Source organism: Paenibacillus sp. BK033 (assembly GCF_004345425.1).
Taxonomy (GTDB): domain Bacteria; phylum Bacillota; class Bacilli; order Paenibacillales; family Paenibacillaceae; genus Pristimantibacillus.
In genome coordinates this window covers 1-115343 of the sequence record NZ_SLVP01000011.1, presented here as the reverse complement: position 1 = coordinate 115343, position 115343 = coordinate 1, and the positions used below count along the sequence as shown (strand labels likewise).

Below are 115343 nucleotides of genomic sequence, written 5' to 3'. Positions count from 1 at the left end.
GAGAATCAATCCGGTCCAGCTTGTAGGTCGTTCTCTTGAATACCTCCGTCTCGGTCAGCGTGTCCATAAAAGCTTCCTGAGCCGCACCGTACAGCTCCCGGATGGGGATAAAAAGATGGCTCCAGTGCAATAAGTCATAGCGGCGTTCGAAGATAACGTCGAGCAGCCCTGTTCGGTTCGAGATCCGCATAGCCTGCTCTAGCTCGCCCAGCCTTTTTTCAAAGCCGTCGAGTCCCGTATGAAACGGGCCAAGCAGCTGCCCCAGCATAATAAAGAAGGCTTCGGGAGCGGATGCGCATTCCTTGAGCCGGGAAGTAACGGAATCATCCTGCAGGCGAATCATGAGGCGCAGGTCCGTGTGAAGGGTAACAAGCTTATCGACCGTAAGCCAGAAGTGAAAAGGCTGCACATCGGTCATTTCCTCGGAGGCCTGCAGCATCAAGGTGCCCGACACGATTGTTCCCTGATTCGCATAATGCTTCACGGTAACCTTATTGACCTGTCTGCCCCAGCATTCGTCCAGCCAGCTTGAGCATTCGGGAAGGAGGCGCTTGCATTTCAACTGCTCTTCGATATCATCGTCTGTTACAGGAGGTGTGGTAAATGTCATCGATGCCTTAGACGGTTCAGGTTTTTTTCGATTGTCCTTGCGCTTGGGCAGCTCCTCCGTTGTCTCCATCGGAGGCCGTTCCAGCTGAAGCACATGCCATTCCCAGTCCGCGGGATAGCGAAGCATCCTGTGAATCATTGTTTACCTCCCGTTTGTGCCTGTCTAAATTCCGGATTCCATGTCGCTTACTCTTCATCATAACCTGAACGGTCTTCTTGCACAACCTTCCTATAACCGAGATAACCGAGATTGATTGCGGATGAAACAGGGTATAACTACCTTGAAGGAAGAAGAGGAGGATGATGAGACAATGGCTAAAATAATTGGATCATTTGCTACACAGCAGCAGGTAATCGATACCATTCATTCCCTTGAGCAAGCCGGATTTGTCCAAGGGGAAATGAAGATCCTCGCGAAGGACAGCGAGCATTCCCGTCGCATCGAAGCCGAAAGCGACATCCATGTCGACGAGCTGACGGAGCTGGCGCAGACAGCAAACGAAGCGGAGAGGGACGAAAGCCGAGGAAGGGCTTGGACGGGAGCCGCTTTTATCCCGGCCATCGGTTTGACGGGAGGCGGCTCATGGAACCCGGGATTTGCGGCCGCGGGGCTGACAGCCATGGGAAATACGTTAACCGGCGATTATATTTTCGGCGATGAAGATCATATTGAAGGGGCTATGATGGCCCTTGGACTGGAGGAGCAGGAAGCGGCATCCTGCCGTGACTCCATCCGGGAAGGCGCAACCTTAGTGATTATTGAGTCCGAAGAGAGCAAATCCTTGCTGGACAAGGATGGCGGTCCGGACCTGTCGCGACTTGGCATTGCGGAGGGCATCTTCAGGCAGCATGGAGCGAAGCGGATTTTCCACGGCTCCTGAGTTCGCCGGAAATAGAAGAAGGGATTCGGCTATAGGCTGAATCCCTTTTTGTATGCGGCTGCATCGGGAGCCAATCTTACGCTTGAAGGGTTGGCCGCTTCAGCCCAACGATATCGACGAGCGGATGATGCCCTTCTTTGATGAGACCAAGGAGTATATTGGACGCCATCATGCTGTACACCGTGCCGTTGCCGCCGTATCCCAGGCAATAATAAACGCCGGGCATACCCGGATCCTCCCCGATAAAAGGCAGATTGTCGACGGATTCTCCAAAGGTCGCGCTCCATTCGTACTCGAACGGGGCGTCAAGCATCGGAAAATGCGCGGTCAGCTTGTCATAGAGTCTGTCTATTCGTTTGCTGCGTTCTTTCTCGCCGTCAATGGGATGCTCGGTTGGTTCATCGAGCCCTCCTATGATCACGCGTCCGTCCATAGTCGTTCTCATATATAAGTAAGGTCGGTCCGTTTCCCAGATCAGCATCTGTTTATGCCAATGAAGCAGCTTGTTCTTGTCTTGTACGGCGGTTACAGCGGCAAAGGAACGGTTCATGACCGGCTTGATTAACTGTCCCCGAAGCTCTTCGGGTTCATAACCGACGGCGTATATGACCTTATCCGCTAATACGGCATGCCCGCTGGCGGTTGCAAGTTGATGCTTGCCGTCTGCGGTACTCTCATGAGATACCACATCCGTGTGCTCGAATATGCACGCGCCGTTTGCCGTTGCGGCTTCAGCCATTCCGTGAACGAACCGGAACGGGTTAATTTGGGCATCGCCGTTCGTTATAATAGCCCCCGAGCGGCGGAAAGGGAAATGCTTGGAGATGGCGTCCGCTTCCCAAAAGCCGACGTCAAAGCCGTTCTGCTTCAAGGTTTCGTATTCCTTCCGAAGCTTCGGAAGATCCTGCTCCGAGCTGGCGTAATAAAGGCTGCTTCGCGGCACAAAGTGGGAATTGGCTGCCAGCTTGCCTGATACCTTGCCAATTTGCGCAACGGCGTCCTTGCAGGCAGCATAGAAGCTTACGGCAGCCCGTCTTCCGATCTGCCCGATCAATTCGCTTAGCATAATATCATTGGAAAACTGCAATAATCCCGTATTGGCGGAGGTGCTTCCGCCCGCAATCGTTTCTCTCTCCAAAATTGCGACGTTGATACCGATATGTTGCAACGCATAGGCACACATGGATCCCGACATTCCGCCCCCGATAATGGCCACCTGCACTTGTATGTCTTCCGATAGAGCGGAGTATTCCTTATATTGCTCCTCGGTAGTCGGCCAGAACAGCCGGCCGCTGTGCAGCTCCTTCATAAAGATCACCTCGCCCGTTAATATGCCCAATTATGGGTTAATCTTGAATACCCGCTACGTCTTCAATTGACGCATGGATTCGCGGTAGGCGGAAGGGGATAAGCCATAAAAGCGGCGGAACTGCTTGGAGAAGTACAAGGAGTCCTGGAGCCCGACAGAGGCCGCAATCTGTTCGATCGTAAGACCTTCGCGTTCCCGGATCATTTGGCGGGCTTTGTCGATCCGAAGCTTGAGGAGGAACGTAATCGGCGATTCGCCTGTATAACGTTTGAATACCCGGGAAAGGTAAGCCCGATTGTAGCCGAAGGATTCGGCCATTTGCTCGATAGACACGGGCTGGGCGTATTGGGTTGATAAATAATGAATCATCTGCTGAATCAGTTTATCGGTGTCGTCCATGGCGGTCATAGCGGCATTATCTTCCGAAAGCTGACGAACCGCGCAAAATTCGGCCAGCAGCAGCTGTAAATAACCGGCCGCCTTCAGATGGGCAGCGGGGTCGTTCTTGCGGAAAACGCCGAATATATGGTTGTAGAGAACGCCAACGCGCCTGATGCGCGACGTCTCGACAACGGGATTGGCCACCGAGAAGCCCGCTGCCAGCGCAAGCTCGGCTGCCTGCGGGCCGTTAAACGCTACCCAGCGGTACAACCAAGGCTCGTCCGCGTCGGATACGTAGCTGACAAGCGCCTCCGGCTCGATCAGGAAGGTATCCCCTGCCTGCAGAGTATAGCTTTTTCCCCCGCAGGTGAATTCCCCTTTCCCTTCAAGCACCGTATGCATGAGATAAAAATCATATACTTTAGGTCCCCGCTGATGAGACGGTTTGGTTTGGCTCTCGCCTGCAAACAATACATTCATGTGTTCGTTGTACGTAATGACGGGATTGGAAGCTACCTTATAAGTATCTTGCCTCATAGTTGACGGCACCTGCCTTCTGGTATGGAATTTACAATAATCCCATATTATCACGCCAAGCACCTTGCTAAAAGTCACATAAATCCATGTGAAAAGCACTTTGCGCCATTTTGCTCGGACAATGGCTTGCGTTATACTGAAAAAGAACAAAGGCTTCAAAAATTATACAAAAAAGGACTGTTGCAAGCATATGGCATCTATCCAACAGCTTACACAACAATTTATACAGCAATTCGGCGGAGAAGCCGAGGGAATCAAAGCTTTTCACGCACCCGGACGCGTCAATCTGATCGGCGAGCATACCGACTATAACGGCGGTTACGTATTTCCGGCAGCACTTACGTTCGGCACAACTTTGCTTATCCGCAAGCGCGATGACCGCCAGCTTGGCCTCGCGACAACCAATTTTCCTTCCTCCAAATCGCTTGATATCGACAGCATCGCGTACGACGAAGCGGATGACTGGATGAACTACCCGAAAGGCATCGTTTACGAACTGGAGCAAAAGGGTATCCAATTTAGCAGCGGTTACGATCTGCTCTTCCACGGTGAAATTCCGAACGGCGCGGGCTTGTCCTCTTCCGCATCGATTGAAGTCGTAACGGCTTACGCTTTGCTTACGATGGAAGGCCAGCCTACGGACACGGTTCAAATTGCGCTACTGTCCCAGAAATCGGAGAACGAATTCAACGGCGTGCAATGCGGCATCATGGACCAGTTCGCGGTGGCTAACGGCAAGAAGGACCATGCGATTCTGCTGATGTGCGATACGCTTGAATACGAGCTTGTTCCGTTCCAATCCGGCGCTTACAAGCTTGTCATCGGCAACACGAACAAACGCCGCGGCCTGGTAGACTCCGCGTACAACGAACGCCGCTCACAATGCGAGCAGGCCGTTGTTGACCTGCAGGCGGCATTCCCCGAGCTGAAGCTTTTGGGCCAGATCAACCTGGAGCAGTTCAACGCAAACAAACATCTGATCAAGGATGAAGTTGTCCGCAACCGCGCGCAGCACGTAGTCGAAGAGATCGACCGCGTTCTTCGTTCGATGGATGCCCTGAAAGCAAATGATCTCGAAGCGTTTGGCCAATACATGAACGGCTCGCACGACTCGCTCCGCGATTTGTATGAAGTAACGGGTCCTGAGCTCGACGCGATGGTTGCTGCCGCACGCCAGGTTCCTGGTGTGCTTGGCTCTCGTATGACGGGCGCAGGCTTTGGCGGCTGTACCGTATCGCTTGTTCACGAAGACAGCATCGAACGCTTCAAGGAAGAAGTAGGACGCAAATATACGGAAGCAACGGGACTTGCTCCCGACTTCTACGTTTGCAGCATCGGCAATGGTGTAGAACAGCTTTAATCATATAAAACATATAGAAAGTGGGATGAGGAGTATGGCAGTATTGGTAACCGGAGGAGCGGGCTATATCGGTTCGCACGCCGTGGCTGCTCTTGCAGAACGCGGAGAAGAAATCGTAGTAGTCGATAATCTGCAGCAAGGTCACCGCGAGGCGGTTGTTGGAGGCAAGCTGTACGTAGGCGACCTTCGCGATGCAGCATTTATGGATACGGTATTTAAAGAAAACAAGATTGACGCAGTTATTCACTTCGCAGCAAACTCGCTGGTTGGCGAGAGCATGACAAACCCTGCGAAATATTATCATAACAATGTGTACGGCACGCTCTGCCTGCTGGAAAAAATGATCGAACATGACGTAAAGAAGATCGTCTTCTCTTCGACGGCGGCCACTTACGGCGAGCCCGAGAACGTGCCTATCGACGAATTCGACCGTACGCTTCCAACGAACACTTACGGCGAAACGAAGCTGGCGATGGAGAAAATGATGAAGTGGTTCGATGTCGCTCATGGCCTCAAATACGTATCGCTTCGTTACTTTAACGCAGCAGGCGCTCACGCAAGCGGCAAAATCGGCGAAGATCACAGCCCTGAAACCCATTTGATTCCGATCGTGCTCCAGGCAGCGCTTGGCCAACGCCCGCATATCTCGGTATTCGGCGATGATTACGCAACGCCGGACGGCACGTGCATCCGCGACTACATCCATGTCAGCGATCTGGCTGATGCCCATGTCCTTGCCGTAGATAAGCTTCGTAAAGGCTCGGACAGCGCGATTTACAACCTCGGCAACGGCCAAGGCTTCTCCGTCAAAGAAGTGATCGAGATTGCCCGCAAGGTAACGGAACGCGAGATCAAAGCGGTTATCGAGCCTCGCCGCGCAGGCGACCCGGCTACGCTGGTTGCATCATCGGCACGCGCCCGCAAGGAGCTGGGCTGGAACCCATCCCGAGCAAATCTTGAGGACATTATTCGCAGCGCCTGGAACTGGCACGTCAATCACCCTAACGGCTACAGCAACTAAGCAGCCGCCTAGGAACGGAAAGGAGCTTTTTACATCATGACAGTCAAAGAAAATACGACCGTTACCGCAGCGGAAGCGCTTGTCCTGATCGACAGGCTTGTCCAATTTGCCCTTCGCCAAGGGATGATTGAGCCGCTTGACGTTAATTATTCGCGTAATGCGCTGCTGGATTTGTTCAAGTTCACGGAGCCGCATGAAGGCGAGATTCCGGAGGAAGAGCTGGACAGCCCGGTATCGCTGCTGGAGCCCTTGCTCGATTACGGTTATTCCATCGGCCTGATCGAAGACAACATTCTGACATACCGCGATTTGCTGGATGCCCGCATCATGGGGCTGCTTATGCCGCGTCCATCCGAAGCTGCGGCTGCGTTCCGCAAGACAACGGCCGAAGCCGGCATCAAGGCGGCAACGGACGCTTTTTACAAGCTGAGCATCGATTCCAACTACATCCGGATGGATCGCATCCGGAAAAATAAATATTGGCTGCACGAAACCGAGTACGGCGAGCTGGAAATTACGATCAACTTGTCGAAGCCCGAGAAGGATCCTAAGGAAATTGCGCTGCTCAAAACCCTGCCGCAGGCTCATTACCCGAAATGCCTGCTCTGCGAGCAGAACGTAGGCTACGCCGGCCGCGCGGATCATCCGGCGCGCCAAAACCTGCGCGTATTGCCCCTGACGCTGGATAACCAGCAGTGGTACTTCCAATACTCGCCGTACGTGTACTATAACGAGCATAGCATCGTATTCAAAGGTGCCCATGAGCCTATGGTGATCTCGCACGGCACCTTCAAGCGCCTGCTGGACTTCGTGGAGCAGTTCCCGCATTATTTCATCGGCTCCAATGCCGATCTGCCGATCGTTGGCGGCTCGATCCTAAGCCATGACCACTTCCAGGCAGGACGCCACACCTTCCCGATGGAGAAGGCTAAGCCGGTGGCTTCGTTTACGGATCCTTCCTTGCCGGGCGTTCGTTTCAGCATCGTGAACTGGCCGATGTCGGTTGTCCGCGTTAATGGCGCATCGAAGGACGATGTCCTGCAGGCAGCCTGCCGGATGCTCGACACGTGGCGCGGCTACAGCGACGAATCGGTTGACGTGCATGCTTTCACGGCAAACGGCGACGGTTCGCTTACGCCGCATAACACGATTACCCCGATTGCAAGACTGCTTGATGACGGGGCTTACGAGATTGATCTCGTGCTTCGCAACAACCGGACCAGCGAAGAGCATCCGATGGGGATTTTCCACCCGCATCAGCATTTGCATCATATCAAGAAAGAAAATATCGGTCTGATTGAGGTTATGGGACTAGCCGTGCTTCCCGGCCGCTTGAAGGCTGAGCTTGAGCAGATTGCCGGTTACCTGACCGGCAAGACGGAAGCGCTCCATAACGAGCTGCATAGTCCGGATCATCCGCTTCGTCTTCACGCGGAATGGATTGAATCGCTGGTAGCCCGCTATGGCGCTTCCAATACGGACGAACAGGCGCAAGCTATTGTGGAAGGCGAGACAGGCGCCAAGTTCTCCGAGGTATTGAAGGATGCGGGCGTGTTCAAGCAAACCGAAGAAGGCCGTGCCGCATTCCAGCGTTTCCTGTCTGCATTCGGCCTGCAGCAAGCTTAATCGCATAGGTCTAAAGCCGTCGTATTGCCTTTGAGGCATATACGACGGTTTTTTCATATGAGGAATGTGCAATAATTAAAATCTGTAAAGAAATTAATTTGTAAATCGAAAAAAATTATGGTATTTTTTATATGAAAATATAAACTATTCGCATTGTTATATTTTTGAGAAAAACTTTTATCGAAGTTCTTCGAAGATGAGCGGCCGCGTTTCAGCGGCAATTTTTATCACCAATCAGAAAATAAGTTTTCGACGGTCGAAAAGCTTATGCTTTCTGTTGCGGGAATGAAAGATACGTGTTCTTTTTTTGATAAAGGGGAAAGTCAACGCTTATCTGGAGCTTTTATTTCAGGTTAACGGAGGGGTCAAGATGCCGGAAGCAATTATGCCTTTAGATGATTTCTTGCAGCTGAATGCCGAGGAGCAGATCGAGAAGCTGAAGCGCTGGAAGATGGACTATACGCTTAAGGATATTCGGGAAGCTTGGAATTTCAAACATTCGGCGCAATATTATATGCTGCTTAAGAAGCTGCGGATTTACGAGCGTGTGGTGAATAAATCCGATAAGTTTTACCCGATGCAGGACCAGCTGCTGGTTCAACAGGGCGGATCAAAGGAACGCGCCTGGAGAGGCCGCAGCACTTATGGCCAGCAGGATGAACAGCCGGCAGACCATTTCAATTATCAGTTGAATACAACGCTTACAGGCTCGGAGCTGGCGGAAAAGCTGGAACGTCTGGCGTTCTTCCTGAAGGGGGAGCAGAAGCCGGTCCAAATCAGCTTGACCATCGAATCGGCTGAGGCAAGGGCTTCCATGGAAGCCGAAGAAACAAACGAATAAGACAGCGGAAGGGGAGCTCTGATTGGGATAGGAGCTCCCCTTTTTTTCATGCGTCCGCCGTTATTGAACATCTGTCTAAAAAATTCTAGTTAATGGCTGTTAGTGGTAAAGATTGTAATAAAAAATGTTACTTTCTGAGTACGGCTAACATAAAGCTAGGACGGAAGGCTTCGTCCCGAAGTCCGGCGGAGGTACAAAATAGCACCGGCAGGTTCCAACGCTGCCGGTGCTTTCTTGATTGACGCTATTTTCCGCGCAGCTTGCCAAGCTCCGATACAAGAGCTTCAACCTCGCTGATGCTGAATTTCTCCTTTGAAGCAACAACTTCATACAAATCGCGGATATCCTCGTATTGATCAATGCTGAAGTGGGAAGCCTGCATTGCTGCTGCCGTCGCCATTCTTAGCTTTGTTTTGATGGCCTCGATCATAAACTCGACGTTTTGCTGGGTTTGTTCTTCCAGATTCACCATGATTAGTCCCCTCTCCATGCTACTTGTCATTATTCTCGCCATTGTACCATATTTCACGCATCCCATGCCCGCAAATTGAACCATGCCGTGTAATTCGGGTACAATGAAAGAAACTACCATTTGTACGAACACACAAAGCAGGTGTATTTCATGTCAGGGAAGACAATCGATCAAGCTGATCAGGCGGATAACGGGGTGGCGGGTCTTCGGACATTTCTGGCCCAAATCGCAGGGAGGCATCCTGACCGGAGCCGGGTCGTATTCCTATGTATCGGCACGGACCGCTCCACCGGAGACAGCTTTGGCCCACTGGTAGGCACCAAGCTGGAAGAACGGGGGTGGCCGCATGTCTTCGGAACCCTAAAGCAGCCCTGTGACGCAAAGCGGTTCGCAGAAGCGCTGGAGCAATCGGCCGGGCTGGAGCATGCCGTGTTCATTGCGGTTGACGCCTGCCTCGGCAAACCATCGTCCGTCGGAACGTATATTGCCGCGCAGGGACCGCTTACGCCCGGTCAAGCAACGGGGGCCAGGCTGCCGGCCGTCGGCGATTACAGCATCGCGGGAGTTGTGAATGCCGCCAGTCATAAGCCTTATATGACGCTTCAAACGACCTCGCTGTATACCGTCATGCAAATGGCCGAGACGGTTGCGGAGCTGGTGGACCAGGCCTGGAAGCAAGTCTCCGGGTTGACGGATAAATAACAAAGTTAGCGCTTGCGACAATTCTATTTGAGAGGGAGTAAACGAATGACTCAACTTACCATAGCCAATCACGCGATTACGCTGCCAAGCGGAAACTCGTTAGCTTATTACGATTCCGAGACGGATCACAAACCGGTTGTAGTGCTGCTGCACGGCTATTGCGGGAGCTCCGCCTATTGGGAGCGGGTCGCAGAGCCGCTTGCCCGCCATGCCCGCATTATAGCGCCCGATCTGCGCGGACATGGAAGCTCTTCCGGGGAAACCGGACCGGAGGAGACGAATGCAATGGAATTGTATGCGGATGATCTGGCCGCCATGCTGGATCAATTGAACGTTCCCAAGGCATGCGTGCTTGGCCATTCGCTGGGAGGATATATTACGCTGGCGTTTGCCGAGCGCTTTGAAGCGAAGCTGTCTGCGTTTGGGCTGGTTCATTCAACGCCATTGCCCGACAGCGACGCGGCGAAGGAAAACCGGGATAATGCCGTAGCCGCGATCAAGAAGGACGGTGTAGGCGCTTTTGTAGAGGGACTTGTGCCGAAGCTTTATTCCCCGGACAATAAATCGGCGATGCAAGATCAGGTAGAGCGTTCCATTGCCATTGGCAGAGGGACAAGCGCGGCCGGCGCGATTGGCGCAGCCAAAGGGATGAAGGAGCGGCCCGACCGTACGGAGGCGCTGAAGCGGACTATGCTGCCGGTCCTGCTCCTTGCGGGCGAGCAGGATCAAATTATTCCGGCGGAACGCACGTTTGTTGTCGACGGGTCTAACGTTACCCGCGAACTGCTTGCGGATGCCGGCCATATGGGCATGGTGGAACAGCCTGAGGCTTTTGCGGAAGCCGTGCTGCGGTTCATAAACAAGCTTAATTAGCTATTAGGGGAGGGATCGGGTTGTTTCGTCGCGACTACTTAATGAACATGATCGAACAGATGACGGAAGCCGTCGGGCAAATTCTGCAGCTGAAGCGGGAGCTTAAGCATCAGGAGGCCCTTCTCGTTATCGACGAGCTGCTGGATAAACGGTTTGGGCTTAGCGGCAAGCTGATCCGTTCGTTGTCCGATAAGGATTTGATGGCGGTGCTCACGACAAACGGCGTTATGGAGACGGACAAAATACAGGCGATCGCCGTAACCCTGAAGCAGGAGTCGGAGCTGCATGCCGAGCTTGGCAACGAAGATGCCAGCTTTGCGTCCGGCTTGAAGGCGCTGCAGCTCTTTATGAGGCTGTCGCTCGTTGACGCCGAGCCTACGCTTGCGAACTCTTCGAAGGAGGCCGGGCAGCTGCTGGAGCAGTTCAAAGCTTACGAGCTGCCTAACCATGCCAAACAGCTGCAAGCGGAATGGCTGGAAGGCGAAGGCCAATTCGCAGGAGCGGAAAATGTCCTTTACGAGCTTATGGAGGATGGAGCGGTCACTGGCGAAGAGGTCGAAGCCTTCTACCGCCGCTTGTTGTATTACGATGACGAGAAGCTGGAAGCCGGCGGGCTGCCGCGCGAGGAGGTCCAATACGGACTTGAATCGTTAGCATCGAATAAATAAAAGCAAAGATCTATGGGAGTGACTTTTCGATATGACACAGGATTGGCAGCAGTTAATACAAGGAATCGTTGATGAAGGAGAACTGCTGCAGGGAACGTTAAGCCAGCTGCGCCGCAAGGATGGAGCGGCTGCCCCCAAAACAGTGGTGCGGCCGGTTCAACTGAAGAACGGGCTTCATCTGCAATTCGAATACCATTACAGCAATAAAGTGACCCATGATAACGTAAAGCCCGAGCTGGCCGGCGCAAGAATTGTCGAGCTGCTCGAGGGCGATTACAAGCAGGCGCTGTTCAAGACGCCGACGGAGGATCTACAGCTGCTATTCAGCAAGAAGGGAAAGGCAACGATTCTTAGCAAGCCCCCGACCGCAACCGCAAAGGCTTCGTCAGAGCTGCAGCATAACCGCCAGAAAAACCGGATATTGGCGGAAGGAACCGCCGCGCCTTTTCTGGTGGAGCTGGGCATTATGTCGAAGGACGGAGCCGTGCACGCAAAGAAACAGGACAAGTACAGACAGATCAACCGTTTCCTGGAGATGGTGACGGATGTGCTGCCCAGCCTTCCGGCGGACAAGCCGCTTACGATTGTTGATTTCGGCTGCGGCAAATCTTATTTGACCTTTGCCTTGTACCACCTGCTGGCTGTTGAGCAGAAGCGGGAGATTTCGATTATCGGCCTGGACTTGAAGGCGGACGTGATCGCTTTTTGCCAAGAGCTGGCGGACAAGCTCCGTTACGACAAGCTGAAGTTCCTGGTGGGGGACATCGCGGATTACGAAGAGTTAAACGAGGCCGACATGGTCGTAACCCTGCATGCCTGCGATACGGCAACGGATGCCGCGCTTGCCAAAGCCGTCAAATGGGGGGCTTCGGTTATCATGTCCGTGCCTTGCTGCCAGCATGAGTTGTTCAGGCAGGTTGAGAGCGACGTGTTGTCGCCGATTTTGTCGCAGGGGCTTCTGAAGGAGCGCTTCTCCGCTCTTGCCACGGACGCAGCGAGGGGCACCTTGCTGGAGGTGCTTGGCTACAAAGTACAGATGCTGGAGTTTGTCGATCCGGAGCATACGCCTAAAAACCTGTTGATTCGCGCTGTCCGCAGCGGACAGAAAGGGTCGGCGGAAAAGTGGGAGCAGTACGAGCAATTCCGCAGCTTCCTGCATATTTCCCCTTCTTTGGAACATCTGCTTGCGGACCTTTGGCCTACCCGTTCGAAAAAATAATACGCAGGAAGACCTATGGAAAGAATTGTCGACTGAAATAACATTTGCTACAATGGTAATAGATGGATAGACAATGGATGGGTGAACCGTATTGGAATCGATGATGTGGCTGGATTTTAGCATGTTCCTCGTACTGCTCGGTTTGTTTTTCTACGTGTTTGCTGTTGGTACCATTACCGTGCTGCACAAAATTTATTTCGCGCTGCATCTGGTGTTGATGGTTTGGCCGCTTACTCAATTTATTGCTCAAACGATGCCTGGTTCTCCATACAGGCTTTTTTATCTTTTGGCTTCTTACGCCGGCTTGTCCCTGGTAGGCGTAGGTTGGTTTATCTTTGTAGTCTTTATGACGGGACAAGCCCAATTGATACGCACGCGAAGGCTTATCATGCTGTCAATCCCCGCGCTGATCTCCGTTGGGTTAGTCGTCGTAAATCCGGACCAGCTGTTTCTCTCTATTAACGAACAGTTGGCGGACAAGCAGCTTCAAAGCGGACCGTTATACTGGTATATGATCGTTCAGCTGTTCTCGTATATTCTCGTTTCCCTGATCGTCATGGGCTATACGATCCGCCGAGGCGTGTCCGTCCGGCAGCAAATGCTTGTCCGTACGGCCATGAACGGGGTATTCGTGCTTGTCCTGTTTGGATTAGGCGATTTCCTGGTCAATATTCTCCTTATTAACTATTTTTCCTCCTACTTCTCGATCTTCTCGGTAGGGATTACCTTGTCCGCGGTGTATCTCGTGCACGCGATTACGAGACACCGGGTTTTCGACATCATTCAAATCGTACAGCGCGACGTGATGAACACGATCTCGACAGGCATTATCGTCTTGGATGAGAGCGGGGGCGTGCTTGAGTTTAACAAGGCGATGAAGCCGATCTTAAAGCTGAAGATCGGCGAGCGGTTTTCTCCCGAGGCGCTTGCGGTTCGTCTTCCGAAGCCGATCCGCAAGCAGTTCAACCAGTTCCTGGAGGAGCAGAAGCTTCGGCCGACGGAACGGCAGGAGCTGGAGATTTCGCTGCATAATAACGGCCATTACCGTTATATCGTCGTGCAGTCCGCGCCCATCCTGAGCCAGAAGAAGAAGGAGCTGCTCGGGCGGCTTCTGACCTTCCACGACGTAACGGAGCTGCGCCTTCTGGTGGATGAGACAAATACGCAGAACGAGCTGCTTCAGGACCGGAACCGCGAGCTGCTGGTCATGCAGGACGAGCTGTTCCAGGCCAACAAGAAGCTGGAGCATATGGCGATCACGGACGGATTAACCGGCTGCTATAACAGGAGGTATTTGCTGCAGCAGCTGGAGCATGAGCTTGCGGTAAATGTGCAGTACGGCATTCCTTTTTCGATCTTCCTCTTCGATATCGATTTGTTCAAGGCGATTAACGATCAATATGGCCATCTCGTAGGAGACGAAGTAATCTGTTCGACGGTCGAAGCCGTGAAAAACACGCTGCGTTCCGCCGATATTCTCGCCAGGTACGGCGGTGAGGAATTTACGGTCTATCTGCCTCATACGACCCGGGACCAAGCGGATATTATTGCCGACATGGTTAAGGAAACGGTAGAGCACAATGTCGTAAGAACCGGCCTTGGCAGTCAATCGGTTCGAGTTACGATCAGCATGGGCGTGGTTTCGGTAGAGCAGTTCGACGAGCGGGCTTTGGACGATCCGAAGGCTTTCCTGAGAGAATTGCTTGCCCAGGCTGACGCAGCATTATACGAAGCGAAATACAGCGGTCGCAACCGTATCGTCAAGCGTAAGCTGGCTTGATGACAGACTCGGCAAACTAAGGGAAACTAACCTGGTATGCCGAGTTTTTTTATGAATAAATGATAGATATCCTTCCATGATAGTCAGCCTAACATATATCTGATAAAATAGCTTCGTACTGTTGATTGAGTATGGATCGAAAGAGGTATGGGCGATGAGAAAAGTGCAAATTGGATCGGTCAAACCTGGGGACAAGCTTGCAAAACCGATATTTCAAGATAATGGACGGGTTCTGCTTGGTGAGGGTGTAGAGCTAAATGATCGTTATATAAATCGGCTTCAAAATTTAGGCGTTGATATTGTTTACATTGAAGACGGCATGACAGAGGATCTCATTCCCGAGGATACGCTCCGGGACGAGACTCGCCGGCAGGCGGTAGAAGCGATCTACAAAACGATGAATACCTTTAAGGACCAGTCGGTGGTTATGAAGGGCCGGGCTATCGCTCCGGATCTGGGACGGACCTTTCGCAATGTGTTTGGGCAGATTATGACGGATTTGACGTCAAGACCAAACATGATGGTGAACTTGACGAATATTCATGTCGCTGACGCTTATTTGTTTCATCATTCGGTAAACGTGGCGATGCTTGCCGGAGTGATGGGCATTGCCAAGGGTTATAACCGCAACCAGCTGGAGGAGCTTGGCATCGGCGCCCTTCTGTTCGATATCGGAATGACCAAGATCCCGCAGAAGCTGATTGAGAAGGTAGGGCCTTTGACGGCCGAAGAGCGGGTTATTATGGAGAGCCATACGAAGGAAGGTTTCGATATTTTGCGCAAATATCACGATATTTCCGTCGTATCGGCGCATTGCGCGCTTCAGCATCATGAACGCTATGACGGCTCCGGTTATCCGCGGAGGCTGAAGCGGGACGAGATTCATATGTACGCGCAGATTGTAGGGATTGCCGATGTCTACGACGCGCTTACCTCTCCGAGGCCGCACCGCAAGCGGTATACGCCATCCGAGGCAATCGAGTTTCTGTTTGCCGCAGGCAATACCTACTTCGATTTCGATTTAATTAAACTGTTCTGCAAGCATATTTCGATATATCCGGTTTCGACCACCGTTTTGCTGAGTTCCGGCCAGGTTGGGGTAGTATCCCTTAACAGCGAACTAGCCCTGCATCGGCCAAGGGTTCGGATTATCCGGGAAGCGGACGGCCGGGAACCGGCTTCGCCGTACGACCTGGAATTGAAGGACGAGCTGCATCTGACGATCGTCAAGGAATTGTAACTTTGGACGGACGGTCATAGGACTCTATCCATACCAAGCTATCACTCTCTGAATATCCTAATAACGAATTAGGAGGGAGGGTGACAATATGGCTGCCAGAATAAGACCGACTTTGAAAAGTCCTTCCAAAGGCAAAGGCAAGGCGATTAAAAGAGCTGCCCAATTAGCACCGCAGCAATCAGGGCCGATTTTTAGCAGATTGACGATCGTTTGGATAAACGAGGAAGGCATCCCGTTTAACACAACCGGTTTTTTTGCTAGATTATCAAGAGGGAACACGATTGTTTCCACGGCGAATTTCGACCGTTTCGGCGTAGTTCGCTTCAATAATATTACGACACTTACGACAGCAACGTTTACGCTTCGAATCTTCCGGAGCGCCGACGGAGCGTTGTTCCGGACAAGAACGATTCCATCCGGCGTAGAGACGTTTGCCGTTATTGGCTGATTTAAAAAACTAGATTCAAAGTGACTGTGCTAATTCTAACGTGCACAGCCACTTTTTTTATTTTTACTAGGTTAATGACAAACGGAGCATTTTGAATGATTCTGGAGAAGCGTTAGCGGTCGCTTTCGAGAGGGGATTCCTACTTTTAACATATTCATTCAAAGGAATCCCCGAGCAATGGCGATCGGAAGAACGTTCAAATGCGTAGTTTGCTCATTAACCTGACATCCTATGGGACAAGTTTCGCGGCGGATTGCTATATTCTGCGCAGCCTGGTCTTTGAATATCTTCTTTATTAAGGTAAAATAATCGTAATTAGCGAGTTCGGGGGGAGGAACAAGCTACATATGACGGGACATGCACAGCACTTAAAGCTGCCTAAGCTGGAACTGCTTCGCAGGATATTATTTATTACGCTGGGAGCGGCCCTGGTTTCAGTAGGATTGGAGATTTTTTTGGTCCCCAATCACATCATTGACGGCGGAATCGTCGGGATATCGATTATCGTATCCCATCTGACGGGACTGCCCCTGGGTATATTCCTTTTCCTTCTTAACCTGCCGTTTCTGGTGCTTGGCTACAAGCAGATCGGCAAAACCTTCGCGATGTCGACCCTGTACGGGGTAAGCGTGATGTCGCTTGGCACCTTCCTGCTTCATCCCGTTCCGCCATTGACGGAAGAGTATTTTCTGGCTTCCATATTTGGCGGCGTGATTCTGGGCATTGGTGTCGGTATCGTTATCCGGTTCGGCGGATCTTTGGACGGTACGGAGATTATCGCCATTTTGTTTAACAAGCGTCTGCCTTTCTCGGTTGGCGAGATTGTGATGTTTTTCAATTTGTTTATTCTCGGAAGCGCGGGCTTTGTGTTCGGCTGGGACCGTGCGATGTATTCGCTCGTCGCCTACTACATTGCCTACAAGATGATTGATATTACGATGGAGGGCTTCGAAGAATCGAAATCGGTCTGGATCATCAGCGATGAGGCCAAAGAAATTGGCATGGCTATCATGGACCGGCTTGGGCGCGGCGTGACGTATCTGCACGGGGAAGGCGGTTTTTCCGGCGGGCAGAAACGGATTATCTTCTGCGTCATAACCCGTCTGGAGGAAGCGAAGATGAAATCCATCGTGCAAGAGCTGGATCCTTCGGCTTTTCTTGCGGTTGGCAACATTCACGATGTAAAGGGCGGCAGATTCAAAAAGCGGGATATTCACTAATAGCATAGTTAGGAGAAAAAGGCAGTGGACGAATTTGCAAGCATCCGCCATTGGACTTCGGGGCGGCAAAGCGAAAGCTGGCAGCGGGAACGCGGGGTCCGGCTTGGCATAGGCGACGATGCGGCGCTTGTTGACCCTGCCGCTCCGATTGCCGGAGTAGCTTCGCCGTATGAATTCATCATGGCGATGGATACGATGGTAGAGACGGTGCATTTCAACGAAGTGACGATGACCTACGAGGATATCGGCTATAAGGCGCTCGCGGCCAACGTGAGCGACATAGCCGCCATGGGCGGCGTGCCGCTGCAGGCGCTTGTTTCGGTAAGCGTGCCGAGGCAGCTGGGGCCGGAGCCCATGCGCCGGCTCTATGATGGACTGTACGCCTGCGCCGAGCAATACGGCGTAGCGGTGATTGGCGGCGATACCACCTCGTCGCCGCAGCATCTTGTTGTCGCGGTGACGGTGACAGGTGCCGTCGAAGCGGGCAAGGCGCTGCGCCGGTCCGGGGCGAAGCCCGGCGACGCGGTTGTATTGACCGGCCCCGTCGGCAAGTCGGCGGCCGGGCTGCATTCACTGCTCGCGCAGCGGGAACGCGGCGCCGATGCGCTGGCGGGGGAACGCGCGGCCGCGCAGCTTGTGCAGGCGCACCGCCGCCCGTCGCCTTCGGTACGGGCGGGACGCCTTCTGCTTGCGCGGGGAACCTGCCATTCGCTTAACGACGTTAGCGACGGTCTTGCCAGCGAGGCCTGGGAGATCGCTGAAGCGTCGGGGCTCGCCGTCTCTTTATTCGACCGGCAGCTGCCTCGCAGCGGCAGCATGGCCGCTTATGCGGGTGCGGCTGGCATCGATCCTCTAGAGTGGATGCTGTACGGCGGCGAGGATTATGTGCTGCTCGGGACGATGGAGCACGGCGACGCGGCAGCCATGCAGGCGGCTTTCCACGCGGAAGGGCTGCCCTTTTATATCATTGGGGAAACGTCGGCAGGAACGCCGACAGTCGAATTAATCCGTGTGACGGACAGAGGCGAGCTGCGGCAGCCCTTGGCTAAACGGGGTTATAATCATTTTGAGTAATAAGCAGGTGAAGAAGATGACCATTGAAGGACAAGTAGTCCTTAACGTCCGCAGCGAGCGGGAAACTGCCTTGCTTGCGCTGCGGATTGCCGGGCTAGTCAAGCCGGGCACCGTGCTTGCACTAGACGGAGATCTTGGAGCCGGCAAGACAACCTTTTCGCAAAAATTCGCGAAAGCCATTGGCGTGACGGATATTGTAAACAGTCCGACCTTTACGATTATCAAAGAATACGAGGGGGCCTCCATGCCCTTTTATCATATGGACGTGTACCGCCTGTCCCTGGAAGAAGCCGACGAGCTGGGGCTGGACGATTATTTCTTCGGCGAAGGGGTTACGATTGTGGAATGGGCAAGCCTGATTGAAGAGCTGCTGCCGCCGGAACGCCTGGAAATGTATATTGCGCATGAAGGCGGCGAGGAGCGCCGGTTCCGGATCTCCGGAATCGGCGAACCTTATGCCGCTTGGTGCGAGGTTTTGTTGAATGAGATGGGAGCAGGGAATAACGATGACTGAACGTAATGTAGGACCGGTGTTAGCGTTTGATACTTCTACCGCTGCTTTTGCGGCAGCGATCTTGGATAAAGGCCGTATTCTCGGGGATATGCAGTCGATGGCGGAAAGAAACCATTCCGTGCACGTCATTACCCATATCAAGCAGCTGATGGAGCAATGCGGCGTAACGTCCAAGGACGTGGGCGCCATTGCGGTTGGCAGCGGTCCGGGGTCCTATACGGGAATGCGGATTGCGGTGGCGGCAGCAAAGACGCTTGCCTGGGTGTGGGGCAAGCCTCTGGTCGGCGTCTCCAGTCTTGAGGCGATCGCCTACGGTGGCTGGCATCATGCAGCTGGCGTCGAGCTTGGCGCGGATCCCTATTCCCGGGCCGGCGAAGGCGAGGACTGGGTTCTCCCGATTATGGATGCCCGGCGCGGACAAGTCTATACGGGCGGCTATGCGATGTCGGCAGGCGGCGAGTGGAGTTGCTTTGCGACAGACGGCGTAAGACTCATGCAGGACTGGGTGGACCGGATTGCGGGAGACGCGGCACGGGAGCGTGGACATGTAAAACGCATTTGGGTTGTCGGCGATCTGGCGCAGCACCGTGAACAAGCGGAAAGGCTTCAGGCAATATGCGGGGACAATGAGTCCGTAGCGGAAGTGCATCTGCTGCCCTATGAGCTGGAAGGCCGCGCGGTAGCCTGGCTTGGCCGCGAGCGTCTGCTTAGAGGCGAGATCGCGGACACGCACGGATTGACGCCTAACTATACCCAGCTGGCAGAGGCGGAAGTAAATCTTCGCGCCAAGCAGCAGGGGGAGGCGAAGTCCTGATGCCTTCCGATCTTGTTTTTCGTTCCATGACGATAGCGGATATTCCGTTTATCGTTGCGATTGAGCATGAGGCGTTTGCGACGCCGTGGACGCCGGAAGCGTTCAAAAACGAGCTGACGAGCAACATGTTTGCGCGTTACATGGTGATGGAGCATGACGGCCAAATTATTGGCTACGGCGGGATGTGGGTCATTGTAGACGAGGCTCATGTCACGAACATTGCCGTACGCGCGGATCATAGAGGCCAAGGGCTTGGCGAACGGCTGTTAACCGAGCTGCAACGGACGGCGGCTTTTTTCGGCGCGAACAAAATGACGCTGGAGGTTCGCGTCTCCAACGAGGTTGCGCAAGGCTTATACCGGAAGCTGGGCTTCAAGCCTTCCGGCATCCGTCCGGCTTATTATTCCGACAATAACGAGGACGCGTTAATCATGTGGGCGGACCTGAACTTCTATCAGCCTGCAGCAGAGGAGCAAGAATGGTGAATACATCGAATCAGGATGCCGTAATTCTGGCGATCGAAACAAGCTGTGACGAAACCTCGGTCGCCGTCGTACGCGGCGGTAAACATATATTATCCAATGTCATCTCGAGCCAGATCGAGATTCATAAACAATTCGGCGGTGTCGTCCCGGAGATCGCATCGCGCAAGCACGTCGAAGTCATTACGCTTATGATTGAGCAGGCAATAGAGGAGTCCGGTCTTACGCTGCAGGATATTTCGGCGGTAGCCGTCACGCAGGGTCCGGGGCTTGTAGGGGCTTTGCTGGTTGGAATCGTTGCTGCCAAAAGCCTCGCGATGGCGCTGGATGTGCCTTTTATTGGGACGCATCACATCGCGGGTCATATTTATGCCAATCAGCTTGTTCACGAACTGGAATACCCGTGCATGGCGCTTGTCGTTTCCGGCGGGCATACGGAGCTTGTGCTGCTCGAGAGCGAAGGCAGCTTCCGCATGATTGGGCGTACCCGCGACGATGCGGTCGGGGAGGCTTACGACAAAGTAGCAAGAGCTTTGAAGTTCCCGTATCCCGGAGGGCCTCATATCGACCGGCTTGCTTCGGAGGCGGAGGCTGTCATTGAGCTGCCGCGGGCATGGCTGGAGCCTGATTCTTACGATTTCAGCTTCAGCGGGTTGAAGTCTGCCGTCCTTGCCGTTATCAATCAGACGAATATGAAGGGCGAAACGCTGGATGCCGGTGCTCTCGCCCGCGGATTCCAGGAGTCGGTCATCGAGGTGCTCGTCGAAAAAGCGCTTCGCGCCGTCCGCGCCTTTGGCGCCAAGCAGCTTCTCTTATGCGGCGGCGTAGCGGCGAATAAAGGCTTGCGCGAGGCGCTTGCATCGCGCTGCGACAAAGAAGGCGTGCCGCTTCTGGTCCCGCCGCACAAGCTGTGCACGGACAATGCGGCCATGATTGGCGCCGCGGCCTTTTTGAAATGGCAGAAGGGCGAATTCACTTCGCTGGAGATGAAGGCGGAGCCTAATTTCTCGCTGGAGGGCTGGGCCAAGCCGTCCGTCTCTTAGCAAATATTTTTTATTTGAATTGACAGAATATTTCTTGGGGAATATAATGGGTACCAATAGTTCAAACATCATACTGTGCAAACGCTGAGAACAGGAGTAGTAAGGCTAATCCGGGTTTAGAGAGCTGCGGGAAGGTGCAACGCAGTCGAAGGATGCCAGAAACTCGCCTGGGAGCGGAGCAACGGATAGCGCGGCTGGCCATGGATAGCCCGCAAGTACGTTGCTACGGATAACCCCCGTAAAAGGGTGCGCATTCGTCAACATCCGGAGTTGGCAATGCGCCTAAGGTGGACATTCGAAGCCGTTTAACTTTGCGGCGGTTGATGTCAACAAGGGTGGTACCGCGCAGGTTTAGGATAGCCTGTCGTCTCTTGATTTCAAGAGGCGACAGGCTTTTTGGTGTTTTTTGAACTAGGTTTGGCAAGATTCACGCATTCGCGGAAGACCAATGAACATACGCAAATTCATATACAAAACGCTGGGAACAGGATTAGTAAAGCAATTGAGCGGGTACACGGCGCGATTGAACAGTCAGGCGGAGCCTGAACGGAACAATCGTTGCTGCAGAGAGCTGCGGGGTGGTGCGACGCAGTCGAAGCTTAAGCTTGAACTCGCCTGGGAGCGGAATGATGGAGGCCGGCCGGCTGCTTAAAACTGCAGTTAAGCTATGGCGAGTACATCGTTACGGTAAACCTCCGTCATCGGGTGTTCAAGCGGGTCGGAACCGCATGAAGCTTAAGGCTTAGCCGGCATGGCTGGCTGCTTCACGAAGGTTCCGGCCAATGAGAGTGGTACCACGGCAGCCTGTCGTCTCTTACACAGAGACGGCAGGCTTTTTTGCATCCAAAAAAAACATAACGGAGGGTTTTCCCATGAAAAAAATTCAAATCTTCGATACAACTTTACGCGATGGCGAGCAATCGCCCGGAGCATCGATTGAGCCTGAACGCAAAATCATTATCGCCCGCCAGCTGGCGAAGCTGGGCGTCGATATCATCGAGCCGGGCTTTGCGATCTCGAGCCCAGGCGAATTCGCGGCTATCCAGCAAATCTCCCGCGAGCTGCAAAACGTTGAAATCTGCGGCTTTGCGCGCGCGGTGAAGGTCGACATCGATGCCGCCGTCAAAGCGACGCAGGATGCGGCCAAGCGGCGCCTGCATCTGTTCATCTCTTCCTCGGATATTCATCTGAGCCACCAGATCCGCAAGACGCGGTCGGAAGTCATTCAGATTGCGAGGGATATGATTTCTTATGCGAAGCAATTCGTTGACGAGATTCAGTTTGCCGCAATGGACTCCACCCGTTCGGATCGTGATTTTGTCATCGAGCTGGTAGAAGCGGCAATTGAATCCGGGGCAACCATCATTAATCTGCCGGACACCTTGGGCTATGCCCTGCCTAACGAGATGGTCGATCTGTTCACGTCGGTACGCCGTCAGGCACGGGGCGGAGACAAGGTTCGCTACAGCACGCATAACCATAACGATCTCGGCATGGCGGTCGCGAACAGCCTGGCGGCTGTGCAAGCGGGGGCAACGCAAGTCGAGGTTACCGTAAACGGGGTTGGCGAACGGGCGGGCAACTGCTCGCTGGAGGAGCTGGCGATGCTGATCGAGACGCGCAAATCGGCTCTGCAGATCGAGACCAATATCGAGCAAGGCGAGATTTACACAACCTCGCACATGGTCAGCCGCGCGATGCATTATCCGATCGCCTACAACAAACCGATTGTTGGCCGCAACGCCTTCCAGCATGAATCCGGCATTCACCAGGACGGCCTGCTGAAGGACCGCAGCACCTATGAAATCATGGATCCGGAAGCAATGGGGATTTCCCGCAGCATGATTATTCTGGGCCGCCATTCCGGACGCCATGCCATCAAGCACCGTTTGTCGGAATACGGCATTGCGGTGGCGGACAACGAATTGAACGACGTGTATATCAAATTCAAACAAGTTGCCGACGAGAAAAAGATCGTCACCGATGACGAGCTGATCCGCATCGCAGGCGAAGCGACCGAGACACAGCCGGATCCATACAAGCTGATTGATCTGCAGGTATTGGCCGGCAGCCAGAAGTCCCGCATCGCTTCGGTTACCATCCGGGACGGCGAGGATGGAAGAGAACGTTCCTACTCCGGAATGGGTGAAGGACCATTGGAGGCCGTTATCCACTGTATCCAGCAAGCGATTCCCGTAGCCGCTCAATTCGAGGATTTGGAGCTGCATTCGTTGTCGACGGGCGAGGATGCCCATGGCGAAGCGGTAGTGAGCATTATTATCGAAGGCGAGCGCTTCCGCGGGACTTCGATCCATAAGGATATCATTTACGCGGCTGCACAAGCGTACGTCGCGGCTTGCAACCAGGCGGTTATGACAAGCAGAAAACAGGCCATTGAAGAAAATGTCGGTTAACTGGAATAGTTATCCACAAAACCGCAGACGTTGTGCATAAGCGAAAAAAAACGGATAATGTCAGCCTTTTCCCTGTGTATAAAAATGCGTGCAAGTCGTGGATAGTTTTTGCACAGCCTGCCTGTGGATAATGTGCATAACGTGGATAAAGATGTGGTCAAGGAAGCTTTTGTAAGTAATTAGTGACATTAACCTTTACAAATCACGCTTTGTTATCGACAGAATTAACTAACAATTCACCTATTATTGTGGATAAACCTGTGGAAAAGGTGGACATTTACCCCGAAAGCACGACTTTTGTGCTTTCGGGGCTTTTTTTGCGGTTGCGCCCCGCAAACCACGCCGCAAAAAAATTGCGTGAAACTGCAGCACGGTTTTCGGTGAAAACACTTTCAGATTCAGGTAAGGTTAAATTACTAGATCACGTTCCGGCGAGTAGGTATTCCGGCCTGAATGGAGGAGAGCTGCAGTGAACTTAGAGACGGTCATTCAAGTAAGCTCGATATGCAAATGCTATGGTCCGTACAACGCGTTAAACGAAGTCTCTTTTGAAGTAAACAGAGGCGAGTTGTTCGGCATTATCGGGACAAGCGGGGCAGGCAAGACAACCCTGCTGGAGATGCTTATGGGACTTCGCAGGCCTGATCAGGGAACGATAGAAGTACTTGGCATGGATGCCATTATGGAAGCCAAGCAGCTGAAGGAATATATCGGCATGCATATGTACAGCAACTCGCTCGTTGACAATCTAACGGTCCGTGAAGCGCTGGAACTGTTCCAGTCGTTTTACATCAAACAAAACGATATCGATCGGATTATTGCGGATCTGGAGCTGGAGCCGTACGTGAACAAGCCGGTGAAACGGCTGTCCGGCGGTTGGCAGCAACGCATCGCGCTTGCTTTCGCGCTGGTGAACGATCCTGAAATTATATTCTTGGATGAGCCGACAACCGGGCTCGATAAGCAGGCGAGGGCGGGTTACTGGGCTCTGCTTATGAAGCTGAAGAGCCGGGGCAAAACGATCGTTATGGCATCCCACGACATGGGGGAAATGCAGAGAAATTGCGATCGCATTGCGGTGCTGCGCAAAGGGGATATCGTCAGATGCGATTCTCCGCAGCAGCTCATCTCCCAAATTCCAGAGGGCTGTTTTTCTATGGAGGGCGTATACGTTCATTTCGCTTACGCGGAGATGTAACCTTGCTTAGCGATCCGGCCTAGTTTGAAGGAGGACTTTTGTACATATGAATCCCAGAAACGACACCAACGAAAGTCCGTCCGTTCATCGAAGCCAGGTGATAGAGAAGCGCATGGAGATGATTGCCGTGCTGCTCGATAAATTAAATGGGGAGGAGATCGTCCAACAATCCATAACCAAACCACAATCTCAAAAGCGGAAGGGGCGAAATAACGACAAGCTGATGCAAATAGTTGGCGGCATATTCTTCCATCGTATAAGATAAGGATGACACTACCATGACGGAGGTCAGAGGATGGAAGAACTAGTGCCTATGATCGGGCGGGAAATGCTGCGGGTTTCCGATAAGTATTTCACTACGGAGCCGCTTCGCGGATACGCCCGTGCTTTTATACGGGAAAAGCAGGCCGAATCGATGAGATTCGGCCTTTTGACCGTGCTTCATTACCGGATGTTCGGAGGAGAGTCCGGGCAGATCCTTCAAGCGGCCGCGGCCGTTGAATTGTTTATTCTGGCATCCGATATTCTGGATGATTTGCAGGACGGGGACGCCCCTCATCAGGCTTGGTCCCGGGTACCGCCGGCGGCCGCGATGCAGACGGCTGCCTCCTTCATGGTGCTTTCGCAGCAGGCGCTGCTGGAGCTGGAGTTCGATCAGGGCTTGCTGCTCCGGGTGGTCCGGATGATGAACGGCCAATTGCTGAAGGCGGCAAACGGGCAGATGCTGGATTTGATGAACGCGGTGATAGACGAGGAATCCTATCTCGCCATGGTTCAGCATAAATCCGCGGCGCTTATCGTATTCGCCTGCATGGCGGGAGTCATGCTTGCGGGCCGGGAATGGCATCCGGTCGTAGCGGAATATGCCGAAGAGGTAGGAATGGCGGCCCAAATTAAAAATGATATTAAAGACCTGCTCCGCTGGGATGACAAGAACGATTTTATCTTGCGCAAAAAGACCCTTCTTACCTTGTTCCTTTTGGAGGAATTACCGGAGGAAGACCGGTGGATTTTGGACTATTTCGAAGGCAGGCTGCAGTCGGAAGATGTCGCGGACAGGCAGCAAATGCTGGAAGAAGCATGCGACCGGACGGGAGCGGCATTATACGGCTCGGTGCGCATGAGGATGCATTTTAATCGGTTCCAGGAACTGCTCGACCAGGTGCCGGAGGCTGCTTCGGCTAAGGACAAGCTCCTAGAGATTTTCTCCGGCTAGAGCCTTTCTTCATAGACCGCAATGAGGATTGCGGGAAATACGGGGCATGTTGGCGTTTGCTGTCGAAAGATTTCCTGCTATAGTAGAATCAGAATCTGATTCTACTATAGCAGAGGAGGAATTTTAAATGTTGAAAGATGCTATTCGTTCGCTTGCTGCAAGCAAAGAGAAAATGTCGATGGTGATGGGTGGACAGCTGCAACTCGCTGGCGTATCCGCAGCCGAGCACAAAGCACTCCAAGATGCGCTGAAGAATCAAGACGAGAAAAAAGGCAATTACACGCTGGCGGTTTGGGGCTAATATAGTCATAAAACGACTTCATGCGAGTGCAGGAGGAGATTAGACGATGTTTAAACCAACTCTAAGAATTTCAGCACCTCTCTTCCTGATTACATTTCTCGTCATTTTGCTCTATTTGACCCTTACGATCATCAAGGAGCCTTTTATAGGCGTCGAGCTAGTGCAAGGTTCAAAGGGAGATTATTTCGTGAAAGCTCTCGAGCCTGCCGGACAAGCGATTAGCAAAGGCATCTTGGTTGGCGATAAAATCCTCTCCGTGAACGGCGCGCCGGCAGGTCAATATAGTAACGTAAAGAAATTTTTTTCCATTGAAAAATCAAATTCCGTGCTGGTCGAGCACAGTAATAAGGATCGGCAGTTAATAGAGTTTAACCGGGGCTGGTACGGGGATCATTCCAGTTGGGAACTGTTCATTCAGCTGTACATACCGCTTATTTCGCTCATCCTGTTCGCAGGGTTTTCTTCTTTTCTGTATTCGAAAAGGAAAAATGACAGCGCAGCATTGATGCTTATGCTGTTTTTTGCCACGATCGGGCTCTGCTACTACTCTTCGGCGGCCTCCTATCGGAGCGATCCAGTCGGATTCTCGATTATCTATTTAGTGCTCCCGTCAGTGCCGATCATTTTCCTGCAGTTTATGAATCAGTACATGAAGCGGTATAACGTGGTCTTCATCAGCAAAGCGGGATTAATCGGAATGCTGAGCACGTTTGGCGCAGTCGAACTCGGAATGCTGCTGTATGTCTGGACGGATCTGCTGTCGAACGGCGCGTTTGTGTACGTACGGATGTTGTATTACGGCACCTTGATTATCGGGAATTTCATCTGCATCTATCAGCTTGTCCGAAAGTTTCTGCAGTACCGCAAGACGAAGTTCAATTCGCTTTTCAAGATTACGCTGGTTTCGCATATCGTTGCGTTTACACCGTTTACGGCGATGAACCTGCTGCCGCTCTTTATCGGCGGAGGACAGATTTTACCGGCTGCCTTTACTTCGTTGTTTTTGTTTGTGCTGCCGATCGTTTATTTTTATCTGCTAACATCCAATCAGCTCTTTGACATCGACTTCATCCTGACAAGGTTTAAATATTACACGCTTCTGTCCGCCCTGCCGGCTCTCTTGCTGACTCTTGCGATTATCGGAGTGCTGAAAGGAAAGGCAGACGTATCCTGGATCGGTTACATTCAAATTTTCCTGTCCTCTTACGTGGTGATGACTCTCTTCTTGTATGTGAAGGAGCAGATCGATCATAAGTTCCGTCCGAAGCTGTTCAAAGCCATGTACAGCTATCAGGACAGCTTGGACCGATTCTCGCGCAAGGTTGCAACCGTGATGAAAAGAGCGGATTTGGAGGCCGTGCTGAAGCAAGAGATCAGCGACCTGCTTCCGGTTAACCGGATCGATTTCGTTCTTGTCGATCAGGCCGACGGCTCCGTGCACAAGCTGGGCGAATCCGACGAGGAGAAAGGCACGTCCTTGTTCCTGCTTCAGGTTGCGGAATCGCTGCAAGTTGGCGAAATGGTAGAGCTACCGCATGGCATCGGTCTTGTCATCGGACGCCAGCGTTCCAAATACCATGTCGTCTGGATCGGCTCGAAGACGAACCATACCCGGTTCAACTCGGACGAGCTGCGCTGGTTAAAGACGCTCGCGAATTATTCCAGCATAGTCTTCGAGAATCTGTACCTGATCGAAGGTCTGATTGAGGACCTGGAATCGGAAGTGCGCAAGGAGCAGACTACCGCGCCTTGGGTTCTGCGGTTGTTGTTCTGTCTGTCGGAGAATGAACGAAGAAAGCTGGCGGCCGATCTTCACGACTCCGCGCTGCAGGATCAGTTGATCTGGTACCGCAAGCTCGAGGGGCTAATGAATGATTACCCCATTTCGGACAATCTTAGCGATGAGCTGAACGAGATCAAGGAAGGACTGCTGGATGTCATTCACCAGATCCGGGAGACCTGCAATGAACTGCGGCCGCCGCTCCTGAAAGAGATGGGCGTTATCGAAGCCGTTGAATCCATAGTCGAGCACTCGCAGATGCGCGATAATTTCGCGGTTGATTTCAGGCCGAAGCCGTTCGCCCATCCGCTTAACGAAGAACAAATTACAGCCATTTACCGGATCGTGCAGGAATTGCTCAGGAACGCTGCCAAGCATGCGCAGGCGAACCGGGTTACCCTGGAGCTTGAGCAGCGGAAAGGAAGAATCTACTTCCGCTACAAGGATGACGGCATCGGAATGGATGTTGACTATATGAAAGCCTCCTTTGAGCATATGGGGCTGTCCGGCATTAAAGAGCGGGTAGCGAGCCTTGAAGGAGAGATTACGTTCCGGTCGAAGCGCGGCAGCGGGCTGGAGGTTGTAATCAACTTGCCGGAGACAATGACGACCGGTCGTTCGGAAAGGGGATTATTGCGTGATTCGTATCTTATTAGTTGATGATCATCCTTCCGTTGGCGAAGGAACCAAAACCATGATCGAACAGGATCCTGAGATGAAGGTAACCGTCGTGCTATCCGCAATGGAAGCGCTCGATGCCGTTAATCATGACCCCTTTGATATTATATTGTGCGATTTGAATATGCCGGGAATCAGCGGTCTAGAGCTTACGAAACGGCTTATTCAGCAAGATCCCGACCGCCGGGTTCTTATCTATACCGGCTACGAGATCAGCACCCATTACAACCTGTTGATTGAATGCGGAGTTTCCGGGTTTATTTCCAAGACGGTGTCCCGGGAGCAGCTTCATAACAACATCCGCTGCGCGATGCGTGGGGAAGCGGTTATTCCGATAACCCTGCTGAAGCAGCTGCGTCGTAATGAAGTGAAGATTACCCGCGCGGAAAAAGCGATCGAAGAGGTCTCGATTAACGAACGGGACCAGGATATTTTGCAGGAGGTTGCGAACGGCAGCAGCAATAAGGATATCGCTGCCAAGCTTCATATGAGCCAGCGGACGGTAGAGTACAACTTAACCCGCATATTCGAAAAGCTGAGCGTGCGTTCAAGATCGGAAGCGATTGTAGAAGCCAAGCGGCTCGGACTTATTCGGATGGAGCAATTTTTAACCTAATTGACGCTTACCCCGACTTCTTGCGTTCACCGCCGGTGAACGTGAAAGTCTTCTTATATGGGATAGCTGCCGCGGAAGCCGCAGAATCGTATCCCCAATGATTTGTCTATGTAAGACCACCCTAACTTTTGGTTTCCCTCTCAATGCTTACGCCTATATGGCGTAAGCATCTTTTTTTGGCAAAACCCAATTCTAATAAAACAAAGTATAATGGTATCTATAGGTTTGCAGCATACGGACGAGCGTGGGGTGGAGGCAGAGAAATGAAATATATATGGTTATGGGCGGTCTATATTTTCCTTTTTACAGCGGCTGCTATCGGTCTGGAGATCCTGGAAGGAAACAAGATAACAACCACGGAATATTACGGGCTGCGTAACATGGGCAGCATCTTCGTGATGTTCTGCTTGCTCAGCAGCATTGCCCTGTACGTGGTTACTTTCCTGCCGTTAACGCTGCTGCTTACGAGGTTCGTAAAGCTATTGCCGGCAAGAATCATCTTATATTCCATTGCCGGAGGGATAGTTGGAATATGGGTGTTCGATCAATTTTATGATTTGGGCGATGAGTACTACGTAAAGGGGTATGGGCTTAACGTGAATAGCGCCCTTATTCTGTTTGGGCTGGCAGGATTCGTATACGCGGTAACGGATACGTATTTGGGGAGTAAAAAGAAATAAAACCTCCCGGGCGTCATCGCGAAGGATGCGCGGGGAGGTAATTTGGCGCTTATTCGCTTAATTGCTCCCACTGCTCATAAGCAGCATTAAGCGCCGTGCGTTTTTCTTCCGTTTTAGCTTGAATCTCTTGAATGGCCATATAGTCGTTAAAGATAGCCGGATCGGTCAGTTGGACCTCGAACTCGGCAATTTGTTCCTCCAGCGAGGCGATATCCTGCTCCAGCTGCTCCAGCTTGCGAAGGCGGCTCCGTTCTTCCCGTTTGGCTTGCTTATCCATCTCGTAGGAAGTCGGAGCTTCGGCAGCAGGCTGATTGGATTTGCTGGCCAGCTTTGCCGCTGCTTCAAGTCGGGCTTCCTCTTGCTCGGCTTTCTTCTCGATCATGTCATCATAATTTCCTAGGAAATGCTCGGTTCCTGTCGGAGTCAGTTCGACAATGCGTTCCGCCATTTTGTTAAGGAAATAACGGTCATGGGAGATAAAGAGCAAGGTCCCTTCGTAATCGAGCAGCGCGGATTCAAGCACCTCTTTGCTGAACAGGTCCAGATGGTTGGTAGGTTCGTCCAGGATAAGGACGTTTGCCTGCTCGAGCATCAATTTGGCAAGAGAGACGCGCGCTTTTTCGCCGCCGCTGAGGGAGGAAATACGCTTCAGGACATCCTCGCCGCTAAACAGGAAATTGCCAAGCACGGTACGAACGCGGGCTTCCTCCATATGCGGATAAGTGCCCCATACTTCTTCGAGCACCGTATTGGACGGAGTCAGCCCGGTCTGCTCCTGGTCATAGTACCCAAGCTTGACGTTGGAGCCCCAACGGACGGTGCCTGTCTGAGGCTGTCTTTGTCCAACCAGAACTTTTAACAGCGTTGACTTGCCAATCCCGTTTGGTCCGATCAGGGCAACCGTTTCACTGCGGGACAGCTTAAAGGATACATGCTGGAACAGCTGGCGGTCCTTCTCCGGGAACTTGACGGACAGGTCGGCCACGTCCAGAACGTCCTTGCCCGTCTGGCGCTCGATCTCGAAGGTAAAGCGGGCTTTCTTCAAGTCGCCAAGCGGCTTGTCGAGCACATCCATTTTCTCGAGCGCTTTACGCCGGCTTTGTGCCCGCTTGGTTGTGGAAGCACGGACGATATTGCGCTGAATGAACTGCTCCATCTTGGCGATTTCTTCCTGCTGCTTCTCGTACTGCTTCATGTCGGCCTCGTATTCGGCAGCCTTCAGCTCTATGTACCGGCTGTAGTTGCCCGTGTAGCGTCTGGCTGCATGCCGTTCGATCTCGACGATGGTTGTAACAAGCGCATCAAGGAAGTAACGGTCATGGGAGACAACCAGAATGGCGCCGGAATAGCTGCGGAGATAACCCTCGAGCCAAGTCAGCGTAGGAATGTCCAAATAGTTGGTGGGCTCGTCGAGCATGAGAAGATCCGGTGCCTGCAGCAGAATGCGGGCAAGCGCAAGACGGGTCTTCTGACCGCCGCTTAAAGTACTGATCAGCGTGTCCGGCGGAAAGCTGCCGAAGCCCATTCCGTGAAGGACGCTGTTAATGCGGGTGTTGATCTCGAAGCCGCCTTGCTCGCGGAACCAGTCGGACTTGCGGGAATAACGGTTGAGGACATCCTCGTAACGCTTCGAATCGTCGTGAAGAGCCGGATCGGCGATTTGCTGCTCCAGCTCGCGAAGCTCTTGTTCGGCTTCGATCAGATGGGAGAAAACGGCGCGCATTTCCTCTATAATCGTGCGGTTCGATTGAAGGCCGCTGTTCTGGGCGAGATAGCCGATCCTTGTTTCCTTGGCTTTATGAATGGCGCCGGAGTCGTAAGAAAGCTCCCCGGCAATAATCTTGAGCAATGTCGATTTGCCGGCGCCGTTAACGCCTACAAGCCCTACCCGTTCGCGCTCCAGCACTTGCATCGATATATCGGATAAGATGACGTCTATGCCATAATTTTTACTGATATTGGATAATTGAAGCAGCATGAATAATACCCCCAACAAATAATGACAGGCTTTTCCGTTCCATTATATATTACCAGTCGCCATTGGCGAAAGTTGCATAACAATGGTAAACTACATTTAAACAAACAGCATGTGTGGGAAGGCTGAATCGGGAAGCGATGAATGAACAGTCAAACGGGATGCCGCTAGATAAAGCGGCGCTGCGAAAGGCAATCACAATGCTGCGTGACGGGATTCCCCTTGAAGAGCGTATCATCCGTTCGGAGGCGGCATGCCGGCATTTAGCGGCTTGGATGACGGAACATGGAGTGACAAGCTTTATGTGTTATGTGCCATTCCGTTCCGAACTGAATACCCGTTCGTTGATTGAGTGGGGCTGGAAGACAGGAGCGGAGGTTATTGTTCCGAAATGTGATCCGGCGAACCGGTCAATGACTTTGCATAAACTTGACAGTTGGAGCAGTCTTAAGGCGGGAGCCTACGGCATTCTGGAGCCTGACCCGGATAGGTGTCCGGCTCTGCCGGATTCCTATGTTCCCGGACTCGTCGCTGCGCCGGGAATCGCTTTTGACCGAAAAGGCGGGCGTCTCGGCTACGGTGGCGGATATTACGACCGTTATGCGGAGCGACTGGGTCGTGAACGGGCGGATGTGGCTTGGCTTGGCATCGCGTTCGAGGATCAGCTGGTAGACGATATTCCAATGCAGGCCCATGACAGGCGAATGGACGGAATTGTAACGGAGCTTTCAGCAAGAGTTTGGGGTGACGGTTAATGGAATTAACGCATTTTAACGAGCAAGGCCGGGCGCGGATGGTTGACGTCAGCGATAAGGAAGTAACGGCGAGAACGGCAACCGCGCGTACGCAGGTGAAGATGAACCCGGGTACGCTGGCCCGCATTAAGGAAGGCAGCATCGGCAAAGGGGATGTGCTGGCCGTGTCGCAGGTAGCTGCGATTATGGCCGCGAAGAAAACATCGGATTGGATTCCGATGTGCCATCCGCTTCCTCTTACAGGCGTAAACGTTACCTTCGGGGATAACGGACAAGATGAGCTGTACATTGAAGCCACGGTCAAGACAACCGGTAAGACAGGCGTGGAGATGGAAGCTTTAACAGCTGTTTCTGCCGCCGCGCTTACCGTGTATGATATGTGCAAGGCGCTGCAGAAGGATATGGTCATCGGTCCCACGTACCTGCTTGAGAAGACCGGGGGCAAAAACGGAGACTATCGAATTTGACAACCCATGAACGGATAAGGGATGGGAGGAATAATAGATGCGGTGGAAAGTAGCGATATTGACGGCAAGTGACAAAGGCTCGCGCGGGGAACGCGAAGATACAAGCGCACAGGTGATCCGCGAGCTGGTAGAAGAGGAATTGGGCGGAGAGATTGTCGATTACCGGATCGTGCCTGACGAGCAGGACGAGATTATCGCGGCAATTATTGAGATGACGGAATATTATCAGGCGGATCTGGTGTTAACGACTGGCGGAACGGGGCTCGCCCCAAGGGATGTCACTCCGGAGGCAACTCTTAAGGTGGTTGACCGTCTTGTGCCGGGTATTGCGGAAGCAATGCGGATTGGAGCGCTGCAAAAGACCCGACGGGCTATGCTGTCCCGCGGAGTATGCGGTATTCGCGGACAATCCCTTATTATCAACCTGCCGGGCAGTCCAAAAGGCGTGCACGAGAGCTTGATGGCCATTATGGACCAGCTGCCCCATGCACTTGAGATTATTTCCGGAACTCACGGTGATCACGAATGAGCGGAACGGAAACGATACTGAAGGAAGTTCCGGTTCGGGATGCGGTAGGCCTCAGGCTTGCTCATGATCTTACGCAGATCATTCCCGGACAGTTCAAAGGACGGTTGTTCAAGAAAGGCCATGTCATCACGGAAGCGGATATTCCAAGCCTGCTGGACATCGGCAAGGAGCATATTTATATTATGGAGCTGGGCGAGAGCGAGCTTCATGAGGATGACGCCGCCATGCGGATGGCGAAGGCGCTTGCCGGAGAAGGAATTGCACTGTCCGATCCTCATGAAGGCAAAGTCAGCTTGAAGGCCTCCGCGCAAGGTCTTGCGGTAGTAGACCAGTCTCTTGTGGAAGCGATTAATGAGCTCGGAGAGATCGCCTTGGCGACCGTGAAGACCAATAGCGTCGTACAGGAAGGGCGGGCTCTCGCTGCGACCAGAGCGATTCCTCTTACCGTGCCTAAAGCAAAGGTTCGAGAGGTGGAAAGACTGGCAGCGGAATATACAGCCGCCAATCAAGGAGAGGCCCCTCTTCGGGTTATTCCTTTCCGCAAGCTGCGCGCGGGACTTCTGACGACCGGCGGAGAAGTGTTTTCCGGCCGTATTCAGGATAAGTTTGGTCCGGCCGTCCGTTCCAAGCTGGAAGCGTTTGGCTCGGAAGTGGCCGAGCAGCGTTTCGCTCCGGACGACCGACAAATAATTGTCAAGGAAATACACTATTTGCTAGAGCAACGTTATGATATGATACTAGTGACCGGCGGAATGTCGGTTGATCCTGATGACCGGACACCAGGCGCGATTAAAGCGTCCGGGGCGGATATTGTCAGCTACGGCACGCCGATGCTGCCGGGCTCGATGCTGCTTATGGGTTATTTGAACGGCGTGCCGATATTGGGATTGCCGGGCTGCGTCATGCATGATCCGTATACTTCCTTCGATGTACTGCTGCCTCGTATATTAGCTGGTCAGACTATCGTGAGAGAAGACATTGTCCGTATGGGATATGGCGGTTTGAACAACGGTTAGTGTAGTACATAAGCGTATAACGATGAGGAGGAAGATCGAGGATGTCGGGAATTGGCGCAACAGGATTTATTTTGCTTGCAATTGTCGCTTTGCTGCTGTTTGGACCAAACAAGCTGCCTGAGCTGGGACGCGCATTTGGACGCACGCTGAAGGAGTTTAAAGCGGGCGCAAGAGATATTATGGACGATGAGAAGGATAACAAACGGGTTGAAGTGAACCGTACGGAAAATATCGAAGTGGATAATAAGCGGCTTCCGGACTAACCGGGCCCGCTTTTTTGCTGAAAGGGGGCTAAAAAGATGAGTACATCACAAAACAATGCTTCCGGACAGAGCTTTGACCGGGCCCGAATTCGCGAAGAGGGCTTGATGCCGCTGTTTGAACATCTTGGGGAGCTGCGGAAGCGGATTATTTATACGCTGATCGTCATCGTTGCAGGCCTTATTATCGGACTCGTTATTGCTGAACCGGCCTATAACTTCCTCATGGAGCAGGAGCCGGCCAAAGGCTTGCAGCTGCACGCGTTCTCCTTGTGGGACGGCATCGGCATTTATATGAAATTTGCCTTTGTTATCGCCCTATTGCTGGCTATTCCGTTCACCGCCTATCAGCTCTGGGCTTTCGTGAAGCCCGCGCTTAAGCCAAACGAACAACGGGCAACGATTAAATACATACCGTTTGCGCTTATCATGTTCCTGGTGGGACTGGCGTTCTCGTATTTTGTCGTGTTCCCGCTGGCCTTTCATTTCACGCGAAAAATTTCGGCGAATCTTAATCTGGAAGAAACGATTGGGATTACGCAATATTTTTCCTTTATGTTTAATATTTTGATACCGATTTCACTCTTGTTCGAGCTGCCCTTGGTTATTATGTTTCTGACCGCAATCCGGATTCTTAATCCGGTAAGGCTCCGCAAGATGAGACGGATTGCCTATTTCTTAATGATCTTAATAGGGGTAGTCGTGACACCGCCGGATTTCGTATCCGACAGCTTGGTTGCGATCCCTCTCATCATTCTTTATGAGATAAGCGTGCTGCTATCCGGAACGGTATACAAGAAGCAGCTTGCCGCTGCCGCGAAACGCGAAGCGGAGTGGGCAGCAGGGCAATAAGCCTTCGTACAGCAAAAAGACCTTGGGGATTGGATTTTCGTTCCCAAGGTCTTTTTGTTGCTGTACATCCTTCGGATTAATAACTAAGGGCATTATCTTTGTATAGCTCGCGCCCGGCCAACAAAGCGGCAAAAGTCTCGCGGCTTGAGGAAGCGGCGGTCTTGCGTCCGGAGGCAACCCGTTCGCCCGGGCCAACGACGGCGACTTGCTCCGCCTGAGGGGCACCGATAACCGCTCCGTCCTCGATAACGGCGTTTTCCCCGATAATCGCCTTATGAATACGGACATTGCGACCGATCCGTGCACCCGGCATAATGATGCTCTCGTATATAAGGCTGCCTTTGCCAACATCGGTACCGTCGCTGATAACGGATCGCTGCGCAATACCTTCCATCCGGCAATTGTCATGAACAATGCTGTCCCGCTGCACGGACCGGTTTCGGAGATGAGGACGCAATGAGCTTGGGCGCTTTTGGCTGCTGCCATAGAGAGGCCAATGCGGCTCGGAAAGGCGCAGCGTGCCGTCGATCAGCTCCATATGCGCTTCCCACAAGCTGTCGACCGTGCCGACATCCCGCCAGTAGCCTTCGTAAGGATAAGCCGTCAGGCTCGCACCGTCCTGCAGCAGCATAGGAATAATATCTTTGCCGAAGTCATGGCTGGAAGCAGGATTGCCGGCGTCTTTCAGCAGCACCTCCTTCAGCTTGTCGGTACGGAACATATAAATGCCCATGGATGCCAGGTTGCTCCTTGGAGGGGAAGGCTTCTCCTCGAATTCAACTACGCTGTAATCCTCGTTCGTGTTCAAAATGCCAAAGCGGCTTGCTTCATGCCAAGGGACGCGCTTTACCGCAATGGTAGCGGCAGCTCCGCTTTTGACATGCGCCTCCAGCATCGGCCGGTAATCCATTTGATAGATATGGTCGCCGGAGAGAATGAGAACATGCTCCGGATCATGCTGCTCGATATAGCTTAGATTGCGATAGATGGCATCAGCTGTCCCTGTATAACATCCGTTCGGAGATGCAGCGGAAGCGGGCAAGAGCGCAATCTCGCCCAGATGCTTGGGCTGAACGCCGTTCAGCCATGCCTCTCCTCCTCCGATATGACGGTGAACGGTGTCCGCGCAAAATTGGGTCAGCACGCCAATCCGCCGAATACCCGAATTCATGCAATTGCTAAGCGGGAAATCAATCATCCGGTACTGATCCCCGAAGGGGACAACAGGCTTGGCCAGCGCCGTTGTAAGTGGTGCAAGCCGTTTGCCTTCGCCGCCTGCCAATAACATCGCCATACAATTCATCTGTTTCATTCTATATTCCTCCAAGCTTTCTCGTATTAGGATGGTATAATCGAAAGTGTCCTTGTAACATCTGCTTACACCGGAACTTCCGTCTTTGAAACAGCTGTTTCTATAAAGCTATTAGCGGGTATTAAACTTTCTGGAATGTGTTTTTTGGCTTACGAAGCAAGAATTGCCGCCAGAAGCATGCGTCAATTCTTTGAGCAAATCCTTACGAAGCAAGAATTGCCGCCAGAAGCATGCGTCAATTCTTTTTAGGAGGTTGGAAATATTGAAACGAAGCATCAAGCTAAGCGCAGACGATATTTATCAATTTCACGAAGGAACATGGCTGAACAGCTATCGGAAGATGGGCGCGCACTTAACGGTGGAAAAAGGGCGCAGCGGCGTTCGGTTCACGGTATGGGCACCAAACGCAAATCGTCTTGCCGTCGCTTCGGACCGAAATAGCTGGGACGGGTTCAGGGAAGCCGGCTATGAGCTGGAGAGAATCGGGGATTCCGGAATATGGAGCGGGTTTATCGAGGGCTTTGGCGATGGAGATTTGTATAAATACGATATAGAGACGAAAGCGGGAGGCAGACAGCTGAAGGCCGATCCGTATGCGTTCAAGGCTGAAGTGAGGCCCCGCACAGCCTCGGTCATCTGTTCATTGGAAGGTTATGAATGGCAGGATAAGAGCTGGCTTCGCGGACGCAAGCCGCTGTTTGGCCAGCCGTTAAATATTTACGAGGTGCATGCCGGTACATGGCGGCAGCATCAGGATGGCCGGCTGTATACGTATGAAGAGCTGGCGGAGGAGCTGCCCGCCTATGCGGCGGAGATGGGATACACCCATATCGAGCTGATGCCCTTGGCCGAGCATCCGTACGACCGTTCCTGGGGATACCAGGGCACGGGCTATTTTGCCGCTACAAGCCGGTACGGGGAACCGCAGCAGCTGATGGCTTTCGTAGACCGGTGCCACAGCCTGGGGCTTGGCGTTATTTTGGATTGGGTACCCGGGCATTTCGCGAAGGATGCGCATGGACTGCGTCTTTTTGACGGCAGCCCGCTATTCGAGAATGCGGATCCGCTGATTGCCGAGAAGGAGCAGTGGGGAACCCTTGCCTTTGATTACGAGAAGCCGGAGGTATGCGGATTCCTGATCTCGAACGCGTTGTTCTGGCTGGACGTTTACCATATCGACGGTTTTCGGGTAGACGCGATTACAAGCATGCTGCTCCGTAACTTCGATCGTCCGGACGGGCGTTGGCGGCCCAACCGGCATGGCGGCAAGGAGGACTTGGAGGCGGCAGCCTTTTTGCGGAAGCTCAATACGGTGGTGAGGGCGCATTTTCCTCATGCGCTTATGATGGCGGAGGAGTCGCATGCTTATCCGGGCGTAACGGTTCCTCCGGAGCAAGGCGGGCTTGGCTTTACCCATAAATGGAATATGGGCTGGATGAACGATACGCTGAAGTATTTTGCGCATCCGCCCGAAGAAAGAGGCAAACATCATGGCCTGCTGACGTTCCCGATCTGGTATGCCTTCGACGAGAGATATACGCTGCCGCTGTCCCATGATGAGGTGGTGCACGGGAAGAAGTCCCTGCTGGATAAAATGCCGGGCAGCTACGAGGAGAAGTTCTCGGGTCTGCGGCTGCTGCTTGGTTACATGATGACCCACCCGGGGAAGAAGCTGTTGTTTATGGGCGGCGAATTCGGCCAGTTTATCGAATGGCGCGACGAGGCGGAGCTGGACTGGCTGCTCCTCGAGTATGAGCAGCACCGCAAGCTGCAGGATTTTGTCCGCACATTAAACCGTTTGTATATAGAGCAGCGTTCATTGTGGCAGCTGGATTCCTCGCCGAAAGGCTTCGAGTGGATCGATTTTCAGGATGAGGGGCAAAGCGTCATCGTATACAGGCGAAAAGGCAGGGCAAACGGGGAGTCGCTGATCATCCTCTGCAACTTTCATTCGCATGCCCATGCGCGGTACCGGATAGGCGTTCCGAGCCAAGGCGGCTATAAAATATTGCTGAACAGCGACAGCGCCGCTTACGGCGGCTCCGCATTCATGGAGCTTGCCGCCGCCGAAGGAACGGTCGTCCGCTCGGAGCCGATTGTCTGGCATGGGCGCAAGCATAGCATCGAGCTTCCGCTTCCGCCGCTTTCGGTCGTCGTATTGAAGCGCGAGAAGGAATCGCGGGCCGCCGTGCGCATGGAGCAGGAGCCGCAAACCATGCATAAGGAGCTTGCTCTCCCGGTACCGGGCAGCAAGCGCAGAAGCCGGCAGAGGGAACGGATTGCAAAGGTATAAGAGTCGAGAGCCAAAGGGGAGATGGAGCTTGAAGGTATTGTTCGTGGGGGCGGAATGCGCCCCGTTTCTGAAGACTGGCGGGCTCGGCGATGTGCTTGGCGCGCTGCCGGCCGCACTTAAACCGTTAGGAGCGGAAGCGCGCGTCATGCTGCCGCTTTATACCTCCATTCCGGAGCGTTACCGCTCGCGGATGAAGACCATTGCGGAGATTCGGGTATCGGTCGGCTGGCGGTATGCGTATTGCGGAATTAGAGAGCTGGAGCATGACGGCATTATTTATTATTTTCTCGACAATGAGCAGTATTTCAAAAGAGGCTCCGCTTACGGGCATGACGACGACGGGGAGCGCTTCGCCTTCCTTTGCCGGGCCGCGCTGGAGGCTCTTCCCGCAATCGGATACTGGCCGGATCTCATCCACGGCCATGACTGGCACACCGGGATGATCCCGGCGCTGCTGCGCCATCACTACAGCTGGCGCCGGGAATACGCGGGCATTAAGACCGTATTCACCATTCATAACCTGCAATACCAGGGCAATTATCCGCCTCATGCATTGGGCGATTTGTTTGGTCTGCCGCCGCATTATTTGACGTATGACCATGTGGAGTTTTACGGAGCGGTCAGTTTTATGAAGGCCGGCATTCAGCTGTCCGACCGGGTTACGACCGTAAGCCCGTCATACGCTTGGGAGATTACGACGCCGGAATACGGCTGCGGCATGGAAGGCACGCTACGAAGCCGGGGGGACAGCCTGGTTGGCATCGTAAACGGAATTGACGACGTTTTGTACAATCCGGCATCCGATTCGCAGCTGCAGGCCCGTTATTCGGCGGATTCCCCGGAGGCCAAGCTGGTCTGCAAAACCGCTCTCCAGTGGGAGCTTGGCCTGCGCGAGGATGTTGAAGTTCCGCTTATCGGCATGGTGGGCCGGCTGACGGACCAGAAGGGGCTTCCGCTGGTGCTGGAGCAGCTGGACGAGCTGATGAACAGCGAGAACGTCCAGCTTGCCCTGCTTGGAACGGGCGATCCGCATATGGAGCATCTGTTCCGCGAAGCCGAGTTGCGTCACAAAGGAAGGGTCGTCTCCTACATTGGCTTTGACGACGGTCTCGCCCGCCGGATCTATGCCGGCTCGGATTTGTTTCTCATGCCGTCGCAATTCGAGCCTTGCGGAATCAGCCAGCTGCTTGCTTTGCGTTACGGCAGCCTGCCGATTGTCCGCGAGACTGGTGGCTTGCGCGATACGGTGCACAGCTATAATGAATACACCGGGGAGGGTAACGGCTTTTCTTTCGCCCCCTATAACAGCTGGGACATGCTCTATACGGTGCGAAGGGCCTTAGGGCTCTGGAGGGACCAGGAGATTCGCGAAAAGCTGCTGACCCGCGCTTTGCGGGGCGATTACAGCTGGAGCCGTTCGGCGCAGCAATATAAGGAGCTGTATGAAGCGCTTTTGCCATGACTAAAAAGGGGTGCCGGATGAATCCGGCACCCCTTTGCATTTATTCGATTTTACGCCAAACAATCCGGTAGCCGTTAGGCTCGAGCCCGATAACAAGCTTGCCGTCAGGGTTGTCGATCGGCTCATCGGTTAAGGCATCGCGCCATCCGCCCTCGTTCATCGGATGAGACAGCTCGGCCGGCTCGTCCGACCGGTTCATCCAAATCGTAAAATGCTCCTTGCCGTCCAGCCGCTCGTAAATAAGCGAGCCGCTGTCTTCATCGGCTAATAGAACGCGGAAACGGCCGCTGCGAAGGGCGGCACGCTCCTTCCTAAGCGAGATGAGCAGTTTGTAGAAATCAAACAGCTCCCGATTCTGATCTTCTTCGTTCCACGCCATGCATCTGCGGCAATCCGGATCCTCTCCGCCCTCCATGCCAAATTCATCGCCGTAATAGACGCAGGGCAGACCCATGGAGGTCATCATATAAACAACGGCTTGCTTAACCCGGCTCGCATCACCGCCGCAACGCGTCATAACGCGCGGAATATCGTGGCTCGACAGCAGGTTGAACAAGGTCTCGTTCGTCTGCTGCGGATACCGCATGAGCAGCCGGTTCATGTTTTCCGCGAATCGGGCCGGCGAGATGGAACGGTCGGCGAAAAAGCTAAGCACCAGCTCCGTAAACGGATAGTTCATGACGGAATCGAACTGGTCGCCGAGGAGCCAGCGCAGCGAATCGCTCCATACTTCCCCGATAATAAAAGCTTCCTTATTAGCTTCCTTAATGGCTGCGCGGAAATCACGCCAGAAGTGATGGTCGATTTCGTTCGCCACATCCAGCCGCCACCCGTCGATTTCCGTTTCTTTCATCCAGTTCACGGCGGTTTCGATCAGATACCTTTTCACATCCGGATTGGCCGTATTCAGCTTTGGCATATTGCCGTAGAAGCCGAAGGTATCATAGTTCGGTATGCCGTCCCGAACCTCAACGGGGAAGCCGTTCAGATGAAACCAGTCTTTGTATTCCGAACGCTCTCCCTTCTCCAGCACATCCTGGAAAGGCGGAAACTGTTCGCTCGCATGGTTAAACACGGCGTCCAGCACCACGCGAATGCCATGGTCGTGACAAACCTGAACAAGCTTCTTCAGGAGCTCCTTGTCCCCAAAGTGAGGATCCACCTGCCGGTAATCGGTGGTATCGTATTTATGATTGGAAGGCGAACGGAAAACAGGAGTCAAATAAACGGCGTTAACGCCCAGCTCGTTCAAATGCCCGATGCGGTTTATAATTCCCTGCAGATCCCCTCCGAAAAAGGATTCGCCTTCCGGCTGTTCTCCCCAAGGGATTGTACCTTCCGGGTCGTTCGTCGTGTCCCCGTTCTCGAAGCGATCGGGCAGGATCTGATAAAAGACCGCTTCCTTGGCCCATTCCGGAGCTTCAAACAGATCGATGGGATGAATGTAATGCGCTTCGAAATAACCGCCTGCGGGCGCAGGCTCCTCCTCCGAGAAGCCGTCCTCGGTCAGCCAGATCGTTTCCTCTCCGCTATGAAGCCGGAAGCCATAGCTGAATCGTTTGAATTCAGGCCGGATAACGGCCTCCCAATAATCATGAAGGCCATCCGCCGCGATGAGATCCATTTCGACTTCCTGGCAATGATGGTCCCAGTCATATTTATCTCCCGCAATGGCGACAACCCGCTCGACATCGTTACGTTTGGTTTTGATGCGCAGATGGAACGTTTCCGGATCGTAGGCATACGACCATCTGTGGCTGGGGGAATGATAGATGCTTTCTCTTTGCAAAACGGGTCATCTCCTTTTCTCTATAGCTCCATTCAACCTGGTTTAGCCGCGCAGCAGCGATTCTGCCCCGTCGATATAGACCGAAGTCCCCGTAATGTGACTTGCTTCGTCGGAAGCGAGAAACAGCACGAGATTCGCAACCTGCGCGGGCTGCCCGGGCCCATCCTCAAGCGGCTGGCCGCCTTCCGGGAATTCAACCGGGATCCGAATTTCCTCGAGCTCCGGCTTGGGCTTGGTGGATTGATCAATGTTTGTCGAGATGGCCCCCGGACAAATGGCATTGACGCGGATCCCGTATTCCGCCAGCTCCAGAGCTGCCATACGCGTAAAAGCGGTCTGGCCGGCCTTCGAGCTGCTGTAGGCGCTGAAGCCGAAATTCGAGAACACGCGATTGCCGTTGATGGAGCTCGTTATAATGATGCTGCCGCCTTTTTCCTTCAGAAGCGGGACCGCGTGCTTGACGGTCAGGAACGTCCCGGTCAGATTGACGTTGATCGTAGCCTCCCATTCCTCCTTGCTCATGTGCTCGATGGGGGATATGGTGCCGTTAATGCCTGCGTTGGCAAAAACGATATCCAGCTGCCCAAAAGCGGAGATCGCCTTTTCGTAAGCTTCCGCCATGGAATGGTCGTCGGAAATATCGGCTTCGACGGCGATGGATTTGGCTCCAAACGCTTCGGCCTCGCGGCAGACAACGGCAAGCGTCTGCCGATTGCGGTCTAGAAGCACGAGATTCGCTCCTTCTTCCGCGAACCGGATCGCGGCTGCCCGTCCGATACCGGAACCGGCACCGGTAATGAGGGCTACTTTTCCTTCAATGCGTCTAGCTGTCGAATTACGGGACATGGTACATCTCTCCTTTTTGGCTTTTGCTAGTTAGTACACGGAATTCCGCAATCGTTAAACAGGCAGTCGTTATAAGCTGCGCTTTCGTCGTGCATCGGGACGTAAGGGCTATTCTAAGATCAGATAAGCCCGAATAGCTAATTGGAACAGAATACTCCTCATGGGAGAGGGAGGTCCGGATGAAGAGTCATCGTATCAGGATCGGAGGAGATAGCATGAGCTTCCTGGAGATTATTGCCTTGCTCACGCTTCTATTAAAGATCGTTGAGTTGACTCGGAAAAAGGACTAGTAATTTTGTTCAAAAAAAATGGAGGGGCCTTAAATGGCCGTCCTCCATTTTTATTTTGAAAAAAGAAAAGACAAACCTATGCCTTTTTGAAAAGGATCAATAGGTTTGTCTACATTCTACTTTTTAACTATAACAACGGATTTCATAAACAGCCGCTGACTGATCTCCGTTCGTGGCAGAAACCGTCAAGCGAATGCGATCGGTCTGAATGGCCTGATCCAATGTATGCTTTACGAGACGCTGGTAGTTCCCTTCAACGCTAATGATTGTCATCCATTGACCATCCGTATACGCCTCAATCGTATAGTTCTTAGGACATTGTGGATCCCGGTAAAACGGCTCATAGCGGTGATATTCCTGAAGCAAGTGCCCGGGGAAAGTCGCATGAATTTCCCGAATGGATTGCGGTTGTTCCCATTGCAGCTGCACGTATTGCTCCAGCGGGTGAGTTGGATCGGACATCCACATATTCGTGTATTGTTGCGGGCGGGTTACCCCGCTTGTGACGTTGGCTGCGCCATAACACTGTTGAGCCGGCGCAATGCGGTAACTGAGCGTGCCTCCGTCATTTAGATAACGGCGCATTTTTCCATTGCCCATATCGTAAGCAGAAACATGACCTGGCAGGATTGTATTAGCGGAATGCCACTCTACCAACGGATTAACGCCCAGCTGAAGCTGAATGAAACGGCTGCCAACAGTAGGATCGAACCAATTCAGCGGCCATTCCACCCAAACGTATTTTCCAACGGGAACGGTCAAAGTCGTTTCGGCGTAAACGGCTCCCGTGTCCGTGCGATAGTCCCAAATGTGATCTACCGGAATTATTTTAGCTGCTATCTGCTGGGGACGATCCGAGTTATTGCTCAAGCAGACAGAGATCGTCTCAATGCTGCCTTTCTCGATTGCAATCCATTGACCGCGTTTGAAGGTAAGCGGTTCAGCCTTTTTCTTTCTGGCTTCCTGTTCAGCTTTGGAACGGAATCCGAATGTGAAATCGCGGCTGTCCGGTCCGACGCCATGTATGGATGCCGTACTGCTGGCGCTGATCACGGCTTGCTTGGCAAGATCCATCGCATCTTCATTCTTGTAGTTAGGAAGGAAGCATCCATCGCGAAGGAGCGTTTGCTGCAAATTCACGATATGCTCGCCAGACATGTCGGACAGGTCCAACCGGTTTTTCAACGCATAAGCGGCGCCTGTGCCTGCGGCTTGCCCCATCAGAGCCGTAGTTGACATAACGCGGACAGTTCCTAGAGCCGCGTGGGTAACGCTCACATTACGACCAGCCATCATCAAGTTGCTGATATCTTTGCTGACCATGATGCGGAATGGAATACCGTAAGGCCCGCAGTAGCTTTTTTGCGCATATTCGCTAGTTTCGTTATAACCTTCGGCACTAGCAGGCTCCGCTGTCGGAGCCAGAAGGCCTCCAGGGGTGTGAAGATCGACGAACCAACCGCCATAGGCGATTTCGTCCTCGAATACGGTACGATTCTGAATGTCGTGCTCGTTCATGAAGTAGCGGCCGATAATACGGCGGCTTTCCCGCTTGCCCGGCACTTGACCAATCCAATCAAGGGCAAGGTTTGCCGTTTTTTCTTTTAGCAGCGGATCGCGTTTTTTCATCCAATCCCATATGCCGAGGGTATGTCGGGTCAGCTCGTGGCGAATGTTTTCGTTATCATACACCGTGTTGTAAGGAACGCCGATTTCAATCCACCAATAACCGGATTCGGTATCGTAGAATGTGCGTCCCTGCTTGTAAAAGAAGTCGGCATCCTCGTGATGGACAGCCCAGTCAGGTGCTTTGAAAGGTACCGGACGTCCCATGTCTTTGGCGCGGAAATGGATGGAGTTACCCATCGTATCGGAACTGGCAGCGAGAGGAGCATGAGGCTCGTTGAACTCATCCCGCCCTTCGGAGCCCCAACGCCATTCGCAGCCTGCCATGTCAGCGACTACCCCGTCGCCCGTACAGTCGATGAAGATATGTCCGGTGATTTCAAGCTCGGTTTCCGCGTTAGCAATCGTTGCCTTAATGGAAGCGAGTTTACCGTCCTTCACTTGAACGCTGTTTACGGACGTATTCAAATGGAAGCTTAGATTTGGCGTTTTTACCGCCATGTCGTACATCACCATATCCCATACGCTGTTCGTCCAACCGTTTTCGCGGATTTTCTCGTGATTGACGGCACGTTCTTCAATAAGAAGCTCCGAAATAATACCCGTTTCTCTTCCGTAAGCATGAAAGTTGGCAGCACCGTGCGGCGTTACTCGTATTTCAGAGGAGCTGTTGCCTCCAAAAACAGGCCTGTCTTGAATAAGGCAGGTTTTAGCGCCGCTTCTTGCCGATGCCACAGCGGCGCAAAAACCAGCGAGACCTCCGCCGCAAACGACAACGTCAAACTCTTGTTGAATAGATTTCATATTATCCTCCTAAATATGTCCAAGCTTATGAAAAGATATTATCCTTTTCGCTGGACTAACTCGCTTAAAGGAAGCATGGAGATGTCTGGCACGTAATATTTAAAGGGGTTCGAATCAATAACGCCAAGCAGCTGTTTTTGATACGGCGTCGCCTTCTCAAGCAAACGCGGAGAAGCCGTATGATAATCGATCGGACGCATCCAGATAGGGCTGTAACCCATGAAGAGCTGGCGTCTTGTATACGGGGAATGGTTAGGCGCAGCCGAATGCCACAGGTTCTGGGCGAAAATAAAAACATCTCCCGGCTTGCCGCAAATCTGAACTTCCCCCTCAAGCTTTTGTCTGGTATCCGGAAACTCCGGCTGATAAGGCCGGTTGTGAGATCCCGGCACTACTTTTGTGTTGCCCCGGTCAGGCTCCGACATATCGCTTAGAATATAGCAAGCCTTCACGTAATAGAGCCCGGTCACTCCGCCTAAAGAAGGGAACTGCGGGTGAGGTCCGTCCTGATGCCAATTAATAAAGCTCTGCGTCGCCGTATCCAAATCCAAGGGATTCGGTTTGCGGATCGTTAAGTGCGAGATATGCAGCTGAATATTGTGGCCGAGCAATCGAACGATTAGAGGGAGTATCGAGGGCTCATCCATCAGCGCGGCAATCTCGTCATGACGTTCGACACTGTTATACAGGTTATAGGCCAGCGCGTCAGGCTCCTTAGCCAGCAGCTCATCCACCGCCCGGTTTATACGCTCCACTCGCTCCTGCGGCAAAACGTCCCGTAACAGTAAATAACCGTCCTGTTCAAATTGCTTTGCATACGCTGTAAGATCCATCTGATTCACGATCATACATACCTCCTACAGTTGATTTTTGATTGACTTGCAAGATGACTTATACAATATTTAATTATATGAATTTATTTTTTTCTTGAAATACACAATATTATAAGATTTCTTATACAAAATTTATGAGTGTGGTGATTGTTATGATAGAGCCGTGGGAGCTCGCCGCGCAGGTTCATCATCATTTCTTCAAGGATCATGCCGATCGCTTCTTGCTAGAGCATTCCCGTTATGAAGAATGGGTGTTATTTATTGTCGAGGATGGCAGCTTCGAATTTGAATTTGACGGAACGAAGGGGACGGCCGCAGCCGGCGAATTAGTTCTTTTTCCTCGCCTAACGAATATTTACCGGAAAGTATTGACGCCGCTATCCTTCCACTTCTTCATTTTCGATTGGTTGAATTCGGCCGAGGAGGAGAAAGAAGCGTTCAGCCGGATTCCGAGAGGAAAATTTCAGGTTTATGATGCTTCGCGGCTCCATTCCACGCTAGCGCAGCTCCGAGCGGTCTCCGAGAAGCCGGATCCGCTGTCGGTCGCTAGAAGGAACCATATGTTTAAAGACATCTGGCTGACCTATTGGTCCGGCGAATCCGAAATGCTGCCCAACAGCCGCGATCCGCTTATGAATGAGAGCCTGCGGCGTATCAGGCAGCAAGCTTTGGGCAAGTTCAGCTTGAAAACGGTCGCGGACGAGCTGCGGTTAAGCCCCTCTCAATTCACGCAAAAGTTCACGAAGCAATTCGGAAAAAATCCGATGGACTACGTCACGGAGCTTCGTTTGCAGCAAGCGCAAAAACTGCTCAAGGAAACTTCCCTGCCGATGTCGGCAATCGCTTCCCGCTGCGGTTACGAGAACGAATACTATTTCAGCCGTATATTCAAGCAGAAAATGGCCGTCTCCCCGTCTAATTACCGTAAAGCATTTCGGATTTAAACGGGCCAGCCATGATTGAGCCGAAAGTTGGTTGTCATCGCCCCAAAAGCGATCAACACTTCTAAAAATGTGTTCATTGATTAGTTCTTGTTCTAATTTAAACTATCTTTATCGTGCAATCGCCGGTATTCCTAGCCAAAATTCGACAAGTGTATTTTTTTGATTTTCAATACAAAGGGAAAAGTGGTTTTTCATCTTTGCAAGTCCTTATGAAATTGCTAAAAAAGCCGAATTAATGAACATAATAGATAAAAATAATTCGCTAATATAATTTTGCGGAAGTTATTGGATTGTTGAGCTTTTACAAGTGCATTCCTCCGTAGGCAACCCCAAATAAGGAAGCGATAAAAAGAGGTGTAATGATGCTGACCAACCTGTTCAACAGCAGAAGCAGCGTACAGCGGAAAATCGTGCTTTCTTTTTTATGCTTTATTCTCTTTCCGCTCAGCTTGTTCAGTTATGCCTCCCTGTCCATATCGAAACAGACGATACGCGAGCGCGCGATTTCCGGAAGTCTCGCGAGACTTGGTCTCATCGCGGACAAGCTCAATATTATGGCTTCGGACTTGTCGTCCATCTCCACGTTGTATTTCTCCAACAGCAGCCTGACCGATTTGCTCAAGACGCCAAGCGGAATCGGCGGCTACGAGGAGAGCACCAAACGCAGCTTCTTCGTTAAAACGATGATTAATTACAAATACGCCTATACCTGGCTGGACTACAATACATCGATATTCGGGATAAACGGCTTTGAGCTCCACACGCTCTATGAAGGGAAGAAAATCGGCATCCATTCGGTCGAAAGCGAGCCCTGGTACAACGATGTCCTAGCGGCAAACGGAAATATCGTCTGGGTAACCAATCCATCGAGCAAGCTGAAGTCCACCGTGGATGATGATTACTATGTATCGGCGATCCGCGAGCTGAAGGATTTCGAATCCGGCGAGATGCTGGGCTTGGTGTTCATCAGCGTTGGCGAAAGCTTCTTGTACGATCAATACCGCGACAGGCTGCAACGGGATGAACAGGCGCTGCTTGTCGATCAGGACGGCATCATCCTCTCGGCTCCCGACAAGAACCAGATTGGCCGCAGTTTTCATGATTATGTACAAGGGAACACAAGCCTGTCGGCGGACAGCGGTAACTTTACAGCGCGTCTCAGCGGGCAGGATATGCTGATGACGTACAATTCCGTCGGCAAAACAGGCTGGAAAATTATCTCTTATACGCCTATTCAATCGCTCTATGCCGACATTACCAAGCTGGAAAGGCTGACGCTTGTCATTCTGATTCTGATAGTGGCCGTATCCATCATCGTATCGTATTTTATCGCCCGCAGGCTGTCCGTGCCGATCCAGCGGCTTGCCCGAAGCATGAAGATCGTTGAAATGGGCGATTTAAGCGAGCGCTCGGCCATTGACCGCAGGGACGAGATCGGGGAGCTCGCCCGCAAGTTTAACAGCATGGTTGCCCGGATCGAACGGCTGAGAGACCGGGTCCGCGTGGAGGAAGAGATGAAGCGAAAGACGGAGATCAGGGCTTTGCAGTCGCAGATTAATACGCATTTTCTGTATAACACCCTTGCCTCTATCCGCTCTATGCTCATGATCGATAAGCCGGAAAAAGTCGATTCGGTCATCGTGGCCCTCGTTAAGCTGCTGAAGCGGACCCTGTCCGAAGAAGGCGAGTATATTCCGGTGGCGGAAGAAGTGGACAATCTAAGCAACTACGTTAAGATCCAGCAAGCCCGCCAGGCTGATCATCTTCGCGTCCTGTTCAACATCGACGAGCAAATCGTTCATGAGAAAATGCTGAAATTCCTGCTGCAGCCGATTGTGGAAAACGCCATTTTTCACGGCATCGAACCCAAATTAGAGCCGGGAACCATCTTGATACGGGGCTACCGGTCTGAGGACGGCGCCATTATATTTCAGATTCAGGATGATGGAGTCGGATTTAAAAACCGTGCATTCGGGGAAAAGGATGCGGATGTGACGGAAACGGTCCTTGGCGAAAGCTCGGGCAAGGGGCTTCGCAATATTCGGGACCGGCTGCTGCTGCATTACGGCAAGGATGCCGGCATGCGCATTATTTCGCGTCGGTCGGGCGGGATGGAAGTAGTGCTGCATTTGCCGGCAGCCGACAGATCGGAGGAGACGCCATGAAGGTATTAATTGTTGACGATGAAGCGCAAATCCGCCGATGGATGGAGGCATTGCTTGCGAAAACGGGACTGGAGCTGCAGGTGCTGGGCACATGCGGCAACGGGGCGGAGGCGCTCGAATTTTGCAGGGTGCACCCGGTAGAGCTTGTCATAACGGATATCCGGATGCCGATCATGGACGGATTGGAGCTGATCAGGAGCCTAAAGGAGGAGAATATCCCCGTGCGGACATTGATTCTGAGCTCTTACGACGAATTCAAATACGCATCAGAAGCTCTAAAATTAGGAGCGGACGATTATATCCTTAAAGCGGAAGTCACCTCCGAGTCGCTTCGCGAAACCGTCAATAAGGCTAAGAGCCGCATGGACGCGGAGAAGCAACGGACAAACGAGGTCCATCAGTTGAAGAGCAGGCTGAACGAGAATCAATATGCGATGAGGGCCAGCTATTTCAATAATCTGCTTCGCGGCGACCAAGCGGCGCGGCGCGATTTTCGCCGCACCATGGACTTGTACCGGACCAAGCTTGCCGATAAGCACGTGATGCTGATGGCCGTCAGTCTGGACGACCGTTCCGAGACTGCCGCGCCAAAAATCGCTGACCCGGGATTGCTGGAGAAAGCGATTCTTAATATTTTGGACGAGACGATAGCGAAAGAGACCGGAACGGGCTGCGCTTTCGCCTACCAGGAGAATCTGTTTGTTATCCTGTGCAACGCGGAGGGTTTCGGCGGAAAAACCGTCCGGGAGAAAGCGATTCGCGATGCCTTCCGGCTGTCGGACAACCTGCGGGACTACCTGCATGTATCGGCTTCGGTCGGTATAAGCGAGCCCCATTATGATTTAAGCGCTCTTCCCCGCCAGCTGAAAGAGGCGCTGGATGCGCTGCGGCAGAGACGCTTTTACGGAAAGCGTAACATCGTGTGGGCCTCCGATACCATGCCAGTGCTGACAAGCGATATTCGAAAAAATATGCAGAACGTGGCCGGCGAAATATCCGGCCATATCGAGATGGGCGCTTACAAGAGCGCTATTCAGGCTTTGACCGTGTTTATGGCCGAAGATAATCGGCTGAAGGCTCTCCCGGAAAGCCATTTCAAAGCGTTTTGCCTGGAGCTGATATTTGCCGTCCTGCATACCGTGCGGAAGATCGAGCAGACGACGGACCAGCTGGACCGTTACCGTTCGGAGTCTTTGCATGAGCAGCTTGGCATACTGAAAACCTATGAGGAGACGAAGGACTGGCTGCTTCGCACGGTCTCCGGCTTGCTCGGAGAGGTTGCCCGGCTGCGCCCGCCTTACAGCGAACCGGTACGCAGCGCCCTTCGCTTTCTGGAGCTTTATTACCCTAACGATATATCCCTGCAGCAAATTGCCGAATACGTCCATTTGAATAAAACCTATCTCTGCGAATTATTCAAAAAGGAGACAAGCTTAAGCATTAACGATTATTTGACGCAAATCCGAATCGAGAGAGCCAAGGAATTGATGGCAGCGGGAGAAAACCGCATGGGAACGCTGGCTGAGCAAGTCGGTTATCCGAACGCCAGCTACTTTACGAAAGTATTCAAGAAGATGACGGGGATGACCCCCGTGGAATACAAGAAACGAAAATAGCGCCAAATGACCCGAAGAAAAGAAAATTGCCGAAGAAAGGATGATTTTATACTGAGAACAAGACAGATGACCTGTCCCTTATAAAAAACTAAGAGGTGGTCGCCCCATGAAAATCAAAAAACTTGCTTTAGGCCTCTCCGCTGTCAGCCTTATGGCTATGCTGGCGGCATGCGGATCAAATGGGAACAATGCGGGAAGCAATACCGGTACGAATGCCGGAGCAGCCGGTGATGCAACAAACGCTCCCAAGAAGGAACAGGTGGAAATTACGTTTGCCAACTGGATTTCGGTGGAGGAGGCGACGAAGGATGCGTACAACAAGCTGATTGCCGATTTCGAAGCGAAAAACCCGGACATTAAGGTCAAATCGCTAGGCATTCCGTTCGCCCAATTCAAGGATCAGGTGCTCGTCAATTCCTCGGGCGGCAATCCGCCGGACGTGACCATGGCGAACCAGAATTTCACCGCCGCGTTTGTCGGCGCTAAAATCGCTGCTCCCATGCAAGATCTAGTAGGCGCGGATCTGATCAACGATATCGTTGATGGCAGTAAATCCGGGGTTACGTATGACGGCAAAGTGATGGCGATGCCTTGGGCGCCGCATCCAAACGCTTTGTTCTGGAACAAGACGCTATTCCAGAAAGCCGGACTTGATCCGGAGAAGCCGCCGGCAACATGGGACGAAATGATTGAGGACGCGAAGAAAATCGCGGCGCTTGGCAAGGATGACAGCGGCAACCCCATTTATGGCATCGGCGAATCCGGGGCAACCGATTCTTATACGGGCAACATGCTTCTGAGAAGCACGCTTGTTTACGACGGCCAATTCAGCGACGCCGGCGGCAAGATCGTATGGGATCAGGGCGATGCGCTTAAGAATGCGCTTAGTTACATGAAGGACATCGTGAATAACAAAATTTCACCTAAAGGCTCGGACATGAAGACGCTTCGCGGCATGTTCGCAAACGGCACGCTGGGCATGCTGATCGACGGGGACTTCGGCCGGACGAACTTCCGCCAAATGAGCGGCAAGGGCGAAGCCTTTGATAAAGAGTGGGGCGTAGCAACCATTCCGGCAGGCGTAACCGGCAGGAGCGAAACGGTATTTACCGAGCATCAGCTGCTTATTACGGAAGGCAGCAAGCACAAGGAAGCTGCAGCGAAGCTTGTAGAGTACCTGGTATCGAAGGACGCGATGCTTATTTATCATCAGACAAACGGCGTTATGTCTTCGCTTAAATCAGTTTCCTCGCTTCCGGAAATGAACGAGGACGATTATGCGAAAGTGTTCAACGAGCAAATGAAAACCGCTTCTCCGCTGCCGGCTTCCAATCCGAAATTCGATAACGCCATGAAGACATCTTCCGATATGATCGTCTTGACGACCGACGGCAATAAGAGCGTCGAGGAAGCCATGTCTGTCGTGATGCCGAAGATCAAAGAGCTGTACGGTCAATAATCACCATGGTTGCAATGGGGGCGGCCGCGAAAGCTGCCCCTTCATTATCGAATTTGTCTAGACCGGATGGAGGGAATACCAATGCCATTTCAATTAAGCAGAGCGCAAAAAAATATCTGCTTCGCCGCGATTCTGCTGCTGCCCGTCGTTATCATTATGGTGCTTACGATCATATCACCGCTCGTTAGTGCCATCTCATTGAGCTTCACCGATTACTCCCTAATGAATCAAGTTCACGAATGGAACAATTTCGCGAACTACAAAGAGCTTCTGGGCTCGTCCGATTTCTATCATTCGCTTAGAATTACCGTTACCTACGTAGCGGCCACCGTCATCATTGATTTATTGCTTGGTTTATTATTAGCGGTATTACTTAACCGGAATATCCGGATGCGCCGTTTCCTGCGCAGCGTCATTATGATCCCTTGGGCTATTCCCACCATCGTAACCGCGCTGATTTTCTTGTGGATCTATCAGCCGGATTACGGAGTGCTCAATTATATTGCGACCAGGCTTGGTTTGATGAAAGAGAACGTAAGCTGGCTGCAAAGCATGGACTGGGCCTTGCCGGCGATTACGGTTGTGGCGGTGTTTAGGCAGACTCCGCTTGTATGCGTCATGCTGCTTGCGGGATTGCAAAATATTTCGGCCAGCTTGTACGAGGCTGCCAAGATCGACGGAGCCAGCGGCTGGAGACTGTTCTATAACGTCACGCTCCCGCTGCTCAAGCCAGTCATTGCCAGCGTTACGCTGATCATGATCGTAAACAACTTTCAGATGTTCACCCTGTTTTTCACGCTGACAGGCGGAGGGCCTGCAGGATCGACGACGTCGCTAGCCATTTTGACCTATGAGACGGCATTCTCGAAGTACGAGCTTGCGAAAGGCTCCGCAATCGGCGTGATCTGGCTGCTCTTGCTGTTTGTCTTCTCCATCTTGTTTACACGCTTCATGAACCGAAATACAGACCATTAGGAGCGCGGTCCTTATGAAAACCATCCAATCGTTTCTCTTTCGAAAAGAAGGCTTAACCTATATTTTGCTTGGCATTTTGCTTATCTTATTTTTGTTTCCCGTCTACTGGATGCTCGTCACCTCTATTCAAAATAACAGCGATTTGATGAAGCTGCCTCCCAAATGGCTGCCCGTTCACCTTGATTTCAGCAGCTATGCCGACATCTTGAGCTCTGATCTGTTCCTTACTTTCTATAAAAACACCTTGCTTGTAGCATTAGGGGCTACGATCCTGTGTATTCTCGTATCGATTCTCTCCGGGTACGCGCTGTCCCGATTCCGGTTCAAGGGGAGCAGCCTCATTACGCTGCTGCTTCTGTCGGCGCAGATGTTCCCGACGGTCACGCTAGTTATCGGCTTGTATTCGCAATACCAGAAGATGCATCTGCTGAATACGCTTTTTGTGCTTGTGCTTGCCGCTACGTCAACGGCGCTGCCGTTCAGCGTCATGCTGATGCGCACCTTCTTTAACGGGATTTCGCGGGAGCTGGAGGAAGCGGCTGAAATCGATGGAGCAGGCAGATTCCGTATTCTGTTCGGAGTTATCGTGCCGTTGTCGAAGCCGGGAATCATGGCGATCGCCATCTATACATTCCTGATTGCCTGGGACGATTTCCTGTTCGGGCTTACGCTAGTGACCGATTTGGACAAAAGGACGCTTAGTCCGGGTCTGTCGCTAACGTTCCTAGGCGAATTCTCGTACAACTGGTCCGGAGCCACAGCGGCAGCTGTAACGGCTACGGTACCGCTCTTGATCGGCTTCCTGTTCCTGCAGCGGTATATGGTCGAAGGGCTGACGGCAGGCGGAGTAAAAGAATAAGGGGGGGCTCATTCATGTCCAAACAACCTAACGTTATCGTTTTTTTCACCGACCAGCAGCGCTGGGATACGTCCGGCCTGCATGGCAATCCGATGAGGCTTATGCCAAACTTTGACCGTGAGGCACTGCTGGGCACGCATCTTACGCATTCCTTCACCTGCCAACCGGTATGCGGTCCGGCAAGATCCTGCCTGCAAATGGGGCAATACGCAACAAAAACCGGCTGCTTCGTGAACGGAATTCATATGCCGGAGGATGCGCCGACGATCGCAAAATCATTCAAAGCGTCGGGCTACGATACGGGATATATAGGAAAATGGCATTTGGCGCCGGAAGAGCCGGTAAGCGAGCGTTATCGAGGCGGCTACGACTACTGGCTTGCCGCTAACGTGCTCGAGTTCTCATCCGATGCTTATAACGCCGTTATGTACGATAACGGCAACAATGCGGTCAAGCTGCCGGGTTACAGGGTAGATGCGATTACGGATGCCGCTATCCGCTATATCGACGATCATCAGGATAATCCGTTCTTCCTATTCCTGTCCTATTTGGAGCCGCATCATCAGAACCACGAGGATAATTACCCGGCGCCGGACGGCTACCGCGAGCAGTACACGGGCGCATGGACGCCGCCTGACTTGGCTGCGCTTGGCGGCAGCGCGCCTTATCACCTGCCGGGCTACTACGGAATGGTGAAGCGTCTGGACGAAGCGTTCGGCAGGCTGATGGATGCGTTAAAGTCGCTTGGTCTTAGGGAAAAGACCATTGTCCTGTTTACGGCGGATCATGGCTGCCACTTCAAGACTCGGAACGGCGAATACAAGCGGTCAGTCCACGATGCTTCGATTCGCGTGCCTACTCTCATTACGGGACCAGGCTTTATGGGGGGACATCAGGTGCAGGAGCTGGTCAGCCTGGTCGATTTGCCGCCAACGCTGCTGGATGCCGCGGGTATTCCGGTGCCGGAGCATATGCAAGGCCGTTCCATTAAGCCTTTGATCAACGGAAATCATACCGCTTGGCCGGAAGAAGTATTTATTCAGATCAGCGAGTCCGAGGTAGGAAGAGCGGTTCGGACAAGACGCTGGAAATACGGTGTTGTTGCAAGGGATAAAAATCCGTATACCGACTCGCATTCGGATCGGTATGAGGAGGCGTATTTATATGACTTGCAGTCCGATCCGTACGAGTTAACAAACCTGATTGGTTATGAATCTCATGCAGGCGTAGCTAACGCAATGAGGAACCGGCTGCTGAAGCGAATGGTGGCGGCCGGGGAGCATGTGCCCGAAATTCTGCTTGCCCCTGCGGTGGCAAGCGGACAAAGAAGCGTAACAGACGATGAGGCGTTGAATTGAATCGAATTTTTTAAATAATCACTGCAAAACGCCGCAAGAAATAACCCCCAGATCAATGGGGGTTATTTCTTTGACCAAACCAAGTTAGCGTAAGCTGATGATCGTATCGAATCCGGTTGTAAAGCGGGGTTACTTATACTCGATGCGACGATCGATATTCGGATGGAGTTACCCCTATTTTAGAGTGGAAGGTTCTGCTTAAATAAAATCCGTTTTCATAACCGCAGACAGGAGCGATTTGGTCCAAAGTAAGCGACGTTTCCTCCAACAGTTTGCACGCTTTCTCCATACGAGCCTGCGTGACGTACTCGATAGGCGTTATCCCAAAAGCGGCGCGAAAACGGCGAGTGAGCTGAACGGAGGTCAAGCCTAGCTCCGCCGCCAATTGGCTGATAGGAATATTGTCGAATGCTTTTTGCAACAGGGCTTCTTTGGCTGTTTTCATTGTTTTATCCAGAACGGCTTTACGAGAGCGAAGCCCGTTTTCAATATCGATATCCCAGTTCGAGGCAAGAAGCCATAGATCATTGATCAGATGCTGCTGGACCGCCAGGTTCGCCTGATCAAAATTTAGTCTGGCTGCGCGCTCCATGAGTTGAAAGGTGCTCCTCATCCGTTCACGGTTATGGGGAGGGACGCTTAATTTTGCTTCGTTTATAAATGGATGGGAGTGATCCAGCATGCTCTGATCTCCCTCGAACGGAGCAATTTGAATGAAATGAAAGGTCAAATCGTCTATGATCTTTCTCTCAAAGGTGGTGTTTGGAGGACATATCACTAAATCCCCGGTAGTCGCTTCGCCTTTAAATTCACCGATTCGATATATAAATATCCCTCTCTCAACAGCGAATATCGTCCATAAAGGGTAGGAATCCGAGTTTAATAAAAAGCGATCTCTGCGCAGCCAATATTTGTGGAAAAGCACTCGGATAGGCGAAAACATGTTATAGCTCCTTTTTACTGAAATAAAGTATATGCTCGATTGAATATAAGTGAATTTTATGAGCGGGCTGGTAAATATATAATGAAATTAGTTGTAAACGAAGTCAAGTACAGGGGGCTCATTTCATGCGACACGAGACAGTAAGATCCGATGTGACCGTTGTTGGCGGAGGGTTGTCAGGCCTTTGCGCGGCGATTGCAGCCGCTAGACTCGGGCAAAAGGTAGCGCTGGTTCATAACCGGCCGGTGCTTGGCGGAAACTCCAGCTCCGAGGTGCGGGTATGGGTATGCGGAGCAACCGGCCATGGCGTGCACCGCTATGCCCGCGAGACCGGCATCATGGGAGAACTCTTTATTCAGAATCAGTACCGCAATCCGGAAGGCAATCCTTATCTGTGGGATGTAACGCTGCTTGAGGCCGTTAGGGCCGAGCCGAATCTTGCGTTGTTTCTGAACACCGACGTGCGGGAAGTGGAAGCGGACGGCGAGCTGGATGACCGCATCATTCGTAACGTGACCGGCTGGATGATGGGCTCGGAGCGCGAGATTACGTTTGAGAGCGAGGTGTTTCTTGATTGCACCGGGGATGGTCTTGTTGGCTTTCTGGCTGGAGCCGCCTATCGGATCGGACGCGAAGCCCGTCATGAATTCGGGGAAGACTGGGCACCGGAAGTGGCCGACGATATTACGCTTGGCAGTACGCTGCTGTTTTACACGAAGGATACCGGCAAGCCTGTGCGCTTTGTTGCCCCTTCTTTTGCCAAGGATATTACGACAACGTCCATTCCGCTTAAGCGCGTCATCCGCAGCGGCGATTCGGGCTGCCATTACTGGTGGATCGAGTGGGGCGGCGAGCTCGATACGGTTCACGAGAACGAGCGGATCCGCGACGAGTTATGGTCGGTTATTTACGGCATTTGGGATTATATTAAAAACTCGGGCAAGTTTGAAGCGGACAACATGACGCTCGAATGGGTGGGCTCGATTCCGGGAAAACGCGAATACCGGCGGTTCCTCGGCGATACGATTCTGACGCAGAATGACGTAATTTCTCAGCGGCCGTTTGAGGACCGGATCGCCTTCGGCGGCTGGTCGATTGACCTGCATCCTCCACAAGGCATGTATGCGTCCGAAAGCGGTTCCAAGCATTTGCATGCCGACGGTATTTACCATATTCCTTTCGGCAGCTTGTACTCCCGCAATGTCAGCAATCTTCTGTTTGCTGGACGCAATATCAGCGCATCGCATGTAGCCTTCGGAACAACCCGAGTAATGGCTACGTGCGCCGTAATGGGGGAAGCGGCCGGCGTCGGCGCTGCCTTGTCGGTGATCAAGGGCATTACCCCGCGCGAGCTCCGTGAGCAGCATATGACCGAACTTCAGCAAATCATGCTGCGTACCGACGCGTCCATTATTGGCCTTCGGAATGAAGACCCGGCTGATCTTGCAAGAAAGGGAACCGTAACGGCTTCAAGCACAAGGAAAAAAATTCTGCTCGATCGACCTGCAGCGCAATGCCGGCTTGCTTCCGATGTCGGCTTACTGTTCCCGAACGAAGGCAGTATCGAAGGGTTAACGCTGCTGGTGTCTGCTTCCGAAGCAACAAGCTTGACCGTTGAACTGTGGGATACCGGTAGGGCTGAGAATTACGTGCCTGCCAATCTTAAGCAAGCCTTGAGCATTCAGGTTAAGGCCGGAGAGAAGCAATGGCTGGATATTCCTGCGGACAGCGAGCTCTTTGGCAGCGAGCCGTGCAATGTATTTGTCATTGTTCGCAAGAATGAAGCAGCCAGCCTGTATACGTCCGCTGTTCCTGCGACGGGCGTACTGGCCTTTCAACGGCGAGCCAAACCAATCGTGAACCCGGATCTGGAGGATCATCAGCCGGATCAACCGGTCATTGAATGGTCGATGCTTGTGCGCAGACCTTTCTGCTTTGCAGTCGGCACAAAAGCTTTTGCGCCTGAAAAAATAATTGACGGTTATACCCGTCCATATGGCGGACCTCATCTTTGGGTATCCGAGCCGCTTACGGATGGCCATGAGGAGTGGGTGGAGGTTGCCTTAGACCGTCCTGCGAACGTGAAGGAAATACATCTTACGTTTAACGATGATGTGAATGAGGACCTCATCAACCTCCATCACCATGAGACTCCGTTCCTCGTCATGCCTGAACTGGTAAAGTCGTATGACGTTCAGGCATGGGCAAACGGCGAGTGGATTACGGTCGCAAGAGATAACGAGAACCGTACTCGCAAAAAAATCCATACCCTGGATAAGCCGGTGCGTACAGACCGCATACGGACGGTCGTAAAGGAAACAAACGGCAGTGAACGTGCCGAAGTGATTGAAATGCGTATTTATGAATAAGTTATCTTAAAGAAAAACAGGGTGGAATCGGCTGATTCCATCCTATTTTTTGTCCGCATAGCGGCCTGTCACGCTTGCTTTACGCTTGTCCGCTTGTTAGCGCCTGACTCCAGATCATCGCTGTACACGATAGACTTTTACTGAGCAGCCGTTTCGGGTTCAACAATGGCTCAATGGTGAGTACATCGATACTATTCGCTCCCTTGCTGTTACTCTGATTAAAACACAAAAACCCGTAAGACGGACACTTTTTTCAAAGTGTCTATCTTACGGGTCACATTTCAGTCCCCGGGGCTGTATTTATTTGAAAATTACCTTCAAAAGGGTGTCTAGCTATCTTGAAAATAGGGATCCGCCTTCTAATGTTACTATTTTTTTTCTTGAAAAACTTGCTTTCTATTTAAACAGGAATTATTAATATGGAAGCTTAATTCTTCCTTCGATTCCAGCTTCACCGGCTTGAGCAAGTAGGGTGATCCAGACTTGGTTCGTTAAGGCCTGTTCAATGTCTATATTATGCTAGTAAAAGACCAAAAAATCGAGGTTTGCTTGTCATTTTTGAACTAGAATGCTAGATGACAATCAACCGCCATCAACTGCTCCTTTAAAGCTGTAGCCAAGGGTGATGGTGATGTGAGAGATATTTATATTATTTCCGAGGAGCGTGAGAAAATGACAATCGAAAAGAACTACCTTTATTGGGATTTCAATGCGCCTCTCGAGGACCGCGTGAACGACTTGATTGCCCAACTGACTCTGGATGAGAAGATTGAGCTTATGCCGCAGTACCAGATCGCAATAGAGCGTCTAGGGATACAAGCGTACAAGCATGGCACGGAGGCCGCACACGGCATGGCTTGGCTCGGAGAAGCGACGAGTTATCCTCAGCCGATCGGTCTCGCTTGTACATGGGATAGCGGGTTGCTAAAGAGAATCGGCAGCGCGATTGGAGACGAAGCTCGCGGCTTTTATAGGCAGAATCCGAATTTTAACGGCTTGACGCTGTGGGCGCCGACGGTTGATTTGGAGCGGGACCCTCGGTGGGGTCGGACGGAAGAAGCGTATGGCGAGGATCCGGTTTTGGCCGGCAAACTAGCCGCTGCGCTCACGCAAGGCATTCAGGGAGACCATCCTTTTTACTTGAAGGCCGTTGCCACGCTAAAACATTTTATCGGCAACAACAATGAAGAGGGAAGAGGCGATACATCTGTCAGCCTTGATCCACGCAACCTGCGCGAATATTACTTGAAGGTATTCGAGATCCCGTTCAAAGAAGGCGGAGCCCAGTCGATGATGACGGCATACAATGCGGTCAACGGAGTGCCGGCGAATCTCAGCGAGCTCGTGATAGATGTCGTTAAACGCGAATGGGGAATGAACGGCTTTGTCGTTAGCGATGCTTTCGACGTAACGGGCACCATGCGGGATCATCACTACGTAGAGACGCTGAAGGAAGCGGTGGCCCGGTCGATCCGGGAAGGCGGAATCGACAGTATTACGGACGAAGCGGCAGTAGTAACGGAGGCGATCCGCGAAGCGTTAAAGGACGGGCTGTTGACAGAAAATGATCTGGATGCCGCTCTTAGGAACACGTTTCGCGTTCGTTTCCGGCTCGGGGAGTTCGACCCGTTGGAACGGAATCCGTATGCCGCGATCGACGAATCGGCGATCCTCCATCCAGAGCACGCGGAGCTTGCGAGGGAGGCCGTGCAGAAAGCTGTCGTGCTGCTCAAGAACGACGGGCAGACGCTGCCGCTGCAGGCTGACAAGCTAAGCAAGGTTGCCGTCATCGGCCCGCTTGCTGATGTTGTTTATCGCGATTGGTACAGCGGTTCATTGCCATACGCGGTTACCCCGCTGCAGGGAATCCGCGAGAGGCTGGCAGCGGAGGGGAAAGGCGCCGAAACGTCATACACCGCCGGCACCGATCGCGTGCGCATGAAGGCTGTACGCAGCGGACGGTATGTCCGGCTCAGCGAAGATTCAAAGGCATCTCTCGCTGCTCGCGCGGAGAGGCCCGAAGAAGGCGACATTTTCGAAATATCGGACTGGGGCTGGGGCAGCCATACATTAATTGCGCTGCGCAATAGCCTCTTTGTCACAACGGACGACAAGAATTTGCAAGCGTCGGCTCATCGGATTTGGGAGTGGTTTACGAAGGAAGTGCTCCAGATCCGGCCTGTAGACGAGGACAGTTCGCTAATTACAGTCTCGACCTGGAACGGAACGCCCGTAACGGTTGACGATGAGTCAGGTGTCCTGCTCGTCGGTGACGGTCAAGCGGCTGAGATGGCGAACGATATTAACGTCGGAGGCGTTGCGGAGGTTGGCGGTTTAGTTGTTGGAACGCAAGCCGACACGTTCGAGTTTGAATGCGTGTCGAGCGGCTTGGACGCGGCTGTCGAATCGGCTCGCGGCGCCGATGCGGCGATCGTGTTTGTCGGCAATCACCCGCTCATTAACGGCAAGGAGACGATGGATCGGCCCGATATCACGCTGGCGGAATCGCAGGAAAAGCTGGCGCTTGCGGTAATTGAGGAGAACCCCAACACGATTGTAGTGGTCGTCGGCAGTTACCCGTTCGCCTTGAACGCTTTGCAGGAGAAGGCGAAGGCGATCATCTACACCTCCCATGCGGGTCAGGAACTCGGCCGTGCTGTTGCGGACGTTCTGTTCGGCGATGTCAATCCCGCAGGGCGAGTGAACATGACGTGGTACAAGTCCGTCGATCAACTTCCGCCATTCATGGACTACGACATCATCCGTGGCTGCCGAACGTATCAATATTTTGAAGGCGAACCGCTGTATCCGTTCGGACACGGCCTTTCGTACAGCGACTTCCGTTACGAAGCCTTGCAGTTGTCGCCCAGCAGCGCTGAGGCTGGGACAGACACGGCAGTCCAGGTTTCCTGCCGTGTGACGAACATAAGCGACCGTGAGGGGGAAGAGGTCGTGCAGCTCTATTCACGTGCAGACAAATCCCGAGCCAAGCGCCCGCGCCTTCAACTGGCGGACTTCAAACGCATCGCCTTGTCTCCGGGAGAGTCTGCGGAGGTGACGTTCCAACTGCAGCTCGAATCGCTGGCTATTTGGGATGTAACGCGCGACCGATTCTGCCTGGAAAGCGGAACGTATACAATCATGCTCGGCGCTTCTTCCGCCGATTTGCGGCTTGAAGGCCGCCTTACAGTCGCGGGGGAGACGATTCCGCCGCGTGATCTTCAGAGAGTGACGCGGGCCGTAAACTACGATGCGTATCAAGGCATTCATCTCGGTGAATGCATCGAAGGCGGAAGCGCCGCAGCCGTAAACGGCGATAAGGGCTGGCTAGCATTCCATGATGCGGAACTCGGCGCAGGGATCTCCGCGGTCGAGCTGCGGGCAGCCGCCACGGAGGATGCTGTGGTTGAAGTGCGGTTGGATGGACCGGACGGTCCAATCGCAGGCAAATGCAAGATTCCGGCTGGCGGAGAAAAGGACTGGCGGAGCTTCACTTGCGGGTTGACAGGCGCCTCCGGCAGGCGCGACGTGTACCTAATTCTGAATGGACCTGTGTCTCTCTCTTGGTTCCGGATGATGGCTTGAAAACTTGCCTTATGGAATTAAACTAAATATTCCAGTTGGGCCTAAAAAGGCGCCCCGGTATATGTTTTATTGACATGTACCGGGGCGCCTTTTGTAATTTGCAACACAAACCTAATAGGAGAAAACTTCAATTGAAGTACTTCGAAGATGAGCGACCGCGTCTAGTGGAAGGTTTTATGGTAAAAAAATCACTGGCCTTGTCGAAAAGCCTTGGGTGAAAGTCCATAGGTTTTGGAAAACTTACGAGTGAAATAATTGCTGTCGTTAAAGCCGCATTCGTATGAAATTTTCGTGATGGGGAGTCCGCTTTGCCTTAACAACATACGCGCCCGCTCCAAACGAAGTCGTTGCAGGTATGAAATAGGCGTCGTTTGGTAATAAGACTGAAAAATCCGATTCAGATGCCGAACCGAAATATTGGATCTGGCCGCGATTTCCTCCAGAGTAAGAGGCTCAAGATAACGGTCTTCAATATAGGAGACCGCATTCGCCAAATGCATCAGATTGCTGTCCGTGCCATTCTCCTGATTGTCATACTGTCTGGACAAATAGACGGCCAGTTCCATAAACCGGGAATTGAGCATGGTCTGATAGCCTTGCTGCTTGTCGTTATATTCGTTGATCATTTCGGCGATTATCGAGGAGACGTGTTCCAAGCTTGGAATCGACAAACTAAGCCCGCTTTGAAAAGAATGAATATTGCGATAAAACGGCTCCAAAACAAAAAGGGCCTGAAAGCCGTTGGAGTTGCTTAAATCCGGACCGGCGCTTCGAAGGATTTCGGGCCGGAACATAATATTGCAAATTTTAAATTCATGCGGATTTTGGTAAGCATGGAAGGTAGGACCGTTAATGACAAATACGTTCCCCTTTTTAATAAAATAGGTTTCGGAATTGACGATATGCGTAGCGTTCCCGTTCAGTACAATTACGAGTTCGGTGAAGTCATCATGCTTATGAAGACCCGTATCCTCATTGTGCCCGCCATACTGAATAAAAAACGGAAATTCCTTGTCTTTGGTAAACCAGTTCAAATAAACGCTATCCGCGATATCGCCCTTAATTGACGCCAGCTTTTTCATGGAGTTCGAATTCATACTGCTTCCTCGCACGTTTGACATCCAACAATCCCCCTTTTTCTGTAGAAGTTGTATGCGCTGTCATTTTTATTTTAGCTGTGCGAAATGGCTGATCATACAACCAAAAATGCACTAAAAAACATATTAAAAATCGTTATTTAAGCCTTCTGGTTCCGATTTGCATTTACAGATATGGTGATTTGATATCACGGATTTTAGGATAACGGGAGAATGACTAAATCATGCTATACCGATGTCTATAAATTGAAGGTTTGTATCCACTTTTTACAATATGATTTTAAAAGAGCAAGGAGGGACACGATGCGGATTTCGTCCCATACAAGATGTGCAAAGAATTTGACACCGCTTACAATTGCATGCAGTGAATTTGAAGCGGGCAGGAGGTGATAGGTGCTGAGCGGATAGCTGCACATGCGCAAATAGCTTAGTGGGTTCGACTTTAAGCCGTATCCCTGTCATTACAACAAAGTGACAGCGATTACATGACCATCTCGGGGGGATGAAAAATGAAAAAAAACCTAGTTATGTTGCTTGTTAGTGTGATGTTGATATTTTCTTTAGCGGCTTGCAGCAGCGGAAGCAATGGCGGTAACGATCCAGCAAGCACCAATACGGCTACCGAAAAGCCATCAAACAATCCGGCGGCGACGAATGCTTCCGAGAATGACGCTGAGGACGGCGCGGGAAATTCCAATGAAACGCCGGAGATGGATTTCGATATGGGCGGCAGAACAATCAAGATTGTAAACTTCTGGAGCTTGGAAATCCCCGAAGATAATCCGGATAATATCCAACGGAAAAAGAATCTGGAAGCTCTCATGAAGAAACATAATTTCAAGGTGGAATACGTGGTCATCGATGGCGCCGAGTACCAGAAAAAGGTTACGGCATCATTGCTTGCCGGCGAACCGGTAGGCGATCTCATTGCCGTGAGCAAATCGTACACCATTCCATCGTTGGTAAGTCAAGATCTATTGTGGCCGATTGACGAATACACCAAAAATGACAAAGTATTCAATCCGGAAGTAACGAATAAGATCATGCAGTATAACGGGAGAGGGTACGGTTTTGGCGGGTATACACAGGGAGCGACGGGTTTCTTCTACAATCGCACGTTGATGAACAATCTCGGCATGAAACCTCTTCAAGAATATATTAATGAAGATAACTGGAATTGGGATACGTTCCTGCAAGTGATCAAAGAGGCTAATAGAGATACGAATAACGATGGAAAGCTTGATACGTGGGGATTGGCAGGCGCCGGCGTTTTGGATTCAGCGCTTGCTTCCAACGAGACAAGCTTGACGAAGGGGGATAAGCAGAACCTGGACGATCCTAAAACCGTCGAGGTTTTGAATTTCCTATCCAAGCTGAGTACCGATAAACTCGTCAGACCTTCAGAGGGCGGCGATTGGACGGAGCCAAGTCAATTTTTCCGTCAAGGCAACACGTTGTTGTATTTATCCGGAAACTATGAGGCGGAAGCTCTGAATAACGACATGAAGGACTTCGATATCGGCTTTATTCCTTTCCCTAAAGGACCGAATGGAACTTCCTACAATACACCTGATACCAATCCAGGGGCAATGGTCATTCCGAAGGCAGCGAAAAATCCGGAGCAGCTCATGTATATCTGGGAGAAAATCGAAACCTACGATTCGGTTTACGACTATCCTGGTCAGGACTGGTACGAGAGATCGTTTGACAACGAAGACGATATCAACAATGTTGTATTAGCGAGTAAACGGTTTAGTTTTGATAGTCTAAGCACCTTCCCAAGTATGCCTTATTATCAGTTCGCTGATGAGATTAACAAAGGCCAATCCGTATCCACGGTCATCGAGACGTATAAAACGCCTTTCCAGGCGGCAATCGATGAAGTCTACAAGAAGTAACGATTGAAGTGATCAAACAGTCCGCATCCCGGTTCATAATGTGGACTGTTTGAATTTCACTCTTGCCGCGGGAGGGGAGCAAAGTTGAGCGTCAGAAGCCAGAAATTAGTGAAATGGATATGTATTTTTTTTGTTTTAGGTTTGTCCATATGGGCGATCTACCCATCAAGTCAAAAAGGCAACGGCGATGTTCAGGCTATTAGCGATTTTTCGACGGTAATGGATTCTGATGCAAAAGACGGATATGACGCCTATACGAAACGCTACTCGAACGCAGACCGGCCGCCAGCGAAAATCCGAATCGAAGGCGAGCATTATACCGCGCTCGAAGGGGACGGCTTTGAGGTTGCGAACGGATTTCAAGGCCTGAAGGGCCAAGCTGTGTTAACGCCCGAGTCGGGCACGATTAGTTGGAAGGTCCGGGTCGATCAACCGGGTCTATACAATGTTCGAATTCATTATTTTCCTATTGAGGGGAAAAGCTCCGCTATCGAGAGGGAGTTCGCGATCAATCAGGAAGTGCCTTTTAAAGGCTCCGACATTTTATTGTTCGATCGAGATTGGGGCAATCGCGAAGACGAAATCGAGCGGGACAATCGCGGAAACGATTTGCGCCCGAGGCAGATAGAGAAGCCGGCTTGGCAAATCGCGTCCTTCAAGGACAGCGAAGGTTACAATGACGAGCCCTATTTGTTTTATTTCGGAGAAGGGGTTCAGACCATCTCCCTGACTTCCTTGAGGGAACCGATGGCTATCGACTATATCGAGTTATACCAGGAGCCGGAGACGAAAACCTATGAAGAACGGAAAGCCGAATATGAAGCCGAAGGAGCTGCAGCCGCCGAAGGTCAATTCATCGTGATTCAGGCTGAGGATGCGACCCTGAAATCTTCCCCTACGCTTTATCCGCTTTCCGATCGGTCAAGCCCTTCTGTTACGCCGTACAGCGCTTCGAAGATTCGGGTCAACGCGATAGGGGGCCTTAACTGGAAGCTGCCGGGGCAGTGGATTGAATGGGAATTCGAGGTGGAAGAGGATGGGTTGTACCAGATTGCGCTGAAGCGCAAACAGGATCAGCTGCGCGGCGTCTATGCGACGCGCAGCATCATGATCGATGGCGAATATCCATTCCAGGAAATGAAGCGGACGCGATTCGGCTTCAATATGGAATGGCGGACAGATGTGCTGGGAGGGGATAAGCCTTACCTGTTCCATCTGACGAAAGGGAAACATACCATTCGTATGGCGGTTTCGCTCGGCGAGCTCGCTCCGCTTATTGAGACGATCAAATCGAGCGTGCTGAAGCTAAACGAGATGTATCGAAAAATTTTGTTGATTACCTCAAATACGCCGGACCCTAACCGCGATTATCAATTGGAGAAGCGGATTCCCGGCATGATCGATGTTTTCCGGGAACAAGCCGGCACTATCCAGGCCGTGGCGGATTATCTCGAACAATCGACAGGGGAGAAAAGCGATAAAGTCGCTGTTCTTCATACGATGGTAAGGCAGTTGAACGAAATGGCGGAGAAGCCGGAAACGATCGCGAACCGTCTGAACTCCTTCAAGGTGAATGTCGGTGGTCTCGGCACGTGGATTCTGAACGTGCGCGAACAGCCGCTTACGTTGGATTATCTCATCGTTGCGTCCCCAGGCAGCAAGCTCCCGAGAGCGAAAGCGACTTTGCTCGAGAAGATCAAGCACGAGCTAGGCGCTTACGTTGCCTCTTATACCGAAGACTACGATAGTATCGGCAGTACGGAAGAAGGCGGGCGTTCCATCACGGTTTGGGTAACGACGGGAAGGGACCAGGCGCAAGTGTTGAAAGCGTTGATTGACGACAGGTTTACGCCCGAGACGAACATATCGGTAAATGTAAGGCTCGTTCCGGGCGGCATCCTGCTTCCGGCTGTCCTGGCCGGCGAAGGGCCGGATGTTGCCTTGCAGGCCGGCGAGGATGCCCCTGTCAATTATGCGATGAGGAACGCCGCAGCCGATTTGACCGCTTTCCCGGATTTCGAGAAAGTCGCTGCAAGGTTTCGCGATAGCGCCATAACGCCTTACAGATATGACGAAGGGGTATACGCGCTGCCGGAGCAGCAGACTTTCCCGATGCTGTTCTATCGCAAGGATATTCTCAAAGAGCTGGATTTGGAGCCTCCGAAGACGTGGCAGGATGTGTATAACATGATTTCGGTGCTGCAGAAGCATAACATGGAGTTTTATTTGCCGATCGAATCGGCTGCGAACAATGCGACCCTGGTTCCGAATGCGGCGTTCGCCATGCTTCTTTACCAGAACGGCGGCCAGTTCTACCGGGACAATGACAGGAAGAGCGCACTCGACTCCGAGATTTCAATGCAGGTGTTCAAGCGCTGGACGCAATTTTATACGAACTACAAATTTCCGCTGCAAGCGGATTTCGCTAATCGGTTCCGGACTGGCGAGATGCCTATCGGTATTGCCGATTATACAACGTACAATTTGCTAACGGTTCTGGCACCGGAGATCAAAGGGCTGTGGGACTTTGCCGTCGTACCCGGCACCGAGCACAAGGACGGGTCCGTCAGTCATGAGGTCGCCAGCCATACGACCGCGGTCATGATGCTGGATAATGCCGATGACAAGGACGCGGCGTGGTCATTCATGAAGTGGTGGACGGACAAGGATACCCAGATCGCTTACGGACGAGAGCTGGAAGGGCTGCTCGGCGATGCTGCGCGATATCCGACAGCCAACATCGAAGCATTGGAGCAGCTGCCATGGCCGGTCAAGGATTTCAACAACCTGGAACGCCAATGGCAATGGGTAAGGGGCATCCCTCAAGTGCCGGGCGGTTATTTCACGGGCAGGCATCTGGATAATGCCTTCCGGCGCGTCGTGAACCAGAGCGAGAATCCGCGCGAAGCCCTTTCGGATTATATTTTGTACATGAATGACGAAATCGCACTCAAGCGGAAGGAATTCAATCTGCAGAAATAGTTAGGGGGTGGAAGCCGATGCAAGCAGAAGCAAACCGTCATGCCGCGTCGAGCCTCATCCAGGCAAAGAAGCCGTCACGACTCGCCAATGTTGCCCAAGAGCTTCGGAAAAACAAGCACTACTACTTGCTGATGAGTCCGTACATGCTGATCTTCTTCACGTTTACGGTCGTTCCGGTCGTCATCTCGCTGGCGCTCAGCTTCTTTTATTTCAACATGCTGGAGTTTCCGAGATTCGTAGGCTGGCAGAATTACTCCCGATTGTTCCTAGGCGACGACGTGTTCATGATCGCTCTGAAGAATACGTTCATGTTCGCAATCGTGACCGGTCCGATCAGCTATATCGCGTGTTTCCTCTTTGCCTGGATTATCAATGAATTGTCGCCCAAGGTCAGAGCGTTTATGACCCTTGTGTTCTACGCGCCGTCCATTTCGGGGAACGTATTCTTTATTTGGCTGATCGTATTCTCCGGAGACAGCTACGGATATTTGAACGGGTTCCTCATGAGATTCGGTTTTATTCTCGAACCGATTCAATGGCTTTCAAACGAAAAATATATTCTGCCTATTATTATCATCGTCCAGCTGTGGCTTAGCCTGGGCACCAGCTTCCTGGCCTTCATCGCCGGTCTTCAGACGATCGACCGATCGCTGATCGAAGCGGGAGCCGTAGATGGCATCAAGAACCGCTGGCAGGAGCTTTGGTTCATCACGCTGCCGTCCATGCGGCCGCAGCTGATGTTCGGAGCTGTTATGCAGATTACAGGCTCGCTTGCGGTCGCCGATATATCGATCGCGCTAGCCGGTTTTCCAAGCGTTAACTATGCGGGGCATACCATCGTAACGCACTTGATGGACTTCGGCACAATCCGCTACGAGATGGGGTACGCATCCACTATCGCGACAGTGCTCTTCTGCATGATGATCGGCGCCAATAAGTTGACGCAAAAACTGTTGCGAAAGGTAGGGGAATAAAATTGGTCATGAGGATGCTAGCTGTATTCCGGCCCCCCAGGCGGTTAAACCGATCCTTTGCCGTCAGTTTTTTCATGTTCGCGCTTCTAGCCGTTTTCGGCGCGTTTATGGCGCTTCCGCTCATCTATGCGGTGAGCAATGCATTCAAGCCGCTTGACGAACTGTTTATTTTCCCGCCGCGGTTTCTGGTCAACAATCCGACGCTGGACAACTTCTTCGACCTGTTCGCCCTGATGGGGAACTCGTGGGTGCCGCTGTCCCGCTATATCTCAAACACTCTGTTTATCACGATCACGGGGACGGCGGGACATATTCTGCTGGCGTCTGCCGCGGCCTATCCTCTTGCGAAATACCGATTTTGGGGATCGAGGACTTTGTTCTCTATCGTCATATTGTCCTTGATGTTCTCGGGACATGTTACCGCGATTCCGAACTTTATGGTCATGTCCTGGCTCGGCTGGGTCAACACGCAGGCCTCGGTGATCGTGCCGGCTCTCGCCTTCCCACTCGGATTGTTCCTCATGAAGCAATTCATGGAACAGATTCCGGATGCGCTGCTGGAAGCTGCCAAGATTGACGGAGCGAACGAATACCGGATTTATTGGAGCATCGTCATGCCGAACGTGAAGCCCGCATGGCTGACGCTAATGATTTTGCAGTTCCCCGCCTTATGGGGGACCGACGGAGGCAACTTCATTTACAGCGAGAACCTGAAGACGCTTCATTACGCGCTTGGCATAATCTCGGCAGGCGGCATCGCCCGCGCTGGCGTTGGAGCGGCGGTCGCCCTTCTATTAATGATCGTTCCGATTACGCTCTTTATCATCTCGCAGAGCAGCGTCATGCAGACGATGGCGACCTCCGGGATGAAAGAGTAGAAAGGATGAGACGCGATGTTGAGCAGCCTATATAAAGCAAGGACATTTGTCCTCACGACGCTCATCTGTTTGCTAAGCATTGGAATGGGGAGCGCGGTCGTTCATGCCGAAGAAACTCCCGCATCCTATAATTATTCCTACTGGGGAGACGCTGTCGCCTCGCCTGCCGCCTATCGGGCAACGGCCCTTCTGAACGGCGACAGTCTGGGAGTCGGACCGTTTAAGGAACCGAACGATATACACGTTACGGCAGACAAGCAAATTTATGTGCTGGACTCCGGCAATAATCGAATCGTGGTGATGGATGCGAGCTTCAAGCTGGATCGAATCATCGATTCCTTCGATAACAACGGGGAGCCCGATAAGTTTATGAGCCCGCAAGGCCTGTTTGTAACCGAAGACAAGAATATCTATGTCGCTGATACGGGAAATAAAAGAGTTGTCCATCTCGATTCGAAGGGTAAGCTTGTGAAGGTTATCAAGAATCCTGAGTCCGAGCTTTTTCAAGAGAATTTCCAGTTCCAACCTGCTCGTGTTGTTGTCGATAAGGCGCAGCGGATCTATGTCATGGCCGCCGGCGTATTTGACGGATTTATGGAGTTTAACGCTAATGGCGATTTTTCGGCGTTCATTGGCGCGAACCGCGTAAGGGTCGATCCGATCGAGCTGTTGTGGAAACGGCTGTCTACCCGCGCCCAGCGGAGTCAGATGGCCCAGTTTACTCCTACGGAATTCACGAACCTGGATATTGACGATGAAGGATTTATTTATGCGACGAACGGGGACAGGTATGGCGAAACGATCAAGAAATTAAATGCCCAGGGGAACGATATTTTGAGGCGAACCGGGTATTTCAGCCCGGGCGGCGACCTCGTTATGTCATCGGAGGAGAGAACGAGACTGATTGACATCGATGTCGCGGACAGCGAAATCTATTCGGTGCTTGATTCCAGGCGCGGACGGATTTTCACATACAACGGCGATGGGCATTTCATGTATGTATTCGGCGGTCTGGGCAACCGGCTGGGCGAATTCAACGCGCCGACAGCCATCGAGCGTGTAGGGGATCAACTTCTCGTTCTCGATAAGGGGCTCGGGGAAATTACTTTATTCGAGACAACGGAATACGGCCGGACCCTCAACGAAGCCGTTCGAAGCTACTACAAGGGCGATGAAGAGGCGGCCTTCGCATGGTTCCGGAAGTCGATCAATATGAACGCCAATCTGGAATTTGCCTATGCCGGAATCGGCAAAGCGCTGCTTCGGCAAGGGAAATATGCAGAGGCGATGATTTATTTTAAGCAAAGCAAGGATCAGCCGAACTATTCGAAGGCATTCCTGCTCTATCGCAAGGAAGTGCTGCGCGAATACTTCCCTGCGACGATGACCGGCATTGTCTTGATCGCGCTCGGCGCAATCACGTTCAGGAAGCTCCGGCAATGGAAAGGGGGAAGGAAACGTGCCGAAATGGAACAGTGAACTGCTTAAACACCCATTCTATCTGATTCTGCACCCGTTTAACGGCTATTGGGATTTGAAGTACGAATGGAACAAAAAAACCAATCTGATCGTTTCCTTCTCGATCTTATTCCTCATGATCGTCACCAATATCATGAGCACCGAGTACAGCGGATTCCTCGTTCATATCTACAATCCCGCTGACATGAACAGCCTGATGGAGGTTCTGTACGTACTGCTTCCGGTGTTGTTCTGGTGCGTGGCCAATTGGTCGCTCACGACCTTGATGGACGGGGAAGGGAAATTTGTCGAAATCTTCACTTCGACCTGCTTTGCTTTCGTTCCTATGGTCATCATCCCGTTTCCATGGATCTGGTTAAGCAACGTTATCTCGATGCAGGAAACGAGCTTCTACTATTTCTCGCACAGCGTCGCACTCATTTGGTCATTGTATCTGTTGTTCGTCGGGAATATGACGGTTCAACAATTTACGCCTTCAAAAACCATAGGCACCCTTTTGTTATCGGTTGTCGCAATGGGGTTTCTGGCGTTCCTGTGCTTGCTTTTCTTCAGCTTGATTCAGCAAATCTCATCATTTGTAACAACCATTTACCAGGAAATTGACCTGAGAAGCTAAGGAAGGAGGCATGCGCAGCCATGAATGTGAAACGATATGCCTTGCTGACTTTGTTGTTCCTGCTTGGAATAATGACTGCGGGATGTGCGGGCTCCGGTTCTGAAAAACAAACGGAAGCTAATGGATCCGTTGCAGCGGCATTTGTGAAGGGAACGGCTTTGGCCGTTTCCTTCACGGATCCTCGAGTCGCGGGCATGAAAGGCGTTGCGGCAAACAATCGTCTGGAATTATTCGCAGACGATCAGTCGGGAGTTATCGCCGTTCTCGATAAGAATAGCGGAGAAGTATGGTACAGCAATCCGCCGGAGCGAGAATCCGATAATCTGGCAACAGGAGTTAACAAGGATTTGCTATCCGCTCAATTGAAGCTCGATTTCAATAACGCGTTCGGCCAGCTCAGTTCGGTCAACTCCTATACGGATAGCGTCATTCATAAGCAATTCAGATTCGACAGCATTCCTAACGGCATCAAAGTGACTTATCAATTCGGAACGGACGAGAAAACGGCTGACGATATTCCAAGCAAGCTGACGAAAGAGCGCTTGGAGGAACTTAAGGGGAAAGTGGATAAAACGGGACAGCGCGCGCTGATGATTGCCTACCAAGAGGATACTGACCCTTCTGTGTATGTGCGAAATGAATCTCTGGCGGGGATTCAACTGAAACGGACTCTCCAGGCATTCGAAGCTGCCGGCTATACGGATGAAGATTTCCGGAAGGATCTCGAGGCGTTTCATCTCGAGCAAACCAAACCCGAACCGCGTATATTCCTTGCCTCGATCGAGTATACCCTGGATGGCGATAGCCTCGTGGTCAAAGTGCCGGCTTCCGGCATTCATTACTCAGACGAGTATCCCATCAACACGGTATCGGTTCTTGGTTTCTTCGGCGCAGTAGGAGAGGAGTCGGAAGGGGCCTTATTCGTACCGGACGGGTCCGGGGCGCTTATTCATTTCAACAATGGCAAAATCAATTATTCGTCATACGAACAAAGGATCTATGGATCCGATCTAACGATGGAAGGTATCAAAGAAGACGTAGGCGAAGAAAAAGCCAGATTGCCGGTATTCGGAATGATTCGCAGGGATGGAGCCTTTCTCGGCATTATTGAAGAAGGCGATTCGGTCGCAAGCGTAAATGCGGATGTAAGCGGCAGAGTGAATGGCTATAACTATATTTATCCAAGCTTTTATGTGATCAATAAGGACCAGGTTTCCCTGGACGCGAACGGCCAGGCGCGTTCCTTGCCCAGGTATCAAGAGAATCCGACAAAATCGGACTTTACGATCCGTTACGCTTTCCTGAGCGGAGATGATGCTACTTATTCCGGAATGGCACAATACTATCAACGGTATTTGATCAAAACGCACGGACTTCCCGAACAGAAGTCGGCGAGCGATTCGAATTCCGGAGGGGATGCTCCGTTTTATTTGCAGTTGATCGGAAGCATCGCCAAAAACAAGCATGCGGTGGGCATTCCCTATAAGGCGTTCGAGCCTCTTACAACCTTTAATCAGGCAGAGGATATCGTAAATCAGGTGCAGAACCGCAATATTCGAAATATTAAGCTTCAGTATTCGGGTTGGTTTAATAAAGGAATTGATCATGAGGTACCGGATCATGTCTCGGTCGACGGAGCTGTAGGAGGGAGCAAAGCGCTTCGGGAATTTATCGCCTTCGCTCGGGACAAGGGACTTTCCTTCTTTCCGGACGTCTACATCGCAGAGGCGCGTACAAGCGATGGCTTCGATGAGACCAAGGCAGCTTCCAGAACATTAAGGGGAGATCCTGCCGCGATCTACCCGATTGAACCGGTCTTGAATAAGCGCGACCGCAGCAAAGCTCCGTCCTATGTTGTATCGCCGAGCCATATGCTGAAGGTTGTGGATTCCATGCTAAGCGAGCTGGATGGCTATCGTCTTGAAGGGATATCGCTGCAGGATTTAGGCAGCCGGTTAAATACCGACTATCGGACAAACCGTCAGATCGACCGAACGGAGTCCGAAACGATATCGAAGGAGGCGCTGACCAAGATTCGCGAACGGAATCTCGAAATTATGGCCAGTGGCGGCAACGCCTATGCGTTTCCATACGTGACGGATATTACGAATGCGCCGATGACGAATAGCGGGCTCAAAATTGAAGACGAAGAAATTCCGTTCTATCAAATGGTCGTTCGCGGATATATCGACTATACGGGCATGCCTTATAATCTGTCGGGCTTCACCAATATGAACCAGTATATATTGAAGTGTCTGGAATACGGCTCGGGCGTTTACTTCAAATGGATTCATGAACCGAATTCTAAAGTAAAGGATACGGACTACGACGACTTGTACGCCGTCAATTACGAGCAATGGCTGGACCAGGCTGCAACGATCTATGGAAATGTGAATGAAGTCTTAGGCAATGTGCAGAACCGGAAGATGATTTCGCACGAGAAGTTAAGCGATGGCGTCTTCAAAACCGTTTACGAGAACGGTATCTATGTCATTGTGAACTACAATCGGTCAATGGTACAGGCGGATGGCATAAACGTCGAAGCCGAAGGCTATGTAATGGGTGGTGTACAAAAATGAAATCCATACTTAAACCTCGCCTGTTGAAAAGGTCTTACGCGGAAAAAAAGGCACAATGGGGTTTTCTTTACGTTTTGCCATGGCTGCTTGGCTTTTTTCTCTTTTTCTTTGTGCCTTTATTGAGTTCGTTGCGATTCAGCTTCAGCTCGATAACGGCCAATTCGGAAGGGATCACGGTTAAATACATTGGATTCAAAAACTACGTGGAAGCTTTGACGATAAACACAAGCTTTAACCGCGTTTTGATCGAGTCGATCGTAAATATCTTGGTCAATATTCCGCTGATCGTCATATTCAGTTTATTCCTGGCGGTGCTGCTGAACCAGAAATTCATCGGAAGATCCGCTGCCCGGGCAATCTTCTTCCTTCCCGTCATTCTGGCGTCGGGCGTTATTATGAATCTGGAGAGCACAAGTCTGGTGCAAGCGATAAACGATGCAAGTTCCGGGACAAAGGTCGTACATTCGTTACAGAGCTTTGAATTGGAGAAGCTGATGCTGCAAGCCGGGGTTAACGAATGGATCGTCAATTACCTCACGGGTTCGGTTGACCGTATCTATCAGATTGTCAGCCAATCCGGCGTTCAGATTCTAATCTTCCTCGCGGGAATCCAGACTATCTCGCCGCAGCTGTACGAAGCCTCCAAGATAGAAGGGGCAACCGGCTACGAGGCCTTCTGGAAGATTACGTTTCCGATGGTTAGTCCGCTTATTTTGGTCAATGTGATTTATACCATAGTAGATTCGGTCTCCACCAACGAAATAACGGACTTGATTCTAGACACCGGTTTTTCCGCTTTTAATTTCGGTCTCAGCTCGGCAATGGCAACGATCTACTTTCTGGCTGTTGCCCTAATCTTGGTGGCAAGCACCTATCTGATATCGAGGAAAGTTTTTTATTACGATTAGGGGGGATGTACGAGTGCGCAATTCCCGACTGCTATCTGTAGAATCCTGGAAGAGGTGGGTTTGGTCGTTAATCCGTCTCGTATTGATTGCAGGACTTTCGTTTTTGATTTTATATCCGATCTTGCAAAAAATTTCGACAGCGATTAAGGATAAGGAGGATCTATATTCGCCGATCGTGGTGTGGGTTCCCCTCCATTTTACTTGGGATAATTTCAAGCAGGCGATCGCAATCATGGATTACTGGGACACGTTGGTCAATACCTTTGCGCTGTCGATCTCTACTACTATCCTTACCGCGATAACATGCGCTTTGGCCGGTTACGGATTTGCACGGCTTAAATTCAAAGGAAGCAATCTGCTGTTTGCCGGAGTCATTCTGACCATACTGGTTCCGCCTTCGACGATTCTCATTCCCCTTTATCTCAACCTGAAGGATTTTACGCTGATGGGGCTAATTCCATTGCTTACGGGCAAATCCGTCAATCTGCTGAATACCTACTGGCCGTTCATCCTGACAGCCTTGACAGCCAGTTCACTGAAGGCGGGACTTTATATTTTTATATTCAGGCAATTTTTCCGGGGAATTCCCAAAGAGGTTGAGGAAGCCGCCTATATCGATGGCGCAGGGGTCGGGACGACGTTTTCCCGAATCATGCTCCCGAACGCGATCCCGGCGATTATTACGGTGCTGCTCTTTTCGTTCGTGTGGCAATGGAACGATAGCTTCTTCACGACAACGTATCTGACTTCAGGCAAGGTCATGTCCGTGCAGCTGGCTGCCTTGCCTCATAATTTAAACAGTCTTGTTAGCGGAGGTTCCTCCCAGTCCGATCCTTTCTATTTAAGCATGGTGCAGGATACAGGCATTCTGCTCGCTATTCTGCCGCTTATTGTGAGCTATTTCTTTGTGCAGCGGTACTTCGTTGAAGGAATCGAGCGCACAGGCATTGTCGGCTAAATTCGGTCACGCACTCCGTAATAAAGGAGGAGAATCGGCTTGGTAATGAAAGAACTAAGCGGCGCGGAGCTTGCGTCCATGGTGAAGAGCAGCATCCAGCTCAAAAGCCTGGACGGCGTTAAAGCGCCGGAGCTAAAGCTGAGTGAAGAGGATATGAAATGGTGGCGCGATGCGAAGCTTGGTCTGTTCTTCCACTGGGGACTTTATTCGATTCTGGGACGCGGCGAATGGGCTATGTTCAACGAGAAGATTCCCGCGGACGAATACGCGAAGCTGGCTGACAGGTTCAACCCGCTGCATTGGAAACCGGAGCGAATGGCGCAACTTGCGAGGGATGCAGGCATGCGCTATTCCGTCATGGTCGCCCGCCATCACGACGGATTCGCGCTGTGGGACAGCCCTGGCAGTTACGGACGCTTCGACAGCATGCACGCGGCGGCCAATCGCGATTTCGTGAAAGAATACACGGACGCCTTCCGGAACGCAGGACTGCGCGTCGGCTTGTATTATTCGCCAATGGATTGGCGGTTTCCGGGCTATTTCGAGCCAGTGAAGCTTGCCGATAATGCGGCGCTGATGAAGAAGCAATGCTACGCTCAGATCGAGGAGCTGACCACCCGGTACGGGCGAATCGATATTCTATGGTATGATGGGGGATGGCTGGCGCATGCGGGAACGGATGCCGATGCGGCCTGGTTCTGGGAGCCGGTTAAGTTGAACGGGATGGTTCGGCGCCATCAGCCGACATGCGCGATCAATCCGCGATCCGGATGGACCGGGGATTTTCAATGCGACGAAGGCACGCATGCCATCACCGGGAACATTCTTCCAATCGATTGGGAGAAATGTTTCTCCATCGGCACGCATTGGTCCTATGATCCGCAAGAACGGGTAATGCCGCTGGAAGACATCATCAAGATTATGATTGACTGTTTCGTCCGCGGTGGCAATGTGCTGCTGAACGTTGCTCCGAATCCGGACGGAGAGATCCCCCCAAGCCAAGTCGAACGACTCCAGCAAATCGGCGCGTTTATGCGGAAGAACGGCGAAGCCATCTATGGGACGACAGCGGGGCCGATCGAGCCGGTTGATCATATCTACGGGATGACCCGAAGAGGAAATGATCTTTATTTACATGTGCAAGACATGCAGGCATTCGAACACATCGGACTGCTGCCGCTTGAACAGCGAATCTCGCGCTGCCGGTTGCTCGATGGCACCGAGATTCCTTACTTGCAGAACGAGCGGGGGCTAGAAATTCGAGTTCCGAAGGAGAAATGGGAACCGCTCGATACGGTGGTTAGGCTGGAAACTCAAGAATAGAGCCGACCGGCAAGCAACCAAGCCTTGGAAACTTATAAAGTCTATTGTGGCAAACAAATTCCGTGAGCTTATTGCGCCCGCGGAATTTGCTTTTTACCGCATCGGAAAGTATAAGTTTTCAAACTCGAAAACTAGCTTTCTGATTGGCGATAAAAACTACCACTGAAACGCGGCCCTTCATCTTCGAAGTACTTCGATAGAATTTTTCTCACAGGGACGTTGTGATTGCGGACGGCAAATCCGTCGGCAGGGATATTTTAATTTTTATTAGAGTGGTGATGAGGTATAATTTTGATAGGATAATCGTTTCGACTCATTCGTAAGATTTCTGTTGTAAGCGCTGTCAAAGAAGTCCTCAAGCATCCGAAAGGAGACCTGAAATGGGAAGCAAGATCCTCGCCGCGGTTAGGAAAACGAACAATATCCGGCTCAAGAACAAGCTGATCATTTCCATCGTGGTCGTGGTGTTCATCCCGGTACTGCTCGTGGGCAGTATCTTGACGGTATCTTATCGTCAGAATGTACTAGATCAGGCTACGAACCAAACCATGAACAACGTGGATAAGATCAAGAAGCAACTAACGGACATTCTTCGGATGCCGATTGAAATATCGCACAACCTGCAAGTCGACGACAGGTTATCCAATTTGGTCAATTCCCACTATGAGACCACTTTCGAACTGGTTACGGCCTATTGGGATTTTCGCTATTTTCGGGACTATGTGCAGCTATACAAGGAAATTTATAACATTCGCTTCTACACGGACCCCCCGATGCCGATCAGCAACTGGTACTTTCTGAACGCGGATGAGTCTGTCAAGAACTCGGAATGGTATCGGGAGGCGCTCAACAACCCCGGTTCGTCCATCGCTTGGCATTACGTCGCGGACGAGACGAAGGAAAATCGCCCGTATCTCAGCCTCGTTCGCAGAATTGATTTTCCGCTTTACCGTTCCCGCGGAGTGCTGGTCATCGATCTGGATCAGAATGAATTGAATGGGCTTCTAAGCCAGGAACCGTTCGATACGATGATTTTCGATTCCCAGGGCCTAATAGTCGCCGCCAAATACCCGCAGTGGGTCGGCCGGAATATCGACAGCATGGATTTCGCCAAGGATTTGAGCGATAAACCGGCTGGAGCCTACGAGTTTAAATACGAGGGAAAACACTCGAAAATTGTGGTGGAGGAGGTGATTCCGCCATACAGCCGGAACGGGCTCAAAGTCGTTTCGGTCTTTCCGATCGACAGTATCGTCAGCGACGCAAACAAGGTCAGCAGGCTGGGGTTTACCATTATTGCGGCCAGTTTGTTCCTCGCGATCGTTCTCATCTACATCACCTCCTCCTTCTTGTCCCGCAGATTGCTTCTGCTTAATAAGGTGTTGAACAAAGTATCCATGGGGAATCTGAACGTACAGTTGGATGTGGACGGAAACGATGAGATTGGCGCCTTATCCAGACAGTTCAACCATATGCTTGCCAGCATCCGGAGCCTGATGGAAGAGGTGAGAGAGTCCCATGTGCACAAAAACTTGCTGGAGCTGCGGCAGCGCGACATCAAGCTGAAGATGATGGCGAGCCAAATCAACCCGCATTTTCTGTTTAATGCGCTGGAGTCCATTCGAATGAAAGCGTTTGTGAAGGGAGATGCGGAAATTTCCAATGTGGTGCATCTCCTGGGGAAACTGATGAGGCGCAGCATTGAAATCGGAGATCGCAAGATCCGGCTCCAGGAAGAGCTTGATAATGTACGCTCCTATTTGGAGCTTCAGAAATTCCGTTTCGAAGACGAACGTTTGACTTACAGGCTTCATCTGGATCCTTCGGCAATGAAAGTGGAGATTCCGCCGCTCATTGTTCAGCCTCTTGTAGAGAATGCCGTGGTGCACGGGCTGGAGGAGGTTGAAGAGAGCGGAATCGTAATCATCGATGCGCGTGTGGAGTCGGATCGGGTAGTGATTGCGGTGGAGGATAACGGGTGCGGCATACCGGAGGATAAAATGCGGGAAATCGAGCATTCCTTTCTGGATATGGAAGATGCGGAGGAGCATCGGATCGGACTCCGCAACGTACATCAGCGCCTTATTCTGACCTACGGAGAAGGGTTCGGGCTAAAGCTGGAATGCCCGCCGGGATCCGGTACCCGCATCACATTTTCCATACCGTTGGGAGGGAATTTACATGTATAAAGTGATTGTGGCCGACGATGAACCGGCGATCCGGAAGGGGCTTCTGAAAATTGTCGATTGGGAAGCGCTTGGCTTCTCCGTAGTAGGAGACGTCTCGAACGGAATAAAAACGGTTGCCCTCCATCAGGAGCTGTCTCCCGAGCTGATCGTCATTGATATCCGGATGCCTCGGATGGATGGCCTTCAAGCGATCCGCGAAATTCGCAAGACGGATGGGGATTGCCAATTTCTTATTTTGAGCGGGTACGCCGATTTTGCCTACGCCAAGCAAGCCATCGAGATGAATGTGAGCGGCTATGTGCTCAAGCCGATTGATGTTGAGGAGTTTAAAGAGGAACTGCTGCGCATCAGAGCCCAACTAGACCGGCTGTCAGGCCGCGCCAAATTGTCCGAAATCCATGCCGATGCGCTGCGGGAGGAACTTATCCTCAAGTTGATCGCCGCCGATCCGGCTGACGCTCAGGAATTGGAAAGCCAACTAATGCCCTTAACCGGCTTCGCAGGGAAATCCAAACAGATTTTGTTGATTGAGGCGGAGGACATTTCTCAAGCAGGACTTGCGTATCTGGAGTCGGTCAAGACGGGATGGCTTGAAGCCGTGGAGACGGAGGGTCTCGGATACGGGTTTCAGGCCGGCCCGTATATCGGATTTCTTTTGAAGGAAGATCTGAACCGGCCCGGCGCCAAAAACGAATGGACTCGGCTTCTGCAAGACGCCTGCGGGCTTAAGCTGGGCTTCACTGCGGCCGCTGGACGGATTGTCTATGAACTTGCGGATATCCGTCAATCGTATGAGGATGCCTTGGGATTGTTAAAGAACCGTTTTCTGCTTGCCGAAGGACAGATCCACATGGTAACGGAACCGGTCTTTAGCCCTATTTCGACGGAGTCGAACGGACATGCTCCTCAGGATTTGGAGGCTCTCGCTACCAAGCTGTGTTATATGCTGGATCTCGGCAGATGCGAAGGGGTGGCTGAGACGCTTGAGGAAGCGGGAAGAGCACTCGTGGCTTGCGATTCTTCCGAAACCGCGATCAAGAACGGCCTGGCCAAAGTGTTGTCCGTCGCCCTAAGCAAGCTGGCGGCTCTCCATCAAAGCGTCGAAATCCAGGACTATGCGCCGCTGTTTGCCGAGCTTTATCAGCACACGCATTACGATAGAGTGATGAACGCCGCTTATTCCCAGCTCGCCGAACTGGCGATAAGACTGGGGGGAAACGGCAACCTTCCTGTAGTCAAGCAAGTGATAGATTTTATCCAGCGGCATTACCATGAAAATCTAAAGCTGGAGACGATGGCGGAGATTTACAATTACAACAAGGGGTATTTGGGCAGAATGTTCAAGCAGCACACGGGAGACTCCTTCCATACCTACTTGGATAAGGTCCGGATTCAGCAAGCAATCCAGCTTCTAAAGGAAGGGCATAAGGTTTACGAGGTCTCGGAGCTCGTAGGTTATCCGAATGTGGATTATTTCCATTGCAAATTCAAGAAATATGTAGGAGCTTCCCCTTCTTCGATCAAAGGGGCTCCTCCAAAGGCCAAGACCATTTCGCTGGAAACATCCTAGATTTTTTTAGAATGGAGCGGCATTCATGAAAGTCAGCAAAACAAAAGTGGCAGGCCTTGTCATGATCGGAGCACTTCTTGTATCCAACGGCTGCAGCAACCGATCGGACTCCGGTAGCTCCGGCGGTCCCGACGCATCGCCGAACAAAGATCTCACACCACAAACAATCACTATAGCATTTGGGGACTTCAACCCTTTATGGGACGACATGCAAAGCGAGGTCGGCAAGCTCATAACGGAAAAAACCGGCATCTCGCTCAAAGCGCAATTCCCGATGAACGGCAATGATAGGGATATGTTCGAGCTAATGGTGGCAAGCAGCGAATATCCGGACATGGTTTGGGCCAAAGGCAGCGTAGGCGAGCTGAAGGACGCCGGCGCTTTGATCGATTTGACGCCGCTCATTGAAGAGCATGCGCCGAACATCAAAAAGGTATATGGCGAATACATGAAACGTTTGCGCTGGAGCAATGACGATCATGGCATATATGTCCTGCCGACAGCACCGGTAAACCAAACCTACTTCAAGGCGGGAAGCGGCTTCTCGCTGCAGCACGCCGTGCTGAAGGAACAGAACTATCCACAGATCAAGACGGTGCGGGATTTCGAGAATGCTCTCAAAGCTTATTACGGCAAACACAAGACCACGGCCGACGGTCAACCGATCATTCCCTTGTCCCTGAACGGAGGGGAATGGCAGTTTTTGATCAGCGTAACCAACCCGGCCGTCGCAACGACCGGTGCGCCGGATGAAGGCGAATTTTATATCGACCCGGATACTTATGAGGCGAAGCTCCATTACCTGCGCCCGGAAGAGAAAGAATACTTCCGATGGTTGAATCATATGCACGACATCGGCTTGCTGGACCCTGAGAGCTTCGTCCAGAAGTATGATCAGTACAGGGCGAAGATTGCCAGCGGGCGCGTTCTGGGACTCATCGACATGGATTGGGATTTCGCCGGTGAAGTAGCGGTATTGAGGAAGGAGGGCAAGTTCGACCAAACCTACGCTAACTTCCCGGTTACCTTGAATGAAACCTACAAGAGACATGACTTCCAGCGTTACGGATATTTGGCGGGGATCGGCATCTCGATCACGAAGAGCGCCAAAGACCCGGTTCGCGTGATCAAGTTTCTCGATTTTCTGGCGTCCGATGAAGGGCAAGTACTGCTCAACTGGGGAATCGAAGGCAAGCATTACAAGGTGGAAAACGGCAAACGCGTCATTCCGGAAGATATTCTGAATAAGAAAGTTAATGACAACGGGAACTTTAGAAAAACGACCGGCATAGATATGTATCGATTTGGACCAAGCTACGGCGACGGCGTGAAGGACCCGACGGGCAATTATTACACCACTGTCTTCCCTGAACAAATCGAGAAGGGGTACACCCAGGCGGAAAAGGAAACATTGGCCGCATACCATATTAAAAGCTACAATGATCTGTGGCCGTCCGAGAAAGAGTTCCCGGTTAGACCGTGGGGAGCGGCATGGAACATCAACATGAAGACCGGCTCTGAAGCGAATGTCATCTTCCGAAAGTGCCAGGATATTATGAAGAGGCGCATTACCGAAGCGATTTTGGCAGAGCCGGAACAATTCGACGCCATTTGGGACGACTTCATGAAGGAGCTGGAAAAAGCGGGCGTTGAGAAGCTGAACGAAGAGTTTACCAAGCTGGTGAAGGAACGCGTGAAGCTTTGGAATGAATAAGCGGCTAACTAAGTTTACGGAGTAAAAAAGGCATCCAATCCCTTTTTTTGGGGATGTGGATGCTTTTTTTTTTAGTTATGAAAGCGTTTGAAAGTATTTATTTTGATATGATTTTAGGTTCATTTTATCGGGTGCAATGGAAGGGTCTCTATCGTTTATGATAATTACAAATAAGAGAGGATAAGCAATCGCATGTAAAAAGGAAGCTTACGAAGCTAGGAGGAGCACAAATGAAACCGTTAACAGAAGTTGCCCCGGAAGCAGGACCGACGCTCAAAAGGAACCGATTCTGGTTCAAAGCATTCCAGCAGCGTTACTTGTACATGATGTCACTTCCATTCGTAGCATGGATAATTATTTTTAGTTATGTGCCTGTATGGGGCTGGCTTACCGCTTTTCAAAACTACAAACCGAAAAATTCGATTCTCGATCAGAAATGGGCCGGCTTTGAGAATTTCGTTGAATTATTCCAAGATGAAAGATTTTATATTGTTCTGCGAAATACGCTGGCCATGAGTACGATGGGACTAATTGCAGGCTTCGCGGTTCCTGTTATATTCGCATTATTGCTAAATGAAATAAAAGGTCAGTTTTTCAAACGGTCGGTTCAAACGATATCGTATTTGCCTCACTTTGTTTCATGGGTTGTTGTAGCCGGACTCGTATATAAGATGCTTTCGACAGACGGCGGAGCGGTTAACCAATTGCTCATGTGGCTTCATATTATCGACCAGCCTATTCAGTTTATGGCTAAAGGCCATTTGTTCTGGGGAATTGTAACCGCTTCAGATTTATGGAAGGAAACAGGCTGGAACTCGATTATTTTCCTGGCAGCGATGGCAGGCATCGATCCCGAGCTTTACGAAGCGTCAACGGTTGACGGGGCAGGCAGATTCCGCAAAATGTGGCATATCACCCTGCCTGGTATTCGTACAACCTTCATGGTCCTTTTCATCTTGTCGATTGGACACTTAATCAGTATCGGATTCGAGAAGCAGTTCTTGCTTGGCAATCCGCTGGTAGCTGATTATTCAGAAGTATTCGATCTGTATGCGCTCAAGTACGGCATTCAAATGAGCCGATATTCGTACGGTACGGCAATCGGTATAGTTAATTCCGTAGTCAGCATTCTATTGGTGTTTATCGCGAACGGAATATACAAGAGAGTCACCAAGGAAACAGTCATATAGGAGGCGCGGCATATGCAAGGAGTTGTTCAAAAAAATATTGGCGATAAAATCTTTGACATATTCGTCTATGTATTCATGACGATGGTAGCTCTTGTAACCTTATATCCGTTTTTAAATGTACTCGCGATTTCATTTAACGACTCGGTGGATACCGTACGAGGCGGTCTGACGATCTACCCGCGAGAATTCACCTTAAGAAACTATGAAACGATCTTCGGCTTTGAGGGCTTGGTTACCGGCTTTAAAAACACCGTCATTCGTACGGTAATCGGTACGGCAATCGGGGTTGTGGCAGCGTCCATGATGGCATACACGTTAAGCCGTCCCGATTTTCAGTCCAGAAGATGGATGTCGGTTCTGTTCGCTCTCACGATGTATTTTTCAGGCGGACTCATTCCGGGCTTCCTATTGATGAAATACCTAGGCTTGATCGGAACCTTTTACGTTTATATCATTCCTGCACTGCTCAGCGTTTGGAACGTATTCGTTATCCGCTCGTATATCGACGGACTTCCGTATGCGCTTCAAGAATCGGCGAAAATTGACGGCGCAAATGATTGGACTATATTTTGGAGAATTATTCTTCCGCTTTGTCAACCCGTATTGGCGACAATCGCATTGTTCATTGCTGTCGGACATTGGAATTCCTGGTTTGATACGTACTTGTTCAATAACAGGAATCCGGAAAATACGACGCTTCAGTATGAACTTATGAAAGTGCTGTTATCTACGCAGACGGGCAGCAACTACCGCGACCCGAACGCACAGCAAGCGATGGCGGCGGTATCGCCCGAATCCATTAAGATGGCGATTACGATCGTCGTTACCGTACCGATCTTGCTCGTATATCCATTCCTTCAAAAGTATTTTGTCAAAGGAATGACGCTTGGCGCGGTAAAAAGCTAATTCTAGTAATAGCAGGTTTCCTGTTATATACATGCACATCACGCACGGGAAAAAAGGGAGGCTTAACGAAATGAAAAGAAAGATTCAAATGGTACTTAGCTTGATGTTGGCACTCGTATTCGTATTCGTCACAGCATGCAGCAATTCGAATAATGAAGGCGGTAATAACACGAAAGAAACAACTAATGCAAAAAATGAGCCGGCAGCTGAGCCGATTACGGTTCGCTTGGCAGCCGGTAACAACCCGAACTGGGATGACATGCAATCCGATGTCGGCAAATTTATTAAAGAAAAAACAGGCATTACCATTAAACAAGAATTCCCTGTCGGCGGTACCGACACTGACATGTTCGCGCTTATGGTAGCAAGCGATGAGTATCCGGATCTGGTAATGCCGGGCGGCAGCACTGGCAAATTGGTTGATGCAGGCGCTTTGATCGACCTTCGCCCATTGATCGAAGAGTATGGTCCTAACATTAAAAAGGTTTACGGCGAATATTATAACCGTCTTCGTTGGAGCAAAGATGATGACGCGATTTATACGCTTTCGCTGACCGGCGTTGGTCATACGTACTTTGATTCAGGCAGCGGTTTCCAATTGCAGCACCAAGTGCTTGAAGCAGCCGGCTACCCGAAAATCAAAACCGTTAAGGATTACGAAGCTGCAATCAAAGCATATATAGAGAAAAATCCAAAAACGGCAGACGGCCAACCGAATATCGGTTTGTCTCTTAACGGCGGGGAGTGGCAAATTCTGATTTCCGCAACAAACCCTGCGTTCTTGGCAACCGGCGCTCCGGACGATGGCGAATTCTTCATTAACCAAGATACTTATGAAGCAATCATGCACTACCAGCGTCCTGAAGAAAGAGAATACTTCCGTTGGCTGAATCACATGAACGATATCGGCCTGCTTGATAAAGAAAGCTTCGTTCAAAAATACGATCAATACAAAGCAAAAATCGCTTCCGGCCGCGTTCTGGGTCTTATCGACCAAAATTGGGATTACGGCCAAGCTGAGAACGCTTTGAAAGCTGAAGGCAAATTTGCTTCGACATACGCTCGTTTCCCTGTAACATTGAACGAAACTTACCAGGATCATTCCTTCGCAAGTACGGGTTACCTTCCAGCCCTCGGAATCGGTATTACGAAAGATGCTCAAGATCCGGTTCGTTTGATCAAATTCCTGGACTACCTTGCTTCCGATGAAGGCCAAGTGCTTTTAAACTGGGGGATTGAAGGCAAGCATTACAATGTGGTAGACGGCAAACGCGTCATTCCGGCCGATGTGCTAGAGCAGAAAACAAACGATAACAACAAATTTACGAAAACAACGGGTATCGGCAACTACAACCTATCCGCCCGTTACGGCGACGGCGTGAAAGATCCGTCCGGAAACTACTATACGACGACATTCCCTGAGCAGATCCAAGCAACTTACTCGGAAGAAGACAAAAAGACGTTGTCAGCTTACGGCGCAACGACTTACAAGGATCTGTGGCCTTCTAATGACGCGTTCCCTGAACGCAAATACGGCGCGGCATGGACGCTTTCGTTCGAGACGGGCTCCAAGGCGAACGTTATTTTCCAGAAAACGCAGGATATTATGAAGAAACGCATACCTGAAGCGATTCTGGCGAAGCCGGAAGATTTCGATAAGATCTATGATCAGTTCCTGAAGGACCTGGAAGACGCAGGCGTTGCGAAGCTGAATGAAGAAGTTACAAAGATGGTGAAGGACCGCGTTGAACTTTGGTCGAAATAGGCGTAAGGCGTTAGCTATTCGTTTATAAGGAAGGATTGCCTTTGACTGGTTTACTGGTTTTGGGCAATTCTATTTTACTGGCATGATGCACTCTACTATTACAAATTACGATTGGAATGCTTTTAACCTGACTAAATCATGCTACACCAATGTCCAAATAATCAAGGTTCAATATTCAACCTGTTGATAAAGTAGTTATGCAAGGAAACATGCGAGACGAGGAGGAGTGGTTATCGAAAATTGAAAACGTTTTCATGCATCGGCTTTCAACAAGGGCAAGTGGCATGAACGCAAGAAGAAAACGATTGAAGAAGGAGACAAGCTTGATGAAAACAAGGAAAAAGTCGCGTGGATTCACCAAACAAATCATATCCTTATGCAAGTCCGCTTCACTTCTGGTAACGGCCGCCGCGTTGACGGTAAGCATGAGTTCTTCGTTGACTACGGTCCCCGGCAAGGCATTCGCAGCGGATTCGATCGGAAGCGCAGCAACAGCTGTACAGTCGGACATCGTGCCGGTGAAATCGCAAGCCTATGATTGGGGCAGGGTGAAGATCGTCGGAGGCGGACTCATCCCGGGCATTATTTTCAACGAGAAGGAGAAGGATCTCATCTATGCCCGCACGGACATGGGGGGCGCGTATCGCTGGGACCCGACGACCAAGACGTGGATTCAGCTGCTGGAATGGGTGAGCAAGGAAGACTGGAACCTGTCTGGCGTGGAGAGTATAGCTACCGACCCTGTCGATCCGAACCGCGTGTACATAGCGGCCGGCACCTACTCGAACGATTGGGTGCAAACGAACGGTTACATCCTTCGTTCGCAGGACCGCGGGCAAACCTGGGAAAAGACGGAAATGCCGTTCAAGTTCGGCGGCAACATGCCCGGCCGGACCATGGGCGAACGTCTGGTTATCGACCCGAACGATAACCGGATCCTCTACTTGGGAGCCCGCAACGGAAACGGATTGTGGAAGAGCGAGGACTATGGAGCGACATGGCATAAGGTGAGCAGCTTCACTCCAGTCGGCGACGTGGAGGATGGCTACGGCGGCAAAGTCGGCCCCGTATGGGTCACCTTTGATCCTTCGACGGGCTCCGCAGGCCATGCGACGCAGACGATTTATGTCGGCTTGGCGGACAGGCAGACGAGCATTTACAAGTCGGTCGACGGCGGTGCTACCTGGGAACCGGTGGCGGGCCAGCCGAAGCAGGGATTCCTGCCCCACCACGGAACGCTGGGTTCCAATGGTATGCTGTATATAACGTACAACTCGGAGCTTGGACCGTTCGAAGGCGGCAAAAGCGGTTCGGTATGGAAGCTCGATACGAAGACAGGCGAGTGGACGGATATCAGCCCGGGCGGAGCCGGCGTTACGAGCAATCAGTACGGCGGCCTTGCCGTCGACGCTCAGCATCCTGATACACTGATGGTCGCGACGTTGAACAATTGGTGGCCGGATAACCAGATTTACCGCAGTACGGACGGCGGTCAAACATGGAAACCATTTTGGCAGTTCACCGCGTATCCGAAGCGCGACAACCGGTACACGATCGATTATTCGATCTCGCCATGGCTCGATTGGGGCGTTCAGCGCGATCCGGAGACCGATCCGGTCACCTCGCCAACGCTTGGCTGGGGAATAGGCGATCTGGAGATCGATCCGTTCAATTCCGACCGGATCATGTACGGCACCGGGGCGACGCTGTACGGCTCCGAGGACATGACCAATTTCGACAAGGGCGAGAAAATCCGGATCTCCGTCATGGCGAACGGGATTGAAGAGAACGGAATTTTGGGCTTGATCAGTCCTCCATCCGGGGCGCCGTTGATCAGCGCGATGGGCGATCTCGGAGGGTTCCGTCATGAAGACCTGAATACGTCGCCGCATACGCTCAGGAATCCTGATCTCACTGTCGGCACCGACCTGGACTACGCGGAGACGAATCCGAACTTGATCGTGCGAGTCGGCCATACCCTTTCAATGAACCCAGAGGACGCGCGGGCGGGCGTATCGACGGACAACGGCATCACCTGGACGCCGGCGGCAAATGCCTGGCAGGCGGAGAACGGCGACAGAACGGATGGAGGATCGGTTGCGGTCGGCGCGAACGGCCATACAATCGTATGGGCTCCGAAGCCGGATGGCAGCGCCGTTCGGCCGGTAAGCCTCTCTACCGACCTTGGCAAGACGTGGACGGCCTCAATAGGCATCCCTCAAGGCGCGAGCGTCTCTTCGGACCGCGTCAATCCGGACAAGTTTTACGGTTTCCTTGACGGGACGTTCTATGTCAGTACGGACGGCGGCGCCAACTTCTCGTCCGCGGCTTCCGGACTGCCGCAATATCTGAGTGGCAAGTTCAAGGCTGCTCCTACGGCCGAAGGCGATATCTGGCTTGCCAGCTCGGAAGGACTATTCCGCTCAACGGATTCAGGAGCGAGTTTTACGAAAGTAAACGGCGTCGACGAGGCTCTATCCGTCGGTTTCGGCAAAGAAGCGCCGGGCAAAACGTATAAAACAATCTATGCCGCTTTGAAAGTGAACGGCGGCAAGCTCGGGTTCTACCGTTCGGAGGACGAAGGCGCGAGCTGGATCCGCATGAATGACGATCAGCATCAATTCGCGAATGTAGAGGCGACGATTACGGGCGATGGACAAGTGTACGGCCGGGTTTATATCGGAACAAACGGTATGGGCATCGTGCGCGGCGATATTAAACAGGGTGCGGCGGTGCAAGGGCTCCATGTGAACGATTTGACGGTTGAGGCCGGCAAATCGGCTGCACTCGCTCCGGTATTCGACGGCGGCGCATCCAGCCGTCCGGTCGTCTGGTCATCGAGCGACGCATCCGTTGCGAGCGTCTCGGGAGACCAGGTAACCGGACTGAAGCCGGGGACGGCAGCGATTGCCGCGGTAAGCACGGACGGTCAATATGCCGCGACGGCAGTCGTCACCGTCAAGCCGGCAACCACGATGCGGGAAATCACAACAATGGAGCTTGTCAAGGAAATGGGAATCGGCATTAATTTGGGCAACACGTTTGAGTCCACAGGCGACTGGATTAACGACACCAGTGTTTCGAATTATGAAACGGCCTGGGGCAGTCCCATTATTACGAAGGAAATGATTAAAGGTTATGCAAACGAAGGCTTCGGCGTCCTTCGAATTCCCGTATCGTGGTCCAATATGATGGGCGAGGATTATGCGATCAATGCTGACTATCTGGCCCGGGTAAAAGAAGTTGTGGATTGGGCGCGGGATAGCGGTATGTATGTGATTCTGAATCTTCACTGGGACGGAGGCTGGTTTGAGAAGTTTCCGACAGAAAAAGAAGAGTCTATGCACAAATATACGCGCATATGGACGCAGCTGACGGAAGCTTTTAAAAACTATGACGATCATCTGATGTTCGAGTCTTTCAATGAAGAAGGCATATGGTTTGATTTATGGAACTTTTACAGCGGTCAAGACACTGTTGTCGACGGCAGAAAAAAAGCCTATGCGTTGCTGAATGAGATCAATCAGACCTTTGTAGATATTGTGCGCGGTTCCGGAGGCAACAATGAACGACGACATCTGTTGATTGGCGGGTATGGAACCGATTTTGAGAAAACCGTTGATGAACTCTTTAAGATGCCAAACGATCCTCAAAATCGCTGTGCTGTATCGGTCCATTATTACACTCCTTCCGTATTCGCCATTCTCGATGAAGACGCGAGCTGGGGAAAAGCGCGCACGGAATGGGGAACGGATGAAGACTTCGCTGAGCTAAACAGGCTTATGGATTTGGTGAAAACACGTTTCATCGACAAAGGCATCCCCGTTATCATGGGGGAGTTTGGCGTAGCTACAAAAAATAAGACGCAAGAAATGATACGGCTCTATCTTACGTCGGTGGCCAAGGCCGCATATTCTCGGGGAATTACCCCGGTTTTATGGGATATCACAAATGTATTTTACAACCGGGATAAAGCTGAAATGAATGATAAAGTACTCCTTGAGCAGCTAATGGCTGTCAAGAGTGCGACGGGGCAAACGCCTAATTCGGCCCCATCCGTCTCGATCACCTCGTATCAGGATGGACAGGCGATCAATCTGAACAGTCCGCAGCTTAACTGGACGTTCCTTGATGCCGACGATGCGGATGTTCAGGCTGCTTATCAGGTTCAAGCCTCCAGCAACGGTTGGGAGACGGTTGATGCGGACAGCGGCGAACTGGCGGGCGCATCCGGTTTATACACTTTGAATGGATTGGCGGACGGAGATTGGTCGATTAGGGTTCGTGCGATGGATAATCGTGGCGCTTGGTCGGATTGGGCGTATAGAAGCTTGATCATTGATAAGGTCTCTCCTAGGTTGAATGTTGTCCTGGATAAGGAAACCTTGTGGCCGGCCAACAACAAGCTGGTTAAAGTAACGGCGATTGTTGAAACGGGGGATGAGCTGTCTCAGGTGGAACTGCTGTCCATTACGCCGAGCGTAGCCGTCGACCGCTACGAATCCATGGTACAGGAAGCCGATTTCGGCACACTTGATACGGAATTTAAGCTGCTGGCCAAAAAAGCAATGGGTAATGAGCCTCTTGTCTATACGATTACTTATAGAGCAACAGATCAAGCAGGGAATGTAACGGAAGCATCTGCCACTGTTACGGTTCCCCATGATCAAGGGAAAAAATAACCTACATACCGGTGATATCCGATGGATTTTGAAGCCGTTTCGAATGAAAGCTGTTCGAACAGCGCCATCAAGTTTTGCGAATCTTGGCCGAACCAGAATGGAAGGGCTTCGATGGCTTAAAACTGAAACGCTATCTGGAAATTTACCAGAATGCGTACGACAAAATGGCAAAGTAACGGAGATCATGCCGAGACAACCAATTAGGAGGTTTTTCATTTGCTGAAGACAGAAATGGCTAAGGGTCCCTACGAACCAACCTTTGATTCATTGCGGACGTTCGAATGCCCGGACTGGTTCCGGGACGCCAAGCTTGGCATCTGGTCGCACTGGGGCGCTCAATCGGTCCCGATGTACGGAGACTGGTACGCGCGCAACCTTTACGTCGAAGGCTCGGAACAGTACCGCTATCACGTCCGGCACTACGGGCATCCGTCTCAATTTGGCTACAAAGACATCGTGCAGCTGTGGAAAGCCGAGAAGTTCGATCCCGAAGAGCTGATGGACTTGTACGCAGCGGCAGGAGCTAAATACTTCGTAGCGCAAGCGATGCACCACGACAACTTTTTCAATTACGACTCCAAGATCCATCGGTGGAATTCCGTGAACATGGGGCCTAAAAAGGATATCGTCGCGCTGTGGAAGCAGGCTGCAGTGAAACGGGGCCTTCCGTTTGGCCTTACCGAACACCTGGGCGCTACGTTCAGTTGGTTTCATTGGAACAAAGGACAGGACAAGGAAGGACCGTATAAAGGCGTTCCCTATGACGGCAATGATCCCGAGTACGAGGATCTGTACTTGCCAAACCGCGAGCATCATGACCCGGATAAGAAAATGTACGATCTGGACCCGTGGTATACGCCGAATCAATGGTGGCATCAGCGATGGTTCGACATCGTTAAGGAAGTCATCGACCTGTATCAACCGGACCTCCTGTACTCGGACGGCGTGCTGCCGTTTGTCAACACATGGGACAAACCGGATTTTAATCCCGATCATCCCGATTATCAGGCGGGGCTGCACGCAGTCGCGCACCTGTACAACACGAGCGCGTCGCTTAACGGCGGCGTAAACAGGGCGGTGTATAACCAGAAGGACCGCAAGAAAGAGATTTACAGCATCGGCGTGATGGATATCGAGCGCAGCCAAGAGCCGGATATCAAACCGGAACCGTGGCAGACGGACACCTGCCTGGGCGACTGGTTCTACAATGTAAGGTCCGTCTACAAGAAGCCAGGGCACGTCATCGAGATGTTTGTAGATATCATTGCCAAGAACGGCAATCTGCTGTTGAACATTCCGCAGAAGCCCGATGGCACGATCGACGATGAATGCAGGTACATCCTGAAGGAAATGGCGCGGTGGATTGAAGCCTGCGGGGAAGGTGTGTATGGAACCCGGCCGTTCCGCGTGTCGGGCGAAGGCGGCACTCGCGTCGTTATTGATCACTTTAAGGAAGACAAGGCGGAGTGGACCGCATCAGATTTCCGGTTCACGCAGAAAGGCAGCACGGTCTATGCGTTCCAGATGGGTGTGCCGAAAGACCGTCTTGCCGTAATCCGAACGTTCGGTTCGGAGGAGAAGGTGAAGAACGTGCGATTGCTCGGTGCCGGAGAAGTGCCGTTCCAGCAATCGTTCGGCGCGCTCGTCGTTTCGCTGCCGGAGTCGCTGCCGACGGAATACGTCAACTGCCTTGCAATTGAAATTTAAATATAGGCTTGAATGGAGAAAAGAGCAAAGAATATGTTTGCTCTTTTTCTTTTTGACCAAGATTGAGTTCAAATAGCATCGGGATACGCTGGTCCGGTGATAACCGAAAGAGGCCACGAAGGACCAAATGTGTTTCGCTTAAAAGGGTATTATTGGCTTATCATTGACGAATGGAGAGGGCAAGTGTTTTCCGTTCCGATGATCTTACGACATGGGAACGGAACGGTATCATTCTCGACCAGCCTGGCAAACGTTCGGATGACGGGACGATTGGCCTTCATGCGGATGTGGTCGTGCAAGGAGAAGAAGGATATGTCTTTTATTTTACTCATCCTGGCCGTGTGAATGGGCATCATGAAGATTCGAACAGCTATGAATTGCGCCGCTCGTCCATTCAGGTTGCCAAGCTGGAGGTTGTGGACGGAGTATTGATCTGCGACCGCGACAAGGAGTTCGAGTTGAATCTTGGAGCGGATGATCGATAAGATTTGAGGGAACCTCCTCTAAACCCGATTCCGGAATAGATGGAGGTCTATATCATGCTACTTTTTGTCCTTTAAATACAGGTTTTAGTGTTATAACATCGACTATAATCCCTATTGGAGGAGAAAGTCAGTCAGCACGGGGAAAATGCGGGTTTAATATGGACGCCGATTGAAACTCTTATTTTAAGCTCATTGAAGCACGATTCTGGTATTTTTCGAGGCAGCGGCCCACAATTTGTTATAAAGAAAGCTGTAAAAGATTAAGAATCGATTTTAGGAGGAGTCATAATGGGAAACGTAAGCATTCGATTCGACCGGTTTCCGGGAGGGCTACGCAAGGCGGTCGTGTTTAGTTTTGACGATGGCCGCGAGCAAGACAGGAGACTGGTACAGGCTTTTAACCGATACGGGCTCAAAGGAACGTTCCATCTGAATTCCGGCAAATTCGGCCAGGAAGGATACATCAATGCCGAAGAAGTAGCGGACTTATATCGCGGCCACGAGATTTCGGCCCATTCCGTCACTCACCCGTTCCTGGAGCAGTCTCCGGATGAACAGATCGCGGAGGAACTGATCGCGGACCGCCGAAATTTGGAAGCGATTGCGGGATACCCTGTACGCGGCATGAGCTATCCGTTCGGCACCTACAATGACCGCGTCGTGCACGCGCTGCCGGTGCTCGGCATCGAATATGCCCGCACCGTCCAGAGCCACGGCGGCTTCCACATGCCGGATGATCCGCTGAGATGGCATCCGACCTGCCACCACAAGGACATGGTCGGGAAGGCGGAACAGCTACTATCGTCCAATCCATATTTTAGTCGGATGGAGCTATTGTTCATTTGGGGTCACAGCTACGAGTTTGACAACGATGACAACTGGGAGCTGGTAGACAAGACGGGTGAGCTGCTCGGCGGCGAGGAGTCGGTCTGGAAAGCGACGATGACGGACATTGTATCCTATCAGAATGCGCTCAAAGCGCTCCGTTTCTCGGTTGATAGAAGCTTGGTGCATAATCCGAACGCCCTTGAGGTTTGGGTTAGCGCAGACGGAGAAGTCGTCCGTATTGCGGCAGGCGAAACGAAAAGGCTGCGATAGCAAGCGATTGATTAAACCGGTGATACTACGCTATGAAGGTTGACGCTCAAAGGTGGAGTACCCGCTCTGCAGCCCGCATCACCGTGATGCAATAGATTGACATTCAGCCTTCGCAAGCGTGATGCCAGGTGCCAATCGATGCCCCGCATTTCGGTCATTGCTTGGGCACTCCGTTATTGGATCGGAACAAACCGGCTGTAACGTTTCATTCGTATGGGAAGGGCAATGTATACTATATGGGTATTATTGCCGAGGAAAGTTTAAGAGCCTTCTGAAAGAGATGAGCGTCGGTCCCGATGCAAGCTTGGACCTCTATGCGGTTGAAATCGTCGAGTTAGATGAAGAGTTTGGAGGAGTCCCCATTGCTGAGACTGTTTAGAACGAATGAAATACGCGACGTGCAAGAGCTGGAAGGCGATTGGGATTTTCAACCGATTAACGGGATTGAGGGGTTACCGTCCCGTTACGAATATCGAATGCCCGTGCCCGGCTGTTGGGAGATGCACCCGCAGTTTGCGACCTATCGGGGGAAGGCCGTATACCGGCGAACTATAGAAATATCGCAGAAAGGCTCAATTCGGCTTGTTTTCAAAGGCGCGAGCCATACAGCTGACGTTTTTTTTGACGGAATTCCGGCAGGGCACCATTATAATGCGTATACGCCGTTTGCCGTCGTCATTCCGGATGTCGAACCGGGAACGCATGAAGTTGCAGTGATCGTGGACAATTCATTCGGCGAATCGTCCGCGCTCCATGTTCCGAACGATTATTATACCTATGGAGGTTTAATCCGACCTGCGGCAATTGAGCTGCTGCAAGACTTGTTCATCGAACGAATCGTCTTTACGCCGATTCGTTCGGCTGAAGGTTGGCAGGGTGCGATTCGCCTCTATGTACGGAATATCGGACAACGAGCCCGTCGCGCACGGCTGCGGCTCAGTCTGGCAGGCAGGGACATTGCCGCAGGCGAGGCTGGCGTGAAGCCGGGCGAAACCGTCGAGATTTCGATTACGGAATCGTTCCCTGGCGTTACTCCGTGGTCGGCGGGTGACCCCAAGCTCTATTTGCTGAAGGCGCGTCTGTATATAGAAGGACGGGAAGCTCCCGTGGATGATTTGATCGAGCGGGTCGGCTTTCGAACGGTGACAACGGAGAATGGCCGCATCCAAATAAACGGCGGGGACGTTGTTCTGAAGGGCTTCAACCGGCATGAGGATCATGCGCTGGCAGGAGCCGCCATTCCTTATCCTCTCATGGTGAACGACATCGAACTGATGCTGGATATGGGTGCCAATACCGTACGGACCAGCCACTATCCGAACGACGAACGGTTTCTTGATTTGTGCGATGAGCGGGGCTTGTTCGTATGGGAAGAAAATCATGCGCGCGGCCTTAGCCTGGAGCAAATGAAGCATCCTTTGTTCGCCAAGCAGTGCGAGGATTGCAACCGGGAGATGGTGGAGACTCATTACAACCATCCTGGCATCATCATCTGGGCGATACTGAACGAATGCGCAAGCGATACGCCGGAAGGACGGGAGATGTATCGGACGCAGCTCGAGCAAATCCGGGCGATGGATTCGTCAAGGCCGCTAAGCTTTGCTTCGCATCACCGCGATCGCGAGCTTTGCTTCGATCTTGCGGATATCGTCTCGTTCAACTTGTATCCGCTCTGGTACGAGGACGAGGATCCTCTGGAGCTTGTCAAGCAGGCGAGACTTTGGGCGGACCAAGCCGGAGGACTTGGGAAGCCGATGATCATGAGCGAATTCGGGGCCGACGGCTATTACGGCTACCGGGATCCGAGTCGGGTGAAAGGAACGGAGGAGCGCCAGGCCGATATCATCGAGCGCAATTTGGCGGCTTATACGTCCGTCCAGTTCTTATCCGGCATGCTGATCTGGCAATTTTGCGATTGCAGGGTAACGGAAGGAACAGGATGGCTGCTAACCCGCGCTGGAACGCAGAACAGCAAGGGAATCGTCGACCGGTACCGCAGACCGAAGCTCGCTTATTCCGTTGTAAAGAAATATTTTGCAGAACGGCAGCTGCGCTCCGCAAGGGAGTAAAGTTGGAATCCAGAAGTAAGCGTGGTTAAGGGCTTTCGATAACCTTAGGTGGGCTATTGATCGAAGTCCTGATCTGATCGAGCCTTACGCTGCGTTTGCGAAACAAGTCATTGGCATGATTATGGAATAGTCGTCACTCAGCGTACAACGATAGGAAAATCCCGATTAAGAACCTTGTTATTTCAAGGTTCTTTTTTTAGTTTGTACGTAATTTCATGTTGAGCAATTTTTGAGCCAGTTAAGTTGGTAAATAAAGTGCAGACAGACAAGACTTCTTTAACGGAGGATAAATAACCTTTTCCCCTATCTTTTCACGTATTCCGCAAGTATTAGAGCAGCCTGCCGTTTTGTGATTAATTGTTTATAGTTTTGTGACTTTTTCGCCGCTTCTTTTGAGATACTCCTTTGTTATGCTTTCAAAGTGATAAAGATCACATGCTTCGCTGAAACGATTCAAGGAGGATGAATCAATGTTATCGGTTCAAATCGTGCTTTTTGACGGCTTCGATCTGCTCGATGCCCTTGCACCCTACGAGGTATTTTGTGTTGCTGAGATGATAACGGAAAACGCGTTAAGCGTAGAGCTCGTTACCGCCGAGGAGCCAAGATCCGTGCCTAGCGGCACGAACGGGTTAAAAATCGAGGCCGGCGGCCGATTGGATCCGGGGCGCCCGGGCATTATTCTCGTGCCCGGAGCATCCGGTCCCGTCGAAGGAGACGGCCCCGATTCGGTTCCGTCCATTTTGGGACGGACCGTCCATACGACGTTGCCCGGCATGCTCGGAAAGGCGCTGGAACAAAAAGACGTCGTCGTCGCAACAGTATGCGGCGGGTCCCTGGTGCTGGCAATGGCGGGGCTGCTTGAGGGCAGACCGGCGGTAACGAATCATCTGGGCATGGAATTACTGGGTGCAACCGGGGCGGTTCCTATCCCGGCGCGCGTCGTGGATGACGGCAATCTGGTTACCGGCGGCGGCGTCACGTCGGGACTCGATGCGGCACTCTATCTGGTTGAGCGCGAGTTTGGACCGCGCATCGCGTACGAAATCGAGCAGTTGTTCGAATATGAGCGGAGGGGAACCGTCTGGCGGGCGACGGGGATGGCGCCAATACCACTAACGGGCGGCAAGCCGCGGAAAGCGGAGAAGCAAGCGGCGATCGAAGATGGCGCCACGACTGGCAAGACTCAGCAAGAATTCGCATTTGATGGAGATTGGGATACGACGATTGCTACGCCGGTCGGGAAGCTGCAGGTTAGGCTATCCATTGTTACATACCACGGCGTCGTCCACGGCAAGGCCATACAAGGGAACGAAACGGTTGATTTTGTGGATCCGGTTCTACAGGGCGACAAGCTAGCCTGGCTGCTGAAAATCACAAAGCCGATGCGCTTAAATCTGAAATTCGAAGTGGCTGTCGACGGTGATCGCATGACCGGGGTCGCGAAGGCCGGAATGCTGCCGGCATCCAAATTAACAGGCATAAGAATCCCATGAAGTGACCGGTAACATGGTATAGCTACTGCTGATCATTCCGAAAATTTTCATTAGAACGGTCGGCAGACCCCGCTTTGTTTAAACAATCCGATGAGTGCTTTTGACTTCATACCGTTTGCATGTCTAATCGAAATGAAAGGATTTGGTGTTAACAATGAAAAAGATGCTTGGATTGCTCTTGTCGCTGACACTCGTTCTCGCTCTGGTTGCTCCTGGAGCAAGCGCAAAAACTAAAAAGGATCAGGATGCGGACAAGGACCAAAACGTTCATGTTCAAATCGTACTGTTTAACGGCTTCGATCTGCTTGACGCATTGGGTCCTTATGAAGTATTCACTGCCGCAGGCATGTACTCGAATGGAGCGATTACCGTAGAATTGGTATCCGCAGAAGGCAAACGCTCTGTCCCGAGCGGCTTGAACGGACCTTCCCTCACGGCGGAGGCGAAGCTTGATCCGAATCGTTCTGGCATCATTTTGGTCCCTGGAGCGGCTGGCAAACCGGCGGGAAATTCGGAGGATGCCATTCCGAAGATACTTGGAAAGGCTGCGAATTCACGATTAACCGAATTGATGCATCAGGCGTTTCGCAATAAGGAGGTGACTGTGGCTACCGTATGCGGAGGCTCATTGCTGCTTGCCATGAAAGGGCTGCTCAAGGACAGGTATGCGGTTACCAATGAGTTGGGCATGAATGCGTTAAAGGCACTCGGCGCCAATCCGGTTGATGCGAGAATCGTGGAGGATAATCCCCGTCTTGTGAGCGGAGGCGGCGTAACTTCCGGACTCGATATAGCCTTGTATTTGGTCGAGCGCGAGTTAGGTCCGCAAATCGCGAAGGAAATCGAAAATTTATTCGAGTACGAGCGAAGAGGCACGGTGTGGAAGGCGGAAGGCATGAAGCCGGTCGACTTTAATCCCGGCTTGATAAAATAACTACTAATTATGACAGAAGTTGTCACTATTAGTGGTTACACTATCAGAGAAAGATCAATCCTAAAGGTTGAAGGAGCTGTTAACTATGGAAGTGCAACTGACCCCGTATATTATGCTGGACGGAGACGCTCGTGAGGCAATCGCCTTTTACGAGCAAGCGTTGGAAGCCAAGGTGGTATTCAAGCAGACCTTCGGCGAAGCTGGACAAGCGGTGTCGGAGCAGGCGAGGGACCGAGTGGCTCATGCCGTCCTGAAGATCGGAGGAGCGGTTCTGTTTGTCGCCGATACGGCCACCGGGGTCCGGTTCGCGCAGGGCAAGCAAGTAAACATCTGCATCACCATCGCCGATAAGGAGCAAGCCCAGAAGTATTATGAGGCGCTGAAAGAGGGCGGACAGGTCGATCACCCCCTGCAGGAGGTCTACTTCAGTCCCGCGTACGGGATGGTAACCGACAAATTCGGCGTCACCTTCCAGATTTTCACGCAGAGGGCGTAATGGCGGGTTCGCCTTTAGGAGAACAATAGCTTAATGTAACATCGAAAGGGGGTATCCCATAAGTCGTTAAAATGACGGTGGGACCCCCCTTTTTTATATGGACCAAACAGCCAGCCTTCGCATCAAATGTTCTTCCGATCGCCGAATGAAGCTCAGAAAAATCAGGCCGGATATGAGGAGCTTAGCCGGGGACTCTTTTGCCGGCGCTTTGAAGATCTGGGACACCTTCCTTCCTCTCCTTGGACAAGGATCGCCAGAGGGAATAACCCAGCCAAGCCTGGGCCAGCCCAACAGGCACCGCCAAAAACCGATCGTACGGATGATGGACCAGCGAAGACAAAGGAAGAGGCAGAATCGTTCCTAAGGCAAGCAAACCGGCCGCCCAGCGCGACAGGATGCGGGCGCGGAATGATGCGATGCCAAATAACAGGCCGCCGAGCAAGTACAGGATGCCCGTCAACATGTAAGTCGTTTCAAGGGCTCCGAGGTACTCGCCGGAAGATCCCCCGGCGATCGCCAAGATGCTCTCCTCAAGCTTTGGAGACTCGGTTACGAGCGTCGGAGAAATAAGGGCTTCGACGAATTGAAAAGCCATCGTAAGCGCATAGAAGAGGCTTAACGTGAAATAGCCGATCAGACCAAGCCAGCCGGTCTCTGCCGCTTGCCTGGCGTAGATCCCCGTCAGGCCGAGCAGGCCGAGGAAGCACATGGCTATGCCCAATAAGTGAACGAGGACCCACCGATCGGTGTTGACGGATGAAAGAATGTCCAGCGGATGGATCGTTTGAATGACGACAAACAGGATCCCTGACAACATAGCGGCTACGCCGGCGAAGCGGAAAAGACGCGAAATTACTGTAATTTTACTCTCTTTGTTCATGGGTTCGTCTCCTTCTTTTTTTGAATGACCGATACTAATGCAAGGCCGAGATCCCGTATTTTTCTCAGCATGCCATGCAAGGCGGCCTGGTCGGCCACCGGGCCGTAAAGGACGGTCGTTCCGTCGCTCCCGTGCGTAAGGCTCATCCCTTCGAACCAATAAGCCCATCTGGCATCCAAGTGCCCCTTAATGCAAATCTCGTAAAATCCGTCGTGTCGGCTTTCCATTGACCCTTGCGTCTCACTCATTATTCACCACCTGCATCTCCCTCCTGCGTTTTCGATTCCTGTCTACGCGTGTTCTTGCTAGATCCAATGATAATTGTTCATGTAGGGAGACCGCATCACCACATGTGGTGATTGATGTGGCGAAATTTTATTGGGAAACGCAAAGAAGCCCCGGTTATTTTGCCAGGGCGGGGGGATGCGCTTACGTTATAACAAATCGAGTTCCTCGGACCGTCGGACGGCTGCGCGGCGGTTGTTCACCCCGAGCTTGTCGTAAATGTTTTTGGTGTGGGTTCGCAGGGTGTTCAGGGAAACTATCAGCTCGCGGGCAATATCCGGTCCGCTTAGTTCGGTTCTTAGCAACCGAAGTACGTCGCGTTCACGTTCGCTTAGCGGTTCACGCAGCGAATGGTTTGCAGCCGGTTTGGTCCGGCTAAAGGCTGCCAGGAGCCTGCGAACAAATTCCTTGGGGTTGAGTCCTTGTTTCGAGGCGGCTCCCAGCAGAACCTCCATAGGTTGGCCTTCGTCTACGAAAATACGGAAGTAGCCCTCCGGTTCAGCCAAAGTCAAGGCGCGTTCCAGCGGCCCAAGCGCAGCAGGCGTGTCTCCTTTCATTTGATGCGCAAGAGCCGTCACGATCATGATTTCGATCGCGCTTCCCGTCCTTTCGCCTTCTTCCGCCGCTTGACGGAGGCGCTCAAGAAGTCCCATGGCCTCATGTAAAAAGCTGTATTCCCGATTGCTTCGAAAACGGGCAAGAAGCAATCTGGCTAAAGTGATATGCTCGAATTCGCGCAGGTAACTCAGTTCGTCCCGGGCGGTCAGGCCATGTGCGCGTGCCCATTCGAGCGCTTCGCGCAGTTTCCCCTGCGCGATCAGCACCTTTGTTTTCATCGCCTCCACAGGACGCACATTCGGGAAAAGATCACCGACATAAAAGCGCTCCGCATCGTCGAGGAGGTCGAGCGCGCTTTGCAAGTCTCCTTGCGCCTCGCATACTCGAGCCATCGCGACGTGCCAGCGATACCGGTATTGCGGAAATCCGGTATGCTCGCCTTGTTCCTCGCTTTTCAGCAGAAGCTGCATGGCGGTCTCCAGATCGTTGCGCTCGCGATGGATTTCGCCCATCCCCACGTACATGTCCGCCGTTCCCCGCATGACAGGATCACCATGCTCGATCGAAAGCTGCAATCCCCGCTCGTATAGGCTCATCGCCTGACGGAGACGGCCTTGAACGATTCGGATATCGGCAAGGGCGTTCGTGCCCCCGATCGCGTCGGAGATGTACCCGCCTTGCTGCACGTCGGCCATGCCATCAGCGAACAGACGATAAGCTTCATCGAGGCTCCCGCTTGTCCAGGAGGTGAGTCCAAGGAGAGCGGATGCCGCTCCGCGCTTGAGATAGGCATCTTTCGGCATGAGGCTCAGCACCAGTCGGGCGTACTTCATTGCATCGATTAAATTGCCCGTCATGAGGGCAAGCGCTGACCGATACATTGCGATCGTTCCAGGGAGACGGCGATATTCGGCTTCGTCTACGAAAACCTTCTCAGCCGAAGACGAGTGGACATCCGGTCGTTCGTTCAAGTCTGCCGTCGGCTCCAGCCCGCTTTCGGCGTCCCGAATCCGTTCTTCTACACCCTCCGGCTTGCCGAGGGTCAGCAGCGCCCCAGCATACACAACGCTGAGCACGGGCCGACGGCGAACCAACTCGTCAGGCAGCGCCTTTAGCCAACGTAGCATCGTAGCTTCTTGTCGAAGCTTGGCCATCGTCGGGCAGGCCAGCTCGATCAGGTCCGCCGCTCGCGTGAAATCCTTTGCTGCGAGAGCATGGCGGATCGCATCGTCCGCGGAGCCGTTCCGCTCGTACCAAATGCTTGCACGACGATGCAATGAAGCGATTTGATCGGGCTGATCCGCCTTCAAATGAGCGTAGAGAACATCCGCGAAGAGGTGATGGTAGCGATACCACTGGCGTCTGTCGTCCAGCGGAACGATAAAGAAATTGCCCTTCTCCAAATCGGACAACCGTACGTTGCCTTCCGCCTGGCCGGTGACGGCTTCGCACAGTGGGCCATGCAAACGGTCGAGAATGGATGTCTGCAGCAAAAATCTTCGGATGGGCTCCGGCTGGCGCTGCAGAACCTCTTCGGCCAAGTAGTCCACAATGTACCGATTGTCTCCGGAAAATGCCCGAACGAACCCGGGAATGTCCTCGCGGCCTTGCATCGAGAGAGCCGCCAGCTGGAGTCCCGCAATCCAGCCTTCGGTCCGGGATTCCAGGGCAGCCATTTCGTCGGCCGTTAGATCCAGCCCTGTCGCTTGATGAAGGAAAGCCGCAGCTTCTTTGGAAGTAAATCGAAGATCGCTGTCGCGCAGCTCGGTCAAATGTCCTCTTGCGCGCAATTTGCCCAGGGGCAGCTGCGGGTTTTCGCGAGTGGCGATAACCAGGTGCATTTGCGGAGGGAGGTGCTCGAGCAGGAAGAGGAGGGCATCGTCGATCTGTTCCGAATCGATGAGATGGTAATCGTCCAGGACAAGAACGATTTTGAACTGGAAAGTCGAGATTTCATTAAGCAGAACCGTGAGAATCGATTCGATTTGCGGGGACTGAGACGATTCGAAAGCGGTGAACACGCTGTTTCCGACGCTCTCCGCAATAGACTGCACGGCAGCGATGAGATGAAGGAAGAAGCGCGTGGAGTCATTGTCCCTTTCGTCCAGCGACAGCCAAGCGACTGCCCGATCGCAATCGACGGCCCATTGGCCGACCAGCGTTGTTTTGCCGAAACCGGCGGAGGCGGAAACGAGGGTCAGCTTGCGTTCCAGCCCCTCGTTCAGCCGCTCGATCAGACGCGGGCGGAAGACAACTTTCGTTCTGGGCACGGGGATATAAAGCTTGCTTGCTAAAACCGGAATATTCATAGATTGTCCCGTCCGATGTCATTATTTTTTTCATTAATATCATAACTTCAACGTCAGTTTTTTACCATATGTTCATTCCCTCGCTGCACCGTACATTCTATATAAGTACTCCAAGATCTCTTCCGGCGGGTACTCGCGAACGTCCCGCTGGAGCAACGTGACGTTACCTAATGGGGGCTATCTCTTGAAGCGAATAGGACTAAGAGTTTTAGACTTGTTTTCGGTCATCTTTATCGGAAACCTTATTCAAAACGCGATATTTAAACCGGATTTGAAAGTTAGTACAGCCTTTTTAGTCGCATTTCGTGCCTCAAGATTTTTTTATTGGAACTCGCCCAGGCGCCCTCTCCGCGAATGCATATGATGATTATGCCTATTCATTAAAAGGAGCGATCACATATGGGTTTTTTTCCAACGCCGGGAACCGGCGGAGGGTTTCCGGGATTTCCGGGCGGTCCTGGCGTGCCGGGAGGACCGGGAGGACCGGGGTTTCCAGGTGGGTTTCCAGGTGGATTTCCAGGTGGGTTTCCGGGGACTCCGGGGTTTCCAGGGGGTGCACCAGGAGGAGTTCAAGCGCCCATGGCTCCTCCACCGCAATTCGTACCGCAAATGCCGTTTACCACATTTGCCGTCGACCCTGGCGGGATCAGAGGCTGCTTGTTCCGCAACACATACATTTGGCTGAACAACGGCGGGCAATTCTGGTTCTTCCCGGTATTCGTCGGGCGTAATTCTGTTGCAGGGTTCAGATGGTTCGGCTTCTTCTGGGCGTACTTCGGCATCGATTTGAATCAGATTCGCTCGTTTACGTGCTTCTAAGGCAAATAGCGAAAGAGAACAGCCGGCGGGCTGTTCTCTTTGTCATGACACACCAATAACAAAGTGATACGGTAAAATCAAAATCTTGATGTATATCTGCTAAAGATGATAATGAAGCGTGAAATGAGAATGAAATTAAGTAAACCTTTAATTGGGTTTGTAACCGCAGTTTCGCTACTATTCTCTATCAGCGTTCATGCAGATAGTTACATAAGGCTTAAAGGGAAGTTGTAGATGGGTGAAATCACAGGTCGGCTGTAACAAAAGCACTCGGCGACGATTACCAAAGACGGTAAGAAGCTTACAGCGAAAGTCGGCAAAGAAGCTCTCCTGTTTGATGGAAGAACTTATATTCGTATACGCCTTCGGTGCGAAGCGTTCGCAGCGGCGAGTCCTTCTTAATTCTGCTGCAAGAGTAGCCCTGTTCTGTGGCAGAGTTGCAAATCCCCCCCAGTCTACTGGGCCCTTTTACTCCACGAATGAGCGTTCGTTTGAAATATTTAAAATCAGTATTTTCCGAACCCGTCTTCACATGTAACATCTGATTCGAGAATATCATAAAGACTTTGTTTGGAATTCTCTAATTTTAGTTGAGCCTCTTCGATTTCGGACACTTTATTTCTAATAATGCGGGTTAGCTCCTCTTTTGTTATTCCATGTAATGAGATCATTGATTTTATATCATGAATCGAAAAACCAACAGCCAAACATTGTTTAACAACTTCAATATATGGGATGACTCCTGCAGCATACTTCCGATAATTATTCTGATCTCTAAGTATATAATCCTCAGTAATAATGCCGATTTTCTCATAGTAACGGATAGTAGATATAGGAAGCTCAGCAGCTTTTGCTACCTCACTAATCTTCATATTAATCACCTCGAATTTCCTCTCTTGCTATAAAGTATACTTCATAGTTTACACTCGTCAAAGTGAAGGTAAGTGGTAGGTACCGCAACTTCAAAAATCTTATAAAGATAAAAAGGAGAGGAATTCACATGAAAAATTACACTGGGAAATTCCATCAAACAAACGATTTCAACGAAATCGTTTTTGGTCGCCGTGCTGTTAAAGCCTACGATCCTGAAGTGAAGATCAGCAGGGAGGAAATGAGCGAAATTTTGTCGGAAGCTACCCGCGCCCCCTCAGCCATTAATATGCAGCCTTGGCGTTTCCTTGTCATCGACAGCAAAGAAGGTAAAGAAACACTTGCTCCGCTAGCCTCCTTCAACCGGACGCAAGCTTTGACTTCATCGGCTGTTATCGCGGTATTTTATGATAAAAACAACATTGCATATATGGACGAAATTATCGGCAAATCCGTTGAACTAGGCTATATGCCTCAGGACATTGCGGATATGCAAATCGAGCAATCAAAGGAATATTATGCCAGCCTGAGTGAATCCGGTCTTCATAGTATGAATCTGATTGACTCAAGCCTCGTTTCGATGCAGCTTATGCTCGTGGCCCGTGCCCACGGGTATGACACCAACCCGATGGCCGGTTATGAGAAGGATCAAATTGCCGAAGCGTTTGGTTTGGATAAAAACCGTTTCCAACCGGTCATGTTAATCTCGATAGGGAAAGCAGCAAAAGAAGGTTATCCTTCCTATCGATTACCATTAGAGACGGTTACAACATGGGCATAATTGAGAATATTCCCGCAGTGTCTATGGCGGGGTTATAGAACGATACGTAACGAAAAGGGGGGTTTGCTTCTGGAAGGCAAAAGCCCCCTCTGCCGTATTGGCAGAAGGAGCATGTTCAGGACGTTTAAGACTCAGCTTTTGTTCTTTCCGCCAGCTTAGTAATCGATTCAATATCTTGAACGCCGCGATCTTTTTTCCATCCGCGTCAGATGATGAGACAATCGACTTTTATAAGAATCGATACGCGGAACCCTATCATAAGCAGGACGAAACTTGCAGGGGCTCGGTATGAAATCAAATTTTTATGGTAGTTCGGTCAATCTGAGACTCTAACACATCATATAGAGCAAGTTTATAGTTTATTTTATCCAAGTTGAAGTATAGTGCCCTTATGCTCTTCTCAATTTCTTTTTTATGATGAAGCATCATCATTTTTCGTTCCGAAATCGTCGAGTCCCCTTCTTTATACAAGTATACATACTTCTGAATTTGAGCGATCGGCATTCCTGTGGCTCGAAGCGCAGTAACAAAGGATATCCAGCTTAAATCTTCTTCGTCATACAGCCGCTTCCCGTTTTCATTTCTTTTCACATGTGGAAGCAGCCCCTCCTTTTCGTAATATCGAAGGGTTGGAGCCGTTATTCCCGTCAATACAGTAACTTCTCTTATAGTCAACATAAATTAACCTTCACCGCTTTCTGTTAAAGTTTACTTTAAACAAATTTTGACGATACGAATTTTAGACTTTTCAGGTTATACGATAAAGAGAGGGAAATGGAATTAAAAACAACGGTTTTTTCTGTTCAAATAAGCACTTAATATTATATTCAAAATATCCTTGACTTCAAGTAAACTTTACCTTTTATGATATCAATGTAATTCAAGATGATTTCTGAAAGGATGAAGTTACAATGACAAATATCTCAATCGTCACTGGCGGCAGCCGTGGACTTGGTCGCAATACGGCCATCAGTATTGCTCGTCATGGGGGCGATGTCATCCTAACCTATCGAAGCCAAGCAGAAGAAGCCAATTCAGTCGTTGCCGAGATCGAAGCTTTGGGCGTAAAGCGGTTTCTCTACAACTCGATGTTGGAAATACTTCCAGCTTTGCTGCCTTTGCCGAGACTGTCCGTTCGACTCTGCAGTCAACTTGGAATCGCACTACATTCGATCATTTGGTGAATAATGCCGGCCACGGAGAAATGACCAACTTTACCGAAACTACAGAAGCTCAGTTCGACGGCCTGTTTAATGTGCATGTTAAGGGCGTGTTTTTCTTGACTCAAGCCCTTCTGCCACTACTTGCAGATGGCGGCCGCATTGTGAACTTTTCATCGGGTCTCACCCGTGTCTCTTATCCGGGCTTCTCCGCTTACTCCGCTGCAAAGGGGGCAGTCGAGATTTTAACCATCTATATGGCCAAAGAGCTTGGTCACCGCGGTATCACCGCTAATACAATTGCGCCAGGCGCAATTGAAACGGACTTTCTAGGCGGTGCTGTACGCGACACGCCTGCTTACAAAGACGCCTTTGCCGCAATGGTTGCATTGGGTCGAGTCGGCGTACCCGACGACATTGGTCCCGCAGTCGCCGGCTTACTCGGTTCCGATAATCGCTGGGTTAACGCACAGAGAATCGAGGTCTCGGGCGGTCAGAATATCTGATCGCTAGTAATAGTCGATAAAAATGATTTTTTTAGTTGTCAGAGGCCGCTGCATGGAAATGCAGCGGCCTCATTAAAGTCTAAAACAAACCAAACATAAGGCCCGCAAGCCTGACGGGTGTTCAGGGTCCCGAGGGACCAAGGTGTGCGGACGGAACCCTGGAACGATCGGGCCGCGAGGACCTGCCGGCTCGCAGGGACTACCAACTAACTTAGAAGTGCTCTGGCTGTCAGAAACGTCTAAACATTTGTGTCATCGTTTATGAACCGCCGATTCTGGAGTACAACGACATAATAATCCCGATTTAGAACCTTGATAAATCAAGGTTCTTTTTCATTTGTAGGTATTTTCTTGTCGTTTTTTTTAGACGTGAATATCCCTTTATACTGCACTAACGACAAAAGAGTCACCAAAATAAAGTGTAACAGCTTAGACTTCATTAAGCTAAAGGGCAGGTTAGTTCCAATAAGTTCCAATAAGTCGTATACACCTAATATGGTACTATAGCGTTGAGAAATCATATTACATAACCGAAATTTTGGTCAGTATATGTATACTAAGTGAGGGATAAGTTTGAATTCACCATTTATATTTGTAACGGATGAAAATGCTTTAAAGTTATGTTTAGATATTTCTAAAAAAATGATTGAAGCTTTTAGTATTACTTATGACGAATCCATTTATAGGATTAATCGGCATTGGTCTCATTTAGATGAAATTAATGAGGAGAGTATCATATTTCATGAAAATGCCGAGTTTTGGGCATATGACATTTATTATGGAATTTCCTCTGGTTGGTGGAATAGAATTGGAGATAAGACTCTTCGTCCAGTTCCTATTGAAGATTAATAAAATAATTTTAGAGGTCCATAACATTCGTTATGGACGACGGCAGCTTATCATATGATGAGCTGCCGTTTTCTCAACTAACGGGCAGAATATTTCCAAAATGTGGTATTATCAGAAGTGCTGGTTGATTAATTAACGCGAGTGATTTAGAAGAACAGCAATACATCCTGATAGCGGAGGACCATATGGATAGACTTTATTTATTGTTAATCGGTCTGATAATTCTTCTCTTAACTGTTCCGTTTTTTCTAATATTTTGTTTCAAATTATTCATGTTCATTAATAAAAGGAGACGATTCCCCAAATATTCTTTTATTGCTTCTTTGACCGGAATTATTGCGCTTTTTTTAATCTTTGTGTATTCTCAATACTTTTTTACATTTGATAAACTTCAGGGGGAATTATTAGAAGGTCCTGTGATTTCAAACAATGATAAATATATAGCTAATGCTTACTATGAGACTTATGAATGAAATTCGTCGAAGTGAATAGCTTCACGAATGATGAAGAATGATCCCAATTATAATGGGACTATCCGTTACGTTAACGGGCAGGATAACGTGGTAAATGTAAGTTATAATGGTGGTATCTAGTTATTAACGGGGGTTACTATGTCAACAAAACGGAGACGAAGAATCAAACTTGGTGATGTATACGCAATACCACTACCAGATGGAAAATTCGCTTTTGGAAGAAGGTTTAAGGATGCCTCAATAGCGATTTATAAACATATCGGAGAAACTATTGCGGATATCCCCTTGAGCGAAGATTATCGATTTGTAGTAGGGATTTACGATTATGTACTAAAGTCCGAAGAATGGCCAGTCGTAGATAATCGCCCATTTAAAAATGACGAAGAAGCCTGGCCTCCACCTTATTGTGTAATAGATAGTTTGAGTGGCAGTTATTCTATTTATCACAAAGGAGAGATATCTCCTTCAGATAAAGTGAACTGTGAAGGTCTCGAGATAGCCGCTGTGTGGGCAGAAAACCATATTATTGATCGAATTATGGGTGATGATAAGTGGCATAAACACTTTGGCGTTTAACTGGTCCAATCGGCTGAACTTCATTCATTTATTTGAATGCACTTGTTTTCTAAGGCTTAATAGAGCAATATTCGTTAACCTAACGAAGAACGTTAGTTGAAGAAAAACAGCAGATGTAATGAATGCGAGGTTCGATATGAACATAAAACTTGAGGTTGCTGTTGAAAAGGATGCTGAATTAATTCTCGATATTCAAGTAAGAGCATTTCTTCCGTTATTGGAAAAATATCAAGATTTTGAAACTAATCCTGCAAATGAAACCATTGAACGAGTTGTAAAGAGAATTATTAATCCTCAAGGTCAAGTCTATAAAATAATAGCTGATGGCGTTCTTGTAGGAGCAATTTGTGTAGTTCGAAAAGAAGATGGGGTTATGTTTTGGATAGGCCCTATGTTTATACTGCCCGAGGAACAAGGAAAAGGAGTGGCTCAAAAAGCAGTTACACTTCTCATGGAAATGTTTCCGGAAGTCAATTCCTGGGGACTAGCTACGCTATTAGAAGAAGAACGTAATTGTTATTTGTATGAGAAGATGGGATTCACCAAGACAGGTGATCAGAAAGCATTAAATGATAAAGCAACACTCGTTTTCTACAATAGAATTTGTTGAAGTTCTTTAAACTATCGGGAGACAATAGCCTCATTAATATACGTAGGGAAAGCTGGTGAAATATGAGTGTATCAAGTGAAAGTCGAAAAGGGGATAGAATTTATGTGATTGAAGGATTTATTTCAAATGTAGTTACTGATGATGATGGCGAACTTGAATTGACCAGATCAGATGAACTCGCTATTGGCGATACAGTAGTTTACTTAGACTGGAGCCTCGATACAGTTGGAGATAATCTAGAGATCTTTATTCATTACGTTGATAATAAAGGTCAAGAGTTAAAGGCAAGAGAAAACTATTTCGTTATTGAAGATGTCTGGAATAATCTCAGAACTTATTTTACCAATTTGAATTAAGCTAACGGAAAACGAAAGTTAATAAAGAAGGTGATCTAATTGATTCCGTTAATGAACGATACGAAGTGGGACGAGATTAGAGAGGCTATGCTTGACTCCGATAGAACGATTCGTTGGAGAACAAAAGATAATGAGAACGGTTATATTGCCCACTGGGATGCAGACTGGTTCTACCATTTCCGTCAAGGTCGTTACAAAACCATTGAATGGTTGGAAATTAGTTTGACAGAAGAAAATATTGCATACGTGATGACTAAACTAAAAGAAATTCATGTCCCAGGAGAGGTCGATGGGAACGTGGCTAGAGTTTATGGATATAAAGAGGGATTCGTGAATTATATCTGATTAAACCTCTTAGTCCATTTTCTTCAGCCAGTAATGTCTTTAAAGTGAGGTTTAAAAGATGGCAATCTGTTTGAACTTCGAGTTAATTACAGTAAGAGGAACTATTGCAGAATATCGATTTGGAGAATGCCTAAAGGAACTTGATGGGGTGTTTGAAATTGACCTATCTAGTTTGATAAACTGCGATATTTCAATGGAAACCTCCATCTCCGAAGTGGTCGTACTGAAGAATAAGAAACAGTCACAAGCAGCAGCAAATAGAGTGTTTGATAAGATACATAGATATTTCCTTGAGCATAAAGAGTATCCTAGAAAAGGCGATTACTATGCGTAGTTGAATACACACCTTGGTGAGGCTGCCGATATATTTGGCAGCTTTACATGTTAAAGGGCGGTCATTCTTATTTCCATAAATGTAATAAATGGCACCTCTCAAAATTACTGATTACATCTATGATATAGAACACTCTATACTTAAGAGAATCGGTTTTAAAGTTAGGGGGCAGATAGATGGAGTTTTTATTTATTCGACATGGTCACGGAGAACACCTCAAAGATTACCCCAATCGGTTGAACACTTTACACCCTAGTCTGACAGAATATGGCGAGTTTCAGGTGACACAACTACGAGAGAAAATAAAAATTAACCCTGATGATTTGATGCTTGTAAGTCCAACTAAACGTACAATTGAAACAGCATCTATATTACACAATAGTTTAGACTTCATTATTTCCCCTTTTGTTGGCCCAAGAATGTTCCCTCAAAATCCGGAGTCCCTTTTTCTATCTTGTGATCAGATCCTTTCTAAAAATGAAATTACAAACTTATATGGAGATGTTCAAATTCTTGATTTTGATTTGGACTGTTGGAAAGAAGGTATAAATAGGATCGACCAAGATGTTTTCGAGGGATATGCAAAGCAATTATTAGATTGGATCCCACAAATTTATAAGAGAATATTTATTATCTCGCATGATGGTACCATAACGAATTATCGGATATTGCTTGGGGAAAAAGGATTAACAAGAAATGATTTTCTCGGTGAGGCAGGAGTCTACAGGATGGTAATATAGACATTTTATCTTTAAGCTATCGGGGAACGATAGCTCAACAAAACCTCAGCCGGCAAGAACGACCGACTGAGGTTTTTATGCTAAATAGCGAGGCGACTGAAATAAGGCCCAAGCCAGTCCTTCTCATGCGTAACAACATAAGTCCAGCTAAAATCCACCGAAACGATATATATATCTGATTGATCATGCAAATCTTCGATGGTTAGGTTGTCTGCGTTCTCAAGACGTAGTGCGTAATCCGAATGTTGGTAAAATAGAAAACAAGGACCTTTAGGTTCTTGTATGAATGCTTGCACTGCCGCTTCCTTTTCGAGACATTCTTTCCGACTATAGCTGAATAGATGCCATAGATAGCCACCTTCATCATTAAGAAAGATATCTTCCTTATCTTTTTCGCTTAGATGAGATGCAAAATGAATTTCCCATTGTGAGCGCAGATAACCACCCCATATCGGAATCTCTAGCACTGGCATTTTTTTCTTTAGGCGTTCTGAAATGACCATATTCACTCATCCTCCGTAAATCACTATCCTTGGAATTATAACATTAACTAAACCTACGTGTTAAACTAACGGGGAACGATAGTTCAACGCATCTTGGAGCAGTTTGCCGGCGGCAGCTGCTCCATTATTTCGTTACGAACGGGCAGGATAGTTCCAACAACCCATTCTATTTTATGGATGTTAAACTGTGTAAATATGGTAATATAAAGACATTAAACAAACTTGGAGGGTGATGAATAATTGAACCTCGCTAATAAAATTACAATCGTAAGAATTGGGATGATTCCGCTTTTTCTCCTCGCCTTTCAACAATATCCATCGTGGATAGCAGAGCACATAGAGTTTTTGAATTACATAAATCACTATGGTTTGTATTGGGCAGTTGGAATTTTTGTTATTGCATCAGCTACAGACAAATTAGATGGATACATTGCTCGTAAGTATAATCAAATAACTAATTTGGGAAAGTTGTTGGACCCACTCGCCGATAAGCTTTTAGTTTCAGCAGCTTTAATTATGATGGTTCAGCAAAAAATGATTCCTTCTTGGATTGCAGTTGTAATTATAGGTCGTGAAGTAATGGTATCTGGAATCCGCGTCCTGGCTGCTGCGAAGGGCACTGCACTTGCAGCAGATAAACATGGAAAACTAAAATTAGTTCTCCAAGTAGTCGCAATCACCGCAGTATTATTAGGTAATTACCCATTCTCGTATTTCACGAAGTTTCCGATCGACCTGACTATTATGATTTTGGCTGTTGCTTTGACTGCATATTCCGGTTATAAATACATGAAAAATAATTATCGTGAACTACAACTGGAGCAATAATAATTTATTGCGCTAACGGGAGACATTAGTTCAAAACACAACGACAGCAGCCGCGCACATTAAGTACGGTTGCTTTTTTGTTGAACTAAAGGGCAGGATAGTTCCAATATGTGGTATTATTGAAATAAACTTTTGGTGGTGTTTTATGGACGATTTGTACAAGATAATTCACGATCCAAATAAAGATAT

General features: G+C 50.9%; 96 protein-coding genes and 1 pseudogene (1 of these 97 running past the window's edge). 79 read left to right on the top strand and 18 right to left on the bottom strand.

The window, feature by feature from the left end; translation table 11 throughout:
- Window positions 1-748: the 5' portion of a magnesium transporter CorA family protein gene (locus EV294_RS26320; RefSeq protein WP_132312338.1), read on the bottom strand. 422 nt of this gene lie to the left of the window's left edge; only the first 748 of its 1170 coding nucleotides appear in the window; the start codon lies at window positions 746-748; the stop codon falls past the left edge of the window.
- A 172-nt stretch (window positions 749-920) separates the two neighbouring features.
- Here EV294_RS26320 and EV294_RS26315 point away from each other — a divergent pair, with 172 nt between their 5' ends.
- The gene (locus EV294_RS26315; protein WP_165930815.1) at window positions 921-1490 is read left to right on the top strand and encodes a general stress protein; all 570 of its coding nucleotides are present in this window, start codon (window positions 921-923) and stop codon (window positions 1488-1490) included.
- A 76-nt stretch (window positions 1491-1566) separates the two neighbouring features.
- On the opposite strand, the gene EV294_RS26310 is transcribed toward EV294_RS26315, so the two are convergent.
- On the bottom strand, window positions 1567-2829 hold the full coding sequence (locus EV294_RS26310) for an NAD(P)/FAD-dependent oxidoreductase (protein ID WP_243711804.1): 1263 nt from the start codon (window positions 2827-2829) through the stop codon (window positions 1567-1569).
- A 24-nt stretch (window positions 2830-2853) separates the two neighbouring features.
- On the bottom strand, window positions 2854-3717 hold the full coding sequence (locus EV294_RS26305) for an AraC family transcriptional regulator (protein WP_132312333.1): 864 nt from the start codon (window positions 3715-3717) through the stop codon (window positions 2854-2856).
- A 190-nt stretch (window positions 3718-3907) separates the two neighbouring features.
- Between EV294_RS26305 and EV294_RS26300 the strand changes: the two genes are divergently transcribed.
- The 4 genes from EV294_RS26300 (at window position 3908) to EV294_RS26285 (ending at window position 8565) form a co-directional block, all read left to right on the top strand.
- Window positions 3908-5077 carry a galactokinase gene (locus EV294_RS26300; RefSeq protein WP_132312329.1) on the top strand — a complete coding sequence of 390 codons (1170 nt, stop codon included), beginning with the start codon at window positions 3908-3910 and terminating at the stop codon, window positions 5075-5077.
- A 34-nt stretch (window positions 5078-5111) separates the two neighbouring features.
- Entirely contained in the window at window positions 5112-6098 is a 987-nt protein-coding gene (galE, locus tag EV294_RS26295) for a UDP-glucose 4-epimerase GalE (protein WP_132312326.1), read from the top strand.
- A 36-nt stretch (window positions 6099-6134) separates the two neighbouring features.
- Window positions 6135-7724, top strand: a complete 1590-nt coding sequence (locus tag EV294_RS26290; protein ID WP_132312323.1) for a UDP-glucose--hexose-1-phosphate uridylyltransferase — start codon at window positions 6135-6137, stop codon at window positions 7722-7724.
- 370 nt (window positions 7725-8094) lie between these two features.
- Entirely contained in the window at window positions 8095-8565 is a 471-nt protein-coding gene (locus EV294_RS26285; RefSeq protein ID WP_132312321.1) for a hypothetical protein, read from the top strand.
- Between the two features lie 244 nt (window positions 8566-8809).
- On the opposite strand, the gene EV294_RS26280 is transcribed toward EV294_RS26285, so the two are convergent.
- A complete protein-coding gene (locus EV294_RS26280) occupies window positions 8810-9037 on the bottom strand; it encodes a DUF1128 domain-containing protein (RefSeq protein ID WP_481856095.1) in 228 nt (75 codons plus the stop codon).
- A gap of 150 nt (window positions 9038-9187) precedes the next feature.
- On the opposite strand from EV294_RS26280, the gene yyaC reads away from it, so the two are divergent.
- From yyaC to EV294_RS26180, 22 genes are all read left to right on the top strand, one after another.
- Window positions 9188-9739 (top strand): spore protease YyaC, encoded by a 552-nt coding sequence (gene yyaC, locus EV294_RS26275; RefSeq protein ID WP_132312318.1) that lies wholly within the window; start codon window positions 9188-9190, stop codon window positions 9737-9739.
- 45 nt (window positions 9740-9784) lie between these two features.
- A complete protein-coding gene (locus EV294_RS26270) occupies window positions 9785-10612 on the top strand; it encodes an alpha/beta fold hydrolase (RefSeq protein ID WP_132312315.1) in 828 nt (275 codons plus the stop codon).
- Window positions 10613-10632: 20 nt separating this feature from the next.
- Complete coding sequence (locus EV294_RS26265) at window positions 10633-11280, top strand: DUF6483 family protein (RefSeq protein ID WP_132312312.1); 648 nt, start codon at window positions 10633-10635, stop codon at window positions 11278-11280.
- A gap of 31 nt (window positions 11281-11311) precedes the next feature.
- Window positions 11312-12499, top strand: coding sequence for a class I SAM-dependent methyltransferase (locus tag EV294_RS26260; protein WP_132312309.1), 1188 nt, complete (start codon window positions 11312-11314; stop codon window positions 12497-12499).
- 100 nt (window positions 12500-12599) lie between these two features.
- The gene (locus EV294_RS26255; protein WP_243711808.1) at window positions 12600-14279 is read left to right on the top strand and encodes a histidine kinase N-terminal 7TM domain-containing diguanylate cyclase; all 1680 of its coding nucleotides are present in this window, start codon (window positions 12600-12602) and stop codon (window positions 14277-14279) included.
- A 154-nt stretch (window positions 14280-14433) separates the two neighbouring features.
- Window positions 14434-15519: an HD-GYP domain-containing protein gene (locus EV294_RS26250; protein WP_132312304.1), complete on the top strand. Its 1086-nt coding sequence runs from the start codon at window positions 14434-14436 to the stop codon at window positions 15517-15519.
- An 88-nt stretch (window positions 15520-15607) separates the two neighbouring features.
- Window positions 15608-15967, top strand: coding sequence for a hypothetical protein (locus EV294_RS26245; RefSeq protein WP_132312301.1), 360 nt, complete (start codon window positions 15608-15610; stop codon window positions 15965-15967).
- Between the two features lie 347 nt (window positions 15968-16314).
- Window positions 16315-17187, top strand: a complete 873-nt coding sequence (locus EV294_RS26240; protein ID WP_132312299.1) for a YitT family protein — start codon at window positions 16315-16317, stop codon at window positions 17185-17187.
- 24 nt (window positions 17188-17211) lie between these two features.
- Window positions 17212-18261, top strand: coding sequence for a thiamine-phosphate kinase (thiL, locus tag EV294_RS26235; RefSeq protein ID WP_132312297.1), 1050 nt, complete (start codon window positions 17212-17214; stop codon window positions 18259-18261).
- A gap of 16 nt (window positions 18262-18277) precedes the next feature.
- Window positions 18278-18775: a tRNA (adenosine(37)-N6)-threonylcarbamoyltransferase complex ATPase subunit type 1 TsaE gene (tsaE, locus tag EV294_RS26230; protein WP_132312410.1), complete on the top strand. Its 498-nt coding sequence runs from the start codon at window positions 18278-18280 to the stop codon at window positions 18773-18775.
- The gene (gene tsaB / locus EV294_RS26225) at window positions 18768-19589 is read left to right on the top strand and encodes a tRNA (adenosine(37)-N6)-threonylcarbamoyltransferase complex dimerization subunit type 1 TsaB (RefSeq protein ID WP_132312295.1); all 822 of its coding nucleotides are present in this window, start codon (window positions 18768-18770) and stop codon (window positions 19587-19589) included. The genes tsaE and tsaB overlap by 8 nt, the downstream gene beginning before the upstream one ends.
- Window positions 19589-20074 (top strand): ribosomal protein S18-alanine N-acetyltransferase, encoded by a 486-nt coding sequence (gene rimI / locus EV294_RS26220; RefSeq protein WP_132312293.1) that lies wholly within the window; start codon window positions 19589-19591, stop codon window positions 20072-20074. Before tsaB ends, rimI begins: the two co-directional genes overlap by 1 nt.
- Window positions 20068-21114, top strand: coding sequence for a tRNA (adenosine(37)-N6)-threonylcarbamoyltransferase complex transferase subunit TsaD (gene tsaD / locus EV294_RS26215; protein WP_132312288.1), 1047 nt, complete (start codon window positions 20068-20070; stop codon window positions 21112-21114). The genes rimI and tsaD overlap by 7 nt, the downstream gene beginning before the upstream one ends.
- A 502-nt stretch (window positions 21115-21616) precedes the next feature.
- Window positions 21617-21766 carry a hypothetical protein gene (locus tag EV294_RS30465; RefSeq protein WP_165930814.1) on the top strand — a complete coding sequence of 50 codons (150 nt, stop codon included), beginning with the start codon at window positions 21617-21619 and terminating at the stop codon, window positions 21764-21766.
- A 220-nt stretch (window positions 21767-21986) separates the two neighbouring features.
- The gene (locus EV294_RS26210; RefSeq protein WP_132312286.1) at window positions 21987-23528 is read left to right on the top strand and encodes a 2-isopropylmalate synthase; all 1542 of its coding nucleotides are present in this window, start codon (window positions 21987-21989) and stop codon (window positions 23526-23528) included.
- A 469-nt stretch (window positions 23529-23997) separates the two neighbouring features.
- Window positions 23998-24726, top strand: coding sequence for an ABC transporter ATP-binding protein (locus EV294_RS26205; RefSeq protein WP_132312284.1), 729 nt, complete (start codon window positions 23998-24000; stop codon window positions 24724-24726).
- 46 nt (window positions 24727-24772) lie between these two features.
- Window positions 24773-24991 (top strand): hypothetical protein, encoded by a 219-nt coding sequence (locus tag EV294_RS26200; protein ID WP_132312282.1) that lies wholly within the window; start codon window positions 24773-24775, stop codon window positions 24989-24991.
- Between the two features lie 30 nt (window positions 24992-25021).
- Window positions 25022-25942 (top strand): polyprenyl synthetase family protein, encoded by a 921-nt coding sequence (locus EV294_RS26195; RefSeq protein ID WP_132312280.1) that lies wholly within the window; start codon window positions 25022-25024, stop codon window positions 25940-25942.
- A 127-nt stretch (window positions 25943-26069) separates the two neighbouring features.
- Window positions 26070-26243 carry a competence pheromone ComX gene (gene comX, locus EV294_RS30460; RefSeq protein ID WP_015842656.1) on the top strand — a complete coding sequence of 58 codons (174 nt, stop codon included), beginning with the start codon at window positions 26070-26072 and terminating at the stop codon, window positions 26241-26243.
- Between the two features lie 46 nt (window positions 26244-26289).
- Window positions 26290-28683 (top strand): ATP-binding protein, encoded by a 2394-nt coding sequence (locus tag EV294_RS26190; protein WP_132312278.1) that lies wholly within the window; start codon window positions 26290-26292, stop codon window positions 28681-28683.
- Window positions 28661-29317 carry a response regulator gene (locus EV294_RS26185; RefSeq protein WP_127495713.1) on the top strand — a complete coding sequence of 219 codons (657 nt, stop codon included), beginning with the start codon at window positions 28661-28663 and terminating at the stop codon, window positions 29315-29317. The genes EV294_RS26190 and EV294_RS26185 overlap by 23 nt, the downstream gene beginning before the upstream one ends.
- Before the next feature lie 263 nt (window positions 29318-29580).
- Entirely contained in the window at window positions 29581-29997 is a 417-nt protein-coding gene (locus tag EV294_RS26180) for a hypothetical protein (protein WP_132312276.1), read from the top strand.
- A gap of 49 nt (window positions 29998-30046) precedes the next feature.
- Here EV294_RS26180 and EV294_RS26175 read toward each other — a convergent pair whose 3' ends face one another.
- Window positions 30047-31975: an ABC-F family ATP-binding cassette domain-containing protein gene (locus tag EV294_RS26175; RefSeq protein WP_132312274.1), complete on the bottom strand. Its 1929-nt coding sequence runs from the start codon at window positions 31973-31975 to the stop codon at window positions 30047-30049.
- Between the two features lie 137 nt (window positions 31976-32112).
- Between EV294_RS26175 and EV294_RS26170 the strand changes: the two genes are divergently transcribed.
- From EV294_RS26170 to tatC, 6 genes are read left to right on the top strand one after another with little or no spacing between them, the layout of a single operon-like run.
- Window positions 32113-32727, top strand: a complete 615-nt coding sequence (locus EV294_RS26170; RefSeq protein ID WP_132312272.1) for a 5-formyltetrahydrofolate cyclo-ligase — start codon at window positions 32113-32115, stop codon at window positions 32725-32727.
- Window positions 32727-33194, top strand: a complete 468-nt coding sequence (gene moaC, locus EV294_RS26165; protein ID WP_132312270.1) for a cyclic pyranopterin monophosphate synthase MoaC — start codon at window positions 32727-32729, stop codon at window positions 33192-33194. Before EV294_RS26170 ends, moaC begins: the two co-directional genes overlap by 1 nt.
- Before the next feature lie 37 nt (window positions 33195-33231).
- Entirely contained in the window at window positions 33232-33723 is a 492-nt protein-coding gene (locus tag EV294_RS26160) for a MogA/MoaB family molybdenum cofactor biosynthesis protein (RefSeq protein ID WP_132312268.1), read from the top strand.
- A complete protein-coding gene (locus EV294_RS26155; protein ID WP_132312266.1) occupies window positions 33720-34739 on the top strand; it encodes a molybdopterin-binding protein in 1020 nt (339 codons plus the stop codon). The genes EV294_RS26160 and EV294_RS26155 overlap by 4 nt, the downstream gene beginning before the upstream one ends.
- 41 nt (window positions 34740-34780) lie before the next feature.
- The gene (locus EV294_RS26150; RefSeq protein ID WP_132312264.1) at window positions 34781-35002 is read left to right on the top strand and encodes a twin-arginine translocase TatA/TatE family subunit; all 222 of its coding nucleotides are present in this window, start codon (window positions 34781-34783) and stop codon (window positions 35000-35002) included.
- 36 nt (window positions 35003-35038) lie between these two features.
- Window positions 35039-35851 carry a twin-arginine translocase subunit TatC gene (gene tatC / locus EV294_RS26145; RefSeq protein ID WP_243711803.1) on the top strand — a complete coding sequence of 271 codons (813 nt, stop codon included), beginning with the start codon at window positions 35039-35041 and terminating at the stop codon, window positions 35849-35851.
- Window positions 35852-35927: 76 nt separating this feature from the next.
- Here tatC and EV294_RS26140 read toward each other — a convergent pair whose 3' ends face one another.
- Window positions 35928-37163, bottom strand: coding sequence for a sugar phosphate nucleotidyltransferase (locus EV294_RS26140; protein WP_132312262.1), 1236 nt, complete (start codon window positions 37161-37163; stop codon window positions 35928-35930).
- A 262-nt stretch (window positions 37164-37425) separates the two neighbouring features.
- Between EV294_RS26140 and glgB the strand changes: the two genes are divergently transcribed.
- Both glgB and glgA read left to right on the top strand, forming a co-directional pair.
- Window positions 37426-39456 (top strand): 1,4-alpha-glucan branching protein GlgB, encoded by a 2031-nt coding sequence (glgB, locus tag EV294_RS26135; protein WP_132312260.1) that lies wholly within the window; start codon window positions 37426-37428, stop codon window positions 39454-39456.
- A 28-nt stretch (window positions 39457-39484) separates the two neighbouring features.
- Complete coding sequence (glgA, locus tag EV294_RS26130) at window positions 39485-40918, top strand: glycogen synthase GlgA (RefSeq protein WP_132312258.1); 1434 nt, start codon at window positions 39485-39487, stop codon at window positions 40916-40918.
- A gap of 40 nt (window positions 40919-40958) precedes the next feature.
- Here the strand turns inward: glgA and EV294_RS26125 are convergent, their stop codons facing one another.
- The 4 genes from EV294_RS26125 to EV294_RS26110 all read right to left on the bottom strand — a co-directional run bounded on the left by EV294_RS26125 (window position 40959) and on the right by EV294_RS26110 (window position 47121).
- Window positions 40959-42707 carry an alpha-glycosidase gene (locus EV294_RS26125; RefSeq protein ID WP_132312256.1) on the bottom strand — a complete coding sequence of 583 codons (1749 nt, stop codon included), beginning with the start codon at window positions 42705-42707 and terminating at the stop codon, window positions 40959-40961.
- A 42-nt stretch (window positions 42708-42749) separates the two neighbouring features.
- Window positions 42750-43553, bottom strand: coding sequence for an SDR family oxidoreductase (locus EV294_RS26120; RefSeq protein ID WP_132312254.1), 804 nt, complete (start codon window positions 43551-43553; stop codon window positions 42750-42752).
- Between the two features lie 413 nt (window positions 43554-43966).
- Window positions 43967-46273, bottom strand: a complete 2307-nt coding sequence (locus tag EV294_RS26115) for an FAD-dependent oxidoreductase (protein WP_132312252.1) — start codon at window positions 46271-46273, stop codon at window positions 43967-43969.
- Between the two features lie 38 nt (window positions 46274-46311).
- Entirely contained in the window at window positions 46312-47121 is an 810-nt protein-coding gene (locus tag EV294_RS26110) for a phytanoyl-CoA dioxygenase family protein (RefSeq protein WP_132312250.1), read from the bottom strand.
- A gap of 137 nt (window positions 47122-47258) precedes the next feature.
- Between EV294_RS26110 and EV294_RS26105 the strand changes: the two genes are divergently transcribed.
- The 7 genes from EV294_RS26105 (at window position 47259) to EV294_RS26075 (ending at window position 56482) form a co-directional block, all read left to right on the top strand.
- On the top strand, window positions 47259-48050 hold the full coding sequence (locus EV294_RS26105; RefSeq protein ID WP_165930813.1) for an AraC family transcriptional regulator: 792 nt from the start codon (window positions 47259-47261) through the stop codon (window positions 48048-48050).
- A gap of 359 nt (window positions 48051-48409) precedes the next feature.
- Complete coding sequence (locus EV294_RS26100) at window positions 48410-50215, top strand: sensor histidine kinase (protein ID WP_132312246.1); 1806 nt, start codon at window positions 48410-48412, stop codon at window positions 50213-50215.
- Entirely contained in the window at window positions 50212-51831 is a 1620-nt protein-coding gene (locus tag EV294_RS26095; protein WP_132312244.1) for a response regulator transcription factor, read from the top strand. The genes EV294_RS26100 and EV294_RS26095 overlap by 4 nt, the downstream gene beginning before the upstream one ends.
- A gap of 106 nt (window positions 51832-51937) precedes the next feature.
- Window positions 51938-53290 carry an ABC transporter substrate-binding protein gene (locus tag EV294_RS26090; protein ID WP_132312242.1) on the top strand — a complete coding sequence of 451 codons (1353 nt, stop codon included), beginning with the start codon at window positions 51938-51940 and terminating at the stop codon, window positions 53288-53290.
- Between the two features lie 81 nt (window positions 53291-53371).
- A complete protein-coding gene (locus tag EV294_RS26085; RefSeq protein WP_165930812.1) occupies window positions 53372-54265 on the top strand; it encodes a carbohydrate ABC transporter permease in 894 nt (297 codons plus the stop codon).
- 13 nt (window positions 54266-54278) lie between these two features.
- Window positions 54279-55124 (top strand): carbohydrate ABC transporter permease, encoded by an 846-nt coding sequence (locus EV294_RS26080; RefSeq protein ID WP_132312238.1) that lies wholly within the window; start codon window positions 54279-54281, stop codon window positions 55122-55124.
- A gap of 14 nt (window positions 55125-55138) precedes the next feature.
- Window positions 55139-56482: a sulfatase family protein gene (locus tag EV294_RS26075; protein ID WP_132312236.1), complete on the top strand. Its 1344-nt coding sequence runs from the start codon at window positions 55139-55141 to the stop codon at window positions 56480-56482.
- A 133-nt stretch (window positions 56483-56615) separates the two neighbouring features.
- Here EV294_RS26075 and EV294_RS26070 read toward each other — a convergent pair whose 3' ends face one another.
- A complete protein-coding gene (locus EV294_RS26070) occupies window positions 56616-57425 on the bottom strand; it encodes an AraC family transcriptional regulator (RefSeq protein ID WP_132312234.1) in 810 nt (269 codons plus the stop codon).
- Window positions 57426-57511: 86 nt separating this feature from the next.
- Here EV294_RS26070 and EV294_RS26065 point away from each other — a divergent pair, with 86 nt between their 5' ends.
- Window positions 57512-59794, top strand: a complete 2283-nt coding sequence (locus tag EV294_RS26065) for an FAD-dependent oxidoreductase (protein ID WP_347813062.1) — start codon at window positions 57512-57514, stop codon at window positions 59792-59794.
- Window positions 59795-60466: 672 nt separating this feature from the next.
- Window positions 60467-63379 (top strand): glycoside hydrolase family 3 protein, encoded by a 2913-nt coding sequence (locus EV294_RS26060; RefSeq protein WP_132312230.1) that lies wholly within the window; start codon window positions 60467-60469, stop codon window positions 63377-63379.
- Between the two features lie 188 nt (window positions 63380-63567).
- On the opposite strand, the gene EV294_RS26055 is transcribed toward EV294_RS26060, so the two are convergent.
- Window positions 63568-64461 (bottom strand): helix-turn-helix domain-containing protein, encoded by an 894-nt coding sequence (locus tag EV294_RS26055; protein WP_132312405.1) that lies wholly within the window; start codon window positions 64459-64461, stop codon window positions 63568-63570.
- A 524-nt stretch (window positions 64462-64985) separates the two neighbouring features.
- Between EV294_RS26055 and EV294_RS26050 the strand changes: the two genes are divergently transcribed.
- The 24 genes from EV294_RS26050 to EV294_RS25930 all read left to right on the top strand — a co-directional run bounded on the left by EV294_RS26050 (window position 64986) and on the right by EV294_RS25930 (window position 101372).
- Window positions 64986-66374: an ABC transporter substrate-binding protein gene (locus EV294_RS26050; protein WP_132312228.1), complete on the top strand. Its 1389-nt coding sequence runs from the start codon at window positions 64986-64988 to the stop codon at window positions 66372-66374.
- 84 nt (window positions 66375-66458) lie between these two features.
- Window positions 66459-69356, top strand: coding sequence for an extracellular solute-binding protein (locus EV294_RS26045; protein WP_481856094.1), 2898 nt, complete (start codon window positions 66459-66461; stop codon window positions 69354-69356).
- Window positions 69357-69373: 17 nt separating this feature from the next.
- Entirely contained in the window at window positions 69374-70330 is a 957-nt protein-coding gene (locus EV294_RS26040) for a carbohydrate ABC transporter permease (protein ID WP_132312226.1), read from the top strand.
- A gap of 8 nt (window positions 70331-70338) precedes the next feature.
- Complete coding sequence (locus tag EV294_RS26035; RefSeq protein WP_132312224.1) at window positions 70339-71208, top strand: carbohydrate ABC transporter permease; 870 nt, start codon at window positions 70339-70341, stop codon at window positions 71206-71208.
- A gap of 15 nt (window positions 71209-71223) precedes the next feature.
- On the top strand, window positions 71224-72687 hold the full coding sequence (locus EV294_RS26030) for an NHL repeat-containing protein (RefSeq protein ID WP_132312222.1): 1464 nt from the start codon (window positions 71224-71226) through the stop codon (window positions 72685-72687).
- Window positions 72668-73303 (top strand): YIP1 family protein, encoded by a 636-nt coding sequence (locus EV294_RS26025; RefSeq protein ID WP_132312220.1) that lies wholly within the window; start codon window positions 72668-72670, stop codon window positions 73301-73303. The genes EV294_RS26030 and EV294_RS26025 overlap by 20 nt, the downstream gene beginning before the upstream one ends.
- A gap of 20 nt (window positions 73304-73323) precedes the next feature.
- Window positions 73324-75882, top strand: a complete 2559-nt coding sequence (locus EV294_RS26020) for a DUF5696 domain-containing protein (protein ID WP_132312218.1) — start codon at window positions 73324-73326, stop codon at window positions 75880-75882.
- Window positions 75879-76790: a carbohydrate ABC transporter permease gene (locus EV294_RS26015; protein WP_132312216.1), complete on the top strand. Its 912-nt coding sequence runs from the start codon at window positions 75879-75881 to the stop codon at window positions 76788-76790. Before EV294_RS26020 ends, EV294_RS26015 begins: the two co-directional genes overlap by 4 nt.
- 13 nt (window positions 76791-76803) lie before the next feature.
- Complete coding sequence (locus tag EV294_RS26010; RefSeq protein WP_132312214.1) at window positions 76804-77748, top strand: carbohydrate ABC transporter permease; 945 nt, start codon at window positions 76804-76806, stop codon at window positions 77746-77748.
- A 45-nt stretch (window positions 77749-77793) separates the two neighbouring features.
- Window positions 77794-79071 carry an alpha-L-fucosidase gene (locus tag EV294_RS26005; protein WP_243711807.1) on the top strand — a complete coding sequence of 426 codons (1278 nt, stop codon included), beginning with the start codon at window positions 77794-77796 and terminating at the stop codon, window positions 79069-79071.
- A gap of 380 nt (window positions 79072-79451) precedes the next feature.
- On the top strand, window positions 79452-81260 hold the full coding sequence (locus EV294_RS26000; RefSeq protein ID WP_132312210.1) for a sensor histidine kinase: 1809 nt from the start codon (window positions 79452-79454) through the stop codon (window positions 81258-81260).
- Window positions 81253-82830 (top strand): response regulator transcription factor, encoded by a 1578-nt coding sequence (locus EV294_RS25995; protein WP_132312208.1) that lies wholly within the window; start codon window positions 81253-81255, stop codon window positions 82828-82830. Before EV294_RS26000 ends, EV294_RS25995 begins: the two co-directional genes overlap by 8 nt.
- A 25-nt stretch (window positions 82831-82855) precedes the next feature.
- Window positions 82856-84544 carry an ABC transporter substrate-binding protein gene (locus tag EV294_RS25990; RefSeq protein ID WP_132312206.1) on the top strand — a complete coding sequence of 563 codons (1689 nt, stop codon included), beginning with the start codon at window positions 82856-82858 and terminating at the stop codon, window positions 84542-84544.
- A 230-nt stretch (window positions 84545-84774) separates the two neighbouring features.
- Entirely contained in the window at window positions 84775-85734 is a 960-nt protein-coding gene (locus EV294_RS25985; protein WP_132312204.1) for an ABC transporter permease, read from the top strand.
- A 12-nt stretch (window positions 85735-85746) separates the two neighbouring features.
- Window positions 85747-86640 (top strand): carbohydrate ABC transporter permease, encoded by an 894-nt coding sequence (locus tag EV294_RS25980; RefSeq protein ID WP_132312202.1) that lies wholly within the window; start codon window positions 85747-85749, stop codon window positions 86638-86640.
- Between the two features lie 70 nt (window positions 86641-86710).
- The gene (locus EV294_RS25975) at window positions 86711-88405 is read left to right on the top strand and encodes an ABC transporter substrate-binding protein (RefSeq protein WP_132312200.1); all 1695 of its coding nucleotides are present in this window, start codon (window positions 86711-86713) and stop codon (window positions 88403-88405) included.
- 425 nt (window positions 88406-88830) lie between these two features.
- On the top strand, window positions 88831-93087 hold the full coding sequence (locus EV294_RS30550; protein ID WP_243711806.1) for a cellulase family glycosylhydrolase: 4257 nt from the start codon (window positions 88831-88833) through the stop codon (window positions 93085-93087).
- Window positions 93088-93303: 216 nt separating this feature from the next.
- Window positions 93304-94794, top strand: coding sequence for an alpha-L-fucosidase (locus tag EV294_RS25965; protein WP_243711802.1), 1491 nt, complete (start codon window positions 93304-93306; stop codon window positions 94792-94794).
- 170 nt (window positions 94795-94964) lie between these two features.
- Entirely contained in the window at window positions 94965-95279 is a 315-nt protein-coding gene (locus EV294_RS25960) for a glycoside hydrolase family protein (RefSeq protein ID WP_132312196.1), read from the top strand.
- Window positions 95280-95567: 288 nt separating this feature from the next.
- Window positions 95568-96377, top strand: a complete 810-nt coding sequence (locus EV294_RS25955) for a polysaccharide deacetylase family protein (RefSeq protein WP_132312194.1) — start codon at window positions 95568-95570, stop codon at window positions 96375-96377.
- A gap of 362 nt (window positions 96378-96739) precedes the next feature.
- Window positions 96740-98446, top strand: a complete 1707-nt coding sequence (locus EV294_RS25950) for a glycoside hydrolase family 2 protein (RefSeq protein ID WP_132312192.1) — start codon at window positions 96740-96742, stop codon at window positions 98444-98446.
- Window positions 98447-98916: 470 nt separating this feature from the next.
- Complete coding sequence (locus EV294_RS25940) at window positions 98917-99942, top strand: DJ-1/PfpI family protein (protein ID WP_132312190.1); 1026 nt, start codon at window positions 98917-98919, stop codon at window positions 99940-99942.
- A 154-nt stretch (window positions 99943-100096) separates the two neighbouring features.
- Entirely contained in the window at window positions 100097-100876 is a 780-nt protein-coding gene (locus EV294_RS25935; protein ID WP_132312188.1) for a DJ-1/PfpI family protein, read from the top strand.
- Between the two features lie 85 nt (window positions 100877-100961).
- Window positions 100962-101372 carry a VOC family protein gene (locus tag EV294_RS25930; protein ID WP_132312186.1) on the top strand — a complete coding sequence of 137 codons (411 nt, stop codon included), beginning with the start codon at window positions 100962-100964 and terminating at the stop codon, window positions 101370-101372.
- 181 nt (window positions 101373-101553) lie between these two features.
- Here the strand turns inward: EV294_RS25930 and EV294_RS25925 are convergent, their stop codons facing one another.
- From EV294_RS25925 to EV294_RS25915, 3 genes are all read right to left on the bottom strand, one after another.
- On the bottom strand, window positions 101554-102252 hold the full coding sequence (locus EV294_RS25925; protein ID WP_207918199.1) for a hypothetical protein: 699 nt from the start codon (window positions 102250-102252) through the stop codon (window positions 101554-101556).
- Window positions 102249-102500: a hypothetical protein gene (locus EV294_RS25920; RefSeq protein ID WP_207918198.1), complete on the bottom strand. Its 252-nt coding sequence runs from the start codon at window positions 102498-102500 to the stop codon at window positions 102249-102251. Before EV294_RS25920 ends, EV294_RS25925 begins: the two co-directional genes overlap by 4 nt.
- Window positions 102501-102686: 186 nt before the next feature.
- On the bottom strand, window positions 102687-105404 hold the full coding sequence (locus tag EV294_RS25915; RefSeq protein ID WP_132312184.1) for a winged helix-turn-helix domain-containing protein: 2718 nt from the start codon (window positions 105402-105404) through the stop codon (window positions 102687-102689).
- Window positions 105405-105983: 579 nt separating this feature from the next.
- On the opposite strand from EV294_RS25915, the gene EV294_RS31015 reads away from it, so the two are divergent.
- Window positions 105984-106223 carry a transporter gene (locus EV294_RS31015; protein ID WP_347813061.1) on the top strand — a complete coding sequence of 80 codons (240 nt, stop codon included), beginning with the start codon at window positions 105984-105986 and terminating at the stop codon, window positions 106221-106223.
- A gap of 506 nt (window positions 106224-106729) precedes the next feature.
- Here the strand turns inward: EV294_RS31015 and EV294_RS25905 are convergent.
- Complete coding sequence (locus EV294_RS25905) at window positions 106730-107095, bottom strand: MerR family transcriptional regulator (protein ID WP_132312391.1); 366 nt, start codon at window positions 107093-107095, stop codon at window positions 106730-106732.
- Window positions 107096-107223: 128 nt separating this feature from the next.
- On the opposite strand from EV294_RS25905, the gene EV294_RS25900 reads away from it, so the two are divergent.
- Entirely contained in the window at window positions 107224-107874 is a 651-nt protein-coding gene (locus EV294_RS25900) for a nitroreductase family protein (RefSeq protein WP_132312180.1), read from the top strand.
- Between the two features lie 294 nt (window positions 107875-108168).
- On the opposite strand, the gene EV294_RS25895 is transcribed toward EV294_RS25900, so the two are convergent.
- On the bottom strand, window positions 108169-108552 hold the full coding sequence (locus tag EV294_RS25895) for a MerR family transcriptional regulator (protein ID WP_132312178.1): 384 nt from the start codon (window positions 108550-108552) through the stop codon (window positions 108169-108171).
- A 233-nt stretch (window positions 108553-108785) separates the two neighbouring features.
- Between EV294_RS25895 and EV294_RS25890 the strand changes: the two are divergent.
- The 8 genes and pseudogenes from EV294_RS25890 (at window position 108786) to EV294_RS25855 (ending at window position 113823) form a co-directional block, all read left to right on the top strand.
- Window positions 108786-109540 (top strand): annotated as a pseudogene (locus tag EV294_RS25890) (SDR family NAD(P)-dependent oxidoreductase).
- 573 nt (window positions 109541-110113) lie between these two features.
- A complete protein-coding gene (locus tag EV294_RS25885) occupies window positions 110114-110389 on the top strand; it encodes a hypothetical protein (RefSeq protein WP_132312176.1) in 276 nt (91 codons plus the stop codon).
- A gap of 611 nt (window positions 110390-111000) precedes the next feature.
- Window positions 111001-111438 (top strand): Imm26 family immunity protein, encoded by a 438-nt coding sequence (locus tag EV294_RS25880; RefSeq protein ID WP_132312174.1) that lies wholly within the window; start codon window positions 111001-111003, stop codon window positions 111436-111438.
- Window positions 111439-111574: 136 nt separating this feature from the next.
- The gene (locus tag EV294_RS25875; RefSeq protein WP_132312172.1) at window positions 111575-112048 is read left to right on the top strand and encodes a GNAT family N-acetyltransferase; all 474 of its coding nucleotides are present in this window, start codon (window positions 111575-111577) and stop codon (window positions 112046-112048) included.
- Between the two features lie 62 nt (window positions 112049-112110).
- Window positions 112111-112404: a hypothetical protein gene (locus tag EV294_RS25870; RefSeq protein ID WP_132312170.1), complete on the top strand. Its 294-nt coding sequence runs from the start codon at window positions 112111-112113 to the stop codon at window positions 112402-112404.
- A gap of 39 nt (window positions 112405-112443) precedes the next feature.
- Window positions 112444-112749 (top strand): DUF6678 family protein, encoded by a 306-nt coding sequence (locus tag EV294_RS25865; protein WP_132312168.1) that lies wholly within the window; start codon window positions 112444-112446, stop codon window positions 112747-112749.
- 58 nt (window positions 112750-112807) lie between these two features.
- The gene (locus EV294_RS25860) at window positions 112808-113083 is read left to right on the top strand and encodes a hypothetical protein (RefSeq protein ID WP_132312166.1); all 276 of its coding nucleotides are present in this window, start codon (window positions 112808-112810) and stop codon (window positions 113081-113083) included.
- Between the two features lie 176 nt (window positions 113084-113259).
- Window positions 113260-113823 carry a histidine phosphatase family protein gene (locus EV294_RS25855; protein ID WP_132312164.1) on the top strand — a complete coding sequence of 188 codons (564 nt, stop codon included), beginning with the start codon at window positions 113260-113262 and terminating at the stop codon, window positions 113821-113823.
- 80 nt (window positions 113824-113903) lie between these two features.
- On the opposite strand, the gene EV294_RS25850 is transcribed toward EV294_RS25855, so the two are convergent.
- Entirely contained in the window at window positions 113904-114326 is a 423-nt protein-coding gene (locus tag EV294_RS25850) for a DUF4275 family protein (protein ID WP_132312162.1), read from the bottom strand.
- 240 nt (window positions 114327-114566) lie between these two features.
- Between EV294_RS25850 and pgsA the strand changes: the two genes are divergently transcribed.
- Window positions 114567-115154, top strand: coding sequence for a CDP-diacylglycerol--glycerol-3-phosphate 3-phosphatidyltransferase (pgsA, locus tag EV294_RS25845; RefSeq protein WP_132312160.1), 588 nt, complete (start codon window positions 114567-114569; stop codon window positions 115152-115154).
- Window positions 115155-115343 lie beyond the last annotated feature (189 nt).

Excerpts from the sequence above, each read along its gene's own strand:
- EV294_RS26315 (WP_165930815.1), top strand. The coding sequence starts at position 921 with ATGGCTAAAATAATTGGATCATTTGCTACACAGCAGCAGGTAATCGAT.
- EV294_RS26305 (WP_132312333.1), bottom strand. The coding sequence starts at position 3,717 with ATGAGGCAAGATACTTATAAGGTAGCTTCCAATCCCGTCATTACGTAC.
- EV294_RS26300 (WP_132312329.1), top strand. The coding sequence starts at position 3,908 with ATGGCATCTATCCAACAGCTTACACAACAATTTATACAGCAATTCGGC.
- galE (WP_132312326.1), top strand. The coding sequence starts at position 5,112 with ATGGCAGTATTGGTAACCGGAGGAGCGGGCTATATCGGTTCGCACGCC.
- EV294_RS26290 (WP_132312323.1), top strand. The coding sequence starts at position 6,135 with ATGACAGTCAAAGAAAATACGACCGTTACCGCAGCGGAAGCGCTTGTC.
- EV294_RS26285 (WP_132312321.1), top strand. The coding sequence starts at position 8,095 with ATGCCGGAAGCAATTATGCCTTTAGATGATTTCTTGCAGCTGAATGCC.
- EV294_RS26280 (WP_481856095.1), bottom strand. The coding sequence starts at position 9,037 with ATGGTGAATCTGGAAGAACAAACCCAGCAAAACGTCGAGTTTATGATC.
- yyaC (WP_132312318.1), top strand. The coding sequence starts at position 9,188 with ATGTCAGGGAAGACAATCGATCAAGCTGATCAGGCGGATAACGGGGTG.
- EV294_RS26270 (WP_132312315.1), top strand. The coding sequence starts at position 9,785 with ATGACTCAACTTACCATAGCCAATCACGCGATTACGCTGCCAAGCGGA.
- EV294_RS26260 (WP_132312309.1), top strand. The coding sequence starts at position 11,312 with ATGACACAGGATTGGCAGCAGTTAATACAAGGAATCGTTGATGAAGGA.
- EV294_RS26255 (WP_243711808.1), top strand. The coding sequence starts at position 12,600 with ATGATGTGGCTGGATTTTAGCATGTTCCTCGTACTGCTCGGTTTGTTT.
- EV294_RS26250 (WP_132312304.1), top strand. The coding sequence starts at position 14,434 with ATGAGAAAAGTGCAAATTGGATCGGTCAAACCTGGGGACAAGCTTGCA.
- EV294_RS26245 (WP_132312301.1), top strand. The coding sequence starts at position 15,608 with ATGGCTGCCAGAATAAGACCGACTTTGAAAAGTCCTTCCAAAGGCAAA.
- EV294_RS26240 (WP_132312299.1), top strand. The coding sequence starts at position 16,315 with ATGACGGGACATGCACAGCACTTAAAGCTGCCTAAGCTGGAACTGCTT.
- tsaE (WP_132312410.1), top strand. The coding sequence starts at position 18,278 with ATGACCATTGAAGGACAAGTAGTCCTTAACGTCCGCAGCGAGCGGGAA.
- tsaB (WP_132312295.1), top strand. The coding sequence starts at position 18,768 with ATGACTGAACGTAATGTAGGACCGGTGTTAGCGTTTGATACTTCTACC.
- rimI (WP_132312293.1), top strand. The coding sequence starts at position 19,589 with ATGCCTTCCGATCTTGTTTTTCGTTCCATGACGATAGCGGATATTCCG.
- tsaD (WP_132312288.1), top strand. The coding sequence starts at position 20,068 with ATGGTGAATACATCGAATCAGGATGCCGTAATTCTGGCGATCGAAACA.
- EV294_RS26210 (WP_132312286.1), top strand. The coding sequence starts at position 21,987 with ATGAAAAAAATTCAAATCTTCGATACAACTTTACGCGATGGCGAGCAA.
- EV294_RS26200 (WP_132312282.1), top strand. The coding sequence starts at position 24,773 with ATGAATCCCAGAAACGACACCAACGAAAGTCCGTCCGTTCATCGAAGC.
- EV294_RS26195 (WP_132312280.1), top strand. The coding sequence starts at position 25,022 with ATGGAAGAACTAGTGCCTATGATCGGGCGGGAAATGCTGCGGGTTTCC.
- comX (WP_015842656.1), top strand. The coding sequence starts at position 26,070 with ATGTTGAAAGATGCTATTCGTTCGCTTGCTGCAAGCAAAGAGAAAATG.
- EV294_RS26190 (WP_132312278.1), top strand. The coding sequence starts at position 26,290 with ATGTTTAAACCAACTCTAAGAATTTCAGCACCTCTCTTCCTGATTACA.
- EV294_RS26180 (WP_132312276.1), top strand. The coding sequence starts at position 29,581 with ATGAAATATATATGGTTATGGGCGGTCTATATTTTCCTTTTTACAGCG.
- EV294_RS26175 (WP_132312274.1), bottom strand. The coding sequence starts at position 31,975 with ATGCTGCTTCAATTATCCAATATCAGTAAAAATTATGGCATAGACGTC.
- EV294_RS26170 (WP_132312272.1), top strand. The coding sequence starts at position 32,113 with ATGAATGAACAGTCAAACGGGATGCCGCTAGATAAAGCGGCGCTGCGA.
- moaC (WP_132312270.1), top strand. The coding sequence starts at position 32,727 with ATGGAATTAACGCATTTTAACGAGCAAGGCCGGGCGCGGATGGTTGAC.
- EV294_RS26160 (WP_132312268.1), top strand. The coding sequence starts at position 33,232 with ATGCGGTGGAAAGTAGCGATATTGACGGCAAGTGACAAAGGCTCGCGC.
- EV294_RS26155 (WP_132312266.1), top strand. The coding sequence starts at position 33,720 with ATGAGCGGAACGGAAACGATACTGAAGGAAGTTCCGGTTCGGGATGCG.
- EV294_RS26150 (WP_132312264.1), top strand. The coding sequence starts at position 34,781 with ATGTCGGGAATTGGCGCAACAGGATTTATTTTGCTTGCAATTGTCGCT.
- tatC (WP_243711803.1), top strand. The coding sequence starts at position 35,039 with ATGAGTACATCACAAAACAATGCTTCCGGACAGAGCTTTGACCGGGCC.
- EV294_RS26140 (WP_132312262.1), bottom strand. The coding sequence starts at position 37,163 with ATGAAACAGATGAATTGTATGGCGATGTTATTGGCAGGCGGCGAAGGC.
- EV294_RS26120 (WP_132312254.1), bottom strand. The coding sequence starts at position 43,553 with ATGTCCCGTAATTCGACAGCTAGACGCATTGAAGGAAAAGTAGCCCTC.
- EV294_RS26115 (WP_132312252.1), bottom strand. The coding sequence starts at position 46,273 with ATGAAATCTATTCAACAAGAGTTTGACGTTGTCGTTTGCGGCGGAGGT.
- EV294_RS26110 (WP_132312250.1), bottom strand. The coding sequence starts at position 47,121 with ATGATCGTGAATCAGATGGATCTTACAGCGTATGCAAAGCAATTTGAA.
- EV294_RS26105 (WP_165930813.1), top strand. The coding sequence starts at position 47,259 with ATGATAGAGCCGTGGGAGCTCGCCGCGCAGGTTCATCATCATTTCTTC.
- EV294_RS26100 (WP_132312246.1), top strand. The coding sequence starts at position 48,410 with ATGATGCTGACCAACCTGTTCAACAGCAGAAGCAGCGTACAGCGGAAA.
- EV294_RS26095 (WP_132312244.1), top strand. The coding sequence starts at position 50,212 with ATGAAGGTATTAATTGTTGACGATGAAGCGCAAATCCGCCGATGGATG.
- EV294_RS26090 (WP_132312242.1), top strand. The coding sequence starts at position 51,938 with ATGAAAATCAAAAAACTTGCTTTAGGCCTCTCCGCTGTCAGCCTTATG.
- EV294_RS26085 (WP_165930812.1), top strand. The coding sequence starts at position 53,372 with ATGCCATTTCAATTAAGCAGAGCGCAAAAAAATATCTGCTTCGCCGCG.
- EV294_RS26080 (WP_132312238.1), top strand. The coding sequence starts at position 54,279 with ATGAAAACCATCCAATCGTTTCTCTTTCGAAAAGAAGGCTTAACCTAT.
- EV294_RS26075 (WP_132312236.1), top strand. The coding sequence starts at position 55,139 with ATGTCCAAACAACCTAACGTTATCGTTTTTTTCACCGACCAGCAGCGC.
- EV294_RS26070 (WP_132312234.1), bottom strand. The coding sequence starts at position 57,425 with ATGTTTTCGCCTATCCGAGTGCTTTTCCACAAATATTGGCTGCGCAGA.
- EV294_RS26060 (WP_132312230.1), top strand. The coding sequence starts at position 60,467 with ATGACAATCGAAAAGAACTACCTTTATTGGGATTTCAATGCGCCTCTC.
- EV294_RS26055 (WP_132312405.1), bottom strand. The coding sequence starts at position 64,461 with ATGAAAAAGCTGGCGTCAATTAAGGGCGATATCGCGGATAGCGTTTAT.
- EV294_RS26050 (WP_132312228.1), top strand. The coding sequence starts at position 64,986 with ATGAAAAAAAACCTAGTTATGTTGCTTGTTAGTGTGATGTTGATATTT.
- EV294_RS26040 (WP_132312226.1), top strand. The coding sequence starts at position 69,374 with ATGCAAGCAGAAGCAAACCGTCATGCCGCGTCGAGCCTCATCCAGGCA.
- EV294_RS26035 (WP_132312224.1), top strand. The coding sequence starts at position 70,339 with ATGAGGATGCTAGCTGTATTCCGGCCCCCCAGGCGGTTAAACCGATCC.
- EV294_RS26030 (WP_132312222.1), top strand. The coding sequence starts at position 71,224 with ATGTTGAGCAGCCTATATAAAGCAAGGACATTTGTCCTCACGACGCTC.
- EV294_RS26020 (WP_132312218.1), top strand. The coding sequence starts at position 73,324 with ATGAATGTGAAACGATATGCCTTGCTGACTTTGTTGTTCCTGCTTGGA.
- EV294_RS26015 (WP_132312216.1), top strand. The coding sequence starts at position 75,879 with ATGAAATCCATACTTAAACCTCGCCTGTTGAAAAGGTCTTACGCGGAA.
- EV294_RS26005 (WP_243711807.1), top strand. The coding sequence starts at position 77,794 with ATGAAAGAACTAAGCGGCGCGGAGCTTGCGTCCATGGTGAAGAGCAGC.
- EV294_RS26000 (WP_132312210.1), top strand. The coding sequence starts at position 79,452 with ATGGGAAGCAAGATCCTCGCCGCGGTTAGGAAAACGAACAATATCCGG.
- EV294_RS25995 (WP_132312208.1), top strand. The coding sequence starts at position 81,253 with ATGTATAAAGTGATTGTGGCCGACGATGAACCGGCGATCCGGAAGGGG.
- EV294_RS25990 (WP_132312206.1), top strand. The coding sequence starts at position 82,856 with ATGAAAGTCAGCAAAACAAAAGTGGCAGGCCTTGTCATGATCGGAGCA.
- EV294_RS25985 (WP_132312204.1), top strand. The coding sequence starts at position 84,775 with ATGAAACCGTTAACAGAAGTTGCCCCGGAAGCAGGACCGACGCTCAAA.
- EV294_RS25980 (WP_132312202.1), top strand. The coding sequence starts at position 85,747 with ATGCAAGGAGTTGTTCAAAAAAATATTGGCGATAAAATCTTTGACATA.
- EV294_RS25975 (WP_132312200.1), top strand. The coding sequence starts at position 86,711 with ATGAAAAGAAAGATTCAAATGGTACTTAGCTTGATGTTGGCACTCGTA.
- EV294_RS30550 (WP_243711806.1), top strand. The coding sequence starts at position 88,831 with ATGAGTTCTTCGTTGACTACGGTCCCCGGCAAGGCATTCGCAGCGGAT.
- EV294_RS25960 (WP_132312196.1), top strand. The coding sequence starts at position 94,965 with ATGGAGAGGGCAAGTGTTTTCCGTTCCGATGATCTTACGACATGGGAA.
- EV294_RS25955 (WP_132312194.1), top strand. The coding sequence starts at position 95,568 with ATGGGAAACGTAAGCATTCGATTCGACCGGTTTCCGGGAGGGCTACGC.
- EV294_RS25940 (WP_132312190.1), top strand. The coding sequence starts at position 98,917 with ATGTTATCGGTTCAAATCGTGCTTTTTGACGGCTTCGATCTGCTCGAT.
- EV294_RS25935 (WP_132312188.1), top strand. The coding sequence starts at position 100,097 with ATGAAAAAGATGCTTGGATTGCTCTTGTCGCTGACACTCGTTCTCGCT.
- EV294_RS25930 (WP_132312186.1), top strand. The coding sequence starts at position 100,962 with ATGGAAGTGCAACTGACCCCGTATATTATGCTGGACGGAGACGCTCGT.
- EV294_RS25925 (WP_207918199.1), bottom strand. The coding sequence starts at position 102,252 with ATGAACAAAGAGAGTAAAATTACAGTAATTTCGCGTCTTTTCCGCTTC.
- EV294_RS25920 (WP_207918198.1), bottom strand. The coding sequence starts at position 102,500 with ATGAGTGAGACGCAAGGGTCAATGGAAAGCCGACACGACGGATTTTAC.
- EV294_RS25915 (WP_132312184.1), bottom strand. The coding sequence starts at position 105,404 with ATGAATATTCCGGTTTTAGCAAGCAAGCTTTATATCCCCGTGCCCAGA.
- EV294_RS31015 (WP_347813061.1), top strand. The coding sequence starts at position 105,984 with ATGGCTCCTCCACCGCAATTCGTACCGCAAATGCCGTTTACCACATTT.
- EV294_RS25905 (WP_132312391.1), bottom strand. The coding sequence starts at position 107,095 with ATGAAGATTAGTGAGGTAGCAAAAGCTGCTGAGCTTCCTATATCTACT.
- EV294_RS25900 (WP_132312180.1), top strand. The coding sequence starts at position 107,224 with ATGAAAAATTACACTGGGAAATTCCATCAAACAAACGATTTCAACGAA.
- EV294_RS25895 (WP_132312178.1), bottom strand. The coding sequence starts at position 108,552 with ATGTTGACTATAAGAGAAGTTACTGTATTGACGGGAATAACGGCTCCA.
- EV294_RS25880 (WP_132312174.1), top strand. The coding sequence starts at position 111,001 with ATGTCAACAAAACGGAGACGAAGAATCAAACTTGGTGATGTATACGCA.
- EV294_RS25875 (WP_132312172.1), top strand. The coding sequence starts at position 111,575 with ATGAACATAAAACTTGAGGTTGCTGTTGAAAAGGATGCTGAATTAATT.
- EV294_RS25870 (WP_132312170.1), top strand. The coding sequence starts at position 112,111 with ATGAGTGTATCAAGTGAAAGTCGAAAAGGGGATAGAATTTATGTGATT.
- EV294_RS25860 (WP_132312166.1), top strand. The coding sequence starts at position 112,808 with ATGGCAATCTGTTTGAACTTCGAGTTAATTACAGTAAGAGGAACTATT.
- EV294_RS25855 (WP_132312164.1), top strand. The coding sequence starts at position 113,260 with ATGGAGTTTTTATTTATTCGACATGGTCACGGAGAACACCTCAAAGAT.
- EV294_RS25850 (WP_132312162.1), bottom strand. The coding sequence starts at position 114,326 with ATGGTCATTTCAGAACGCCTAAAGAAAAAAATGCCAGTGCTAGAGATT.